At 64.9% G+C, this 115343-nt stretch carries 94 protein-coding genes, 1 pseudogene and 1 riboswitch (1 of these 96 only partly in view); of the genes and pseudogenes, 49 read left to right on the top strand and 46 right to left on the bottom strand.

The annotated features are described in order from the left end of the window. Window positions 1-80: 80 nt before the first annotated feature. The 3 genes from ARTB_RS01500 to ARTB_RS01490 are packed head-to-tail and all read left to right on the top strand — an operon-like array spanning window position 81 to window position 6881. Complete coding sequence (locus ARTB_RS01500; RefSeq protein WP_243177308.1) at window positions 81-3275, top strand: efflux RND transporter permease subunit; 3195 nt, start codon at window positions 81-83, stop codon at window positions 3273-3275. Beyond that, window positions 3272-3739, top strand: coding sequence for a hypothetical protein (locus tag ARTB_RS01495; protein ID WP_028276172.1), 468 nt, complete (start codon window positions 3272-3274; stop codon window positions 3737-3739). Before ARTB_RS01500 ends, ARTB_RS01495 begins: the two co-directional genes overlap by 4 nt. A 1-nt stretch (window position 3740) precedes the next feature. Further along, window positions 3741-6881, top strand: a complete 3141-nt coding sequence (locus ARTB_RS01490) for an efflux RND transporter permease subunit (protein WP_028276171.1) — start codon at window positions 3741-3743, stop codon at window positions 6879-6881. Between the two features lie 27 nt (window positions 6882-6908). Here the strand turns inward: ARTB_RS01490 and ARTB_RS01485 are convergent, their stop codons facing one another. After that, window positions 6909-8015, bottom strand: coding sequence for a serine hydrolase (locus ARTB_RS01485; RefSeq protein WP_243177307.1), 1107 nt, complete (start codon window positions 8013-8015; stop codon window positions 6909-6911). Between the two features lie 150 nt (window positions 8016-8165). Here ARTB_RS01485 and ARTB_RS01480 point away from each other — a divergent pair, with 150 nt between their 5' ends. The 5 genes from ARTB_RS01480 to ARTB_RS01460 all read left to right on the top strand — a co-directional run bounded on the left by ARTB_RS01480 (window position 8166) and on the right by ARTB_RS01460 (window position 12093). Continuing rightward, window positions 8166-8723, top strand: coding sequence for a dihydrofolate reductase family protein (locus ARTB_RS01480; RefSeq protein ID WP_243177306.1), 558 nt, complete (start codon window positions 8166-8168; stop codon window positions 8721-8723). Between the two features lie 131 nt (window positions 8724-8854). Continuing rightward, window positions 8855-9664, top strand: coding sequence for a phosphatase PAP2 family protein (locus ARTB_RS01475; RefSeq protein WP_243177305.1), 810 nt, complete (start codon window positions 8855-8857; stop codon window positions 9662-9664). Window positions 9665-9666: 2 nt separating this feature from the next. After that, complete coding sequence (locus ARTB_RS01470) at window positions 9667-10410, top strand: DedA family protein (RefSeq protein WP_243177976.1); 744 nt, start codon at window positions 9667-9669, stop codon at window positions 10408-10410. 5 nt (window positions 10411-10415) lie between these two features. After that, a complete protein-coding gene (locus tag ARTB_RS01465; protein ID WP_243177304.1) occupies window positions 10416-11093 on the top strand; it encodes a response regulator transcription factor in 678 nt (225 codons plus the stop codon). Continuing rightward, entirely contained in the window at window positions 11086-12093 is a 1008-nt protein-coding gene (locus ARTB_RS01460) for a sensor histidine kinase (RefSeq protein WP_243177303.1), read from the top strand. Before ARTB_RS01465 ends, ARTB_RS01460 begins: the two co-directional genes overlap by 8 nt. 145 nt (window positions 12094-12238) lie before the next feature. Here ARTB_RS01460 and ARTB_RS01455 read toward each other — a convergent pair whose 3' ends face one another. Next, window positions 12239-12925, bottom strand: coding sequence for a hypothetical protein (locus ARTB_RS01455; RefSeq protein WP_243177302.1), 687 nt, complete (start codon window positions 12923-12925; stop codon window positions 12239-12241). A gap of 7 nt (window positions 12926-12932) precedes the next feature. Then, window positions 12933-13135, bottom strand: a riboswitch (cyclic di-AMP (ydaO/yuaA leader). Window positions 13136-13337: 202 nt separating this feature from the next. Between ARTB_RS01455 and ARTB_RS01450 the strand changes: the two genes are divergently transcribed. Continuing rightward, window positions 13338-13586, top strand: a complete 249-nt coding sequence (locus ARTB_RS01450; RefSeq protein WP_223916806.1) for a hypothetical protein — start codon at window positions 13338-13340, stop codon at window positions 13584-13586. Continuing rightward, a complete protein-coding gene (locus tag ARTB_RS01445; protein ID WP_243177301.1) occupies window positions 13583-14788 on the top strand; it encodes a cation:proton antiporter in 1206 nt (401 codons plus the stop codon). The genes ARTB_RS01450 and ARTB_RS01445 overlap by 4 nt, the downstream gene beginning before the upstream one ends. Window positions 14789-14846: 58 nt before the next feature. Here the strand turns inward: ARTB_RS01445 and ARTB_RS01440 are convergent, their stop codons facing one another. After that, a complete protein-coding gene (locus ARTB_RS01440; protein WP_243177300.1) occupies window positions 14847-15551 on the bottom strand; it encodes a DNA alkylation repair protein in 705 nt (234 codons plus the stop codon). A gap of 125 nt (window positions 15552-15676) precedes the next feature. Here ARTB_RS01440 and ARTB_RS01435 point away from each other — a divergent pair, with 125 nt between their 5' ends. The 3 genes from ARTB_RS01435 (at window position 15677) to ARTB_RS01425 (ending at window position 18835) form a co-directional block, all read left to right on the top strand. Next, window positions 15677-16282: a hypothetical protein gene (locus ARTB_RS01435; RefSeq protein ID WP_243177299.1), complete on the top strand. Its 606-nt coding sequence runs from the start codon at window positions 15677-15679 to the stop codon at window positions 16280-16282. 350 nt (window positions 16283-16632) lie between these two features. Beyond that, entirely contained in the window at window positions 16633-17430 is a 798-nt protein-coding gene (locus tag ARTB_RS01430; RefSeq protein WP_243177975.1) for an esterase/lipase family protein, read from the top strand. 268 nt (window positions 17431-17698) lie between these two features. Beyond that, window positions 17699-18835 (top strand): glycoside hydrolase family 16 protein, encoded by a 1137-nt coding sequence (locus ARTB_RS01425; RefSeq protein WP_243177298.1) that lies wholly within the window; start codon window positions 17699-17701, stop codon window positions 18833-18835. A 75-nt stretch (window positions 18836-18910) separates the two neighbouring features. Here the strand turns inward: ARTB_RS01425 and ARTB_RS01420 are convergent, their stop codons facing one another. Beyond that, window positions 18911-19579, bottom strand: coding sequence for an aspartate/glutamate racemase family protein (locus tag ARTB_RS01420; protein WP_243177297.1), 669 nt, complete (start codon window positions 19577-19579; stop codon window positions 18911-18913). Window positions 19580-19884: 305 nt separating this feature from the next. Between ARTB_RS01420 and ARTB_RS01415 the strand changes: the two genes are divergently transcribed. Next, complete coding sequence (locus tag ARTB_RS01415) at window positions 19885-20223, top strand: hypothetical protein (protein WP_243177296.1); 339 nt, start codon at window positions 19885-19887, stop codon at window positions 20221-20223. A 9-nt stretch (window positions 20224-20232) separates the two neighbouring features. On the opposite strand, the gene ARTB_RS01410 is transcribed toward ARTB_RS01415, so the two are convergent. The 4 genes from ARTB_RS01410 to ARTB_RS01395 all read right to left on the bottom strand — a co-directional run bounded on the left by ARTB_RS01410 (window position 20233) and on the right by ARTB_RS01395 (window position 26500). Next, window positions 20233-21030 carry a glycoside hydrolase family 16 protein gene (locus ARTB_RS01410; protein ID WP_243177295.1) on the bottom strand — a complete coding sequence of 266 codons (798 nt, stop codon included), beginning with the start codon at window positions 21028-21030 and terminating at the stop codon, window positions 20233-20235. A gap of 43 nt (window positions 21031-21073) precedes the next feature. Beyond that, window positions 21074-22045 carry a dienelactone hydrolase family protein gene (locus tag ARTB_RS01405; RefSeq protein WP_243177294.1) on the bottom strand — a complete coding sequence of 324 codons (972 nt, stop codon included), beginning with the start codon at window positions 22043-22045 and terminating at the stop codon, window positions 21074-21076. 186 nt (window positions 22046-22231) lie between these two features. Then, on the bottom strand, window positions 22232-22702 hold the full coding sequence (locus ARTB_RS01400) for a nuclear transport factor 2 family protein (protein ID WP_243177293.1): 471 nt from the start codon (window positions 22700-22702) through the stop codon (window positions 22232-22234). 189 nt (window positions 22703-22891) lie between these two features. Continuing rightward, complete coding sequence (locus ARTB_RS01395; RefSeq protein ID WP_243177292.1) at window positions 22892-26500, bottom strand: choice-of-anchor D domain-containing protein; 3609 nt, start codon at window positions 26498-26500, stop codon at window positions 22892-22894. Between the two features lie 300 nt (window positions 26501-26800). On the opposite strand from ARTB_RS01395, the gene ARTB_RS01390 reads away from it, so the two are divergent. Together ARTB_RS01390 and ARTB_RS01385 are read left to right on the top strand one after the other, a co-directional pair. Then, the gene (locus tag ARTB_RS01390; RefSeq protein WP_243177291.1) at window positions 26801-27496 is read left to right on the top strand and encodes a maleylpyruvate isomerase family mycothiol-dependent enzyme; all 696 of its coding nucleotides are present in this window, start codon (window positions 26801-26803) and stop codon (window positions 27494-27496) included. 105 nt (window positions 27497-27601) lie between these two features. Next, window positions 27602-28642, top strand: coding sequence for a Gfo/Idh/MocA family protein (locus ARTB_RS01385; RefSeq protein WP_243177290.1), 1041 nt, complete (start codon window positions 27602-27604; stop codon window positions 28640-28642). Between the two features lie 48 nt (window positions 28643-28690). Here ARTB_RS01385 and ARTB_RS01380 read toward each other — a convergent pair whose 3' ends face one another. Both ARTB_RS01380 and ARTB_RS01375 read right to left on the bottom strand, forming a co-directional pair. After that, a complete protein-coding gene (locus ARTB_RS01380) occupies window positions 28691-29809 on the bottom strand; it encodes an aminotransferase class V-fold PLP-dependent enzyme (protein ID WP_243177289.1) in 1119 nt (372 codons plus the stop codon). Window positions 29810-29821: 12 nt separating this feature from the next. Beyond that, complete coding sequence (locus ARTB_RS01375; protein WP_243177288.1) at window positions 29822-30337, bottom strand: mycothiol transferase; 516 nt, start codon at window positions 30335-30337, stop codon at window positions 29822-29824. 205 nt (window positions 30338-30542) lie between these two features. On the opposite strand from ARTB_RS01375, the gene ARTB_RS01370 reads away from it, so the two are divergent. Continuing rightward, the gene (locus ARTB_RS01370) at window positions 30543-31652 is read left to right on the top strand and encodes a HoxN/HupN/NixA family nickel/cobalt transporter (protein WP_243177287.1); all 1110 of its coding nucleotides are present in this window, start codon (window positions 30543-30545) and stop codon (window positions 31650-31652) included. A gap of 488 nt (window positions 31653-32140) precedes the next feature. Beyond that, window positions 32141-33073, top strand: a complete 933-nt coding sequence (locus ARTB_RS01365; protein WP_243177286.1) for an alpha/beta hydrolase — start codon at window positions 32141-32143, stop codon at window positions 33071-33073. A 2-nt stretch (window positions 33074-33075) separates the two neighbouring features. Here ARTB_RS01365 and ARTB_RS01360 read toward each other — a convergent pair whose 3' ends face one another. Further along, window positions 33076-33576, bottom strand: coding sequence for a TetR/AcrR family transcriptional regulator (locus ARTB_RS01360; protein ID WP_243177285.1), 501 nt, complete (start codon window positions 33574-33576; stop codon window positions 33076-33078). Window positions 33577-33810: 234 nt separating this feature from the next. On the opposite strand from ARTB_RS01360, the gene ARTB_RS01355 reads away from it, so the two are divergent. The 6 genes from ARTB_RS01355 to ARTB_RS01330 all read left to right on the top strand — a co-directional run bounded on the left by ARTB_RS01355 (window position 33811) and on the right by ARTB_RS01330 (window position 40177). Beyond that, the gene (locus ARTB_RS01355; protein ID WP_243177284.1) at window positions 33811-34317 is read left to right on the top strand and encodes an LURP-one-related/scramblase family protein; all 507 of its coding nucleotides are present in this window, start codon (window positions 33811-33813) and stop codon (window positions 34315-34317) included. Window positions 34318-34331: 14 nt separating this feature from the next. Beyond that, window positions 34332-36551, top strand: a complete 2220-nt coding sequence (locus tag ARTB_RS01350; protein WP_243177283.1) for a transglycosylase domain-containing protein — start codon at window positions 34332-34334, stop codon at window positions 36549-36551. Between the two features lie 131 nt (window positions 36552-36682). Further along, on the top strand, window positions 36683-37240 hold the full coding sequence (locus tag ARTB_RS01345; RefSeq protein ID WP_243177282.1) for a hypothetical protein: 558 nt from the start codon (window positions 36683-36685) through the stop codon (window positions 37238-37240). 2 nt (window positions 37241-37242) lie between these two features. Further along, window positions 37243-37791 carry a hypothetical protein gene (locus tag ARTB_RS01340; protein ID WP_243177281.1) on the top strand — a complete coding sequence of 183 codons (549 nt, stop codon included), beginning with the start codon at window positions 37243-37245 and terminating at the stop codon, window positions 37789-37791. 262 nt (window positions 37792-38053) lie between these two features. After that, complete coding sequence (locus ARTB_RS01335) at window positions 38054-39355, top strand: wax ester/triacylglycerol synthase domain-containing protein (RefSeq protein WP_243177280.1); 1302 nt, start codon at window positions 38054-38056, stop codon at window positions 39353-39355. A gap of 135 nt (window positions 39356-39490) precedes the next feature. Continuing rightward, on the top strand, window positions 39491-40177 hold the full coding sequence (locus ARTB_RS01330; protein ID WP_243177279.1) for a TM2 domain-containing protein: 687 nt from the start codon (window positions 39491-39493) through the stop codon (window positions 40175-40177). A gap of 62 nt (window positions 40178-40239) precedes the next feature. Here the strand turns inward: ARTB_RS01330 and cls are convergent, their stop codons facing one another. The 5 genes from cls to ARTB_RS01305 form a co-directional block, all read right to left on the bottom strand. After that, window positions 40240-41706 carry a cardiolipin synthase gene (cls, locus tag ARTB_RS01325; protein WP_308197205.1) on the bottom strand — a complete coding sequence of 489 codons (1467 nt, stop codon included), beginning with the start codon at window positions 41704-41706 and terminating at the stop codon, window positions 40240-40242. A gap of 383 nt (window positions 41707-42089) precedes the next feature. Next, window positions 42090-42494, bottom strand: a complete 405-nt coding sequence (locus ARTB_RS01320; protein WP_243177278.1) for a universal stress protein — start codon at window positions 42492-42494, stop codon at window positions 42090-42092. Continuing rightward, window positions 42491-44023 carry a tripartite tricarboxylate transporter permease gene (locus tag ARTB_RS01315; protein ID WP_243177277.1) on the bottom strand — a complete coding sequence of 511 codons (1533 nt, stop codon included), beginning with the start codon at window positions 44021-44023 and terminating at the stop codon, window positions 42491-42493. The genes ARTB_RS01320 and ARTB_RS01315 overlap by 4 nt, the downstream gene beginning before the upstream one ends. Before the next feature lie 9 nt (window positions 44024-44032). Next, entirely contained in the window at window positions 44033-44602 is a 570-nt protein-coding gene (locus ARTB_RS01310) for a tripartite tricarboxylate transporter TctB family protein (RefSeq protein WP_243177276.1), read from the bottom strand. Between the two features lie 26 nt (window positions 44603-44628). Continuing rightward, entirely contained in the window at window positions 44629-45630 is a 1002-nt protein-coding gene (locus ARTB_RS01305; RefSeq protein WP_243177275.1) for a Bug family tripartite tricarboxylate transporter substrate binding protein, read from the bottom strand. A gap of 142 nt (window positions 45631-45772) precedes the next feature. On the opposite strand from ARTB_RS01305, the gene ARTB_RS01300 reads away from it, so the two are divergent. The 8 genes from ARTB_RS01300 (at window position 45773) to ARTB_RS01265 (ending at window position 55258) form a co-directional block, all read left to right on the top strand. Beyond that, entirely contained in the window at window positions 45773-46657 is an 885-nt protein-coding gene (locus ARTB_RS01300; protein WP_028277910.1) for a LysR family transcriptional regulator, read from the top strand. Between the two features lie 129 nt (window positions 46658-46786). Then, complete coding sequence (kdgD, locus tag ARTB_RS01295) at window positions 46787-47701, top strand: 5-dehydro-4-deoxyglucarate dehydratase (RefSeq protein WP_028277909.1); 915 nt, start codon at window positions 46787-46789, stop codon at window positions 47699-47701. An 11-nt stretch (window positions 47702-47712) separates the two neighbouring features. Next, window positions 47713-49344: an aldehyde dehydrogenase (NADP(+)) gene (locus ARTB_RS01290; protein ID WP_243177274.1), complete on the top strand. Its 1632-nt coding sequence runs from the start codon at window positions 47713-47715 to the stop codon at window positions 49342-49344. Continuing rightward, complete coding sequence (locus tag ARTB_RS01285; protein ID WP_243177273.1) at window positions 49341-50669, top strand: enolase C-terminal domain-like protein; 1329 nt, start codon at window positions 49341-49343, stop codon at window positions 50667-50669. The genes ARTB_RS01290 and ARTB_RS01285 overlap by 4 nt, the downstream gene beginning before the upstream one ends. Window positions 50670-50854: 185 nt before the next feature. Then, window positions 50855-51775, top strand: coding sequence for an AEC family transporter (locus ARTB_RS01280; RefSeq protein WP_243177272.1), 921 nt, complete (start codon window positions 50855-50857; stop codon window positions 51773-51775). Window positions 51776-51875: 100 nt separating this feature from the next. Then, on the top strand, window positions 51876-53003 hold the full coding sequence (locus ARTB_RS01275; protein WP_028277905.1) for an L-talarate/galactarate dehydratase: 1128 nt from the start codon (window positions 51876-51878) through the stop codon (window positions 53001-53003). Between the two features lie 10 nt (window positions 53004-53013). After that, complete coding sequence (locus tag ARTB_RS01270; RefSeq protein WP_243177271.1) at window positions 53014-53718, top strand: FadR/GntR family transcriptional regulator; 705 nt, start codon at window positions 53014-53016, stop codon at window positions 53716-53718. A 175-nt stretch (window positions 53719-53893) separates the two neighbouring features. Further along, entirely contained in the window at window positions 53894-55258 is a 1365-nt protein-coding gene (locus tag ARTB_RS01265) for an MFS transporter (RefSeq protein WP_243177270.1), read from the top strand. A 65-nt stretch (window positions 55259-55323) separates the two neighbouring features. On the opposite strand, the gene ARTB_RS01260 is transcribed toward ARTB_RS01265, so the two are convergent. Continuing rightward, window positions 55324-55512 carry a hypothetical protein gene (locus tag ARTB_RS01260; protein WP_043436522.1) on the bottom strand — a complete coding sequence of 63 codons (189 nt, stop codon included), beginning with the start codon at window positions 55510-55512 and terminating at the stop codon, window positions 55324-55326. 75 nt (window positions 55513-55587) lie between these two features. After that, window positions 55588-56058: a MarR family winged helix-turn-helix transcriptional regulator gene (locus tag ARTB_RS01255; protein WP_223916881.1), complete on the bottom strand. Its 471-nt coding sequence runs from the start codon at window positions 56056-56058 to the stop codon at window positions 55588-55590. Between the two features lie 81 nt (window positions 56059-56139). Between ARTB_RS01255 and ARTB_RS01250 the strand changes: the two genes are divergently transcribed. Then, on the top strand, window positions 56140-56850 hold the full coding sequence (locus ARTB_RS01250) for a hypothetical protein (RefSeq protein WP_028277901.1): 711 nt from the start codon (window positions 56140-56142) through the stop codon (window positions 56848-56850). A 337-nt stretch (window positions 56851-57187) separates the two neighbouring features. On the opposite strand, the gene ARTB_RS01245 is transcribed toward ARTB_RS01250, so the two are convergent. After that, a complete protein-coding gene (locus tag ARTB_RS01245; protein ID WP_243177269.1) occupies window positions 57188-57568 on the bottom strand; it encodes a DUF7793 family protein in 381 nt (126 codons plus the stop codon). Between the two features lie 162 nt (window positions 57569-57730). On the opposite strand from ARTB_RS01245, the gene ARTB_RS01240 reads away from it, so the two are divergent. Continuing rightward, complete coding sequence (locus ARTB_RS01240; protein ID WP_028277900.1) at window positions 57731-58033, top strand: DUF4193 domain-containing protein; 303 nt, start codon at window positions 57731-57733, stop codon at window positions 58031-58033. Window positions 58034-58065: 32 nt separating this feature from the next. Here ARTB_RS01240 and ARTB_RS21710 read toward each other — a convergent pair whose 3' ends face one another. Then, complete coding sequence (locus tag ARTB_RS21710) at window positions 58066-58623, bottom strand: FtsX-like permease family protein (RefSeq protein WP_308197204.1); 558 nt, start codon at window positions 58621-58623, stop codon at window positions 58066-58068. 347 nt (window positions 58624-58970) lie between these two features. On the opposite strand from ARTB_RS21710, the gene ARTB_RS01230 reads away from it, so the two are divergent. Further along, the gene (locus ARTB_RS01230; RefSeq protein ID WP_243177268.1) at window positions 58971-60521 is read left to right on the top strand and encodes a M1 family metallopeptidase; all 1551 of its coding nucleotides are present in this window, start codon (window positions 58971-58973) and stop codon (window positions 60519-60521) included. Between the two features lie 51 nt (window positions 60522-60572). Here ARTB_RS01230 and ggt read toward each other — a convergent pair whose 3' ends face one another. After that, window positions 60573-62402, bottom strand: coding sequence for a gamma-glutamyltransferase (gene ggt / locus ARTB_RS01225; RefSeq protein WP_243177267.1), 1830 nt, complete (start codon window positions 62400-62402; stop codon window positions 60573-60575). Between the two features lie 187 nt (window positions 62403-62589). Between ggt and ARTB_RS01220 the strand changes: the two genes are divergently transcribed. After that, complete coding sequence (locus ARTB_RS01220) at window positions 62590-64251, top strand: HNH endonuclease signature motif containing protein (protein ID WP_243177266.1); 1662 nt, start codon at window positions 62590-62592, stop codon at window positions 64249-64251. A 142-nt stretch (window positions 64252-64393) separates the two neighbouring features. Continuing rightward, window positions 64394-64912 (top strand): DUF2087 domain-containing protein, encoded by a 519-nt coding sequence (locus tag ARTB_RS01215; protein WP_243177265.1) that lies wholly within the window; start codon window positions 64394-64396, stop codon window positions 64910-64912. Window positions 64913-65051: 139 nt separating this feature from the next. Here ARTB_RS01215 and ARTB_RS01210 read toward each other — a convergent pair whose 3' ends face one another. Further along, window positions 65052-65357: a hypothetical protein gene (locus ARTB_RS01210; protein ID WP_028277894.1), complete on the bottom strand. Its 306-nt coding sequence runs from the start codon at window positions 65355-65357 to the stop codon at window positions 65052-65054. A 233-nt stretch (window positions 65358-65590) separates the two neighbouring features. On the opposite strand from ARTB_RS01210, the gene ARTB_RS01205 reads away from it, so the two are divergent. The 3 genes from ARTB_RS01205 (at window position 65591) to ARTB_RS01195 (ending at window position 68827) form a co-directional block, all read left to right on the top strand. Next, a complete protein-coding gene (locus ARTB_RS01205) occupies window positions 65591-67153 on the top strand; it encodes a phospholipase D family protein (protein WP_243177264.1) in 1563 nt (520 codons plus the stop codon). Window positions 67154-67392: 239 nt separating this feature from the next. Then, complete coding sequence (locus tag ARTB_RS01200; RefSeq protein ID WP_243177263.1) at window positions 67393-67773, top strand: nuclear transport factor 2 family protein; 381 nt, start codon at window positions 67393-67395, stop codon at window positions 67771-67773. Between the two features lie 247 nt (window positions 67774-68020). Beyond that, entirely contained in the window at window positions 68021-68827 is an 807-nt protein-coding gene (locus ARTB_RS01195) for an SDR family NAD(P)-dependent oxidoreductase (protein WP_243177262.1), read from the top strand. A gap of 70 nt (window positions 68828-68897) precedes the next feature. Here ARTB_RS01195 and ARTB_RS01190 read toward each other — a convergent pair whose 3' ends face one another. Then, window positions 68898-69758, bottom strand: coding sequence for a 3-hydroxyacyl-CoA dehydrogenase (locus tag ARTB_RS01190; RefSeq protein ID WP_243177261.1), 861 nt, complete (start codon window positions 69756-69758; stop codon window positions 68898-68900). Between the two features lie 25 nt (window positions 69759-69783). Continuing rightward, window positions 69784-70416 carry a TetR/AcrR family transcriptional regulator gene (locus tag ARTB_RS01185; protein ID WP_243177260.1) on the bottom strand — a complete coding sequence of 211 codons (633 nt, stop codon included), beginning with the start codon at window positions 70414-70416 and terminating at the stop codon, window positions 69784-69786. A 69-nt stretch (window positions 70417-70485) separates the two neighbouring features. On the opposite strand from ARTB_RS01185, the gene ARTB_RS01180 reads away from it, so the two are divergent. Further along, window positions 70486-72894 carry an alpha/beta fold hydrolase gene (locus ARTB_RS01180; RefSeq protein WP_243177259.1) on the top strand — a complete coding sequence of 803 codons (2409 nt, stop codon included), beginning with the start codon at window positions 70486-70488 and terminating at the stop codon, window positions 72892-72894. 242 nt (window positions 72895-73136) lie between these two features. Beyond that, on the top strand, window positions 73137-73772 hold the full coding sequence (locus ARTB_RS01175; protein WP_243177258.1) for a hypothetical protein: 636 nt from the start codon (window positions 73137-73139) through the stop codon (window positions 73770-73772). 460 nt (window positions 73773-74232) lie between these two features. Here ARTB_RS01175 and ARTB_RS01170 read toward each other — a convergent pair whose 3' ends face one another. Next, window positions 74233-74424, bottom strand: coding sequence for a hypothetical protein (locus ARTB_RS01170; protein WP_243177257.1), 192 nt, complete (start codon window positions 74422-74424; stop codon window positions 74233-74235). 832 nt (window positions 74425-75256) lie between these two features. On the opposite strand from ARTB_RS01170, the gene ARTB_RS01165 reads away from it, so the two are divergent. The 3 genes from ARTB_RS01165 to ARTB_RS01155 all read left to right on the top strand — a co-directional run bounded on the left by ARTB_RS01165 (window position 75257) and on the right by ARTB_RS01155 (window position 81894). After that, a complete protein-coding gene (locus tag ARTB_RS01165; RefSeq protein ID WP_243177256.1) occupies window positions 75257-79441 on the top strand; it encodes an AAA family ATPase in 4185 nt (1394 codons plus the stop codon). After that, window positions 79438-80259 carry a hypothetical protein gene (locus ARTB_RS01160; RefSeq protein WP_243177255.1) on the top strand — a complete coding sequence of 274 codons (822 nt, stop codon included), beginning with the start codon at window positions 79438-79440 and terminating at the stop codon, window positions 80257-80259. Before ARTB_RS01165 ends, ARTB_RS01160 begins: the two co-directional genes overlap by 4 nt. Window positions 80260-80787: 528 nt before the next feature. Beyond that, a complete protein-coding gene (locus ARTB_RS01155; RefSeq protein ID WP_243177254.1) occupies window positions 80788-81894 on the top strand; it encodes an IS110 family transposase in 1107 nt (368 codons plus the stop codon). A 311-nt stretch (window positions 81895-82205) separates the two neighbouring features. On the opposite strand, the pseudogene ARTB_RS01150 reads toward ARTB_RS01155, so the two are convergent. Next, a pseudogene (locus ARTB_RS01150) lies at window positions 82206-82610 on the bottom strand (integrase core domain-containing protein); the annotation flags it as partial. After that, window positions 82609-82731, bottom strand: a complete 123-nt coding sequence (locus ARTB_RS21540; RefSeq protein ID WP_279293842.1) for a hypothetical protein — start codon at window positions 82729-82731, stop codon at window positions 82609-82611. The pseudogene ARTB_RS01150 and the gene ARTB_RS21540, both read right to left, overlap by 2 nt. 570 nt (window positions 82732-83301) lie before the next feature. On the opposite strand from ARTB_RS21540, the gene ARTB_RS01145 reads away from it, so the two are divergent. Then, entirely contained in the window at window positions 83302-83655 is a 354-nt protein-coding gene (locus ARTB_RS01145) for a hypothetical protein (protein WP_243177253.1), read from the top strand. A 271-nt stretch (window positions 83656-83926) separates the two neighbouring features. Here ARTB_RS01145 and ARTB_RS01140 read toward each other — a convergent pair whose 3' ends face one another. From ARTB_RS01140 to ARTB_RS01080, 13 genes are all read right to left on the bottom strand, one after another. Beyond that, window positions 83927-87379: a DEAD/DEAH box helicase family protein gene (locus ARTB_RS01140; RefSeq protein ID WP_243177252.1), complete on the bottom strand. Its 3453-nt coding sequence runs from the start codon at window positions 87377-87379 to the stop codon at window positions 83927-83929. A 91-nt stretch (window positions 87380-87470) separates the two neighbouring features. Continuing rightward, complete coding sequence (locus tag ARTB_RS01135) at window positions 87471-88406, bottom strand: restriction endonuclease (protein WP_243177251.1); 936 nt, start codon at window positions 88404-88406, stop codon at window positions 87471-87473. After that, the gene (locus ARTB_RS01130; protein ID WP_243177250.1) at window positions 88403-89506 is read right to left on the bottom strand and encodes a restriction endonuclease subunit S; all 1104 of its coding nucleotides are present in this window, start codon (window positions 89504-89506) and stop codon (window positions 88403-88405) included. The genes ARTB_RS01135 and ARTB_RS01130 overlap by 4 nt, the downstream gene beginning before the upstream one ends. Continuing rightward, window positions 89503-90999: a type I restriction-modification system subunit M gene (locus ARTB_RS01125; RefSeq protein ID WP_243177249.1), complete on the bottom strand. Its 1497-nt coding sequence runs from the start codon at window positions 90997-90999 to the stop codon at window positions 89503-89505. The genes ARTB_RS01130 and ARTB_RS01125 overlap by 4 nt, the downstream gene beginning before the upstream one ends. Window positions 91000-92149: 1150 nt before the next feature. Further along, window positions 92150-94891 carry a hypothetical protein gene (locus ARTB_RS01120; protein WP_243177248.1) on the bottom strand — a complete coding sequence of 914 codons (2742 nt, stop codon included), beginning with the start codon at window positions 94889-94891 and terminating at the stop codon, window positions 92150-92152. A gap of 119 nt (window positions 94892-95010) precedes the next feature. Continuing rightward, complete coding sequence (locus tag ARTB_RS01115) at window positions 95011-95508, bottom strand: hypothetical protein (protein WP_243177247.1); 498 nt, start codon at window positions 95506-95508, stop codon at window positions 95011-95013. An 844-nt stretch (window positions 95509-96352) separates the two neighbouring features. Beyond that, on the bottom strand, window positions 96353-97327 hold the full coding sequence (nrdF, locus tag ARTB_RS01110; RefSeq protein ID WP_018773326.1) for a class 1b ribonucleoside-diphosphate reductase subunit beta: 975 nt from the start codon (window positions 97325-97327) through the stop codon (window positions 96353-96355). A gap of 90 nt (window positions 97328-97417) precedes the next feature. Next, the gene (gene nrdE, locus ARTB_RS01105; RefSeq protein WP_026537148.1) at window positions 97418-99538 is read right to left on the bottom strand and encodes a class 1b ribonucleoside-diphosphate reductase subunit alpha; all 2121 of its coding nucleotides are present in this window, start codon (window positions 99536-99538) and stop codon (window positions 97418-97420) included. 59 nt (window positions 99539-99597) lie between these two features. Further along, window positions 99598-100002 carry a class Ib ribonucleoside-diphosphate reductase assembly flavoprotein NrdI gene (nrdI, locus tag ARTB_RS01100; protein ID WP_223916943.1) on the bottom strand — a complete coding sequence of 135 codons (405 nt, stop codon included), beginning with the start codon at window positions 100000-100002 and terminating at the stop codon, window positions 99598-99600. A 167-nt stretch (window positions 100003-100169) separates the two neighbouring features. Then, on the bottom strand, window positions 100170-100415 hold the full coding sequence (nrdH, locus tag ARTB_RS01095) for a glutaredoxin-like protein NrdH (RefSeq protein WP_018773329.1): 246 nt from the start codon (window positions 100413-100415) through the stop codon (window positions 100170-100172). A gap of 408 nt (window positions 100416-100823) precedes the next feature. Then, entirely contained in the window at window positions 100824-102224 is a 1401-nt protein-coding gene (locus ARTB_RS01090) for a class I SAM-dependent methyltransferase (protein ID WP_439954071.1), read from the bottom strand. Next, window positions 102221-102982, bottom strand: a complete 762-nt coding sequence (locus ARTB_RS01085) for a DUF1365 domain-containing protein (RefSeq protein WP_243177246.1) — start codon at window positions 102980-102982, stop codon at window positions 102221-102223. The genes ARTB_RS01090 and ARTB_RS01085 overlap by 4 nt, the downstream gene beginning before the upstream one ends. Next, window positions 102979-104430: an NAD(P)/FAD-dependent oxidoreductase gene (locus ARTB_RS01080; protein WP_243177245.1), complete on the bottom strand. Its 1452-nt coding sequence runs from the start codon at window positions 104428-104430 to the stop codon at window positions 102979-102981. Before ARTB_RS01080 ends, ARTB_RS01085 begins: the two co-directional genes overlap by 4 nt. A gap of 317 nt (window positions 104431-104747) precedes the next feature. On the opposite strand from ARTB_RS01080, the gene ARTB_RS01075 reads away from it, so the two are divergent. After that, window positions 104748-105668, top strand: a complete 921-nt coding sequence (locus ARTB_RS01075; protein WP_028277881.1) for a LysR family transcriptional regulator — start codon at window positions 104748-104750, stop codon at window positions 105666-105668. A gap of 28 nt (window positions 105669-105696) precedes the next feature. Here ARTB_RS01075 and ARTB_RS01070 read toward each other — a convergent pair whose 3' ends face one another. Further along, a complete protein-coding gene (locus ARTB_RS01070) occupies window positions 105697-107094 on the bottom strand; it encodes an aldehyde dehydrogenase family protein (protein WP_243177244.1) in 1398 nt (465 codons plus the stop codon). Between the two features lie 112 nt (window positions 107095-107206). Between ARTB_RS01070 and ARTB_RS01065 the strand changes: the two genes are divergently transcribed. Beyond that, the gene (locus ARTB_RS01065) at window positions 107207-107713 is read left to right on the top strand and encodes a DUF2004 domain-containing protein (protein ID WP_026537142.1); all 507 of its coding nucleotides are present in this window, start codon (window positions 107207-107209) and stop codon (window positions 107711-107713) included. A 194-nt stretch (window positions 107714-107907) separates the two neighbouring features. Here ARTB_RS01065 and metE read toward each other — a convergent pair whose 3' ends face one another. Together metE and ARTB_RS01055 are read right to left on the bottom strand one after the other, a co-directional pair. Continuing rightward, on the bottom strand, window positions 107908-110250 hold the full coding sequence (gene metE, locus ARTB_RS01060; protein ID WP_243177243.1) for a 5-methyltetrahydropteroyltriglutamate--homocysteine S-methyltransferase: 2343 nt from the start codon (window positions 110248-110250) through the stop codon (window positions 107908-107910). A 58-nt stretch (window positions 110251-110308) separates the two neighbouring features. Continuing rightward, the gene (locus tag ARTB_RS01055) at window positions 110309-111283 is read right to left on the bottom strand and encodes a methylenetetrahydrofolate reductase (protein WP_243177242.1); all 975 of its coding nucleotides are present in this window, start codon (window positions 111281-111283) and stop codon (window positions 110309-110311) included. A gap of 429 nt (window positions 111284-111712) precedes the next feature. Between ARTB_RS01055 and ARTB_RS01050 the strand changes: the two genes are divergently transcribed. Beyond that, window positions 111713-111910 carry a hypothetical protein gene (locus tag ARTB_RS01050; protein WP_018773338.1) on the top strand — a complete coding sequence of 66 codons (198 nt, stop codon included), beginning with the start codon at window positions 111713-111715 and terminating at the stop codon, window positions 111908-111910. An 18-nt stretch (window positions 111911-111928) separates the two neighbouring features. On the opposite strand, the gene ARTB_RS01045 is transcribed toward ARTB_RS01050, so the two are convergent. The 3 genes from ARTB_RS01045 to ARTB_RS01035 all read right to left on the bottom strand — a co-directional run. Beyond that, entirely contained in the window at window positions 111929-113131 is a 1203-nt protein-coding gene (locus tag ARTB_RS01045) for an ROK family transcriptional regulator (RefSeq protein WP_043436509.1), read from the bottom strand. A 155-nt stretch (window positions 113132-113286) separates the two neighbouring features. Then, the gene (locus tag ARTB_RS01040; RefSeq protein WP_243177241.1) at window positions 113287-114432 is read right to left on the bottom strand and encodes a class I SAM-dependent methyltransferase; all 1146 of its coding nucleotides are present in this window, start codon (window positions 114430-114432) and stop codon (window positions 113287-113289) included. Between the two features lie 115 nt (window positions 114433-114547). Then, window positions 114548-115343 carry the 3' portion of an NAD(P)-binding domain-containing protein gene (locus tag ARTB_RS01035; protein ID WP_243177240.1) on the bottom strand. Its footprint extends 320 nt past the window's final position, so only the last 796 of its 1116 coding nucleotides appear in the window; its start codon lies beyond the right edge, outside the window; the stop codon is at window positions 114548-114550.

Raw genomic sequence — 115343 nt, 5'->3', positions numbered from 1 at the left:
GACGGCCCGGGCTGCCGACGACGCCGAAGCTTCACCGACCTTGACGTGCACACTCCTGTGGGGCTTGCGGGGTACCGGCCATGATGCGGGCAATCGTGCGCTGGACGCTGCAGTTCAGGCTCCTGGTCCTGGCAGCAGCCGCGGGAATCCTGGCCTTCGGGCTCACCAGCCTGCCGAGCATGTCCGTGGACGCCTTCCCGGAATTTGCCCCGCCGCAGGTGGAGATCCAGACCGAAGCCCTGGGACTGTCGGCCGCCGAGGTTGAGCAGCTCATCACCTCACCCATGGAAGCCGACCTGCTGAACGGCGTCGCCTGGGTGGAGGCCATCAGGTCCAAATCCGTCCCTGGCCTGTCCTCGATCCAGATGGTCTTTAAGCCGGGGACCGACCTCCTCCGCGCACGCCAGCTGGTCTCGGAGCGGCTGACCCAGGCTCGCGCACTGCCCAATGTTTCGGCGGCGCCCGTGCTGATGCAACCGCTGTCCTCGACCAGCCGGGTCATGATGATCCGGCTGACCTCCAAGGACATGTCGGCCATCGACATGTCCGTCCTGGCCCGCTGGACCATGAAACCCGGGCTCCTGGCCGTGCCAGGCGTCGCCAACGTGGCGATCTGGGGCCAGCGCGACCAGCAACTCCAGGTCCTGGTGGACCCGGCGCAGCTCGAAGCCAAGGGCGTCACGCTGGATGAAATCATCAAGACGACCGGCAACTCCGTGTGGGTCTCGCCACTGAGCTACCTGGAGGCGTCCACACCCGGCACCGGCGGCTTCTTCGAGACGGGACACCAGCGGATCGGTGTCCAGCATGTCCTGCCGATCACCACGCCGGAGGACCTGGGCCAGGTCCCCGTCCAGGGTGCGCCAGGCAATCTCCTGCTCAAAGACGTGGCCACGGTGTCAACAGACCACCAGCCGCTGATCGGCGATGCCCTGCTGAGCAAGGAAGCCGAGTTGTTGCTGGTCATCGAGAAGTTCCCGGAGACCAACACGATGGACGTGACCCGGGGCGTTGACGAGGCCCTGCACGCACTCCAGCCCGGCCTGCCCGGGGTCGCGATAGATACAAGCGTCTACCGGCAGGCGTCCTTTATCGACGAAGAAATCGGGACGCTCGGCGCCGCCCTGCTCGTGACACTGCTGCTCATTGTCGCCCTGTTTGGGGCCTTCTTCCGCTCCTGGCGCACCGCCTTGATCAGCCTGATCACGATCCCGGTGTCGCTGACCGCGGCGGCGCTGGTGATCGACTGGCGCGGCACCGGGATGAACACCATGGTCATGGCCGGCCTGGTGCTGGCACTGGCGGTCATCGTCGGAGACGTCGCGGAAGACCTCAGCGGCATCGCCCGGGCACGAAGGGCCGAGGCCAAGTCCCGCCGCGAAACGGCCGACGGCGGGACTGAGTCCACGCCGGCACAGGATGGGCAGCCACGTGATTCAGTGATCCCGGGCGCCCTGCGGGCAGCCCGCACGCCAATGCTCTACTCACTGCTGATCATGGCTTTGGCCCTCGCGCCCGCACTGTTCATCCCGGGTGAGAACGGCGCCCTGTTCGGACCCTTGGTGCAGAGCTACCTGATCGCCCTGGTTGTCTCGATGATCGTCGCCCTCACCGTCACGGCCGCCCTCGCGTTCGTCCTTCCCGCGGGTTCCAAGGCCCCGGAGAGGCGGTCCCTCAGGCGGCTTGAAGGCGCCTACGGCGGCTACGTGAAGCGACTGGCAGGGAAAACCCGGTGGGTGTTCGCCGCCGCCGCCGTTGTGGCGCTGGCCGGACTGGCACTCGCACCACAGCTGGCCGGAACCCATCCCGTGGTGCCCGTCCTGGCGGACAAGACCCTGGTGGTGCACTGGAGCGCGATCGCCGGAACCTCGGACCAGGAAATGAGCCGGATCACCGAGGCGGCGGCCGACGAACTGCGCACGTTGCCGGGCGTGGCCAACGTTGGCGGACACATCGGGCGCGCAATCACCTCCGATCAGGTCGGCGACGTCAGCTCCGGCGAGCTGTGGGTGACCGTGGCCCCCGAGGCGGCCTACGCCGACACGGCCGCCGCCGTCGACCGCGTGATCGCCGGTTATGCGGGCCTGACCAGCAAGGTCTCCACCTACCCGCAGGAACGCATCGACCAGATCCGGGAAGAAGCCGACAGCGGCTTTGCCGTCCGGGTGTTCGGACTCGACCCGGCGATCCTGCGGCAGAAGGCGGCGGAGGTCAAAACAATCCTGGAGCACACGGCCGGGGTGGCTAATCCCCACGTCGACCTGCCCGCCGAACAGCCCATCGCCGAAGTCAAGGTGAACCTCGCCGCGGCCCAAAAGGCCGGCGTCGTCCCCGGCGACGTCCGGCGCGCGGCAGCCGCCCTCCTGCAGGGCATTGAAGTCGGCAACCTGTACGAAGAGCAGAAAGTCTTCTCCGTCATCGTCAAGGGCGCCGCGGCCACCCGCAGCAGCCTGGACAGCGTCCGCAACCTGATCATCGACACCCCCAACGGCGGGCACGCCCGCCTCGGCGACGTCGCGCAGGTGACCATGGTCGGGAATGAATCCGTGATCCTGCACGATGACACCTCGCGCCGCATTGACGTGAAGGCTGACATCCAGGGTCGCCCGCTGGGCGACATCCAGCGTGACATCAACGCGTCCCTGCAGCAGATGCAGTTCCCGATGTCCTACCACGCCGAGATCCTCACCCAGTACGCCCAGCAGCAAAGTAATTACCAGTGGCTCTGGCTGCTCGCTGCGGTCGCCGCAGCCGGCATCCTGGTGCTGCTGCAAACGGCGACGGGGAGTTGGCGGCTCGCCGCCCCGCTCTTCCTGGGCCTGATCCTGGCACTGTCCGGCGGCGTGCTGGCCGCCCAGGCCACCGGGGGCGTCAACGCCCTGGTCGCCCTGGTCGCCTTCGCCGCAGTCCTGGGTATCGCCGTCCGCGGCGCCCTCCTGCTGGCAAGCCACGTACGGGACCTGCGGGCAACCGATGCTGAAGCGCCCTGGCCCGCGCTGGTGGTCCGCGGAAGCAGGGAGAGGCTGGGACCCGTCCTGATGTCCACCGTGATCACGGCCCTGGTGCTGTTGCCCCTGGTCCTGCTGGGCGGCGTCGTCGGAGCGGAAATCATCCTGCCGCTGGCCGTGATCATCTGGGGCGGCCTGCTGACGACTTCCTTCTTCACCCTGTTTGTCGTGCCCGCTGTGCTGCTTCGGTTCGAGCCGCAGCAGGCACCCGGCGCGCCCGCCGGCCAGGGCACCGCTGCACCAACTGAAAGCCGGGGTGCGTCATGAACTCCACACCTTCGCCGCGGGGCAACAAGGTCGCGGTTTTCATCACTGCATTGATCGTGACGGCGTTCACGGCGCTCTCCGCTACAGGTTGCGCCCAGGCACCGGAGGCCGCACCGTCCGAAGGCGAACCGGCGGCGATCGCTGAAGTCCCGGGCACGGACCTTCACCGGCTCACCCTCACCGACCACGCCGTCGAACGGGTTGGGATCGCGACAGCGGTGATTGCAGTGGATCCCAAGACCGGGAAGCTCACTGCCCCCTACGGGGCCATCCTGTACGACAGCTCGGGCAAGGCGTGGGTCTACACCAACCCTGAGCCCCGCGTCTATGTCCGCCAAGCGATCACGGTCCAGCGCATCAACGGCGACGTTGCCGTCCTGACGGACGGGCCGCCGGCAGGGACCGTCGTCGTCACGACAGGTGCCGAGGAACTTCTCGGGACCGAATTCGATACGGCCGAGTGACATGCGCTGGCTCATCGGGATCAGCCTCCGTTTCAAGACGGTTGTTGTCGCCCTCGCGTGCGCCGTGATGCTGCTCGGTTCCCTGCAGTTGGGCGCCGCATCCGTGGATGTCTTCCCGGAATTCGCCCCGCCGCGCGTCGAAATCCAGACCGCATGCCTCGGGTTGACCGCCCAGGAAGTCGAAGAGCTCGTCAGTGTGCCGATCGAGGCCGCCGTGAGCGGCATGCCGGGCCTGGACGAGATACGGTCCAAGTCCGTGCCCCAGCTGTCCTCGATCGTGCTGCTCTTCCATCAAGGCACTGACCTGCTCAACGCCCGTCAGCTCGTCTCGGAACGGATGGCGTCGGTGACCGCGGCGCTGCCGACGTGGGCGGCCCCGCCGGTGATGCTGCAGCCGCTGTCCGCGACCAGCCGCGTGATGAAGATCGGGATGACGTCGTCGGAACATTCGCTCATCGAAATGTCCATGCTGTCTTACTGGACCATCCGGGCCCGTCTGCTGCGGGTCCCCGGGGTGGCCAACGTGGCCATCTGGGGCGAGCGGCTCCAGATGCTGCAGGTCCAGGTGGAGCCTGACAAGCTCAAGGCCCAGAACGTCTCCCTCAACCAGGTCATGGAAGTCACCGCCGGCGCCCTCGACGCCGGGCTGCTGAAGTACTCGCCGGGACGCTTCATCGGCACCGGCGGCTTCATTGACAGTCCGACCCAGAGGATGGGCGTCCGCCACGTCCAGCCGATCCAGACGCCCGCGGATCTGGCCCAGGTGACGATTCGGGAAAAGGACGGCGTGGCGCTGCACCTGGGCGACGTTGCCCAGGTTGTCGAGGACCATCAGCCGCTGATTGGTGACGCCGTGATCAACAACGGTCACGGGCTCATGCTGATCGTCGAGAAGCTGCCTTGGGGCAACACACTGGACGTGACCAAAGGCGTGGAGGAGGCCCTCCACGAGCTGCAGCCGGGCCTGAGCGGTATCAACTTCGACACCACGATCTTCCGGCCCGCCAGCTTCGTCGAGGAGGCGATCTCCAACCTCAGCATCGCGCTGTTGCTGGGCTGCCTGCTGGTGGTCATGATCCTCGTCGCGTTCCTCTTCCAGTGGCGCACGGCCTTGATCAGCATCATCGCCATTCCGTTGTCCCTGCTTACAGCCGCACTGGTGCTTTACTTCACGTCCAGCTCCATCAACACGATGGTCCTTGCGGGGCTGGTCATTGCGGTGGGCGTCGTGGTCGATGACGCGATCATCGACGTCGAGAACATCATGCGCCGCCTGCGGCAGCGACGCGCCCGGGGCAGTGACGAATCTGCGGCATCGGTGGTCTTGAAAGCCTCCCTGGAGATGCGCAGCCCGATCGTTTACGCGACCCTGATCATTGTGGTCGCCGCCGTACCGATCTTCTTCCTGGACGGTCTGACCGGCGTCTTCTTCCGGCCGCTGGCCGTCTCCTACACCCTGGCTGTCCTGGCCTCGATGTTCGTGGCGCTGACAGTGACGCCGGCTCTTGCCCTAATTCTGCTGGGCAACGCCAAACTCGAAGAACGCGATGCGCCGCTGGTCCGGGTGCTCAAACGCGGCTACCACGCCGCCCTGTCCAAGGCCATGAACCGGCCCCGGTTCGGCTACGCGGGCTTTGGCGTGCTGGCGGTGGTGGGTTTGGTCCTCGCTCCCCTGATGGGTTCTTCCCTGTTCCCCACGTTCAAGGAACGGGACTTCCTGATGCACTGGATCTCCGAACCGGGTACGTCTGCCGCCGAAGAATTCAGGATTTCCCAGCGCGGCTGTGAGGAATTCCTCAAGGTCCCCGGCGTCCTGAACTGCGGCACGCACATCGGGCAGGCATTTGCCGCGGACGAGATCGTCGGTGTCAATGCCGGCGAACACTGGATCAGCATCGACCGCCACGCCGACTACGACGCGACAGTGGCCGCCGTGGAGGACGTGGTCAACGGCTACCCGGGGCTGCACCGTGACGTCCAGACTTATCTGAAGGAGCGGATTGAAGAGGTCATCACCGGCGCCAGCGAACCCATCCTGGTCCGGGTCTACGGAGACGACCTCAATGTGCTCCGGGAACAGGCGCAACGGGTCAAGACCATCATGGACTCGATTGAGGGCACCGAGGACCCGCATGTGTCCCTCGAGGTGGAAGTCCCCCAGATTGCCGTGACGGTTAATCTGGCCGCGGCGCAGAAGTACGGCCTCAAACCGGGCGATGTCCGGCGCGCGGCCGCGACACTCGTGGCAGGCGAGGAGGTCGGCGACGTCTTCCGGGACGGCCGGGCCTACGACGTCCAGGTCTGGAGCACCCCGGCCACCCGCTCCTCCGTCACCAGCATCGAGGATCTGCCCATCGATACGCCCAGCGGAGCGCGGGTGCGCCTCGCCGATGTCGCGGACGTGAGCCTGCAGGCGACGCCGAACCAGATCGACCGCACCAACGGATCCCGCCGCGTCGAGGTGGGATCCTTCCTGGCCAACGGAGCGGATATGGGAACAGTGGTCGGTGAGTTGAAATCGCGTCTGGAGAGCCTGGAGCTCCCCACCGGCTACAGCGTGCAGCTGCTCGGCGAATACACCGAACGCGAGGCGGCAACGAACCGCCTGATGATCTACTCCGCGGCGGCACTTGTCCTGATCCTCCTGCTGCTGCAGGCGTCCTTCCGCAGCTGGCGGCTGGCCGTCCTGTCGCTGCTGACGCTGCCGGTAGCCCTGGTGGGCGGGGTCATTGCCGCCTACATGACCGGCGGCGTCCTGTCCCTCGGGTCCCTCGTTGGCTTCCTCACGGTGATGGGGATCGCCGCGCGCAACGGCATCCTGCTGATCAACCACTGCCAGCATCTGGAAACCTTTGAAGGCCAAACTTTCGGCCGCGACCTGGTGATGCGCGGGGCGGCGGAGCGGCTCTCGCCCATCCTCATGACCACCTTGGCCACCGGGCTTGCCCTGGTACCCCTGGTTGTCATGGGCAACATCCCGGGCCATGAAATTGAACACCCCATGGCCGTGGTTATCCTGGGCGGCCTGGTCACCTCCACCTTGCTCAATCTGTTCATCGTGCCCTCGCTCTATCTCCGGTTCGCCAAGTCCAGGAAGACCAGGGAGAAGGAACGCGCTGCCGCCGGGCCGGTGTCCGTCTAACAGCGGCAGGCGTCAGAACCTCAACCATCAGAAAAGGGCGGCGGTCACGGTCCGGGTGAGCTGCTGAATGATCTGGGTGCGGGGGCCCATATCGGAGTAATTCCTGCCGCGGGTGTACACGACGAACACGAAGGCCCGGCCGTCCTTGTCCAGGACGGCCGCGTCATGCAGGTTTCCGAACAGCAGCCCATACTTGTGGTGAACCCCTACTCCGGGCGGAACCGCCGGCGGGATCAGTGTCTCAAAGTTGGTGTTCTGCATATAGGACAGGAGCTGGGCGGTGTTGCGGGCATTGAGCAGCTGTCCCGTGTAGAGCAGCTGGAGGGTCCTGGCCATTTCTGTGGGCGTCAGCAGGTTGACCGTGCGGTCGTAGGTGATCCCGATCGAGGCGGCGTAATCCGTGATGCCCCGCGCGCCGACCGCCCGCAGGATCAGCGCCCACGAGTCGTTGTTGCTCTGCTGGACCATCCGGCGGATCTGGGTGCCGGCCGTCGAGTTGCCCATGGGGGCGGTCAGCGAGGCGCGGCCGGTCTCAACGAGGTGGTAATACGCCGACGCGGCCAGAATCTTTGCCGTGCTGGCGGCCACAAACTTGTCCTGGATCCCATAGCCGTGGACCACGCCGTCGGAGACATCGATCAAGGACACCCCCAGGGCATAGGCACTGTTGGCCGCGATGATCCCGTTGATCTGGCTGTCCAGTTCCGGGTCAATGGCCGGGACCGCGACGGCAGGCACGGCGGGGATCTCAGCGGGCTTCCCGGCGGCCGCCGAGACGGCGCCGGCCGCGGGCGAAGCAGTAGTAGGCGAAGCAGTTGCGGGCAGGTCAGATGCCGGCGGAACGGTCCGGCCGGCATCCGTGACCGGCGCCGTTGGCGTCGCTGCAGCGGCCGGCGGGTCAACGGGTAGCGCCGCCTGGACGCCTGCATAGACGCCGGCAGCCACAAGGGCAAGTGCGACGGCGGCCGCCGTCAGATACTGTCGCCGGGTCCTCCCCGCACGCCGGGCGAGGGACCGCGGACCGGGCCGGGAACCGTCGTTGGCCCGGTGCCCGCCGGAGCGGTAGTGGCGCGGCGCCGGTTCAGGCTTCGGGACCGGCCCCGTGCTGTTGTTCGAATCGTTCGCAGGCATCATGCTTCCCCGAAGGTGACTGACCGCGGTGGGGCCATAGACTTCCAGCATTCTTCCCCCTGGCGGCTTCCCGCGCAAGGGTACGGCTCCGGGAAAAAGTGGGTCTGCCATCCGAAGCAGCGGCGTACGCTGGTGAAAACGTAAGGAGCGGCGATGCGCAAAATCATCCTGGCCATGCAGGTGTCCCTCGACGGATTCTTCGAGGGCCCGGACCGCGACATCAGCTGGCACATGGTCGACGACGAGCTGCACCGCCATTTCAACCAACAGCTCAGCACGATGGGCGCCTTCCTTGACGGCCGCGTCACGTACGAGCTGATGGAAGGGTTCTGGCCCACCGCGGACCAGGACCCGGCCGCCGGCGCAGTGATGGCCGAGTTCGCCCGGATCTGGCGGGACATGCCCAAGATCGTCTACTCCCGGACGCTGACATCTGCCGCCTGGAACACCACCGTGGTCCGGGATGTGGTGCCGGAAGAAGTGCTGGCCCTGAAAGAGCAGTCGGGCGGGGACCTGGCCCTGGGCGGGGCAGAACTGGCCGACACCTTCCGGCGGCTCGGGCTGCTCGACGAATACTGGCTGTATGTCCATCCGGTCCTGATCGGACGGGGCCGGCCCCTGTTCAAGGCTGCGGACAGCATAGCCCAGCTCCGGCTGCTGGAGACGCGTGCCTTCGGCAACGGGGTGGCGCTGTTGCGCTACGCCGCGTAGCCGGCACGGATCATCCAGACGTAGCCCCTCGGCCGGCGCCGCGACACTTTCTTAAGCGTTTCTTAACGGGCTGGCGGAAGAGTGGGAGTCGTCGCCTGTCCGGGCGCCCTTGTCCCGAGCCGGAGGATCCCATGACTGGACCTGCCCCTGTTAAGAGCGATGCGCCGCTGGGCGGTGCTGGAGCACTCAGCCGAAGTGGAGCACCAAACCGTCCCGACGCCGTGCGCCCCGCCGCGGGTCCCCGGCTGTGGGCCCTCCCCCGGGTCCGCCACTGGCTAGTGCTGGGCGTCCTGCTGTCGGCCGCCGTCGTGGCATTGGGCCTGGCGGCGCAGCTGACACCCGGCTTCAGTGCCGCCGAGCTCGGGGTCGATCAGGACCTGAGCCAGCACCACGCCGCCGCCCTGACCGCCGTCGCGATGGCGCTGAATGTCGTGTTTGGCCCGGTGGCGGGCCTCGCGCTGATCGGCGCCGCGGCGCTGTACATCTGGCTGTTCCGCGGCGGCCTGGCCAAGGCGATTGCCTTCGGCCTCGTGGCATCATCCGGCTGGGTGGCAAGTGAATTCTTCAAGCTCCTCGTGGCCCGCCAGCGGCCCAGCCCTGCCCTGCTGTTCGATCCCCTGGCTCCGGAAACGGGTTCCAACAGCTTCCCGAGCGGCCACGTGTCCTTTGCGGTGGCACTGGGATTCGCAGTGTACTTCCTGGCCCGTGGTACCCGCTGGGCCAAGGTCACGGCCGTCGCGGCGGCGGTGATGGCCCTCGTCGTAGCCTGGTCACGGCTGTACATCGGCGTCCACTACCCCACGGATGTCGCGGCGTCGTTCCTGGCCTCGAGCGCAGCCGTGGTCCTGCTCGCGGGACTGTGGAACCTTCTCGCGCCACGGATAGCGGCGCGGATCCGGGCCCGTTCGGGCAGCCGGCCGCTGGGCGCCGAGGAGAAATGAGAATGCCCGTCCTGGACGTTTTTGCCTCCCTTCCGGCCGTCCACGCCGCCGGAACATTGTCCCTGCTGGACCCGGCAAGCCTGCTCGCCGGGTTGGGCCCGGCCGCACTGGGTGTGATCGCCGTGATGGTCTTCATCGAATCGGGCGTGCTCTTTCCCTTCCTGCCCGGCGACTCCCTGTTGTTCACCGCAGGACTTCTGCACCAGCAGCTGCAACTGGCGTTGCCTGTGCTGATCGGCGTCGTCACGGCGGCCGCGGTCGCCGGGGACCAGGTCGGCTACATGCTCGGACGGAAATTTGGCCGGCGATGGTTCAAGGACGACGCCCGGATCCTGAAGACAGCGCACCTGACCACCACGGAGGACTTCTTCCGCCGCCACGGCGGGGCCGCCGTCGTGCTGGCCCGCTTCGTCCCCATGGTCCGGACGTTTGCTCCGCTGACCGCCGGGACCGCGCGTTATGACTACAAATCCTTCACCCTGTGGAATATCACCGGCGCCGTCGCCTGGGCGGCCTCCGTGACGATGCTTGGCACCTGGCTGGGGCATTTTGACATCATCGCCAGGAACATCGACGCCATCGTCGTGGCCATGGTGCTCGTCTCCGTCGTGCCGGGGGTGGTGCAGCTCCTCAAACGCCGCCGGAACTCCCGCGGCGCAGGCGCAGCCGCAGACAAAGTCGCCGGCGACACGGCGGAAGAACCCGGGGCCGGACTGCGGACTGAGGAAATGGCCGCGGAAGAATAGCTGACATGACCTCCGCTGACCTTCCGTCCCTGCTGCTCGTCGAGGACGACGCCGTCCTGGGACCGCTCATCGCCGAGCTCCTGGACCCGGACTACCGGGTCCAGTTGGTCACCAACGGCCGCGACGGCCTCCACCAGGGGCTGACCGGGAGCTGGGACGTCATGGTGGTGGACCGCGGGCTGCCCGCCATGGACGGCATCGCCCTCATCACGGCTTTGCGGTCGAAAGGCATTGCCACGCCCATCCTGATCCTGACCGCGCTGGGCGATGCCGACGAAAAGGTCAGGGGCCTGGACGCCGGCGCCAACGATTACGTGACCAAGCCGTTCGACGCCGGCGAACTGGCAGCACGCCTGCGCGCACTGACGCGGACTTTCACTCCCCCGGCCCCGGCACCGGTGGCGATCGGGGACTGGGAACTGGATCCAACGCAGCGCTCCGTCCGTTCCGTCTACGGGCAAACGGTGTCACTGACCGCAAAGGAAGGCCAGCTGCTGGCAGCCCTTGCCGCGGAACCGGACCGCGTCTTCACCCGGGATGAGCTCCTCGCGGCGTGCTTCCACGCCTCGGAACAGCCCGGCGTGATCGATACCTATGTTCATCACCTGCGCCGGAAGATCTCCAAAGCCGTGATCCGCACGGTGCACGGCCTCGGATACCAGATCGGCGAAGCCCATGAGTGACGGCTGGCGGCCCGGCGGAAATCCGGACCACTCCATCCTGCGCAAGGCTTCCCTCAAGGTCGCGGTGCGGATCAGTGCTGCGTGCGCGGTCATGGTTCTCGGGCTGCTCGCCGCCACGGCGCTGTACCTCACGAACCAACTGGCCCATCCTGAAGTGCCGGGCTCGGCGACGGCCGGGACGGCCTACACCTACCTGGATTCCAAGGATGTCCTCGAAGCCATGATCATCGCCGGGGTAGCGGGGATCCTGCTGGCCGGCATCGTCGGGTGGCTCAGCGCGCGCAGCGCGATTCGTCCCCTCAGTGATGCCCTGGCAAGGGAGCGGCGTTTCGTCCAGGACGCCAGCCACGAATTGCGCACGCCATTGACCATCCTGGACACCAGGATCCAGCTGGCCCAGCGCAACACTGTGCCCGGCTCCAGGCAAAGCCACGACCTGGCCCGGATCCGGGAGGACGCCGCGACGCTGACAGGGATTGTCAACGAACTGCTCCTCGCGGCAACCGCGGGGGCCCCGGACCGCTCCGCGCCCCCTGCCGACCTCGCCGACGCTGCCGCCAGCGTCGCCGGCAGCCTCCAGCAGGTGGCAGAGCAGCGGCAGGTGCGCCTGGAATTCCATGCCGCTGCCCGGCCGCTGGCCCGGATCGAGAAGAATGCGCTGCGGCGTGCCGTGCTGGCCCTGGCGGACAACGCGCTGGCCCACACGCCTCCGGGCGGCCGCGTGTCCATCACGACCTCAATCGAGCAGAAGCGCGCCGTGATCACGGTGGCGGACTCCGGGACCGGAATCACCGGCGTCGATCAGGCCCGGATCTTTGACCGGTTCGTGCGGACGGCCGGCACCGGCACCTCACAGGGACAGCGGAGCTTTGGCATCGGCCTGGCCCTGGTCCGTGAGATTGCCGTCGCGGCCGGGGGCACCGTCGAGGTGGCCGCGACGGGCGGCGAGGGAACCGTCATGAAATTGACGCTTCCGCTCATGGGCAGCGGGAATCCCTGAGGACCCTGCGCCGGGGAAAGCTATGCCATCGGGATCCCGGACCTCCGAATGCGGAGACAGGAAAGACCGGCGGTCGAGTTGCCCCCAAGGGAACTCGACCGCCGGTCTTTCCGGACTGTCTGGCCCCGGGTCGGGGCCGTGCGGCTTAGGCGCGGACGAACGTCACGCCGCCGGTCGCGGTGAGCCAGGACAGCGGGTGGACCATGGTCTGGTTCTTGCCGTTCATGCCGCCACTGACCACCTGGCCGTTGCCGGCGTAAATGCCGACGTGGCCGGACTGGACCACCATGTCACCGGGCTGCGGCGTCGCTACAACGGTTCCAAGGCCAAGGAACGCGCGGGGACCGATGTCGCCAACGGGCTTACCCGCGGCGCCAAGGGCCTTTTCCACCATGGCAGTGCAGTCCTGGGTGATGCCCACCTGGCTGTAGGCGGCCGAGAGCATGATGGCGTTGCGTCCGCCCGCGGGCGCCGCGGCCGGCGCTGCTGCCGGAGCTGCTGCCGGAGCGGCCTGCACCTGGATGACCGGCTTGGCCGGAGCCTTGGCCGCCGCCGCCGGGGCTGCAGTGGGAGCCGGAGCCGGCGCGACGGGCTGTTCGATGACCGGCGCGGCAACAGAATCCACTGCGGGGCGCTCGAAGCTGATCTTGACGTTTGAATCGGCACTGACGGGGGCACTGACCTGTCCGGCGATGTCGACGTTCGACGCCGGAGCAGAGTCACGCTGCACGGGGGCGGTGGCGGCGTTGGCCGCCATTCCGCTGGTCAGGACCAGGCCGGATGCGGCGGCGAGGACGGCGGCATGGCGCGCAAAAGTATTGACTGAAGTCATGAAAAATGTAGCCTCTCCCAATGCCTGCGAGGTGAGCTGTCGGATTCGGATGGGAGGCACCCGGCCGCACTCCCGGGCCCGTCGTTGCGGGCACTGTGCGGCTTCACCCCAAGACCTGCATATCAGCAGGTCGAAAGTGGTTTCCCCGTCTCTGCCGGACGTTGATGCGAGTTACCCCCGGGCCGCGGCAGAGTTAGGCAATCGGCTGGGGAGCGCCCGTATCGGAGACAACAGGCACTCATCAACCGTAGCGCGAACCGCACCCGAAAGTCACATTCAGGTAACGGAGCCATGATGCCGGGCCGCAATTTTGCCCATAGGGCGGCGCCGTTTCCGAACATAGGATGATGCCATCAGCACCACCGGAAGCGGAGGCCCGAAAATGAACAGCCATTGTGTCGCCATCTGCCAGTTGAGCACTCAGCCCCAAGAGGATTTCGACGTCAACACCGAGCTGCTGATCCTCGACGGCGGGGACGTCCACGTGAGCACCTGGGACGCGGAACCGCGTGACGGGGGTTTCGACGAGCACATCCTCAATGACCGGGTGGACGCGCTCGGGTACATGGTTGTCAACGACTGGGCCTTCCTGGACGGCAAGGCCTACGCGGTGGTGGAACGGCGGTCAGGCCCGGCGCCGGCCGGCCGCCGAGAACCGTGACCTTCCTGTCCCTGGCGCTGATCGCCGTCATCGCCCTGGCCGGCCCCCTGCTGGCCCTGCCGGCGCGCTGGCACTTGCCTGTCATGCTGGGTGAGCTGCTGGCCGGCATCGCGATCGGGCGCTCAGGCCTGGCCCTGGTGGACCCCGCGGACCCGACGTTCACCCTGCTGGCCAATATCGGGTTTGCGCTGATGATGTTCGTGGCAGGCACCCACGTTCCCGTGCGGGATCCGCACATCCGTGGCGCCCTCGGCAAAGGCTCCCGCCGGGCGATGGTGGCCGCAGCGGCAGCGGTGGTGGTCGGAACCGGCATCGGTCTGCTGTTCGGGACTGGACATGCTCCCCTCTACGTCGTGCTGCTGGCGTCCTCGTCGGCAGCCCTGGTGCTTCCAATCGTCGATTCCCTGCGCCTCGGCGGGCCAGATGTCGTCGCTATGACAGCGCAGGTGGCAATTGCCGACACAGCCTGCATTGTGGCGTTGCCGCTCCTGGTGGATCCGCCCCACGCAGTCCAGGCGGCGCTGGGTGTCCTCGCGGTGACCGGGTGCGCGGTAGTGCTCTTTGTCGGCTTGCGCTGGCTGGAGCGCCAAGGAATCCGTCGGCGCGTGCACCGGCTCTCGGAAAGCCGCAAGTTTGCCCTGGAGCTACGGATCCAGCTGGCCGTGCTCTTCACCCTGGCCGGTGTCGCGACGTGGAGCAATGTGTCTGTGATGATGGCAGGCTTTTCTTTCGGCCTGGTGATGGCTGCGGTCGGCGAACCGCGGCGGCTGGCCCGGCAACTGTTCGCGCTCAGCGACGGCTTCCTGGGTCCGCTCTTCTTCGTGTGGCTGGGTGCATCGCTGACGCTCAAGGACCTGGCCGGGCACCCGGACATGATGGCCCTCGGCCTGTTGCTGGGGGCCGGGGCCCTGCTGGCGCACGCCGACCTGGCTTTCCTGGGACTCCCGCTGTCGCTGGGGGTGTTGTCAGCGGCGCAGCTTGGCGTACCGGTGGCTGCGGCGAGCATCGGCACGCAGCTTCAGGTCCTGCTCCCAGGCGAGGCCGCGGCCCTGCTGGTGGGAGCGCTTGTCACCATAGCCGCGAGCGCAGTCGCCGGGTCACGGGCGGCGAGGACTTTCGCGGTCCCGGCAAATGCTGGCGGCAAGTCCGGAAATTCCGGCAGCGCCGTCGAGCAGGGCGATCCGGGGGGTCCGACGGCCTGACAGTCCGAATGTCTACATGCCCGGACCAAAGCCGAGCCGGCGGCGAAGGTTCGGATCGTCATTCTCCAACGGATGTGAATTGCAGCTCCGGCCTCCGCTTTGCCATCTCTGCCAGGACCCGGGAGACGGCATCCCGGACAGCCGTGCCGTCGGCGTCGAACATGCCGCCCGGTTCGCCGAGCACCGCGTTGGCGTGCCGGACGAACCTGTCCCAGTCCCCCGCGCCCGCGCGCAGCGCCAGCAACGGCGAGAGAAGCGCGGCCCGGCGCAGCCAGGCATCGGGCTCGCGCACCCACCGGTCCAGCACGCTGTCGGCCCGCACCCTGGCCAGAACATCGAGTCCGTCCACCAGGGGTCCGACGACGTCGACGGCGAGCGGATCCACAAGGTCCCGCACCCGCGCCTGCCGGATGAAGCCCTCCAGCCGGGTGAGGTCGGAGTTGGTCAGCAGCTTCACGTTGGCCTGGAGCAGGACCACGGCGGCCAGCCGGCGCTCGAAAACCGGCGCAGGCCCCCGGCCGGAGCCTCCGGGCCCGGAGCCCCACAGTTCGGAACTCAGCAAAGTGACCTCATCGCGGGACAGCCCGGGATAGCGGCGGCCGGCATCCCGGACCGTGCCGCGCACGGCGCCCACGGACGTGCCGTAGAACCGGAGGCCGCTGCCCGCCGGCTCCGTTTCCAGCCGCGCCTGAAGCTGCTCAGCGCGGCGCCAGGAAGCTTCGCGCTGCAGCGAGAGGTCGATGAATTCGCCGGCATCACTCACCTGCCCATTCTTTCCCCTCGCGGCTCCCGGCGGAAACGCGGTGCCAAGCCGTCCTGGGCGGCGGGCCCGGACCATCTGCCTAGACTGAACTGGCAAGCCTCCGATCGAAAGCGGTTTACGCAACCATGCACACCAAGCTGACACTCGCCATCGCACTTTCCGCCATGACGCTGGGGGTGGCAGGGTGCGCCGCCCCTGCGCCATCTACCGCACCGTCGCCTGAGTCACCTGCGGCATCCGCGGCGCCGGCCCCTGATTTTGCTTTAGACATCACGGGGGCGCCCGGCCGGATCACCCAGGCCGGCCTCACGGTGCTGACGGCGGAGGGCAACGTGGACCACTATCACGCACATCTGGACGTGCTGAAGGAAGGCAAGCCCATCGCGGTGCCGGCAAATATCGGCATCACCGCCGGAGCTGACCACAGGGCCAACGGCATCTCAGCACTGCACACCCACGACACCACGGGCGTGGTCCACATCGAGTCACCCACCGCCGGCCAGGCCTTCACCCTCGGGCAGCTCCTGACGGAGTGGGGCGTCCTCGGTGGCACCGGCGCCCCCGGCACCGGTGGGGGTTCGCTGGAAGGCTGGACCGTTTACGTGAACGGCCGGAAGTTCGACGCCGGGATCCGGGACCTCCCGTTCAAGGCGCACGACGAGATCGTCCTGTCCTACGGCACCGCGCCGGCGACGATCCACGCCTCCTACGATTTCCCGCCCGGAGAGTGAGGTGACCGGAGAGTGAGGTGGCCGGAGGCGACGGCGGGCGGCATGCCCGTACCTGCACAACTGTGCAGCAGTCTCCCCACGCGACCCCAACTGTCACCATTTACCATTGCCGTCGAAAAATGCATGCACAAACGTGCATGTTGGAGCGATCCGCGGAGCACCTTCCCTAGCGTGAATTGAGAGACGTGAGTCGGATCACAACGGGGGCTGATCCCTACCTCACTTCCATTCCCACAGACCGTCACAGATGACGCGTCCAACCGAAGAGGTAATCCGTGCCATGCCCGAAAACGCCCGCAGCATTCGCAACGCTGGCAGCTGCGACCTTGGCGCTGCTTGGCGCATCCCCGATGGGTGTGCCGGCGGCCCAGGCCGACACCATTGACGTTTCGCCGCCCGGCGCGAATGACTGGTCCTGCAAGCCCTCGGCAGCCCACCCCTACCCGGTGGTCCTGGTGCCGGGAACCTTCGAGAACATGGCGAAGAACTGGGCGACGATGTCGCCGGCGCTAAAGAGCCAGGGCTACTGCGTTTTCGCGCTGAACTACGGTGCGACCAACGGCGTCGACGCCACGGGCCCGGTGGCAGACTCAGCCCGTCAGCTCGCCCCGTTTGTCGAGAAGGTACTGGCCTCGACGGGTGCCAGGAAAGTTGATCTCGTGGGCCACAGCCAGGGCGGCATGATGCCGCGCTACTACCTCGGATTCCTTGGAGGCGCGGACAAGGTGAACCACCTTGTGGGCATCGCCCCGTCCAACCACGGAACCCGCGGGCTCATCACGCCGACACCGGACGCCGTTCCGCCGGCCACCTCAGTGGGAGGGTCGAATTGCCAGGCCTGCGCCGACCAGCAGGCTGGTTCTCCGTTCCTCACCGAGCTCAACTCCATTGGCGACACGGTTCCCGGTCCGGCCTACACGGTGATCTCCACAACGCACGACGAGGTGGTGACGCCCTACCCCAGCCAGTTCCTCGCCGGCCCGGCCCAGCAGGTCACCAATATCACCATCCAGGACAAGTGCCCGGCAGACGTGATTGACCATGACCAGGCGCCCAACGACCCCGTCACCCAGCGTCTCGTGTCCGACGCTCTTCGTCAGCCGGCCGGCCGCCCGGGCAACCCGGCATATCAGCCCAGCTGCGTGTAGCGCGGCACCCCGGGCGGAGGCGGCGTGCGGAACGTCATGCATCCGGGAGGTTTGCGGGCCGAGGTAACGGTCCGGTAACGTTGGCCGCTGGCCGCGAGGCCCGGCCCGAATGCAGGGCCCCGGACCGCCCCTTTGCAGGGCCCCGTTGCGCCGTTCGGCGTCTGCTCGCCCCTGCATTGCTGCAGGGGCCGGATGAAACTTCCCGCATTATCCGCCGCCCTGGCAGCGTCGGTTGTGCGTGCCAGCCACGAAAGCCCGGAGGGGTCCGTTGTTCAATAAAACACCGCTGTTCAATAAATCAACGTTCAAAGATGCACGGCCGAAGGCACGCTCCACGGCACCACAGCTAAACAAAGTAGCGATTGCTCTGAGCCTGGGCGCACTGTCCCTGACCGGCTGCAGCGCCGGACCCGCGACGGGCGCCGCAGCAGTTTCACCGGCCACCGGGGCCGCGCATTCCGCTGCGGACTCCACGTCCTCGGCGGCAACCCAGGCCGCGCATCCTGCCGCGAAGGCCACGGCCCCGGTGGCCGCAGCGCCGAAGCCGGCGGTCCCCTCGGCCCCCAAGCCTGCCACTGGTACCGCCGGCCCACCTGCGGCTCCCGGAGCCGATGCGGCTCCCGGAGCCGATGCGGCACCTGCACGGGCCGCCGCGCCTGTTGCTCCGGCAGCTGGCGCCCAAGCGGCAGCCGCTCCGGCGCCGACGGCGGTAACGGCGCCCGTCGCTGCCCAGGCCGCCGTCGCCGCGACCGGCGACGGTTCCCAGGCCGCCACGGCACGGGGCTGGGGTGCGGTTGTCGCGGGTGACGAGTTCTCCAAGGCCGGCGCCCCCGACTCCACCAAGTGGAGCGTCTTCAAGGGATCCGGACATGCCGGCAACGGTGTCAGGAGCCCGCAGGCCTGGTCGGTTGCCAATGGCGTGGCCACGGTCAGCGGCGACTCGGCCGGCACCACGGGCGGCATGTCGGCCAAATTTGCCCAGCAGAAATACGGCAAGTGGGAGACGCGCATGCGGACCAACGCCCGGGACCCGGAGTACCACCCCGTGCTGATCCTGTGGCCCAACAACAACACCTCCCCCAACTGTGCCGAGATCGACTACGCCGAGGGCAGCACCAACACCGCACAGATCAAGTTCTTCCTGCACTATGCCTGCGGCGGCTCGAACTTCCAGACCACGGCGGCCAAGACGATCGACACGACGCAATGGCACAACTATGCAGTCGAGTGGACCCCGGCCGGCATCACCGGTTACATCGACGGCGTGAAGACCTTCTCCGACACGAACCCCGCGCACCTGCCCTCCGTGGGCATGCACCAGACACTGCAGCTGGACTGGTTCCCCGACGGGTCGGCCACCAAGCCTTCACAGATGCAGGTCGACTGGGTCCGCGTCTACAAGTAGGACCGGCAAATCGCCAGGCAGCCCCGCGCCGTATTGCGGCGCGGGGCTGCCTTGGTGTTGGCCGAGGACGCGCCGCTACAGGCGGCAGGACTCAAACCCCTTGAAGTTCCCGGCGGCTACCGCTGAGACCAGCATTGACCCGGCCGCCGTCACGGCGTCGATCACCGGAACCCCGAGCCGGCGGCGGAGCACGTCCGCCATGCCGATGCTGCTCAGGCCCGTGCTGGCCTGGACGATCATGTCGGCGCCGGCGTCAACCAGCATGTGGGCCGCGGCGAGGGCGTCGAAAATCCCGGCAGGCATGAGGAACGCGTCGGGTGTTTCGATCCTTCCCTGCCCGTCAATGAGCAGCATGCGTTCGCCCAGTGCATCCGAGATCGGGCCCGGTACGTGTGCGCCGAGACCCAAAACTCCAATCCGGCCGCCGAAGGTCAGAGCCGCGGCCGCGGCTGCGGAGCCCGCCCCGATGACCGGGATATCCACGGCTGCCCGGGTGGCGGCCAGCCCGGGGTCGGAGGCGCAGCTGATAATCAGGGCGTCAGCATCCCCCGCCATGACCCTCGCCAGCCGGACAACCTTGGGGGCCGCAGATTCGAGCGACGCCTGGTCGTAGACGCCGGACGGCTGGTCCGGAATACAGCGGGATGTGACGGTAAATCCGAATGCTTCCTGGAGGAGTTTCCCGTGGGCGTGGAGCAGGCGTCGGTCCGACGTCGTCATCACCCGGATCAGTCCAACACGCATGGCGTACTACCTTTCGAACGGATTCGTTGGTTCGAGGCTACCCGGCGAGTATTTCCGCGTCTTTTCGGGCAGATGACCAACACAAGCGCTGCAGCGGATACGCCCCGTGGCGCCGGCCGCCGTTAGCATTCCGCGGGCAGCGGCACGGCGCCTTGTGCATGAAACTTGGCGAAAACTTCGCTTCCGTGTGGGGTTGGCGGCCCGGCGTCGTTGTACGTTTGTCACGGTGGCCCGTCTTAGGACCCGGGTACAGTACCCGGGGATTGGGGGAAGGCGGCAGGCCGGTTCCGGACTCAGCCGGAACGATGACCAAAGGAACAGCCATGTCGGTGGAGCCGTCGTCCACTCCAGGACGCCTCGAAGAACAGGATCCCGAGAACCTGGTATCCGGTGCGGAACATGCCGCATCTGCCGCCGGAATCCGACATCAGGCCGCCAGAATCATTGACGCCGTCCTCGACGACAGCGCCCCGGAACAAGCCCGCGCACGGGAACTGCTGCGCCAGCAGCTGGCTGCCCATCCCGGACATCCGGAACGGGCGCTGCTGGAGCACCTTGCGGCGTTGAAGGCATTGGACGGGCACCGCGAAGGGGCGTCGGAGGCTGGCGGCCCGTTCCGGCCGGAATTTGCCTCGGGCGAGTAAGCGCAACGCTTACTTGTAAACGCGGATCCAGTCGACCTGCATCTGGCTGGGTTTGGTGGGCGTCCCGTTGGGAAACCAGTCCAGTTGCACCGTTTGGTGCATGCCTACCGTGGGCTGATGCGTCGGGTTCGTGTCCACAAACCACAAGGACCCATCGAGGTATCCGGTAATTCCGGCGGGGGTCCACTCGACTGCATAGTTGTGCCATTGCGTCGTGTCGATCGTCTTGGCCGCGGTGGTCTGGAAGTTCGGGCCACCGCAGGCGTAGTGCAGGAAGAACTTGATTTGGGCGGTGTTAACGCTCCCCTCTGCGTAGTCAATCTCGGCGCACGTGGACGAGATGTTGTTGTTCGGCCACAGGATCAGGACAGGGTGATATTGCAGATCCCGCTGTCCAATTTTCATCCTGGCCTCCCAGCGGCCGTACCGCTGCTGGGCAAACCTGGCGGACATGCCGCCAGTGGTGCCCGCGGCGTCGCCGCTGACAGTCAAGACCCCGCCGCCTACACCCAGCGCATCCGGACTCCGGATCCCCTTGCCCGCGTGCCCAGGGCCCGCGTAGACAGTCCATTTCGCGGGGTCAGGCGGCCCTGCATAATTAAATTCGTCGCCCGCCACCACCGGTCCCCAGCCGTGGCCGACGGCGGCCTGCGTCCCGTCGGAGACGGCGGCCTGCGTCCCGGGGGTCACGGCGGCCGCACGGTCTATCGCCGGCGCCCGCTCCCTGGACGCTGGTGCGGCACCACACCCGGCAAGGGCCAAGGCGCCTGCAGCGCCCAACGCCGCGGTCCTGCGGTTTGCGAACATCGCGTCTCCATCCGGTCGGGAGGTGTCTCCGGCGGCCCCGCCCTTACACGTAATTGCCAAACCAGGCGAGCGTGTCGTTCCATGCGGCCGTGGCCTGCTCCTGGTTGTAGCGCGGCCCGGTGTCATTGTGGAAGGCGTGGTCCACGCCGGGATAGATCTTGAGCTCGTTCCGGACATCAGTTTTGGCCAAGGCATCCCGGAGCGCCGGCATGGCGCCGGTGATCCGCTGGTCAAGTTCGGCGTAGACGCCGAAGACGGCCGCCTTGATGGCCGGGACCTTGTCCAGGTCAGGCGCGGGTCCGTAGAACGCCGAGGTCGCCAACAGGCCCGGGATCGCCGTCGCCGACTGCCACGTGATGCCGCCACCGAAGCAGAAGCCGTTCATGGCGATCCGCCCGTGATCAACGAAGTCCTGGGCGTTCAGGTAGTCAAAGCCGGCCGTGAAGTCGGAAACGTGACGCTGCGCCCCGGCCTGGGTCAGTGCTCCCGGGACAGCGTCCGGATCCATACCTGCGGTACCGCCTTCCCTGCTCAGCAGGTCCAGGGCCAGTGCGGCGTATCCGGCTTTGGCGAAGCGGCGCGCCACATCCTGGATATGCGGTGTCAGCCCGCGGTTCTCGTGGCAGACCAGCACGGCCGGCCCGGCGGCCCCATGGTCGGGCCGTGCGAGATAGCCGCTGATGTCGGTGCCGCCCGAGGCGAATTGCACGGTCGCCGTCGTGAGTCCGGCCGCGCCCTCCGGGACCGACAACGGGCTCTTGGCCCCCGGCACCGCGCCCGCGGACGCGGTGCCGGACCCCGGCGCGGACGAAGTCGGCGTCGGCATGGGGTCGGTACTGCGGGGAACCTCCTCGGGCGTGCAGCCCACCAGGAGCATCGCTGCCGAGGCCGCCGCCATGCTGCCGGTGATGAACGCCACCCGGCGCGTGAACGTGTGCTGGCTCATGGCGCCGGAGCGGTAGTCGTCGAAGAATTCCTCAATCAGGTACTTCTCAAACTTGCCAAGCTGGGTCATGGCGGGCCTCCTCAGTGTGCCGATCATCCTCCTCCGAAGTCAGATGTCCGGCAAGGGGCCTGCACAGGCCGGCCCGACGGCGCCACTTGCCAACAATGACGACGACGCCTCGACGCAGCCCCGGCACGAGGCCACAACGGTCAAACGCGCGCGCAGCCTTCTCCCAGCCGCCTGAGGCCAGCCATTTCAGTCCTCGGGTTCCGGGGGCCGGGCAGGCCGGCGCCCCGACAGCGTCTGGACTGCCTCTGCGATGCCCTCATCCCCTCGTTCGATCTCTTGCATGTAGAGTCTTCCGCTCGTAATGAGGCCGTCCTCGATCTCGAAGATCGTCACCCCGCGCATGTCGAAGGGCCGCCCATCAGTCCGGGTGCCGGCCCAGGTCCATTCACTCCACGTGGTATTACCGTCGTCCACGGAGCGGAGCACTTCTGCGTGAAAATCGGGAACGCCAGCGAACATCGCTGCCCAGTTCGCGTGCATCTGCGCCCGTCCCACAAATGCCCTGCCCGGGTGGACCGGCTGCACGCTTTGGTACGACTCATGGAACAACGCGGCCGCTGCCTCAAGGTCGTGGACATTGAACGCAGCAAGCAGGCGTTGGATATATTGGCTGACGTGATCACTCCTCGGTGTGGCGGAGCTCGTGCTCTGTTTCATGCACAGCCCCATTAACGGGCCCCCACTAGGGCCGGGATCCGGCCAGCCCGCATCGTCAATCTACGCCTCCGCCGTCGCCCGGTTCCCGACCGACTAGGTCTGGCCGCACAGGTCCGGACCGATCGGGCCCAGACCGGTGAGGTCCAGGCGCCAATCGGTCCGGGAATTCCTGAACTGACGCGGGCACCGCTAGCCAGTAACCTTGTAGGTGCTCGAATTCCATGTCAGGCGGCCGCGTTGAAAGTCCGAGGCCCGGCCGACAGAAACGGCATACTCGTCCCGGGTCGGATAGCCCAGCCGGCTCCTCTCCCAGCCGAGGGAGGCCCACCTCGCCCGGATCGCACCCAGCACATAGTGCGCCCCTGACTTCGGCGACCAGAAAATCGAGTTTCCACCTCCGCCGGAAAAGTGCTGGTACTGCCCCACGCCATCAGCGGCGCCCCTCTCGTCTGTGGTCGGGTAGCCCAGGCCCGTCTCCCAGCCCACGGCCGCCCACTTGGCCCGGATCGCACCGAGCACATAGTGCGCCCCGGTCTTCGGCGACCAGAAAATCGAGTTTCCACCTCCGCCGGAAAAGTGCTGGTACCTCCCCACGCCGTCAGAGGAGCCTCTTTCGTCTGTGGTCGGATAACCCAGGCCCGTCTCCGCGCCCACTGCCGCCCACTTGGCCCGGATCGCACCTACAATTGCGTGTGCCTGGGTCGATTTCGACCAGTAAATCGAGGACCCGCCCGAACCGGAAAAGTCGCTGTACCGCCCCACCCCGTCCGGACTGCGCTTCTCATCCGTGATCGGATAGCCCAGGGCCCCTGTCTCCGCGCCCAGCGCCGTCCATTTGGCCCGGATCGCACCGAGGACAAAGTGGGCCCCGGTCGTCGGGGTCCAGTAAATCGAGGACCCGCCCGCCCCGGAGAAGTGGTTGTACCTTCCCACTCCGTCCGTCGAGCCCTTCTCGTCGGTCGTCGGGAAGCCGAGCACGCCCGCGGCAGCGCCCGCAGCCTTGTAGCGTTTGTAAACCTCTCCACGTACCGAATGTGCCCCGGTCGCCGGGGACCAGCAGATCACACCCTTCACATAGTCCTGGCACTTCCCTCCAGCAACGGGATACTCCAAAGTCAGCGACCGGCCAAGGTTCGACCGCGGGTCGCCCGCACCGATTTTCCACGCGTAGGCGGCGATGGGGTCGTCGGTGCCCTTCCCGGTGAGCATCACCTTCAACGCACCCTGGCCGTCGTCCGCCGTGATCAGGTAGTAGGTTTCCGAAGTTCCCGCCTGCCCAAAGGCCGTCGGCGTGAAAGTTACGCTCTGGAAGGCGGATTCGCCCGCAGGAATCTTCAATCCCTCGGCAATGGGGGTGGTGGTTGAAAAGACCCCCAACGGCGCTTTCGCCTTGGTGATCGTCATGGGTACGTTACCGGTGTTGGTGATCTGGAATGCCCTGGTGGCGGAGGTCCCCACGGGGACGTCACCAAAGTCCAGAGTGCGTGGCATCTGCAGGTGCGCCGCGCCCGAGACGGCGGTCGCGGTCACCTTCACGGTTACCGACCCGCGGTCACTGGTGACGACGAGCGTGTCGGTCACGGGACTCGTTGACGTGGGACTGAACGTCATGGACACTGCCACCGACGCGAGGGGCTGGATGGTCTGCCCCACGCCCGGCACCGTGGCGGGGTCGACGCGGAGCTGTGCGTTGGCCGGCAGCGTGACCCCGGTGATCCTGGCGACGGTTGTGCCGGTGTTGACGATGTTGACGGTCTGCCGGCTGATCGTTTTTGTCGGGACGTCGGTGAACTGCACCGTGGCCGGAGTCGCGCCCAGGCCCTCCTTCGTGCCGACGCCGTGGACGCCGAGGAGGTCGGTTTCGCCGTCGGCCGTTTTGACCGTCAGGGTGCCGTCCGCCTGGCCTGGAACGGTCGGCGAGAAGCTCACGGGTACCGTCATGCTTGCGCCCTTGGCCAGGTTCCGGGGCAGCGTGAGCGTGGTTCCGATCTTGAACGGGGCGCTTGTTGTGATGGAGCTCACCGTTACCGCCCGTGACGCGGTGATCGTCACGTTCCCGGTCACGGTCTTCCCCACCGCGACGTTGCCGAGGTCGGTGTTCTTTGCCCCTACCGCTGATGTTGTCGGGGCGCCGAAACCCAAGACCTGCCCGTCCCGGGTGCCCACGTAGACGCGGCCCTTATCAGTGGCCACCGCGGAGAACTTGGCCCCTATGCCCAGGGGGGCGCTGAACACTTCCTTGAGGTTCCCGGTGTTGTCCGGTATCGCGCGGTAGGCGCGCAGTTCGGCGCCGGCTCCGGTGCCTCCGCTGACATAAACCACCCAGACCAGGGCGGAGGACCCGTCCTTGCCGGAGGACGTCACCACCGGCGAACCGGAGCTGAACCCGAACGTGCCGGCGGAGGTCCCGACGGCGGCGAGGCTGACCCCGCCCGAAGCGCCTGGGACGATCTTGAAGGCGCGAAGGTACCCGTTGTTTTCGACGACATAGAGGTAGCCACCGTTGCTTGTCCCGAGAAACGCGGGCTTTCCCCACACTCCGCTGTACGGACCGGCCTTGTCCAGGACGGCGTCGGTTCCGCCAGGCCCCTGCGCCATGCCGCCCAGGTTGTCCCGGTCCAGAAGGTACATGTGGCCGTCTTTGCCGATTTGGGCCATCAGGTGCGGGTGCGCTGCGGTGCCATAGCCGTCCGGGATCCCGACGGGAGCGCCGGACCCCAGATCGGCGTCGTTGCGGTTCAGTTTCGCGTTGTCGGCCGGGCTGAAGAAGTCGGTGGCTTTCAGGTTGCCGTCACTGCCGACCCGGAGCCGGACCACCGCCTCCGCCAAGGTGGTGGGCGGCTTCGATCCCGGGCCAGGATTGGGTGAAATTCCGTTTCCCGTGGTGAACAGGATTTGACCGGGACCGTCGGACACGAGTCCTCCGCCGGATTGCCAGATCCCACCCTCCGCATTGGCGTTGCCGGATTCGGTCGCCCACATTGTGGTCTGCCGGCCCGCGGTAGATACGCCGACGACGTAGCCGACGAAGGGCGTGTAGTCGCAATGGCTGGCAAATCCCGCATACACGACCCCGTTCATGAGCAGCAGCCCGGGGCGCTGCATCGCGGTCATGGCATTGAACGGGCGGCTGGGGTCGTTCGTCGGCGCGCCATCGATGACGACGGGGAAGCCGGGCTTCTCCACCCCGGTGGCCACATCGAGGGAATGCATGTACCAGTGCGGGAGCTGGGCCGTCGCCCCGTCGTTGGCCTTCGACAGCAGGAAGACACTCTTCGTAGCCGGGTCGTAAACGGGGGTGGACGTGATTCCGATGTTGGGCGTGAGGTCACTGCAGCGCACCGTCGACGCCGGCCACGACGGTCCGAGTTTGCGCGACCACTTGGCCGCACCCGTCGCGCTGTCCAGACCGTAGACGGCATTGTTTTCCGTCGCGGCAATCACGGTCGTGCCAACCACGAGAGGCTGGGCGTAGACCTGCCCGTCCACTTTTGCGGAGAACAGTTTGCCGAAATTTGAGGATGCGACAGCCGACGGCGAGAGTCCGGCCTCGTCCTGGTCCCATCCGGTCCTCAACGAATCGTGGGCGATGGTCCCCACGTCCGCGACGGCGGTCCCACCGACGGACAGCCCGGCGAGGGCGAGCGTCGCCGTCAGCAGGGACGCCCACGCGCCGCGGGACCACCCGCGTCGTCGGGGCTCAGTGGCGTGGATCCCGGCCGCCTGCTGCCGCCGGAGATGCGGTGCCCCACCCGTATGTCCACCGCGCAGTCGGCCCTGGAATTGGCCGGACGACACCCAAGATTCTGTTTGATCATGCATGGCTGAGACCCGTTTCTGACCACTACATTGACTTTATTAACCCAGTACTTTGGAGCCTAGAAGCGGGGTGTGATGAGCGCGCGAGTGGAGGCTACTCGACTTTTCGACGGCGATTCCCGTTTTCTTCCGAGTGCTACTTGCACCGTCGGCGGGCGCGCCCGAGTGACTACTTGCCGGGCCGCGGAATCGCCCCAGCATTCCGGCCCGGGCCGCGGAATCGCCCCAGCATTCCGGCCCGGGCCGCGGACTGCCCCGGCGTCGCGTTAGGCTCCCCCCATGTCGCCCGATCGATTCCTTGCCGAACTGGCCCACTCCCTGGACCACCTCGGCACGCTCGCCCGGCAGCCGCGGGGCACGCTTGCCGGCGCCGTTCCGGCGTGCCCCGCCTGGACGCTCGAGCAGCTCTTCGGGCATCTCGGCTCAATCGAGAGGTGGGCAGCCGGGGTGGTCCGGACGGGCAGCTTTGTCCAGGAACCTGCACCGCCGGCCGAGGGCGCCGCGGCCTGGTTTCTGGCGGGCACCGCACCCTTCCTCGAGACAATGACGGGCCTTGATCCCGAGAGCGAATGCTGGACCTTTGGCCCGCCGCCGCGCACCGCCCGGTTCTGGCTTCGGCGACAGGCCCACGAACATGCCATCCACCTGGTCGACGCCTGCCAGGCGCTTGGCCTGGAGATCCCCGCGCTGGCCGACAACTTCATGCTCGACGGTGTCGACGAGGTCCTGGCGATGTTCGCGCCGCGGCAGCTGCGGCTGGACCGGATGGCGCCCCCGGACAAAGCTGTGACCTTCCAGGTGCCAGGGGCCGCCAGCTGGACACTGGGACCTGGTGCCGCCGTGGCCTTGATTTCCGCCCCAGTGCCGGTCATGTATCTGGGTCTTTGGGGTCGATCCAACCTGGCAGAGAACGCCGTCATTGAAGGTGACGCCGCCGCGGCCCTGCGTGTGCTTCGGGGTCCGCTCACACCGTGAGTTCCGGCATCGGGATTAGGATACGAACACGTCCCGCGAAGCCGTGGACGCTCCACGAGCCGCACGATGCTTTCGTGAGCGCATGGTCGAAGGGAACCCAAACGCATGTCAGAGCAGGCCACACCCGGCACCGCAGGTCTCTCCACGCCCCGGGCCAGATGGGGAATTCTCGGCACCGGGTTCATCGCCGGGCTGCAAACGCCGGACCTGATCGACAACGGCTCGGTGGTCCAGGCCGTCGGCTCCAGGACCATGGCATCCGCGACCGAGTTCGCGGCCCGGTTTCAGATCCCCACGTCCCATGGAAGCTACGCGGACCTCGTGGCCGACCCGGACGTCGACGTTGTCTACGTTTCGACGCCGCACCCGTTCCACCACGAGAATGCGCTGTTGGCCCTTGACGCCGGTAAACACGTGCTGATCGAAAAGCCCTTCGCCATGAACGCCTGGCAGGCCCGTGAGATCGTGGAGCTCGCCGAGACGAAAGGGCTGATCGCCCTTGAGGCCATGTGGACCCGCTACCTTCCGCACATGGTCCGCATCCGTGAGCTGATTCGGTCCGGCGCCCTGGGCGAGGTCCGCACAGTGATCGCTGACCACAACCAGAATCTGCCCAAGGATCCGACGCACCGCCTCAACGACCCGGCGCTGGGCGGCGGAGCGCTCCTGGACCTGGGCATCTACCCCGTCTCCTTCGCCTTCGACGTCTTCGGGGCGCCGACCGGGATTCGGGCAGCGGCCAGCATGACTGAAACCGGAGTTGACCGGCAGACCGCGATGATCTTCGAATACGGTGGCGGGCAGCAGGCCGTGCTGCACTGCGCGCTGGACACGGCAGGACCAAACCAGGCCTCGATCATCGGAACCGAAGGCCGGATCGAGATCCCGTCAGTCTGGTACACGCCGTCGGCCTTCACCAGATACGACGCCGACGGAAACGTCGTCGAGCGATTCGATGAACCCGTCACCGGCCGCGGCATGCAATACCAGGCGCAGGAAATGGAGCGGCTCATTGCGGCCGGCTCCATGGCCACCGACATCCTGCCGCCCCGGCAGAGCGTTCAGGTCATGGAGGCCATGGACGAAGTTCGGCGCCAGATCGGCCTCGCGTACGCCAGCGACGACAAGGACCACGGGCGCGCCTAGTACCGGTGCTGGGGCGGCCCCAGTTTCCATGAGAGGCACCGCCGCCGCTCACCCTCTCCCGATCAGCCCGGCCACGCGATCGAGTTCTTCATCCAGATTGTAGAAATGTACCGCCAGCCGGATTCTGCCCTCCCGGACCGATGCCACCACGTTGGCCTGGCGGAACCGCGCCAGGACCGCCTCGGTGTCTGTCACCGGCACGGAGAAGATCGTGGAGCGGTGCTGCTCGGCGAACGGCCTGAACGCGGAACCCTGCGCCGCCAGGGCATCCTGAAGACGCAGGGTGAGCCGGACGTTGCGATCGAGCAGGGCCCCGATGCCGAACCTGCGGAAGATGCCGAGCGCCGCCTGCTCGGCCAGGGCTGGAAACCAGGCCAAGGAGGCGTCGAGCTTCGAGGCCGTGGGTGAGAGGTCCATGGCCGGTCCGTAGAAGCTCTCGGCCGGGTTGCGCGCGGCCTTCCAGCCGGGACCGACGGGCTGGATCCGGTCAAGCAGCCCGCTGCGGACATAGAGGTAGCCCATGCCCCTGGAGCCGAGCAGGAACTTGTGGCTCGCGGCGGCCAGGAAATCCACGCCGTCGCGCACGACATCCAGGGGCACCGCGCCCGCGGCCTGGCAGGCGTCGACGAAGAACCAGGCGCCGGAGCGGGCCGCAACCTGGCTGAGTGCGGCCAGGTCCGCCCGGTAGCCGTTGGCCGAATGGACGGCACTCACTGCGATGAGACGGGTGCCGCCGTCGGCCGCCTGGCCAAATTCCTTGGCCGTCATGCCGTCACCGCCCGGTGCCACGGCCCGGACCTCGTAGCCGCGGTTGCGGAGCAGGAGCCAGGGGTAATAGTTCGAGGCGAATTCGTTCCCGGCAACCACGACGTTCTCGCCGCGCTTCGCCGGCGGCAGGTTGGCGGCTACTATCCCGGCGGCTGTGCTCACGGCCGGGACGATCGCGATCTCCCCCGCCGTTGCCCCGACGATCTCCGCGAATATGGTGCGTGCCTCCTCCCCTGCCCGCTCGGCATCCATCCAGTCGAACCTGCCGGCGGACCAGCGCGCGACGGCCAGTTCGTAGGCCTCGCGGGCGGGTGCACAGCCGACGTTCATCGAGGCGGTGTTGAGATAGATGGTCTCCTGCAGGCCCGGGAAGAGTCCGCGAATATCGGCCGCCTGCATGGCAGGGACCTCCTAGCCGTGCCCGCGCGCGGAGTCCAGGCCCTTTGCGTAGGCCGCCTGCCCCACGTGCTGGAGGCAGTCGGCAACCGTGCTGACCAGCCGCACCCCGAGGGTGACGGGCGGGTCCCAGCGGGTATCGACGATCCGGTCGAGGTCGTCGTCGCCGAGGTTCTCCAGGAAGTTCACGGTCTGCCGGTGGACGGCTTCGTAGTATTCGAGCAACAGTTCCGGCGGTGCCTGCACCGCGTCTACTTGGCCGCTCGTATGGCCGTAGCCGGTGTCCCGTTTGGAGAGCGGCAGGCCGAAGCGGGCGGCAAACCCCTCGGAGGTCCACACCTGGTCCAGGCCCGCGGCGGAGGCGACTTGCGCGTCCTCGACCCTGCTGAGGTGCCAGATGAGCCAGGCCATTGAATTCCCGTTGCCTCCGGGCCGTCGGAGCAGGGTGGCATCATCCACCCCGGCCAGGGCCGCGTCCACCGTCTCACGGATCCGGCCGAAGGCATCCAGCAGCAGTTCATTGGATTTCATCGCGTCCCCTCCCTGTGCATGATCGGAGTGCTGTGCATGATCGGTGATCCCCATGCTTGCATGGAGGCCGCACCGGCGGATAGGGCCGGGCATCGCCGTGCCAACCGCGCAAGCCGAGACGGTGCCGGGGGCAACACGGCCACGCGCAGTTCCGCAGTCCGCCAGGTCTTGGCAGCGGCGACCCCCGCGCCTACCCTTACGGATTATGAGCAACTTGTTGCCTGTAGCGCAGCCGGTTCGGGCGACGTCCAGTCGCTGGGAACGCCGGGACAAGTTCCATCTCGCCGGCATCACCGGCTTCGTCTTCCTGCTCAATGTGGTCGGCTGGAGTGTGCTGACCCTGGCCGTGGCTCCGCAGAACTTCGCGCTGGGCCGCTCCGGCGTGTACGGGGTGGGGCTGGGCGTTACCGCCTTTCTGCTGGGGGTGCGGCACGCGTTCGACGCCGACCACATCGCCGTCATCGACAACACCACCCGCAAGCTGGTCGGCGAGGGAAAGGCCGCGCTGGGGGTGGGCTTCTGGTTCTCGCTGGGCCACTCCACCGTGGTGTTCGGCGCGGCGCTGCTCCTGGCCCTCGGCGCGAGGGCCATGGCCGGCACCGTGCAGGACGGGGACTCGGCGCTGATGCAGACGCTTGGACTGGTGGGAAGCGTCGTGGCTGGAACGTTCCTGATCCTGATCGGCCTGATGAACCTCGTCTCGGTGGTCGGCATCGCCCGGGTGTTCCGCGGAATGCGGACCGGGGAACTGGACGAGGCTGAGCTTGAGCACCAGCTCAACAACCGGGGCTTCCTGGCAAGGCTCCTCGGCGGAACCATCCGGCGGATCACCAAGCCATGGCACATCTATCCCGTCGGTCTGCTGATGGGCCTGGGATTCGACACTGCCTCCCAGGTAGCCCTGCTCGTGCTCGCCGCCGGTTCCGCGGCCTTCTCCCTGCCCTGGTACGCCATCCTGGTCCTGCCGGTGCTGTTCGCCTCCGGAATGAGCATTTTCGACACCGCCGACGGCGTGTTCATGTCGAGGGCTTATGGGTGGGCGTTCCTGAAGCCGGTCCGCAAGGTCTTCTACAACCTCACAGTCACGGTGCTCTCGGTGATTGTGGCCCTGGTGGTCGGTGTCACCGTGCTGCTTGGGCTCGTGGCGGACAAGTTGGGACTCGAATCGGGGCCGGCGGCCGCCATCGGTTCGCTGGACCTCGAAAACGTCGGGTACATCATCGTCGGCCTCTTCGTCATCATCTGGCTGATCGCGCTCGCCGTCTGGAAATTTGGCCGGATCGAGCAGCGCTGGAGCCACGCCGGCACCAGCTGAGCCGATGCTGGCACAACGTAGGTCAGCAGCTGGGCGAGTCGAACTCGTAGGCCCCCGAATCGGCAGCGGCCGTCCCGTTGCAGTCCCCGTCCTGGGGCACGGGACTTCCGGCGAGGTCGACGGCGGACAGGCTCGTTCCGGCGCGGTCGATGGCCGGGCTGGTGCCGGGAGGCCCACCGCCAACCAGCCGGCCGTGAGGATCAGGGGCTTACGGCTGCGCGGGCAGAATTGATTCTCATGGCGTGTGGGCGGGGGTTGTAAAAAGCTTGGGCATGATCAACCAGAGCTTTATCTCAAACAGCGCTGTATAATTTATTTTGGTCAACAAAAGTGCCTGACCGGACCGGTCCCAGCGCGGAGACGTCGCACCGCCTACCTCAGTTCCTTCGTTCTGGAGTCTTGCCATGATGCCGCGCCCTACCCGCCCAGCCCTGGACAATCCGCCCCGCAGGCGTCGGTGGAGGCGGGGCCTGCGCATGGCGGGGGTGGTGGCGCTGAGCGTTGCCGGCTTGCTCGCCGCCTCGACGTCGGCCAATATCATCCTGGAACAGATCGAAAAGTCCCACACGGTCGCATACGGCGAAAAGGTTCACCTCATTGAGGGAACCATCAATGTCATCCGCACCGGCGAGACCGGGCCGACGGTCGTGCTGCTCAGTGGACTCGGGACCCCTGCCCCGGGGCTCGATTTTGCCCCCTTGGTCCGGGAAATGCGCGGCTTCCGAACAGTGATTGTTGAGGGATTCGGCTACGGCTTAAGCGACATGACTGCCCGGCCAAGGACCGTAGAAAACATCGCCGAAGAACTTCATGAAGTGCTGTCAAAGCTCGGCATCAGGGCGCCCTACACTCTCATGGGCCACTCGATCGCCGGCTTTTCCACGCTGTACTACGCGAACAAGTATCCAGCGGAGGTGTCCGCCGTTATCGGCATCGACCCCACCGTCCCGGCCAGCAGGATGTCTACGGGCGGAACCACCGACCACGCCGAGGTGCCTGCAGCGGACTACTGGTGGGCGCATGCACCCTCGACCACAGGCCTGGTCCGCTGGGCCACGGCGCTGGGTTTTGGAGAACCCGGCGGCGGCAGCTTCACGGCAGCTGAACGCCAACAAATGCGTCAGATAGCGAGCTGGAACTTCGGCAACCCGGCAGTCACTGATGAAACTCTCCGGATGGGCGAGAATGCCGCCAAGCTCCAGGATCTCCGCTACCCCGACGCCCTTCCGGTGCTCTACTTCCTGTCACAGGACACGATGAACCAGCAGCCGGACTGGTACGGCGCGCACGAACGGCAGCTGGCCAACGTACGGCGCCACGAGCTGGTGGTCCTTGGGGGCGAGCACTACCTGCACTGGACGCAGTCCAAGGCCATGGCAAAGAAGATCACCGAGTTCCTGCGCCACGGCGGCACCCAGTAGATCTAGTGGAGAGATTTATCGGTCGGCAGGTCCGGCGGGACCAGGAGGGCCCGGATCGTTGACGGAAGGATCTTTGCCGCCGCCACCTCATCCAGTCGTTCCGCCCGGATTTCGGCCGCCGCGCTGTGGAGGATGGCGTAGAAGCAGGCGGCCTGCCACGTGAGGGAATGATCGGTACGGAAGATCCCCTCACTCCTGCCCTTTTCCAGTACCGACACCACCCGGGCCAGCGGCTTGTCGTGGTGAGCCCTGATTTGGTCGGCTGAGAGGTATGGTTCGGCCGCCGCCAAAAGCGCGTTGAATTGATGGAGGACCCGCCAGGATGACTGGACGATCTCCTGCAGGGAGTTCCAGGTGTCTTGCTCGATGTCTACAGCGGCGAGTTCGGCCTCGGCGCGGTCCATGGCCCTCTCGAACACGGCGCCAACCAGGTCCTTCCGGTCTGCGAAGTGCCCGTAGAGGGTCACCCTGCCCACCCCCGCAACCCGAGCAATTTCAGCCATGCTTGCCCCGGGATTGTCACTGAGGCGTGTCAACGCGGCGTCAATGATGGCATCTTTGTTCCGGACGGCGTCCGCCCGCTTGGTGCGTTCTTTCTGCACTTCCGGCACCGGCCCTCCCAGCCCCTTCGACTACTCAAACAATGATGTTCAGGTTACCAGCGAGAACACTTCAGCGGCCCGGACCATCCGGTTCGGGTGAGGTGCCGGCCGGCGGAGCGGTCCTATGGTCAGGGCATGGGACTATTGCGGCACCGGCATGACGAACCCATGGGCGAGCGGTTTCAGATGCGCGAGAAACTGCTGTCGATCGGGGACGACTTCTGGATCGAAGACAGCCACGGCCAACGCGCCTACAAGGTCAACGGCAAGGCGGTCCGAATCCGGGACACGTTCGTTTTGGAGGACGCCTCGGGAAACGAGGTGGCGCGCATCCAGGAGCGCAAGCTCTCGGTCCGGGACAAGGTGGCCATCGAACGCGGCGGCGACACCGCCGCGACGGTGCACAAGGCCCTGGTAGGGTTCCGGGACCGCTTCTCGATCGACGTTCAAGGCGGCCCCGACATGAAGGCACACGGCAACATCGTCGACCACGAGTACGAGATCGAGCGCGACGGCCATACGGTCGCCACGATCTCCAAGAAGTGGTTCCGCGTGCGCGAGTCCTACGGCGTCGAAATCGCGGGCGGCGAGGACGTCCCGCTCCTCCTGGCGATCACCGTCGCCATCGACTCCTTGACCTAGCCTGTCCAGGCACCATGTCGCCCAGGAAAAGCACCGGATCCCTAGTAGCCGCGACCCTGTGGAGGCTGTTCGGCTTCCTGACGGCGAGCGCGGTTTGCGGCGTCCTGGCCGCCAGCCTTCTGGTCCCCACGGTGGCCGCGACCGGCGTCGCCGTCAGCGACTCGATCAAATTGTTCAACAGCCTCCCCTCGGAACTGACAGTTGATCCGCCGTCGGAATCGACCAGGGTGCTCACCGCCGACGGGAAACCGATCGCCACCTTCTATGCTGAAAACCGCGTGAAGGTCCGGCTCGACCAGATGTCCCCGTACATCAAGGACGCGATCGTCGCGATCGAGGACCGCCGCTTCTACGAACATGCCGGCATTGACCCCCAGGGGATTCTCCGGGCGCTGGTGTCCAACCTGACCGACGGCGGCAGGCAGGGTGCCTCCACCCTGACCCAGCAGTACGTCACCAACGTGCTCAACGAATCCCTCGTGTCGGCGGACAAGGGCGACCAGATTGTCCTCAACGGGCAAAAGAGCATGGCCGACAAGATCCGCGAGATGAAGCTCGCCGTCGAACTGGAAAAGAAATACACCAAGGATCAGATCCTGGAGGGGTACCTGAACATCGTGTTTTTCGCCCGTGACGCCTACGGCATCGAAGCCGCGTCCCGCTACTTCTTCAACACCACTGCCAAGGATCTCACCCTGCCGCAGGCTGCCCTGCTGGCAGGCCTCGTGAACAGCCCCAGTTTCTACAATCCTGACGTCCATCCGGAAAGCGCCGTCCAGCGGCGCAACCAGGTTCTCGCCAAGATGCTCAGCTATGGCGCCATCACCCAAGCGCAGCACGATGCGGCCGTGGCCGCCCCGGTGGATCTCAAGATCACCCCCGGGAGGCAGGGGTGCGCCGGCGCGGAAATGGCACCGTACTTCTGCGACTACGTTTCCCACCTCATTCTCAACAACCCGGCCTACGGCGCGGATATTGGCGAACGCGAGCGGAAGCTGTTCCGCGGCGGCCTGACCATCACCACCACCCTGGACAGCCGGCTCCAATTGGCCGCGCAGGCGCAGGTCGATGCCACGGCCGGGGCGAACCCGGACAAATGGGGCGCCGCGATGGTCTCCATCGCACCCGGCACCGGCAAGATCCTGGCGATGGCGCAAAACACCGTGTTTCTCCCGGCACCTGGCAAATTCGACACGCAACTGAACTTCAACGTCGATTCCAAGGACGCCAACGGCAACGATCTCAACGGCGCCGGCGGATTCCAGCCCGGTTCCACCATGAAACCGTTCACGTTTGCCGAATGGCTCAACGAGGGCAAATCCCTGACCGCCATGGTGGACGCCTCCAGGCGGTCCTATCCCCTCGGGTTTCCATGGAGGTCCAGCTGCGGCAGGGTGCTCGGCGCCTACAGCACCAGCCAAAAACAGCTCGGCGCCGCGGATGACCTGCAGAACAACGACCCCGGGTACTACCGCAGGATGCCCGTCAACTACGGTCTCTACAACTCCATCAACACCGCCACCTTCGCCGAGGCCACTCAGCTAGATTTCTGCGGCATCCAGAAGATGGTGGACGCCGCAGGGATCCACAGCGGCGTGGACAACGCCCGGGTGAACATGCACCAGCTGGGCAACCTGCTGGGCGCCATCGGCGTGGCGCCGCTCCATCTGGCCAACGCGTTTGCCACCTTCGCCAACGACGGAAACTACTGCGCACCGATTGCCATTTCGGCAGTGAACGACGCGGCGGGACAGAAACTGCCGGCCGAGACCAGCGCCTGTCACAGGGCGATCAAGCCCGAGGTCGCCCGCGGCGTGAACGCCGTGCTGCAGGACGTGCTGAAACGCGGGTCCGGCGTTTACATCAAGCCCAAGGTCCAGGAGCGGTTCCCGGTCGCGGCCAAGACGGGCACGTCCAATACCAATGGCGCCACCTGGGTGGTGGGCTACACAAGCGGCCTCGCGACGGCTTCCTTCTTCGGCGACGCCTTGGAGGGCCAGAAGCGGCCCGGGCAGAACATCACCGTCAACGGCAAGTTCTACAAGGCCATTGACGGGTACATGCTCGCCGGCCCGCAGTGGGCGAACTACATGCTGCAGGTCGCCGGGTACTACCCCACCGCCCCCTTCCCGGCGCCGCCGGAGTCCATGACCCGGACGCCCTCCGCGAGCCGCACGCCCCCTACGACCCGCACGCCGTGCTTCCCCGGTTTTAATAGTGCGTTGTGTCGCTGACACTGGCCCGAAATGCTCTGGATCCAATGCCGCGCTCTATGCCAACGGGGCCCGGAGCCTCTATCCTCTTGCCATGGGAGACGGGGCCAATTTCCGGCGAGGGGAATCGCGCCACCGCGCGCGGGTGGCTCATGAATCCCGATAGCGCCCAGCCTCACGACAACTACGACGCGTTCCTGTCGAGGCTGGACGCCGCCACCAGCAGCCTGAGCACCCGGGCCGCGTCGCTGGACAAAGCACTGGCAGCCGTTTCCCTCCTCTTGGGACCATCTGAGTCCGCCGTTCGGAAATGGGAACGACGGCGCCATTACGTCGGTGAGCAGCTCGCCGTTCACTCGGGGTCCCCGCAGTCCTACACCGCGCTGTGCGAGCTCCACGTCGTGGCAGGAAAGATGGAAGCAATGCTCCGGGGCCGTGTCCAGCGTGTCACCGAGAAGCTGGCGGTCATGCAAGGGCGTCGTGAGGCCATCGACAAGTCATTGCTGGAGCTTGAGCTGAGCAGAATTAAGCTGACGTCGTCCCGGATGCTGTCACAGGACCGCGAAAAGTTGAGCAGCATCTTTTCCGAAATCGCCGGCTCCACCGCGGCCAAAGGAGCCATTCCCGATATGGGGTTGCTGGGCGATCTCAAGGAAGCACGCGAGGCAATCATCCTGGCCGAAGCGCTCATGGAAGTGAAGGGGTACTAATCATGGAAATTTCACGGCGCGATCAGCCCCGGAAGGACATCGTCGCCCTCGTTCGCTGGTCAAAGAAACCGGGCGAAAACCCCGTCTTCAAGTTCGTCATGTCGAGTATTTTGGGGCTGATCGTGTGCCTGTTCCTGATGATCTTTCTGCCCTTCCTCAGAAGTTTCGGTGCCCTGGTTTTGTTCACCCTCTTCTTCGCCGCGCTTCTGACGGTGCGCACGGTCATGGCCCAGCAGCGCTTCATGCGGGGGCTGACCAAGAGGATCAATGACACCCTCGCAGAGGTCACGAGCAGCCCGGGTGACCAATTGTCGGTCAGGCAATTCCGGCACATGACCAAGACCGGCGAGCAGCTTCCGCTCCTTGTCAGCGGCGTACCCGGGCTGAACCTGCATGTGGCCCGGGCGTCAACTCTGGAGAAACATGCCCCCGAGAAATGGGTTGCGGTGTTCACGGTTGTGCCTCCGGACAACGGAACCGCCAGCTTCGACCGCCTGGTGGCGGCAGCAGTCAACGCCGGCCCCGGTACCACCAGCGCGAAAGCGTCCTAGCGGCGGGAGCTTGCCCCCGTCGTTGTTCCAAATCATTCAGCGCCGCTGGTGGCTCTTCGGCTATGGCGGGCAAGCGGGACGTTCTGCCCTAGCCTCTGGGCCCCGTACGCCCAACAGTGAGGACATGACGACCACGTCGGGTCGCCGGCTGTCTCTGCTCAAGAACTTGTGGGTTGCTGTCTTCTTCCCTCCCAGGAGTGCAGAGAATTCAGAGATCTGGTTCCGGGGACCGAAAATGACGCCAAGACAACATGTTGACAGGGTGAGCGCCGAGGACATGATGTCCTTGGACGCGGACATCGGCTCAGCGCCAATGCAAGTCGGGGCCATCCTCATGCTCAGCACGGAAGGCAGCGAAGATTCGGCACCCCTCCTGGAAGCACTGGCGCGTCGGCTCGGCACTGTCCCCCGGCTGCGCCAGCGGCTGGTCTCTGTCCCCTTCGGCTGCGGGCGGCCCATTTGGGCGGATGATTCCGGCTTTGATCCGGCACACCATCTGGGCGTGATCGCCTGTCCGGCGCCCGGCGGTGAGGAAGCGGTGCTGAACATTGCGGCCGAAATGCTCGCTGCGCCGCTGTCCCGCGACCGTCCTCTCTGGTCAGCCAAGCTCATCACCGGCGTAAGCCCGGACCTGTCAGCGCTTGTTTTCGTCTTTCATCATGTCCTCACAGATGGAATTGGAGGTCTCGCCGTCCTGGATGCCCTGGCAGCCGCGGAAGCCGGGTGGGACGGTCGCCGGGAGCCAGAGATTCCATACTCGGCGCTGCATCTGGCCATTGATGCTGCAAGGAGCCGAGTCAACGCACTGGCCGGGCTCCCGGCCGCACTGCGGACCGCAGCCGCCGGAGCCTCCGAACTGCGGCAGACGGGCAAACCCCGGGCTGCCCGCACCTCACTCAACCGCCCGACAGGTCCGCAACGGACGCTTGCCGTCCTCCGCTGCGACATGGAGGCAGTCAGAACCGCCGCGCACATGCAGGGAGCGACGGTCAACGATCTCATCCTCACCGCCGTCGCGACAGCCCTGCACCGCCTGCTCCTGGCACGGGGCGAATATGTTGAAGAGTTTGTCATCTCCGTGCTGTTTTCTGCACGCCGCCACACGACAATCACCTATCTGGGGAACCGGAGCGGCATCATCCCGGTGACCGTTCCCGCGGTCGGTCCGGCCAAGGGAAGGGTGGCAGCCGTTGCCGCAACGATGAGGAGTGTCAAGCAGCGGCCTCCCGGGGCCTCCACTGCAATCATCGGCCCCATATCCCGGGTCGCAGCGCACCTTGGCGCCTACCGCTTCGTCATAGACCACCAACACCTTGTCCATACATTTGTCACGAACCTGCGGGGACCCGAACGCACCTTGGTGGTCGCGGGCAGGCCGGTAACCGGGATCATTCCACTCGGAGCGATCAGCGGCAACGTAACGGTTGCCTTTGCAGTCCTCTCCTACGCCGGCACGCTGACCATCACCACTATCGCCGATCCCGGGGCGTGCCCGGACCTGACAGGACTGCGTGACGAACTTTCCAGCGCCCTTGAAGCTCTGATGGTGACTGGGCCTTCATAAGCTTCGACCCGAGGACATCCGTTCATGAAGAGCCGTCGGCTCGGCGCATTCTCCGCGTGTGGATCCTAAGGGACTGACCGAGCGCACACCGGATGCCTGTGGACATCCGGACGTGGCTGTTCCAGAATCGGGAATGTGCCCAGGACCGAGCAGTACGGGCTTGTCTTCGACGGTGACCTGCCGCCGATGCGTTCCCTGCGCACGGCGTGGCTGCTGGCATTGTTTCTGGGCTTCAGCGGAGCGGACAGGTTCTACCTCCACAAGCCGGTTACCGGCACCTTGAAGCTGTTGACGCTGGGCGGCGCCGGCATCTGGTGGCTCATTGACCTGTTCCGGATCACCAATGAGTACGCCGCCGACGGGGCATCCATGCCGTTGGCCGGGACCAACTCCCTGCGACGGGGCCTGCGTCTGGCCTCGACTGTCCTGGTCGTCACCCTCGCCGGTGCGTTGGTCTGCGTCAGCGCCGCCCCCGTCACCGGGACTGTGACCGCCACAGTTGCCGCGATGAACGCAGTGCTGCATCCGGCCCCGCCGCCCCCGGTGAAAGAATGGGTCACCGTCGCGGAGGCCTCCGGCACGAAACCCCCGGCCCCACTCGTAACCCTCACCGGCAGGCTTCACATTGAGTACACCTTCACCGGGGCCGCCATTGCCTATCTCCAACCCGTGAATGGACCTGCCCTCACCGTGCTGTCCCTGGCCATGGCCGGCGCCGGGGCGATCGGCATCAGCCTGGCTCCGGGGACATACGCGCTGATAGTCAGCACTAATGGAGCCGTCTGGCACCTTACGGCCCAGGAATACCGGCCCTCCGGGTAGCGTCACGGTGCGCCGTCACATACCGGGCCGACGACAGGGAAGGACTGGGACCTGACCGTTCCCTATTGAAGAGACGCGGTCAGGCGCGCCAGATTGTCGAATACTTTTTGGGCTACGGGCCGCCGGATCCAGTCTTCGAGCTGCAGCTCGCGGCTTTCCACGCGGTACCCGTCTTCGATCCCGCGAATGGCGTCCACAAAATCGCGCCCGTGCACAAGTACGGATACCTCCATGTTGAGGCTGAAGGAACGCACATCCATGTTACTGGACCCAATCACCGCAACTTCCTCGTCAATAGTGAAGTGCTTGGAGTGCAGCACCTTCGGTGCCCGGTAAAGGTAAATCCTGACGCCCGCGCGGAGCAGTGCTTCGTAGTACGAACGCTGCGCGTGATAGACCATGCTCTGGTCACCGACTTCGGAAACAAAGAGCTCGACGCTTAGCCCCCGCGCAGCTGCCGTGACAATAGCCATCAGGATGGATTCGTCCGGGACAAAGTATGGACTGGTGATGCTGACGCGTCGCTCAGCTTTGTGGATAAGCGTCGCGTAGAGCTTCAAATTGTTGTCGTTGTCGAAGCTGGGGCCACTGGGCAGGACTTGCGCGTCGACGAGCGCAGAATGATGGCTGACGCCGATGGCGCTGGAATCCAGTGGCAGTATCACACCCGCTTCGCTGTACCAGTCCGTCGCGAAGACCGCATCCAGCTCCCGGACCACTGGTCCCTCAACGCGCATCATCAGTTCGTGCCACTGAAGCCCGCGCTTCAGGTTGCCCTTCGTGTCGTAGCTCGCGTCGATGAGGTTCTGGGACCCCGTGAATCCCACGCGGCCATCGACGACGCAGATCTTCCGGTGATTGCGCAGGTCCGGCCTCTGCCATTCGCCACGCCAAGGCCGCACCGGCAGCATGGGGCGATATTCCGCCCCTATCTCCTGGAGGAACTCCAAGGTTTCTTTCCGGCCGGGGAACTTCAGGCCAGCCAGGTGATCGGACAGAACCCGCACGTCAACGCCGCGCCGTCGTGCCCGGGCCAGCGACTGAAAATACGGCTCTGTCGTTGCGTCCAGCACGAGGATGTAAAACTCCACGTGCACATAACTTGTGGCCGAATCAATATCAGCGATCATGGCATCGAAAGCTCCGTTGTAGTCGCCCAACAGGGTCGCACTGTTGCCCGCGACCATTGGGAGCGCCCCAAGGTTGCTGTTCAACACCACCGCCGAATGCAGCCATTCCGGCCAATCAAGGCCGCGGCTTATGAACGGACTGCCTTCAGTCCGGGCCAGGACCAGAGCGTTGACTTCGCGCTGCTTGTCCCTGCGCGCCTTGGGCAGTTTCGAGTAACCAACAAAGAAATATGCGACGGCACCAAGGATCGGTATGAAAATTATGGCGAGCACCCAGGCAATAGCAGAGGATGGACGGCGATTCATCGACACCAGGACAGCTGCGACGGTCACGAGTAGTATGTGGGCCGCCAGCAGGAGCAAGGCAAAAGTTTCAGCGTCCTGGAAGGATCCGCGCACGGCTGCCTAAACGTACTTCAAGGCACGAACGCCGTCAGACCAGCACCCGGCTCTTGGTTCCGTCAAAATATCCCAATAGTCTTCCCGGAAACTCATTTGCTTTTCCTGCTCTCAAAGATGCGTTCTCGTTTCCGGGACGGCATGTCCCTCAGCCCTACCTTTGGAGGGTATGACCATTGTTTGCATTAGGTCCGGCATGGGCCTCACCCGCTGCGGGTGAAATTCCGGAAATGCATGGCGCGAGCTCCGAGACGTGTCCGACCAGCTGGGCCGGCAGGCGACTGCCATGGCCCGTGGTGGCTGCGCGCCCGCGCTCAAGCAAACGGGCCGGACCCCACCTAGGGGGGCCGGCCCGTCCACCCTTTGAGAGCCGCGAGAGCTTTCTAGGAGAGGGCCCCGTCCGCCTTCACGGCAAGGACGGGCCGGTCGGCCTGCATGAGGATGCGCTGGGCGTGGCTGCCCAGGATGAATTTGCCGACCTGTGAGCGGTGCCGCAGGCCAATGACAATCAGGGATGCGTTGACCTCGCGGGCGACGTCCAGGAATTCATCGGCGAGGTCGTCACGGTACGGCGGCTGGATCACCGTTGCCCTGATTCCGGCCTCCGTGGCCCGGCGGCCGGCCTCCTCCAGGATGTCGGAGCCGGCAACGGCTTTGTCCACCAGGGCGCCTTCGCGGGCGGAGTTGACGATCACCAGGTCTTCGTTCCTGAGCATGGCTTCGGCAATGCCGGCGGTCAGCGCGGCCTCCCCTGCCGGTGTGGGGACGAATCCGACGATGATGCTCATACCTTCTCCTTGATTTTCGTGGTGATGGGCTGTTCGCTTGGCGCCGTCGTCCACTTCGCCAGGAGAGTCCGGATGCCCGGGAGCACGGCTACCAGGACGAACACGATGAGCAGCGTCGCGGAGATGGGGCGGGTGAAGAAGCCCGTGGGATCGCCGCCGAACACGAGAAGTGAACGGCGCAGTGAGCTCTCCAGCAGGGACCCGAGGACGAACGCCAGGACCAGCGGACCGGGTTCAAAGCCGAACTTCTTCATCAGGTATCCCACGATCCCAAACACCACGACAAGCGTCACATCGAACATGCTGTTGTTGATGGTGTAGGCACCAAGCAGCGTGATGAGGGCGGTGACCGGGGCCAGGATCGCGGCGCGGACGCGGAGGATTTTCACGAAGATTCCGACGAGGGGCAGGCTCATGATCAGCAGCAGGATGTTGCCGATGTACATGGAGTTGACCACGCCCCAGAACAGCCCGGGGTCCTGCTCCACCAACTGCGGGCCCGGCGTCACACCCTGGATCAGCAGGGCACCGAACATCAGGGCCATGGTGGCGTTAGCCGGGATTCCGAGGGTCAGCAGCGGGATGAACGACGACGTTGCTGCGGCGTTGTTGGCGGTTTCCGGTCCAGCGACGCCCTCCGGGGCCCCTTTACCGAACCGTTCCGGCTGCTTGGCGCGCTTCTTCTCCATCGCATAGGAGGCCATCGATGCGATGGTGGCACCGCCACCGGGCAAAATGCCGAGGAAGAACCCGAGGACAGAACCGCGGGCGATCGCGCCGGAGGCCTGCGCGAGATCCGTCCGTGATGGCCAGACGTTCGTGACCTTGGACGGCGCCTTGGCGGCGCGGTGCCGCTCTTCGAGGTTGTAGAGGATTTCGCCCAGGCCGAAGATGCCCATGGCGATCGGCACGAAATCAATTCCGTCGGCCAGTTCCAGGTTGCCGAAGGTGAAGCGGCTTTCGCCGGTGAAGATGTCCCGGCCGACCGTTGCCAGCAGCAAGCCGACGGCGGCGGCGATGAGTGCCTTGGTCTTGGCACCGTTGCTGATGGTGGCGACCAACAGGATGCCGAGCAGTGCGAGCGCCGAGTATTCGGCCGGGCCGAAGTCGAGGGCAAAGCTCGCCACGACGGGCGCCAAGAAGGTCAAGCCAACGATTGAGGCGGTTCCGCCGATGAACGAGCCGATGGACGCCAGGCCAAGTGCGGTACCGGCCTTCCCCTGTTTGGACATCTGGTAGCCGTCGAAGACGGTCACCACGGACGAGGCTTCGCCGGGAAGCCGCAGGAGCACGGAGGTGATGGTGCCGCCGTACTGTGCGCCGTAAAAGATGCCCGCGAGCATGATGATGGCGGTGACGGGTTCGACGTTGTAGGTCAGCGGCAGCAGGATGGCGATGGTTGCCGCGGGCCCCAGACCGGGCAGGACACCGATCAACATGCCGATGACGACGCCGATCAGGCAGTAGAGGAGGTTGCTCGGCTCCAGGACAACGGCGAATCCGTTGATCACGGGATTTAGAAAATCCACGGGGTTCTCCTAGAAGAGGTGGGGAATGGAGGTGTTGAGCGCAAGGACGAAGATTCCGTAGAACGCCGCCACGACGATCGCGCTTACCAGCAGGGTGGAGCGCCACGTTTCGCCGCCGAGGAAGCGCATCCAGATGATGCACAGGACGAGGGCGGGCAATTCAAAACCGATGGCCGGCATCAGCGCGACCATGGCGGCGAGGGTGACGAGCCCTGTCAGGGGTGCGGAGGACATGCGGGTGAACTTCTCCGCGTCCCGGTTGTGCCGCCCGACGGTCAACTGGAAGAGGCCCAGGACCACCATGACGCAGCTGATCATGAACGGCCACAGCCCGGGCTCCGGCGCTGCCGGAGTGCCGAGGCCCATGGCAACGGACAGGACCAGGGCGCCGGTGCCGACGCCGAGAACCACTAAGGAGGATGCCGCATTTGCCAGCGCTCCGGCGGCGGGCGGCTTCTCTTCCTCCCACTGCGCGGCGAGTTGCTCCGGCGTGAGGTCCTCCAGAACGTCGTCCCCGGGAGCTTCGGGGGCGTTCCCGCCGGAGGGGGCCGCGGGGCGGCTTCCCCCTCCGGCGGGCACTGAAGAAGGTGAAGACGACACTTGGATCACTTCGTTCCGCTGAGGCTGATGTCGTACTTCTCCACCAGCGACTTGTACTTGGCGGCGTAGTCCTTCCACTGGGTGACAACTTCCTCGCCGGAGATTTCCTTCGGGGTCAGCATGTTCTTCTTGTTGAATTCCTTGTAGGAATCGGACTTGAAGGTCTCCTTGATGGCAGCGAGCAGCTTGTCCTTCACGTCCTTGGGCGTTCCTTTGGGAGCGGCGACGGCGCGATACTGCGCCACGGGAACGTCGTAACCGGATTCCTTGGCCGTAGGCACATCCGGGAGGAAGGAGTTCCGCTCCTCCGAAAAGACGAGCAGCGGTGTGACCTTTCCGGCCTTGATCTGCGGCATGGCTTCGCCGAGCTGGATGGTGGACACTTCTACCTGGTTGCCGAGGACCGCGGTGAGGGCTGGCTTGCCGCTGTCGAACGGTACATCGGTGCCCTTGATGCCGGCCTGCTTGAACAGGACGGTCTGTGCCAGCTGGCTGCCGGTGCCCACGCCGGTGGTGCCGAACGTGATATTGCGCCCTGCTCCGGTCAGGTCCTTGATGCTGTTGAAGCCGGAGGCCTTGCTGGCGACCAGCACGTAGTCGTCCTGCGACAGGCCGGCAATGATGTCCAGGTCGTCGATGCTGACGGCCTCATCCGCGGTGACCGCAAGCGGGGTGATCGTGATCAGGGACGCGGTGACCAGAAGGAGGTTCTGGCCGTCGGCGGGCTTGCCGGCAACTTCCTTTGTGGCCAAGGCGCCGTTGGCCCCTGGCTTGTTCACCACAGGCATCGGGGCGCCGAGGGTTTTGGAAGCGCCCTCGGAGATGGCGCGGGCAATCAAGTCGGTGCTGCCGCCGGCGGCCTGGCCCACGGTGAGGCTTACGGGCCCGTTCGGATATTTTGAAGAATCGGTACTGCCGCCGGCAACATTGCCGCAGGCCGTCAGCGCCAAGAGCGTGACGGCGGATGCCGCTCCAAGTACGGTGCGGCGCGAAGGGAAGTGCATCATTGAAACTCCTCATTGATGATCAGGGCCAGCGCCCCGGAAGCATGTGAACCGCGTCACTGCCGGTTCGCTGTGTCGAGTGTAGGGAGCGGCTATGATGCATGTCTAAGCCCAAATATGCATCGAGTGATACCGGGAAGGCATCATGTTTACCTTTGACCAGCTGGCCGGATTCATCGCGGTGGCAGAAGAGCTTCACTTCGGCCGCGCGGCGGAACGCCTGAACATGACCCAGCCTCCGCTGAGCCGGCAGATCCAAAAGCTGGAGAAGGCCGTCGGCGCCGAGCTGCTGGAACGGGACAACCGGAAGGTCCAGCTGACCCCGGCGGGAACCGCCTTCCTGGAGGAAGCCAGGCGGTTGCTGGCCCTCGCCGAACGCGCCCCTGTCACCGCCCGCCGGATCGCATCGGGCCGCTCCGGCCTTCTGCGAATCGGTTTCACCGCGGCCAGCGGGTTCAGTATCTTGGGGCCCCTGCTGGAGGAGATTTCGGCGATCCTTCCCGACGTCGACGTCGACCTGCAGGAAATGGTGACCGGTGAACAGATCCAGGCCCTGGAAACGGGAGAACTGGACCTGGGGCTGGCACGTCCGCCCTTCGACAAAGACGTTTTTGATTCGCGGCTTCTTTACCGCGAATCCATGATGGTGGCCGTTCCGGCCGGCCATCCCCTGGCCCGCCGCGGCGGCATTGTCGGGAACGAGGACCTCAAGGACGAGGCCCTCATCATGCATTCGCCACTGCAGGCCCGGTACTTCTACGACCTCGTGATCCGCATGCTGCCGGTGCAGCACGGCAACGTGGTCCACACGGTCAGCCAGATCCTCACCATGGTCTCGCTGGTGGCGGCCAAACGCGGAGTCGCCTTTGTGCCCCGGTCCGCCACAGCGCTGGGCATCCAGGGGGTCGAATTCCTCCCGCTGGCCAGCAGCCACGGCGAACCCGTGGAGCTCCATGCCATCTGGAGCCGTAAAGTGAGCAATCCCGCCCTGTCGCGGCTGCTCGGCGCCCTGGACTTCCAGCTGGACTAAGGTCGCCACAATGCACTGAAGGTATCAATGCATTCAATAATGCACTTGGACAGGCATGAGGCGGCAAACCTAGTCTGAAGGGGAACCGCACTTCCCCGCCGACTCGGCGCATACCCGGAGGACCCCACCGTGGCAAAATACGCACCCCAGGAACTGGCCAACGTCCTCAAGGACGGCCTGCTCTCCTTCCCCGTCACCTCGTTCGACGAACAGCTCCAGTTCGACGAAGAGAACTACCGCAAACACCTCGCCTGGCAGGCCAGCTTCCCGGTCGCCGGACTCTTCGCGGCCGGCGGAACCGGGGAGGGCTTCTCACTGACCCCGGCCGAGTCCGAGCGCGTCGTCCGCGCCGCCGTCGGGGAAGTCGGCAGCATCGTCCCGGTCCTGGCCTCCGCCGGCGGCTCCACCGCCCAGGCCATCGAAAACGCCCGCGCCGCCGAGGCCGCCGGCGCCGACGGCATCCTGCTGCTCCCGCCCTACCTCACCGAGGCGGACCAGGGCGGCCTGATCGACCACGTCAGCGCCATCTGCCGGTCCACCTCCCTCGGTGTCATCATCTACAACCGTGCGAACGCGATCTACAAGGACACCACCGTCGCCACCCTGGCCGACCGCCACCAGAACCTGATCGGCTTCAAGGATGGAGTCGGAGACCTCGAACACGACGCCCGGGTCTACGCCAAGCTCGGCGACCGCCTGTTCTACCTCGGCGGCCTCCCCACGGCCGAGACGTTCGCCCTCCCGCTGCTGCAGCTGGGCATGAGCACCTATTCCAGCGCCATGTACAACTTCGTGCCGCAGTTTGCGCTGGACTTCTACCAGGATGTCCGCAACCACGACCGGGTGGCCGTGAACAAGAAGCTGAACGAGTTCGTGATCCCCTACCTGGACATCCGCGACCGGGTGAAGGGCTACTCCGTCTCGATCGTCAAGGGCGGATTGGCCGCGATTGGCCGCTCCGCCGGCGGGGTCCGCCCGCCGCTGCAGAACCTGGCGCCCCAGGACCTCGCAGACCTCAAGTCCCTTATCGCCACCGTTTCCTAGGAGGATGCACCGTGACACTCACCGGACGCTCACTCATTGCCGGCCAGGCCGTCGCCGGGGACGGCGCGACGGCGTACGCCTTCAATCCCGCCACGAACGAACGGCTCGAACCCGGCTACACGCTGCTCACCGGGGAACAGCTGAAGGACGCCACCGCAGCGGCCGCCGCGGCCTACCCCTCCTTCAGCACGCTCGACCCGGAAACCCACGCCCGGTTCCTTGAGGCCATTGCCGGGAACATCGAGGCGATTGGCGAGGAACTCATCACCCGAGCGGGCCTCGAGACCGGACTACCGGCCGCCAGGCTCCAGGGCGAGCGGGCGCGCACCACCGGCCAGCTCCGGCTCTTCGCCGGCGTCGTACGCCAAGGGGATTACCGCGGGGTCCGGATCGACCCGGCGCTGCCTGACCGCGCTCCGCTGCCGCGGGCGGACATCCGGCAGCGGCAGATCCCGCTTGGTCCCGTCGCCGTTTTTGGTGCGAGCAACTTCCCGCTGGCCTTCTCGACGGCGGGCGGCGACACCGCCTCCGCCCTCGCCGCCGGCTGCCCCGTGGTCTTCAAGGCCCACAATGCGCATCCGGGCACCGGCGAACTCGTCGGCCAGGCCATCGCCAAGGCCGTCCGCGACACCGGGCTGCACCCGGGCGTGTTCTCGCTGATCTACGGTCCGGGCACCAGCATCGGCCAGGCGCTCGTCGCCGATCCAGCCATCAAGGCCGTCGGCTTCACCGGATCGCAGTCCGCCGGCATCGCCCTGATGCGCACCGCCGCCGCCCGGCCCGAACCCATTCCCGTCTATGCGGAAATGTCCTCGCTCAACCCGGTGTTCGTCTTCCCCGGCGCCCTCGACGGCAACGCCGAAGAAATCAGCGTTCTCGCGCGGCAGTACGTTGCCGCCGTCACCGGCAGCTCCGGGCAGCTGTGCACCTCCCCCGGCCTCCTGTTCGCCCCCGCCGGCGCGGCCGGCGACGCCTTTGGCGCCGCCGTCGGCCGGGCCGTGTCCTCATGCGCCGGGCAGACCATGCTGACCGAAGGCATCGCCGGGTCCTGGCACGCCGGAGCCGATGCACTGGGTTCCGCCGGGAACGTCAGCGTCGTCGGCCAGGGCGCCGACGGGGCGACGAAGAACGCCCCAGCTCCGGCCATCTTCGGCACGTCTGTCGCCGAGTTCGTGGCCAACCCCGTCCTGCACCAGGAAATCTTCGGCGCCGCCAGCCTGATGATCCGCTACTCCACCACCGAGGAGCTCGTTGACGCCGCCCAGCGGCTCGAAGGCCAGCTCACGGCCTCCCTGCAACTGACCGAGTCGGACTACCGCGCCGCTGCCCCCCTCATCCCGGTGTTGGAGCAAAAGGTCGGCCGGATCATCGTCAACGGCTGGCCGACCGGCGTCGAAGTTGGCCACGCCATGGTGCACGGCGGCCCGTTCCCCGCCACATCCGACACCCGGACCACGTCCGTGGGTACATTGGCAATCAGCCGGTTCCTGCGCCCCGTCGCCTACCAGAACCTGCCACAGGAACTGCTCCCGGCGCCGCTGCAGGACCCCAACCCGTGGCGGCTGAACCGCCGGATCGACGGCGTCGTTCAAGCCTCCGCAGCAGAAGAGGCAGCAACAGAGAAAGCAGAGGTCAACGCGTGAGCACGCGGCCCACCATTGCCCACGTTGAAGTGGTCCCCGTTGCCGGGCACGACAGCATGCTGATGAACCTCAGCGGCGCGCACGGCCCGTTCTTCACCCGCAACATCGTTCTTATCACCGATTCGAATGGCCGCACCGGACTCGGCGAAGTGCCGGGCGGGGAAAAGATCCGCGCCACCATCGAGGAAGCCGGCATCTTCCTGGCCGGCCAGCCGGTGGCCCGCTACCGCTCCCTGCTCCGGGACGTCGCGGCGAAGTTCGCCGACCGCGACGCCGGCGGCCGCGGCCTGCAGACCTTTGACCTGCGCACCACCGTCCATGCCGTCACCGCGATCGAATCCGCCCTCCTTGACCTGCACGGTCAGTTCCTCGGCGTCCCCGTCGCGGAACTGCTCGGCGACGGCCAGCAGCGCAGCTCGGTGCCCATGCTCGGTTATCTGTTCTTCATCGGCGACCCCGGCCGAACGGATTTGCCGTACCTGGTGGAGGACGCGCCGGCGGACCGGTGGGAAAAGCTCCGCCGGCAGGAGGCCATGACACCGGAGGCCGTGGTGGCCCTGGCCGAAGCCGCCCAGGAACGCTACGGATTCAGCGACTTCAAGCTCAAGGGCGGCGTGCTCTCCGGCGACGCCGAGGTGGATGTGGTGACGGCCTTGGCCAGGCGTTTCCCGGAGGCCAGGATCACCCTTGATCCCAACGGCGCCTGGCTCCTGGAGGAGGCCGTCCGGCTGGGCCAACGCATGCAGGGCATTGTGGCCTACGCCGAGGACCCCTGCGGCGCGGAAGGCCGCTTCTCCGGACGCGAGGTCATGGCCGAATTCCGCCGCGCCACCGGGCTGAAGACCGCGACGAACATGATCGCGACGGACTGGCGCGAAATGTCCCATGCCATCCGCAGCAACGCCGTGGACATCCCCCTCGCGGACCCGCATTTCTGGACCATGCACGGTTCCGTCCGGGTGGCCCAGATGTGCGCCGAATTCGGCCTGACCTGGGGATCGCACTCGAACAACCACTTCGACATCTCGCTCGCCATGTTCACCCACACCGGGGCGGCCGCCCCGGGAGAAATCACGGCGCTGGACACGCATTGGATCTGGCAGGACGGCCAGGGGCTCACCAAGGAACCACTGCAGATCAAGGAAGGTGCGATCAGGGTTCCGGACGCTCCGGGCCTCGGAATCGAGCTGGACCGCGCCGCTCTGGACAAGGCACACCAGCTGTACCTGGAACACGGCCTCGACGCCCGCGACGACAGCATCGGCATGCAGTACTACATTGACGGCTGGTCCTTCGACCCCAAACGGCCCTGCCTGATTCGATAGAGACTGCTCGATAGGGACTGCTCACTAGGGTCTGTTCGCTAGGGACTGTCCGCCGGGCAGCATCCCTGAGGCGGATCCCCACCGCTGCCGCACGGCCGGCTCTCCTTGCGCAGGAGAGGGTTCGGCCGTGCGGCATCCCGCTTCCGGCTCCCCTGGTCGCAGGCACCCGACACGAAGGACCAATCTTGGGCGGCGTTCTCACCGGCATACTGATCGTCGCCTCCGTCATCGCCGTCGGATATCTCTCGGCCCGGCTGCGGATCCTCGGACCGGAAGTCCAGGGCGCCCTGACCCGCACGGCGTATTACATCACCAACCCGGCACTGCTGTTCACGGTGGTGGCCGGCAGCGATATCCGGGCCGCGCTCGGAACTGATGCCCCGCTGGCGCTGCTTTCCGCGGCGGCCGTGGGGCTGCTCTATTCCCTGCTGAGTGTCCTGTTCTTCCGCCGGCCGGTGGCAGAGACAGCCGTCGGCGCGATGGCCAGCAGCTACGCGAACGCCAACAACATCGGGATCCCCGTCTCCCTCTACGCCGTGGGAACGGCCCAGCACGTGGCTCCCGTCCTGTTGGCACAGATACTCGTCCTGGCGCCGGTCTATTTGACCCTGCTGGGTGTCGCATCGGGGTCCAGGATCTCTTGGCGGAAAATGCTGCTGCAGCCCTTAGCCAACCCCACGATCATCGCCTCCGGCCTGGGCGCGGCGGTCGCACTGACCGGCTGGAGAGTTCCGGAACTGCTGCTGAAACCCGTCGACATGCTCGCCGGCGGCGCCGTCCCCATGGTGCTGCTGGCCTTCGGACTGTCCCTGGCCGGCAAGGCCCCGCTGCAAAAGGGCGACGGGCGCACTGAATCGCTCGTCGCCACCTTCCTGAAGATCGCAGGCATGCCCGTGATCGTCTGGGCGCTGGGCCGCTTCGTCTTCGGCCTCGAGGGGCAGCACCTGCTGGCCATCGTGATCATGGGCGCGCTGCCCACGGCCCAGAATGTCTTCCTCTTCGCCTCCCCGTACCAGCGCGGCGTGATCGTTGCCCGGGACGTCATCCTGTGCACCACCCTGCTCTGCGCCGGCTCTTTGCTGGTCATCGCCTGGCTGCTTGGCTGACTGAGGCGAAACACTCTCCCAGCACTTGTTATACAAGTAAGTAACTTGTAGCCTAAGTTGAGCGAGGCGGAGTTGCCTCGCAGGAACTTCAGGGAGAACCATGACCAGCGTTGATCTCATCCGCCATGTAAAGCTGTCCACGGCCAGGCTTCCACTCGCCGTTCCGATCAGTGACGCGAAAGTGTTCACCGGACGCCAGAAGCCGATGACCGAGGTCGTGTTCCTTTTCGCCGAAATCACCACCGAACAGGGCCACAGCGGAATCGGGTTCAGCTACTCCAAGCGCGCCGGCGGGCCGGCTCAGTACGCCCACGCCAAGGAAGTCGCCGAAGGCATCATCGGCGAGGACCCGAACGACATCGGCCGGCTCTACACCAAACTTCTCTGGGCCGGTGCGTCCGTGGGCCGCTCCGGAGTGGCCACCCAGGCGCTGGCCGCAATCGACATCGCGCTCTACGACCTCAAGGCCAAGCGCGCCGGCCTGCCGCTGGCCAAGTTCCTGGGCGCCTACCGTGACTCCGTGCAGACCTACAACACGTCAGGCGGCTTCCTCAACGCCTCCCTGGCCGAGGTCAAGGCCCGCGCCACCGTCCTGCTGGACGAAGGCATCGGCGGCATCAAGATCAAGGTCGGCCTTCCAGACACCGCCGAGGACCTGCGCCGCGTCGCCGGCATCCGCGAGCACATTGGCTGGGACGTCCCACTCATGGTGGACGCCAACCAGCAGTGGGACCGCGCCACCGCACTGCGGATGGGCCGCCGGCTGGAAGAATTCAACCTCGTCTGGATCGAGGAACCGCTTGACGCGTACGACTTCGAAGGCCACGCGGACCTCGCCCGCGCCCTGGACACCCCCATCGCCACGGGCGAGATGCTGGCCTCGGTCGCGGAGCACAAGGGCCTGATCAGCGCCAACGGCTGTGACATCATCCAGCCTGATGCCCCGCGCGTCGGCGGTATCACCCAATTCCTGCGCCTGGCCGCCCTGGCCGACGAGCGCGGACTCGGCCTCGCCCCGCACTTCGCCATGGAAATCCACCTCCACCTCGCCGCCGCCTACCCGCGCGAGCCCTGGGTGGAACACTTCGACTGGCTCGATCCGCTGTTCAACGAGCGCCTCGAAACCAAGAACGGCCGCATGCTGGTCCCGGACCGCCCCGGGCTGGGCATCTCCCTCAGCGAGCAGGCGCGCGCCTGGACCACAGAATCTGTGGAATTCGGCAAGTAACCTTGAAGCCATGAGCCGGAACCTGACCGCGGACCTCGCGAGCGATCTTCGACGCCGCATCGTCGACGGCGTCATTGCGCCGGGCGCGAAGCTGCCCAGCGAAAACACCTTGATCAGCGAATTCGGCGTCAGCCGGACCGTGGTCCGTTCGGCACTGACCCGGCTGCAGGCTGAGGGGCTCGTGGAAACCGAACGCGGGCGGGGCAGCTTCGCGCTGACCCCGCCGCCGGACGGCCCGCAGCAGGCGGCCGGCAGCCGCCCCGTGGCCAGCCTGGAAGACCGCCTGTGGCAGCTGGAGTTCCGCATCGCGGTGGAGTCCGAGGCTGCGGCCCTCGCCGCCCGGAACCACACAGACCGGCAGCTGAACGCTGTCCGGAAGGCTTTTGAAGACTTCGTGGACAGCGCGGCCCACCCGGGACACGCCATGAAGGCTGACTACGAGTTCCACCGGGCCATTGCCGCAGCCTCCGGAAACCCCTTTTACTCCGACTGCCTCGCATCCCTGGGGCCGACCATGATCGCGATGCCCCGCGGCCGGCTCGTGGGCAGCGGCGAGCCTGATGCGCGCGGGCATTTCGACCAAGTGGTGCAGGAACACGAATCAATCGTCGCCGCCATCGCGGAGGGCGACGGACCGTCGTCGTCAGCGGCGATGCGGAGCCATCTGGCAAATTCCCGACGGCGGCTGCGCGCCGCCGCTCCCGGCCACGGCTGACCCCAGGGCCCGGACATCGGGCGGGGACTTCCAGTCCCTCAAGGTATCCATCGATGCAATTAATGTGTTGGACGGGCATTACCGCCGCCGAATAAAGTGAAGAATCGCTGTGGCAAGGGCCACAATAAACTGCCCGCCCCGGCCGACCAGCTTCGCCAATTCAAAGGAAATCTCCATGCAGTCTGTCGACAACGCTGTCACGGACGTGGCCTTGGCCACGAAAAAGTTCTTCAAGCGGGTGCTGCCCATCATGCTCGTCATGTTGGTCTGCAACCAGCTCAACCGGTCCAACATCGGCTATGCCCAGGAGCATCTGCACGCGGATGTCGGCATCGGCGCCGCCGCCTACGGGTTCGGGGCCGGGCTGTTCTTCATCGCATACGCAATCTTCGAACTGCCCAGCAACGTGATGATGGAGAGGTACGGCGCCAAGGTCTGGCTGGCCAGGATCATGATCAGCTGGGGCATCGTCTCTTTTCTGATGGTGTTCGTGCAGAACGAGACCATGTTCTATGCCCTGCGGTTCCTCCTCGGCGCCGCAGAAGCCGGCTTCTTCCCCGCCGTCATCTTCTACTTCGCCCGCTGGGTGCCGGCCGGGCAACGGGGCAAAGCAACAGCGATCTTCATCGCCGGTTCCTCGGTCGCCGCGGCGCTCTCCGGCCCGATCGCCGGAATGCTGCTCAGCCTCAACGACGTCCTGGGATACCGCGGCTGGCAGTGGCTGTTCGGCTTCGAGGGGTTGCTTTCCGTGGTTGTCGGCATTGCGGTGTTCTTTGTCCTTGACGCCAAGATAGCGGACGCAACATGGCTGACAGCGGGCGAGAAGTTTGCCCTCACCGGGGCGATTGCGGACGAGGACGCCCAGCACGCCCCCGCCTCAGGCGGGAATCCCAGCGGGAAGATCAACCGCTGGAAGATGCTCCTGAACCCCCAGATCCTCCTCCTTTGCGGCATCTATTTCTCCGTGCAGCTCTCCATCTACGCCAACACGTTCTGGCTGCCCAGCATCGTCAAGCAGATCCCGGGGACCACGGACCTGAGCGTCGGATTCCTCTCCGCCATCCCCTGGGTCTGCGCCGTGATTGCCATGTACTTCGCCGCCAAGTGGCAGGACAAGGCCAAGTCCAAGCGGCCCCTCCTCGTCGCTGCGCTCCTGGTCGCCGCCGTCGGCACGCTCGCAGCCGCCGTCGCCTCCCCGGTCCTGGCCCTCGTGTTCCTGGCCATCGCCGCCATGGGATTCAAGAGCGCGTCACCGTTGTTCTGGACCATCCCCCAGTCAGGCCTGCACCCCCTCATCCTCGCGCCGGCCATTGCCATCATCAACTCCCTGGGCAACCTCGGTGGCTTCGTGGCGCCGTTTGGTTTCGGCATCATCAAGGAGCAGACCGGCAGCGTCATCCCGGGGCTCTTCGCCCTCGCAGCGGCATCGACAATCGCCGCCGGCCTTGTCTACTTCCTCAAGGAGCGCAAGTCCGAGGCCGCGGCAGGGCACGTGGCTGCACCCGAGGAGGCGCCGGCGTTCGCCGTGGCCGCCAAGTAGACGGGCACGGAAAGGACAGGCAGGCGCCCGACGGGCGCCTGCCTTTTCCATCGCCCATGCCGCGCTCAGTGGCTCTTGCGTGCGTCCTGCAGGTGCCGGTCGAGCTTTTCTTCGGCTTCGCGGCGCCGCTGACCGATGATGCGCAGCTGCTGCGTGATCGGATTTCCGTAGCCATCAACGTCGCGGTGATGCGTGCCCTTCAGGCGCTCGGGGCCGGAGGGCAAGCTCACCCGCGGTTCAGTATTTTCGCCCATACCGGGATGATCCCACACTGCCCGCCGGCTGAAAAGGACGGCTATTGCGCCGAAGAACCGGCCGGCACGCCGGGTTCATTCCGGCCTCGTGTCCCGATGCAGGTCCGTGTCGAGGGCATGGGCGCTGGCCAACCTGGCCAGCAGGATACCCAGCTGCGCAGACTGTTCGCTGGTGAGCGGGGCCAGGAGTTCGGCCTCGTGCCGTTCGGCGATTCCGCGCAGTGCCCCGAGAACCTTCGTGCCCTCGGCCGTCAGCCGGAGCTCGTAGTTCCGCCGGTCGGCGCTGCTGCGCACGCGGGCCACCAGCCCTCGCGTTTCCAGCGAGTCGATGAGGGGAACCACGCGGCTCGGCACCGCCCCCAGGCGGTCGGCCAGGGACCGCTGGCTCAGTCCGGGGCTGCGGCCGAGCAGGCGGAGGACACCCGCGTCGCTTGGGGTCAGGCCGAGTTCGCGCGTGCGCTCGGCGAAGCGTGCCGATGCCAGCGCCCCGAGCTGGGACAGCAGGAAAGCGGTTCGTTTCGGCCGCGGCGGATCCGGTGAGTCCATGCCCCAATATTACGCCATTGACAGAATCATTCAACAGGTGAATCATTTTAGTTGTGACGTAATTATCGGAAAGAAGCCATCATGACTGACCTGTCCTCCCACCACACTGCTCCCTCGACCCGATCCGGCGGCCCCAACCCGGGCATCCTGGCGGCCGTGAGTCTGGGACTCACGATCGCGGCCCTGCTCAGCAGCGCGATCCTCACCAACGGGCAGGCCTACGTCTCGCCCTTCTCCCCCGCCGGCCAGGTCGCGGCATATTTTCACGGGAACACCGACGCCGTGCGGCTCGCCAGCCTGTTCCAATTCGGCTCAGCGGTCCCGCTCGGCATCTTTGCGGCCACCGTTTACGCCCGGCAGCTCCGGCTTGGCGTGCGCGTCCCCGGGCCCGCAATCGGCTTCTTTGGCGGCATTGCCGCCTCGGTGTTCCTCATGCTCTCGGCCGCCGTGGGGTGGGTCCTGAGCCGCCCGGAAATCACCACCGATGTGCCATTGACCCATGCATTGTCGTTTCTCGCATTCATCACGGGCGGCGTCGCCTATGTGGTCGGCTTGGGACTCCTCATCGCCGGAATCGCCGTCCCCGCCCTCATCCTGCGCTTCGTGCCGCGCTGGCTGGCCTGGGCCGGCCTGGTCATCGCCGCCCTGTCCGAACTGAGTTTCCTCTCCATGGTGATCGAGCCGCTCCAGTTCCTGCTGCCCGTCGGGCGGTTCGGCGGCCTGCTCTGGCTTGTTGCCGTCGGATTCCTGTTGCCGCGGAGCCGGGCTGCCGCGAATCGACGCGAACCCTGAGCCTGTCGAGCTGGCCGCCCGGTCTAGGCTCCCTCCCCGGAAAGGCCTCCGAGCACGCCCGCGTCCGCGCGGCCATAGCGCACGCGCTCGATGGGACGATGATGCAGCAGGGGTTGACGGGCGGCTGAACGGCGCCCGGGCGACCGTCCGGCGCCTGATGTCGAGGGCTGTGCGGGCGTTTCCGCCGCCCCTTCAACCGGCCACGATCCCGAGAGCCCTGCATACCTTCCTGGAGCCAGCGGGGCGGAAAACCGTGAAGACACTTTACAACGGGAAAGACCGGTCTGTCTCGGATCGGGGACAGATTTGAATGCGGCGCCAGGCCCTGTGGCAATTCCTAATCGCGGCTCTGGATGACTTCCTTCAGCCATGCGATTGCGTCGGTCCTGGATGTAAAGAACTCGTGCGGGTACTTGGTCTCCCGGCTCGTGGCGGAAGCGATCACCCTGTCGACTGTGCTGGATCCGAGGACCGCGATGGCCACCACGCCCCTGCTCTGTGCGAATTGGTATCTGGCCGCCGCGCTGAACACCATGTCGGTCATCTCGGAGAGCATTGGCATCGGCGTCCCGCCACTGATCCGGTCCACGGCAAGCATGGCGTCCCTGGCATCTTCGGCGTCCACAAAGGAACCCGGGCGCCAGACGCTCTCGAGTATCCCAGCATCGACGCTGAGCGAGTTCTTCCCGTCGGCGGCGTCGATTGGTCCCTGCATCATGCCGTTGATCCTAGGCCCGAACTGCGGCGGCGCCCGGCACCGCGCCCATGGTGTGGCCGGCAATGCCGCACGGCGTGGATTCTGGCCCCGCCTGCGGAACAACCGCGGGGTGCCGTACGTTGCACTTAGCCTAGTAAAGACTCGAGAAAGAGAACAAGCCACGTGGCAACCGATTACGACGAAGTCCGCTCGGACGTTAAGGAAACCCAGGAAAACTCCCTGGAAGCACTCCAGTCCGCCAACGCACCGGACGCCCGCAGCGTCGTCCAGGAACTGGACGAGGCCGACGGGCTGGACGGGGCCGGAGTCCCCGGCGGCGAGTTCATCGCCGAAGAGCTGATTGTCCAGGTCATCCCGCAGGCCGACGACGAGTTCACCTGCAGTTCCTGTTTCCTGGTCCGGCACCGTTCCCAGATCGCCCGGCAGTCCGGCACCGATATCTACTGCACGGACTGCGAGGGCTAAAAGCGGGAAGGCCCAAAGCCAGGTCTATGGTCCTACTCGAATCGGGTGGCCGGGATAGCGGTGCTGGAACGGACCAGTCCGAAGGCAGCTGTCACTGCGGCCAGTGCGAGCAGGATGCTGAAGGACAGGGCGGCGTAGTATACGGGGCCGGGCCAGGTGATGGTCCGGCCCCCGCCAAATGAGATAACCATCAGCCAGGCCACGACGAATCCGAGCCCGGCTGACAGCAGAAGCACTGCCACAAGGGGAACCGCGGCCTCTCTTGCGATGACCCCGCGAACAACTTCAACGGGCATGCCCATCAGCCGCATCAGGCCCAGCACGCGTTTTCGGTCCAGCATCGCGGCAGCCGTGGACACGGCCAGCGAAATGCCGGCGATGACGACGGCGACGAAGGTGCCGTCCAGGGCAAGGATGCCGGCCAGGCAGTGCAGCAGGGTGGACTTACCCGACCCCGACGGGCCCATGACCGCGAGTACCTCACCGGCGTGAACGTCGACGTCGATACCGCGCAGCGCCTCGGTCTGTCCGAACGCGTGGCGGACACCGCGGGCGCTGAGGATGGGTGCAGTGGTGTCGATCGTGCCCATGCGCTCTGGAGCTCCTTTTTGAGTTGGGTCAGCCGGGCACTGGTCAGCTCGATCCAGCGCAGGTCAGCCTCGATGTGGAAGAGGCCGTAGTCGCACATCAGCACCTGCAGCACACTCAGTGCATAGTCCGAGTCCAGCGCATCGGCAGGCTTCCGTGGGCCTGACGGCCTCAACTTGGACAGGTATAAAGGTTTTCCCAAGTTGCGGTGGGGATCATGGGCGACATTCCACAACTGCATTGGGGGCGCGGTCATGACTTCTCAGACCGAGGCGGTTTCCGTTCGGGACGACGGTTCTGCTGTTTCACCCAAATGGACATCCCGAGACCTGGATGGAGGAAATGGGTGATGAGGCAGCACTTCAGAGGGCTCCTGCGATGGACAGCGGTCATCCTCGTCCTGGCGGTGGCCGGCGTCGGCGCAATCAGCGGGGCCGCGCAGGCCGCGCCCAGCCACGACAACCCCCATTACACGGCGGGCGCTCCCGGCAGCGGGGACGCGTATTTCCCGTTCGCCGGCAACGGCGGCTATGACGTCCTGCACTACGACCTCGCCCTCCGCTATACGCCACCGACCAATCCCGCGGTGCTCGCAGGCCGCCTCAGCGGGGTCGCGACTGTCACCGTCCGTGCGAAGCAGAACCTGGAGTCGCTCAACTTCGACCTGCGCGGCCTCGGCGTCACGTCGGTCCAGGTCGACGGCAAGGCAGCCAAGTGGTCCCAGGTGCAGAACGACGCGGACCGGATCTGGGAACTCACGGTCGGGCTGCGGCCGAAGCTGAAGGCCGGACAGACGACGTCGATCGTGATCGAGTACGGCGGAACCACCGGCCGGCCGCTCGACACCACCGGAGCGCTCTACGGTTGGGTCACCACCGCTGACGGCGCGATGGTCGTCAACGAGCCCGAGGGCGCGGCGACCTGGTATCCCGTGAATGACGACCCTGAAGACAAGGCGACCTATACGTTCCGCATTACGGTGCCGGCGGGGAAGACGGCCGTGGCGAACGGCCTGCCCGTCGGCCGGCCGGCGACGAAGACGGGATGGACCACATGGACGTGGAAGGCCTCGGACCCGATGGCCAGCTATCTGTCGACGGCGAACGTCGGCGACTTTGCCCTGTCGTACGACGTCGGTCCGCACGGGCTGCCCATCATCAATGCGATCGACGCGGACGTGACGGGAGCGGCACTGGCCGAGACGAAGGCGTCGCTTGCGTTGCAGCCGCAGATGATCGCATTCCTTGACGGCCAGTTCGGGCGGTACCCATTCGAGGCCTTCGGCGCAATTGTCGACGACGACACGGTCGACTATGCGCTGGAGACGCAGACGCGGCCGGTCTACTCGGAGGTTGCGGACGAATACACGGTGGTGCACGAACTCGGGCACCAGTGGTTCGGCGACGCGGTGAGCCCGTCCGACTGGCAGGACATCTGGCTGAACGAGGGCTGGGCGACGTACATCGAGTGGCTGTGGGCCGAGCACCAAGGCGCGGCCACGATGCCGGAACAGTTCGGAGACGCGGTGGCATACCTCGACGCGAACAACCGCTGGGCGCTCAACATCGCAGACCCGGGCCGTGACAACTTGTTCGCGGGCCAGGTCTACCTCCGCGGGGCGGCTGCCCTCTACGCGCTGCGCGCGAAGATCGGCGACGCGGCATTCCTCAGCGGCACCCGGACGTGGTTGAGCCGCTACAACGACTCGACGGCGACGACGGAAGACTTCGAAGCCGTGATGGAAAACGCGTCCGGCCAGCAGCTCGGCGCGTTCTTTGACGACTGGCTGCGCAAAGGCGACCGCCCGGGGATGCCACAGCCAGCAGCAGCGAAAACTCAAGTGATCCCAGGACCGGCCCCCACGCATTCCCACCTCGCGCCGAGGAGCACCCTCCGGTAGTGGTGAGGAACTTCCGGCTTGGCGCGACACCCGCGCCAGGCGGCATCCGCCCTACCTCCGCGACGCCCTAACGGCCATCGCCGATCCCCCGCCGCGCCTCACGGGCTCGGCGGCTGCGACCATGCCGCCGTCAGGCAGGAACTCGATGGCGGTCGCGGCGCCGATCTCCGCTGCCGAGGTGAACGCATCCCCAGACGGGGTGAACTGATGGCCAAACGGTGCCAGCTGGCTGCCGTACTTGGCGATGAACTCCGGTTCGGCCGTGACCTTGGCCGTATTCCGTTGCGAGGCACGCGGTGCAGCGATCGCCCCGGAGATGGTCATGCCAAGGTCCACCCGGTTCAGGATGGTCTGCAGGACGGTTGTGATGATGGTCGATCCGCCGGGCGAGCCGAGGGCGAGGAACGGCTTGCCCTCCTTGAGGATGATGGTCGGCGACATGGACGAGCGCGGGCGCTTCCCCGGCTCGATCCGGTTCGGGTCGGCCGGGTCGTAGACGGTCGAGAAGTCGGTCAGCTCGTTGTTGAGCAGGAAGCCGCGGCCGGGGACCACCATGCCGGACCCTCCGGTCTGCTCGATCGTGAGCGTGTAGTCGACCACGTTCCCCCACTTGTCCGCGACGGTCAGGTTGGTCGTCGAGATGTTTTCGGTGTCCTTCTCGTCGGCGGGCGCGACGGCCGCGGCCGGGCACGCGCCGTCGTATGCGGACACGTTCCCCGGCGCAACCGGCTTCGCTGCCGCGTGCAGCGGATCAATCTGGCAGGCGCGCTCCTTGCCGAACACCGGGTCCGTGAGCGCGGCGGTGGGAACGCTCACGAACGCGGGGTCCCCCACGTACTTGCCACGGTCCGCGAAGGCAAGCGCGCTGGCCTCGAGGTAGTGGTGCAGGGCGCCCGGCGTGGACATCCCGGACAGGTTGGACGGCTCCAGGATGTTCAGCGCCTCGCCCACCGTGGTGCCGCCGCTGCTGGAGGGCGCCATGCCGTAGACGTCCAGGTCGCGGTAGTCCACGTGCGTGGGCGCCTGATCCAGGGCGCGGTATGCGGCGAGATCCGCCGTCGTCAGGTGGCCTGCCGGAACGGGCAGCTTTGTGTTGGAAGTCTTGGGCGGAGCCTGCACCGTGGCCGCGATCTCGGCCGCAAGCGGCCCGCCGTAGAAGCCGTCCGTGCCCTTTTTCGCGAGGAGCCGGTATGTCTCGGCGAGGTCGTGGTTCTGGAAGACACTGCCGACGGCGGGGGCGTCACCGCCCGGGAGGTAGAGGCTGCTGGTCGAGGGAAACGCCTCGAACCGGGCTTTGTTGTCGAGGGTCTGCTGGCGGAACGTCTTATCGACCACGAATCCACGGGTGGCCACCTTGATGGCAGGCTTGAGGGCATCGCCGAGGCTCAACGTGCCCCACCGGTCCAGGGCACGCGCCCAGGTAGCCGGGGTGCCGGGGACGCCAACGGAGACGCCGCTTGTGACGAGCTCGGGCGTGAAATTGAAGGGCTTGCCGGTCGCTGGGTCGATGAACGCGTCGTGCGGCATTCTGGCCGGTGCGGTCTCGCGGCCGTCGATCGTGCCCACCTTGCCGGTCTTCGCGTCGTAGAACACGAAGTAGCCTCCGCCGCCAATCCCGGCACTGTACGGCTCAGTCACGCCAAGGGTCGCGGCTGCGGCGACGGCGGCATCCGCTGCGTTGCCGCCCTTGCGGAGGACCTCGATCGCCGCTGCGGATGCCTCCGGATCCACGGTGCTCACCGCTCCGCCGTAGCCGGTGGCGGTTGACGTCTTTGCGGTCTCCCGCGGATCGGCGTGCGCAGGGGCGGCGACGGCGCCACCCGTCACGCTCAATGCCAGGGCCGCCGTGACAGCCACCAGCCCCCGTGTCATATATGCCATGATCGCTCCCGAGTCCGTGTTACGCGTATTGACGGTTCTTGTCACGCTACTACGCAGACGTGCGACACTCAACACTCGCGCCGATGGCATTGGATGCTCTTCCGGCAGCTGTCAGAAGTGGACTGTCGGGTGCTCGGTCACTTCAGTTTCATCAAAAATTGTCGGTGGCTCCTGAGATGATCTGAGTGTGGAGAGCAGGACAGTGTTGAGTGCGGAGAGCGGGGCGACCGTGGAAGCCGTCGCGGCGTCGGTTGCCGCTCTTGCCGCCTTGGCCGGATCGGCCGCTAGCGACGCCAATCCTGCGGTCGTCGATTCTTCGCCGGACGCGGATCCGCTGCGGCGGCTGGCGGACGGTTGCCTGGACGGGCTCGCCGAGGTCGCCCGGCTGGAGGCCCGGACCGCGGCGCTGAGGGTGCGGCTGACCGCCGACTACGCGCAGGCAACCAGGTTCCTGGCGCCGCCGGCGCCGTCCCCGCGGGACCGCGCCGCCCAAGCGATGGCACTGGTGGCCGAGGTCGCCTGTGTCCTGACCGTCAGCGAACGCGCCGCCGGGGCGCTGCTGTCCGAATCCCGGGCCCTGACGACGGCGCTGCCGCTGACCCTGGCCGCCCTGCAGGCCGGCACGATCTCCTGGCAGCACGCCCGGACCATCGTGGACGAAACCAGCAGCCTGGATGCGGCCGGTACGGCCGGGCTCGAGGCGCACTTCCTGGACCCCGAAGCGCCCAACCCTGCCCGCGGCTGCCTCGCGGGGGACCTCGTTCCGTCCCGGTTCCGGGCCAAGGCCCGCGCCTGGCGCGAACGCCACCACCCCGCCAGCATCGAGGAACGCCACACCAGGAGCGTCGCGGACCGGCGGATCGAGTACACCCCGGACCGGGACGGCATGGCCTGGCTCTCCGCCCACCTCCCGGCCGACACCGCCGCCGGGATCTGGGACCGGACCACCGCCGCCGCCCGCGCCCTCCAGGGCCCGCACGAGGCCCGGACCCTCGCCCAGCTCCGCGCCGACATCACCGCCACCTGGCTCCTCAGCAACGGCACGCCCGGCGGCGGAACAAACGGCGGAACGGCCGACCGCGGCACCACCGGCGGACAGTCAGACGGCGGCACGGGGGCGGGTGCAGGTGGGCTTGTTCCGGTCCCGCGTGCGCAGGTCCTGGTCACCGTCCCGGTCCTGTCCCTGCTCGGCGCCACCGACGAACCGGCCGTCCTGGACGGGTACGGTCCGATCCCACCGTCGATGGCCCGCCGCCTGATCGCCGACGGCGCCGGTTCCTTCTCCCGGGTCCTGACCGACCCGCGGGACGGTGCCCCGCTGGAAATCGGCCGGACCAACTACCGGCTGACGACGGCCCAGCGCCACTGGCTCCGGCTCCGCGACGGCCGGTGCCCGTTCCCCGGCTGCGGCAACCACTCCCTGGACAACGAGGCAGACCACCTCCTGGCCTGGGCCGACGGCGGCACCACCGGCATCTCGAACCTCGGCCAGCCCTGCCCGAAACACCACCGGCTTAAACACGCCTCCGCCTGGACACCGGACCGGGCCAGCAGGGACCACCCGCCGGGCTGGACCTCCCCGTCCGGACGCTACTATCCCAGCGAACACCAGGACTGGGAACCACCCCACTGGCCCGAGGACTGGCTGCCCCACATCCAGGCCACGGACACACGCCCGGAACCCGACCCCGACACAGGCCCCGATCAAGGCCAGCCCGCGGATCCGGACGCAGGCCTGCCCCCGGACCCGTTCCCGGACTGGCACCAATTCACCGCCGGGCACCCATTCACGGCCGGACACCAATTTCCCGACGCAGTGCCGGAATACCGCCTGCTTCAACCCACATGAAAAGCCAACCGTCAATGTCCGGGCCATCAGCCTGCCGTCTGTAGGCCCTGTCCGCCACACCCGCGCAGGACTACGATTTTGCCTGTTGACCAATTGCCGTGACCAGCACAGGCGGGGGCAAATGCAGAGTGAGGAAAACGCTGTGACGGTAACGACGATGGTGAGTGGACCGCACTGGCGGCGTGTAGTGGCAGCCCTCGCTAACACGGACGCTCGGACCGCCTACGCGCAAATAGTGCTCGGCGCCGAGCTCCCCGACGTGCTTGCTGACCTGAATGACCACCGGCGAAACCGGGCTATCGCTGCCCTCCTTGAGTCAGGACTCGTGGAACGCAATGCCGCCAGTGACCTTGAGGCACCCGAGGCGATCTTCCGCGACCTCCTCAGGCAGCAACCCCGGCGGCAGCCGCAGACCGGATTGGCCCGCTTCATGCGCTTGGGGAGGATCGAGAGGTATCCAGCCAACATGACGGAACGGCGGGAGCTCCTGGCGTGGATCGTCAGCGAAACTATAGAGCCGGGCGAACACCTAACGGAAAAGCAGGTTAATGAACGACTGCTCAGTTATAGCGATGACGTCGTAATGCTGCGCCGCTACATGATCGACTTCGGACTCTTGGAACGGACGGCCTCGGGTTCCTCATACTCCCGGCAGGCATAACGCGGGCTCCAGGCCGGCATTAGGTGGGCTTTGAACTCGACGCTCTTTTAGCGCCCAAACCTGCCCGAGAGCCAACATTGGCACCCACGGGATGCAGCGGTTTCTTGTTCCACCGCGAGGCGAGCAGGATTCTCAGCGGTCAGCCCGCGCCCTGCCCCTCGCGGGCCACTTCTTCCAGAATCCTGGCTGTCGGCGCTGCCGTCATTAGCTGCCCGATCACCTCAGGTTTGTCCCACACCTGGCTGCGCAACTTTTCCAGAAAGCCGGTCGCGGCGTCCCTGGTGTCGAAATCAAGGAGCACGGCCACACTGTTCTGGTCCTCTGTGTCCCGGAACAAGCGGACTGCCCGGGCGCCGGAGGCGGCTCGGCCTGCGGGATCGGTGTCGAAGACCTTCTTAAAGGCCTCGTAGTCCCGGACCGGATAGCTAATCTGCAGGGTGAACATCGTCGTTCCTTTCCCTCGGGCTATGTCAGGACCACGATAGGCCGTCCAGCGTCATCCCGGTAGGGCCGGAGAGCGGGTTTGATCCGGTGCTTACGACCCGGTCGGTGACATTAGGCATCACAGTCGCTACGTTGAAGACCGGACACTAGTGCCCTGGGTTCGGGCGCCGAAAGAAGGACTGAGTGGACAGTGATGCTGGTACGTGGTTTCTGAGCCGCGCTGAGCGGGGAAATTTGGCCACAGACGTACACGCGGGCGGTGCCGGATCGCCGCCGTGGTCGGAGGGCAATCTCGTGCGGCCCCTGGTTCATGGTGCGACCTACTTCGCCCGGCTGCATGAGGAGTTGACGGCGCTCCAGGCGGGAGACCGCGTGTGGTTCACCGACTGGCGTGGCGACGCCGACGAGCGGCTGCTGGCGGACGGACCGTCGATCGGCGAGGTGCTCGCGGGCTTGGCCGGTGAGGGAGTGGAAGTGCGGGGGCTTGTCTGGAGATCCCATGGAGAGCGCGTATCGGCCCCGATCAGCGGCCGTTCCAATGAGCTCCTAAGCCGTCAGGTCAACGACGCCGGCGGAGAGGTGCTGCTGGATCAGCGTGTACGCGTGTTCGGCTCCCATCATCAGAAGCTCTTCGTCATTCGCCGTCGTCACAATCCGTCGCTGGATGTCGCGTTCGTTGGCGGGATCGACCTTTCCCACAGCCGTCGGGACGACGCCGACCACGCGGGAGACCCGCAAGCGGTGAGCATGGATTCCCGGTACGGTAAACGACCGCCATGGCACGATGCCGCCCTCGAACTGCGCGGCCCCGTGGTGGCAGATGTGCTGGCAGTGTTCGCTGAACGGTGGAATGACCCCCATCCCTTGGACCGTCACACCCCCTACCGGATGCTGCTGCAACGACTGGCCCGTATGCCCAGGCACCCCGAACCGCTCCCGGCCACTGCTCCGCCGCCACCACCGGCGGGTCCTCATTCCGTGCAGCTGCTGCGCACTTACGGCGTTAGGCGTCCCCCGTTTCCGTTCGCGCCTGTTGGGGAGCGCAGCATTGCCCGCGCCTACACGAAAGCTTTCGCCCACGCCCGCTCGCTGATCTACGTCGAGGACCAGTACCTGTGGTCGAAAGAGGTCGCAGCCGGAATCGCGGAGGCCCTCGACCGGAATCCCGACCTGAAGGTGATCGCCGTCGTACCCCGTTACCCCGACGCTGACGGGCCTCTCGCAGGGCCGGCGGCCCGGATCGGGCAACTGCATGCCATCAGCATGCTGCGTAGGGTTGCGCCCAACAGGGTCGGCGTGTTCGACCTGGAGAACCGCGCGGGAACTCCGATCTATGTCCACGCCAAGATCTGCATCATCGACGACACCTGGTTCACCTGCGGCTCAGACAACTTCAACCGCCGGTCCTGGACCAACGACAGCGAGCTCACCTGCGCCGTACTCGACACGACTGTCGACAACCGGGAGGCGTCCGGCACAGACAACAGCCGCGACACTTTCCGGCCTTTGGCCCACGAGCTCCGGCTCCAACTCTGGGCCGAACACCTGGGCCTGGAGCAGAACGATCCCCAGCTCGTCGACCCGGCGGCCGGGCTCAAACTTTGGAACACCACCGCGGACGCTCTCGACCGCTGGCATGAAGCCGGCCGCCGTTCCACCCGCCCCGCCGGACACGCGCGCCACCACACTCCAGAGCCGGTGTCGGCCCGCCAACGCCTCTGGGCAGATCCGATGAGCCGTCTTCTCATGGACCCAGACGGCCGCCCGCGCCGACTGCGCGGCACTACCCAGTTCTAGGCAAGACGCTGACGGCCGCGAACCAGCAGAACGCCTGAACGGCTCCGGGGACTGTAGCCCCGCCACGCCGCTGAAACGACGGCGAGTACCACGCCCCGGCGAAAGCCTTCCTCGACGTCGTGACTTCTGTACTCAACGGATATAACCTGACCGGCGACGATCCGGTCCAAATTGAACCGCGTTCACCGCCTCATCGATGTGCAGAGCTTGAAGTTTTCAATCTTAAGGAGGAGCTGCCGATGTCCCCGCTGAGCAAGGCTGCGCCAGACGTACTCCAACGCTACTACCGGATCCTGGCCGCCGGCATAGAAGCGTTCGACCCCGACGGCGAGCTGCGCACTTTGCTCGTCGACGACCTCGAATTTGAAGGTCCGATCGCAGGGAAGCGCACAGGGGCCGCCGGATTCTGCCAAGGCGTAAAAGGCTTCATCGCCACAGTGTCGGACCTCGAGATCATCCAAGAGGTCCACGGCGCAGATGGCTCCGCGATACTCTACGACGCCCGCATGCCGGCCGGGCTTGTCCGACTCGCAGAGTTCTTCCGCTTCGACAACGGCAAGATCTCGACACTCCGGATCCACTACGATCCCGCCGACTACGTGCGACAAGGCGGCCGCTGATCTTCCTCCCCGCCCGAGGCAGACGCCGCCGGCGTCGCGGAATGATTCAGTCTAAATCCGTCCGCGACGTCCCGACAGACCCTCGATAATTGCCCCGATGCGATGGAACAGCGCCGCCGGGGAACCACCCGGCGGACAACCACCTCGGAACTGTCACCATGCCTGCCCTCTTGCTCTCCCCGGCCGCTGCGCGTATGAGAGAAGCATGGGTTCGCGACGAGATGTGCTCCGCGGTCGCGTGGCAGTCGTGACTGGCTCGACGCGCGGCCTGGGGTTGGCCATGGCCCGGTTGCTGGGGCATCACGGTGCGACGGTGGTGCTGGCGTCCAGGTCGGACGCCGACGTCGAGGCCGCCGTCGAGCGGCTGCACGCGGAAGGGATCGCGGCATCCGGGCGTCAGTGCGACACCGGTGAACTGGCCGACGTCGAGGCCCTGCGCGACGAGGCCCTTAGCCGCGGGACGCTCGGCATCTGGGTCAACAACGCCGGAGCTTCCGGTGTCTTCGGGCCGACGGCGTCCACGCCGGTCGACGACTTCACCCGGGTGGTGCGCACGAACATCCTCGGCACGTTCCACGGGTCGAGGGTGGCGTTGCCCGTGTTCCTCGACCAGGGCCGCGGCGATCTCGTAAACGTCTACGGCCGAGGCGACCAGGGGCCGGTGGCGCTGCAGAACGCGTATGCGTCGAGCAAGCGCTGGGTCCGCCAGTTCACCGAGTCGTTGCGGCTGGAGACCAAGGGCACCGGCGTCCGGGTGCATGGCATGAACCCTGGCCTGGTGATGACGGACATGCTGGGGCACGTCACGTCCCAGCCCGGGTACGAGCATCGGCTGGGCGGCTTGCAGGTCGTCGTCGGACTGTGGGGGCAGACCCCTGACGACGCCGCTCGCCCTCTCCTGGACCTCGTAACGTCGGACGCCGCCGAGTTCCGGTATCTGACCAAGACGACCATGGTGACCCGCGGGGTGCGCAACGCCCTGGCCGGACGCCTCCGTCGAGCCAAGCGCATGCCCCTGAACGTCACCGTCCTGGACGCGAACCATAAGGGCTGACGGGTCCGCGTAAAAAGCGGTTGCGCAGCCCTTCCCCTTCGCTAGACTGTCCGTCCGCCTATGGGAAGACTCAGTAGGTGTAAAAACCCTCGCCCGTCTCGACGCCGAGTTTGCCCTGGTCGATGTAGTTGTCCTTGAGGTACCGAGCGAAGACCTGGGATCCGGGCTCTGGCGATGAGGCGGCAATGTTGTAGGCGGTTCCCAGCCCGACGACGTCGTAGATCTGGAACGGACCGCTCGGCGCTCCGGTGGCAATGCGCCACGTCTTGTCGATCGTTTCCGGGCTGGCGACGCCTTGCAGCAGCAGGCCGGCGGCCGCGTTCAGGAGCGGGACCAGCAGGGAGTTCAGCACGTAGCCGGCCTTCTCCTTCCTGATCTCGATCGGCTCCAGCCCGCTGTTTCGCGCGAAGTCGACGACGGCGTCGAAGACTGCGGGATCGGTTTCGGCGGTGCCCATCACCTCGGCGATGTTCTGCGCCCAGATGTTGTTGGCGTAATGGATGGCGAGGAAGCGGTCGGGGCGGCCGGTGGAATCTTTAAGATCACTGGGCAGCAAAGTTGATGAGTTCGTGGCGAAGATGGTCTTGGCGGGGGCCAGATCTGCGAGCGTGCGGTAGACGTCCCGCTTCACCTCGAGCAGCTCAGGAACGGCCTCGATCACGAGGTCTGCATCGGCGACGGCGTCCCCGAGGTTGGCGGTGAGGCGGAGGTTTTCAAGAGCTGCCTCGGCTTTGCTCTCTCCGGCACCGCCGACGTTGGCCGCCCGGTAGATGCCGACAAGCCGGGCGAAGCGCGCCCGGGCCTTCTCCAGGGCGTCGCCGTCGACGTCGTAGGCGGTGACAGCGAATCCGTGGAAGGCGGCCTGATAGGCGATCTGGGAACCGAGCACTCCGGTGCCGAGCACGGTCAGGGTCTTGATCTGGCGGGGCATGCGGGTTCTTCCTTTCCACCCGGCGCTAGGAACGGCCGGGGTTGACGGACCCGTAGATACTGCGGATCCAGATGGTGGATAACACGTCCAGGGCATGGGACTCCGCGATCGCGGGAATCTCCCGGTTGAGGACGGCGGTGATCACCCGCTCGTTCATGAGATTGAGGCTCACGGCCAGGTCATGGGCGTCGATGCCGTCCGGCGCAGCCCCTCGGGCTTGCTCGGACGCGATGACATCGCTCGAGAAATCGACCCAGGACTGCATCGATTTGGACCAGAGGGCGCGCACCTCGTCGTTGCGGGCCCGCGCTGCAATCGCCGCGGTGGCGACGCCGCGATGGGCCACGAACACCTCAACGAACATGCCAATGGAGCGCGTCCAGGCTCCCGCGGGGTCACTTTCGAAATTTCGCGGCAACTCGCTGACCCGGTGTTCCACCTCGGAGATCACCCGGTCCAGAAGGGCCAGCAGCATCTCATCCTTGGACGAGAAGTAGAAGTAGAAGGTGGGGCGCGAGATGCCGGCGCCGCGGGCCAGCTCCTCGATCGAAACGTCGTCGAAGGACCGCTCGCCAAGGAGCGCCTCGGCGGTGGTGAGGATCGCGTCCTGGCGTTCATCCCCCGAGACCCGTGCTGTACGTCTTCCACGTGGAGCCATGCGCCCATCCTAACGCGAGGTATCAACACGGTGTTGACTCTCTCGACTTTAAGTCGATAGCGTGGCGTGATGAGCGCGCACGTGGATGTGTTGATTGTCGGAGCCGGGCTGAGCGGCATAGGTTTCGCGAGCCGGCTGAAACGCGAAACACCAGGGAAGACGTTCGCGATCCTGGAGTCCCGGGGCACGGTGGGCGGCACCTGGGATCTCTTCCGATACCCGGGCGTCCGCTCCGACAGCGACATGTACACCCTCGGCTATTCCTTCCGGCCCTGGGCCGGTGCCAAGGCGATTGCCGACGGCGATGCGATCCGCGACTACATCGAGGCGACCATTGCGGACGAGGGCCTGTCCCCGCAGATCCGGCTGAACACCCGGGTGGTCTCTGCCGACTGGTCCAGCGACACCGCGCTGTGGACGGTGACGGCCGTCCGCACATCCGAGGGCGAATACCGGCACGGCGACCCGGGACCCGGCACCGCCGAGGCGGTCACGTACACATGCTCTTTCCTGTCTGTGTGCTCGGGCTATTACCGCTATGACGAGGGGTTTACCCCTGCCATTGACGGCGCCGACACCTTCACCGGATCGATCGTCCACCCGCAGCACTGGCCGGCCGACCTCGATTACGAGGGCAAGCAGGTGGTGATCATCGGCAGCGGGGCCACCGCGGTGACACTTGTGCCGTCCATGGCAAAGGCGGCCGCGAAGGTGACGATGCTGCAGCGCTCCCCCACGTACATCGCCCCCGTGCCGTCCCGCGACCACCTGGCCGACCGCCTCCGGGGCAAGCTGCCCGCGCAACTGGCGTACGACGTCGTCCGGGTCAAGAACATTCTCTTTTCGATGTTCACGTACCAGCTCAGCCGACGGCGGCCGGAGACCATGAAAGCGATCCTGCGCAAATCTGCGGTCGCCAAGCTGCCGCAGGGCTTTGCGGTTGACACGCACCTGGCGCCGTCGTATCAGCCGTGGGACCAGCGGGTCTGCGCGATCCCCAACGGGGACCTCTACCGCGCGATCAGCGCAGGCACTGCCGACATCGTCACCGACAGGATCTCCCGGATCACGCCGGACGGGATTGACCTGGTCTCGGGCGGGTCGATCCCGGCCGACGTCATCGTCACGGCGACGGGATTGAATCTGCTGGTGATTGGCGGGATGGCGCTCACCGTCGACGGCGATCCCGTGGACGTGGGCAAGACCCTGACCTACAAGGGCATGATGCTCGACGGCGTGCCCAACTTTGCGCTCACCATCGGGTACACCAACGCATCGTGGACCCTGAAGGCGGATCTGGTCGCAGGCTACGTCTGCCGGCTGCTGAAGCACCTTGACCGGCGGGGACTGCATTGGGTGGTGCCCGCGGCGCCTGCCGATGTCGCCAACGGTGAGCTGTCCACCCTGATTGACCTGAAGGCCGGCTACATTTTCCGCGGGGCCGATCAGCTGCCCCGGCAGGGTGCCGGTTCACCGTGGCGGCTGCACCAGAACTACTTCCGAGACTTCGCCCTCCTGAGGGCCGGCAGGTTGACCGACCGGGTCCGTTTCGGTCGGCGCGGACAACGGGTGCGGGTGTCCGGCGGGGCGCCATCTGTGCTCCGGGATCCCCTGGCGCTCCCGGGAACGGGATACGTCGACGTCGCAGGCACGCGGTTGCGCTACCGGAAGACCGGCAGCGGCGACCCCGTGCTGGTCCTGCACGGGATCGGCCAGAGCCTGGAGGACTGGAACGGGCAGCACGAGCGGCTCTCGGCACGACACGCCGTTTACAGCGTGGACCTGCCCGGATTTGCATACTCGGAACGGCCTTCCGGGCCGGCGACTTTGGCGAAGCTGGCCGACGTCTTGCCGGCTTTCCTCGACGCCGTCGGGGTGCACGAGCCGCTCCCCGTGATGGGAAACTCGCTGGGCGGGGCCGTCGCCATGAAACTGGCTGCCGAACACCCGGACCGTGTCTCGGCGCTGGTTCTTGCGAACAGTGCCGGGTTCGGCAAGGAGGTTGCACTGGTATTGCGCCTGCTCGCGGTCGGGCCGCTCGCGGCGTTGCTGCTGCGTCCGGATCCAGTGGCTTCGCGCCGCACCGTCCAGTCGATCTTCTACGACAAAGCACTGGTGACCGAAGCCCGCGTTGACCACGCATTCGCTTTGTCGCAGCGGGCGTCCCACCGCCAAACCCTCCTCGACATCGCTCGCGACCTCGGAACCATCTTTGGCGTCAGGGCAGGGTGGCGGAGAGCCCTCCTCTGGGCGTTGGCGCAGTCGGAGACTCCCACGCTCGTGGTCTGGGGCGACCACGACCACATCCTCCCGTTCAGCCACCTCGAGGCGGCAGTGGCAGCGCTGCCACACGCCGAGTCGCACACATTCTCGAAGACGGGGCACATGCCGCAGATCGAACGGCCCGACGAGTTCGCCGCGGTGGTGGAGGACTTCCTGTCACGGGTGCCGACAGGGAGACAGGCGGCGGCCATCTGAGGCGTGTGGGCGATCGGAAGGCATAAATAACTTGCCCTGGCTGTAATTACTGGCCGCGCCCCGGAAACTTTGCTTTCAAGCGGGACATTCGGCCCGCCGTTATAAGAATTGGGGGCTACACAATGCATTCACATCGCGCCAGACTCTTCACTGCCGTCACCATCGCAGGTTCTTCCATCGGCCTCGCCCTTGCCGGCTGTGGGCCACAGCCAGGGGCTCCCGCCGCCACTTCGAGCCTTGTCGTGAGTACCATGGCAGACCGCACGGCGACGTTAACTTTCCCACCTGCTTCCACTGCAGGACCGGCGGCACCTGCCGCCAAGGCGGTACCGGCGTCGGAGGTTCCCGCCTCAGCGGCTAAGCACGGGTCTCCCGCGCTGAAGACCTTCACGTTCCCGGACGGACACATCTCGTTCGCCTATCCGGAGACGTGGACCGTGCGAACCGTGCTCCCGCCCGCCGGCCTTCCCGGCGTTGAGGTCACCGTTGCTGACGGTGCGGGAAACGATCTGCTCTTCCTGGCCAACGGCGTCACTGCAGGGTGTGCTGGCGGTCCCGTGACGCGTCACGTGTTCGATCACAAGGCAGTTTCCGGAATGACGGCGCCGGACGGCAAGAAGCCCGTCTTCGGATTCGCTGTGGAATCCTCTGGTGATGGCGATGCCTACTTCATGGGGCTCACTGATCCCCGGTCTCTGAAGGAGGGCGAGGGCGTCGCATCATGGTGCAATCTCGTCTCCACCGCCAACGGCGGACTGTTCACCCGGGTCCTTTTCGGCGACCCGGGGTTCCCGAAGAGGGAGGCCGCGAAAGCCTGGATGGCGACAAACCAATACACCCAACTCAAAGCACTGCTGGTCAGCCTGAGCTACACCTGACGGTCGGACCGAGGATCGCGGTCGCTCGTACCCACGCAGGTGCGAGCGGCCCGATCACGGTCACTTCCAGGTGAGGCCGACATGCAGGCCGGTGGCGAGGTGGTAAGACCAAGCGGCGCCCGAGAGGAACTACGCGGCAGATCCGCCTCATGAGCACACAATAAATGACCTTTGAATAAAACGACCCCGCACGCGTCTGCGTGCGGGGCCGTTTCGGGTTACTGTGAGATTCCGTTCAATCTGGACCATTCTGCATAGTTGACCCCAGTGTTTCTGCACGTTTTCGGTCTCTCGAAGAAGTCGCTGCTCCAAGCTAGTTGACCTTTTTTCTTCGAAGTCGACCGGCCAGCACCTTGGGCCGCACTCACGGGGCGACGGATTGGGTTGCGTAACTGACGGGCCAGATCGAACTGGACGTCGATGCGTCGCGGATGCCACGTGCAGCGCGGCGGGCTGTCGCTCAGCTTTCTTCGGTCGCTTCCTCCTCCTGAAACACTTTGCTGGCAAAGCCGATCAAACCCGCCCCTCCTAGTCCTGCTGCAACTATGGGCGCTGCGTCCTTTGACTTCTGAATGCCTTGGTACGGCGGCGCGGCGGGCGGCTCGAAGCCTTCCGGCGGAACAGCGTTCTGGTCGGGGTGGGGCTGTGGCATGGTGGTGCCTAGCTTGAGATCCAAAGTCCCTGGCAATTCCCTGCTGCCTTGCCTCCCACGCCCGGGGATCGGATTCGATCGTGAGGAGCCCTTGAAAGTCCTGGATCCCAGTCCCGAGATGGTTGGTTGACTCGATTACCTCCAAGGACATGTTTAGGATCCACACCACCTTCGCGTTCTCCCGGCCTTTTCGCCCTAATGTGAATGCTCCCTAGCAAAGCCAGAGACCGAGTCCTTCCAGCGGACGGCGTAAATCGAGGGCGAGTCGGACAGGAGACGGATGAGATTCAGGCGGGCGGGCTCTGCTTCGTCGAGGCTGGCAAGCCCCGAACAGACAAAGTACGCGTTTGCCGACGAGCCCTCGTTCCCTTCAGCCCCGACAGCCTCAACGCTGACTTTCCAGCCCGACCTGTCACCGTCGATGCTGACCGACAAGATCCTGGAGGCGGGAATCCATCAGGACTTAGCAAGAGCTTCTAAGGGGCGACCGCAGCACCACGTCCGCTCACGAGGGGTCATGGAGCGGGAACATCGTTCTTGTCGACTGGGCAGAAGACGGAAGGCCACAGGCCATGCCGCTGAGAATCCGATCTTGAAGCGCGTGCACAAGCTGTTCCGTGACTGCCGCCGGCACGACCGGCAAGGGACTCCTTGCTCGAATTCTGGCCACCTTTGAAGGTGCCCCCAGTGCTTCGAGTAGTTGTGCTCGCTCCGCACCCGAACTCAAAGTTTCCTGACAGCGGTGCGGCCATGGGGTCTGCAATGTAGTGTCTGCTGGTATGGAAAGCAGGAACCTCCTCGGCGTGCGGAAAGCGTCTTCGTGGGACGTTCTATGACGAGCAAGAACAAGGCGGTACTGGCCCTCGCTATTCAAAAGGTGGCCCATAAAAACGCTGAGGAACCAGAGCGGTTCGGACCGCTTCCCTTCGTAACCAGTTTATCGGACGCTCTCACGGGGATGCTCGCGCGGGCACCGTTTGGTTACCAGGTGAATTTGTCTGCTAACCCCTCGGCAGCCACGATAAATGCCACCATACGTGAAGCATTGGAGGATGAGTCTACAGCCCGCGTCCTCTATATCATCGGGCACGGGCTCGACGACAAAAATGATCTGCTGATTGTGGGAAGTGATGGTTCCTTCAGCGAACCTGTAAACCAGTGGACGCGGGAGCCATCCAGTCTATTGCAGCAGCAAGAGGCGCACTTACGCACACCCACCCTGTTCATATTGGACTGCTGTTCTGCCGGCACTACGATCATGCAACAATTACTCCATGGTGCTCAGGGTGAACCCAATTCACGTTGGGTCATCGCAGCAGCCACAAGTGGTCAGGCTGCTTTCAACGGTCGTCTGAGTGAGGCCTTTGTCAGGGTCCTTGCCCGCATCGCCAAGGGAGAGCTGGATATTGAGTCCAGCTGGCCGCACATTCCCTACATGCAGTTAGCTCGAGAGCTGCGCCATGAAATCAAGCACCTTACCGGATATTCAGCTAAGCAAATTCTCCGGGTAACCCCCGTGGAAATGGATGATCCAGGGTCATTTCCATTTTTTGATAATCCTGCCTACATACCCCTGTCTCCAGGTATCCAGGAACCGCCAAGGGAGCTTGTAGCCTTTCTCGATTCAACAGCCTTCGATCAGAAACACTGGCGCCTTAGAGCCTCAGGGGTAGAGGAAGCCAGTCGTTCTGGTGATTTGGTGGCGGCCTTCACAGGCCGGAGCCCTGAACTGCGGCAAATCGCCGACTTCTGCCAGCGGACTGGACCCGGCCTCCTCCTTCTTACCGGCTCACCCGGATCCGGTAAGTCAGCAATTCTGGGCCAGCTCGTTTGCAACGCCCACGCTGATCTTCATCTGTCAACTAGCCATCTCTGGGAGGACCAAAGAGAGTACCTCCCGGGCGTAGTTACATCGTTTGCCGCTGTTCACGCGCGGCAACAATCTATCCAAGACATTCTTCAGTCCCTATCGGATCAATTACAGCTAAAGCCACAGATCAGTGGGCCAGGCGAGCTCATCCAAGAACTTGCGCAGCTCGTCGTCCCACCGCTGCTAATCATCGATGCGTTAGATGAGGCGAGAATTGGTGGATTGTCCGCGAACGGCCGGCCCAGCCACAGCGACATCGTGGACTCCCTCTTGGTGCCGTTGACTACTTCAGTGCGCAGCGACGGGAAACCAGTTGCATTTGTCATTGTTGGAGCTCGACGATGGGTAGGAGGCGTTCGTCTCGCCCAGCGACTGACAATGCCACATACGGTCATTGATCTCGACAGGGTGCCCGATGACAGGCTACGCGCCGAGCTGCAGGGATTTGCCGAGAGGCGTTTGTGGGCCGGCGGGGTGCAGTGGAGCGCTTCCCAAATCGCGACGTTTTCTACAGCCTTAGCTGCCCGCCTTGCTCCTTCACGTGGAGCCTCAGAGGCGCCCAAGCTAGGCTCATTTCTGGCTGTGTCTCTTTTCATCGCATCAGTTATGTCGAGCTTCCGTCATCCCCAAATCTCGCAGGCGCTTCTTGATCTGGCGGCTACGGCGCCCCAAGACATCACCGAGTTGCTGCAATTTGATATAGAACGCCGGCCGGCCAGTGAGGAACTCCAGGCAGTGCTTTCAGCCGTTGCCGTAGCTAAAGGTAGTGGGGCTCCGTTGGAGATCATTCGCAGACTTGCCTCTGCTCAGGGCCAAGTCGACCTTTCCATCGCTAGATGCAAAGACATCCTGAGTGACGAGCTTTCGTTTTATCTCAGGACGAGCGCGGATGCAGACGGAAGTGTTCTTTACCGCCTGTTTCATCAAGAAGTCACGGATGCACTCAAGAGTAGCGGAGCTCACCGCGAGGTCTCCTTGAGCGTCCTGCTTCAAGCAGAGCCGCATTCCTACGACTGGAGCGGCGCGGAGCCGTACCTACGCCGTCACGCAGTGGAGCATGCGGCTGATGTGGATGCCCTTGCCGACACGCGAATTGGAAATCAGAGTCGGGCCCTCGCGGACATCTGGTCGAGCGCCGAATTCATGATGTGGGCGACCCCCTCCGTTGCCAGACGCTATCCACCGCCGAGACACAGTAGTCAGTACGGAAGCTGGGAGCTCTACCGGAGGGCTCCATTATCAGATGAGATGACGCCTTCCGAAGTGGCCCTGCTGGTTGCGATACAGAATGCCAAGGCCTCGGATGAGGCCGCAGATAAACTGAACGACGACCTGTTTTTGGCTCAGGATGAGCTAGCTTACTGGCCTGCCTGGGGTATGGAACCGCTTGCGATACGACCTGCAACGACAGAAAAGTTTCCAGTGACCGTGCTTTCTACCAATGCCAGCGTGACGGCATTCAACAGCGACCGCACGCTGAAATTCACAGGAGACATACGCGGCCAACTCGTCGTCGAAACCGAGGATAAGAGCGTGGAGGGTCGGCCTCCGGTACTCCCCAGTAGCATCATGAGTTTGGGCGTACTCGAGTCAATAGGTTCCGTCGCTATCGGTGGATACGATGGGCGGCTCGCGATTTGGGATTGGGTCCACAATGTAGTGCAGGATTTCCCCCATCTGCATCGAAAGAGAATCACCGGCATTGTTCCCCTGGACCAAGAACACTTGATTGTCACCACCGACATCGAGGGTTGGATGAGGCTTTGGAGGGTTGATACCCGTGAGCTCGTCCATGAACAGCTGCTCCTTAACGATGTGGGACTAACTGCGCTTACGGCATCTAAAATAAATCGGAACGTCTTCGTTGCGGCAACAGACCGATCCATCCAACGCTGGGATTTGCGTTCCGACTGGAAACGAAAGGGAGTGCTGAACGGCAGCGTCAGCACGGTGACGACCCTCGCGCTGACGCCCGACGAACGAATGCTAGTTTCGGGATCGGCAGATGGTTCAATACGCCGCTGGGACCTCAATAACTTGGTTATGGTGGGAGACCCTATCATGGACCTAGTAAGCTCCGTACGCTATTTAGAAGTTCAGAGCAACGGGATAACCATAGAGGCCCATGATGAAGATAAGAACCGTTTGTTTCTTGATCTTTATCCTGGCGAATCATCAGAGACGCTGATCGCCGCTATGGGTGAACCTGGATTATCGGTGGTGTTGAACGACAGAACGCGAAGAGTCCTCGTAGTGGGCGGGTCTCGCGGCGGAAGCTGTTACAAGCTTGGGACCGGCCAGCAAATATCCACATATTGGTTCAATTCTTGTGCTGTCCCGTCCAAAACTGTGGCTCATCGTTCCGACACGAAAGTGCCACCCACTGATTTTTGGAGCAGACAACGGTATGGGGGGAAGTTTACAGCGGCCTCTCCTAAAGGTAACCACTGGGTAACTGGCGACCACGACGGAAGGTTAATTTGGTGGTCCAGAGTTGAGGGAACCATATCGAGATTTTCGGGTGACGCGTGGGAGCCTTCAGCTGATCTCAACGTAAGGGATGCCATCACGGGCATCGCTGGAAGTGGGGATCTGCTTGTCGTGGGTAGTCGGACCAAGGTGGGCGTTTGGGAAACCGACGGGAGCTTTTCCTGGGTGGCCGAACAAGCTGCTGATGCGACAAATCGTCCACTGGCGTGGATGGGTGAAGACAGGTGTCTCTACACATCTGACGGCGGTGAACTTTGGGCCTGGTTCCGAGAAACGAAGGAGAACCGCCTGCTATGGCGGACCGAGTCCGGCAACGAGATCACCAGTATCTACGTTGACCAATCCAAGCCGCGCATTTGGTTAGGGGATGACGGGGGTTTCATACACAGGATCGGCGCTTCTGATTTAGAAGCTGAGAGCCTGAGCGCACGCTTTTCCGAGCATCGAGTTGTGTCGATAGGAATGCTTGGTGGTACATCCGTTGTGTGCGTCTTCGCCGACGGGGTAATCGCCCTGCTGGACGAATATCTTCGCACGATCCTCGATAAGACTGCGACGTTCGTACCGTGCGCGGCAGCGGATATAAGCATGGATGCTAATACCGTTGTACTTCTCGACGGCAACGGGCCGCTCACGATGGAATTGAGAGTTAGTTGACGCCCCAAAAAAGCCCGGTCCTCGGTATACACGGAATCAATCAGCAGTCCTCAACCCCCAATGCGCTAGGACAGGAGTGGTCGAAAGCCATTGGGACGGGCTTAGAAGCGCATGGACTCGAGCACGGTGAGTTGAGTGTTCCAGTCGTCTATTACGCCCATCTCTTTTCCGAGCGGTTAGCAGCCCAGGGACTTAACGCCCCACTCTCTGAAGATGAAAGTGAACTGCTCGCAAGCTGGCTTCGCAGCTCGCCTCTTGATGCAACTCCTCAAGGCCGAGTCGAGGCGTGGATTGGACAGGCGGCGGATGCAATAGCTTCCCGTTTGCACAGAGTTCCTCCGTGGGTTATTGAAGGCATGATGCGATCGGCAGCGTCGCAAGTGAGCCAATATTTGCGGGCGGCCAGCCTTCGACAAAAGATTCAGGCCGTGCTCATAAACGAAATTTCGCAGCTTAGGCCGCGCGTTTTGATAGCACATTCCCTTGGCTCAGTTGTAGCGTACGAAGCGCTGCACGCCAGCCCGAAGTCCGAGATAGAGCTGCTTCTTACCATTGGTTCGCCCCTAGGCATCCCGGGTCTTTTCATCCCTCGATTGACTCCGGGTCCGGCATCCGATCTGACCAAACCAGCCGGGGTCAAGAGATGGTTAAACGTCTATCACCCTGGTGATGTCGTCGCAGCCGTTGGGAAGCTTATGTCTGTTTACTCAGGTGTTGAAAGGGACGTATCGATAGATATAGAGATGCGCTACTGTCATCAGGCATCCGCCTACCTGAAGGCGCCCGAGGTGGGTTGTGTTCTCGCGGACTACGTCTAAGTACGCTTATAAGGAAAGCTACACCGAGTTCCGGGTCATTGCCGCCGGTTATCTATCTTTTCGCTAAGGATGGAGATTGGAATTCGGGACTGCCCCCGGTTTTGAGGACGAAGATACAATCGTTTCCAGAAATTCCCGATATGAGTCCAAAAGACGGTGTGGGGTTTCCAAACAAGTGGACTCAACAAGTATTGTGGGGCGGGGGCTACAGCCAACAGTAGGAGGGTGCGTCCTCCCGCCCGGTGCAGCGGACAACAGCCGACTGCGTGGCGCGCATCCGACCTGGCAGGCATGCTAGAAATTTCAGTTTATTTTTCCGGTAGACAGCCTGTCCGGCTCCTGGAGTAAGCACAGTGAAGCTACGGAATGCCCGATGTCTAGACGATATGAACTGTGGTGCTCGCCTGACGTAGGACTGGAACCCCGGGTTCAAAGAGATTCGTGGATTGCCCGTCCACGGCCTGTTCCGCAATCTGGTGCGGGGTGTGGACTGGTAGAGCCACATTTGAACGTCTGGAGGTTCCAGTCATGAATAAGCGTACTTACATCGGTTTGGATGTGCATGCGCGCCGCGTGAAGGGCTGCGCGATTGACCACGAAACCGGCGAGATCCTGCGCCAGAGCCTCGCCGCCAACGATGCCGGGATCACCGAATGGGGCGCCGCGCTGCCGGGTCCGGCCCTGGTTGTGTATGAGGCAGGTCCGACAGGATTCGGTCTGGCCCGGTGCCTGGCCGCTTCGGGGATTGAGTGCGTGGTCGCGGCGCCGTCGAAGCTTCAACGGCCGTCCGGAGACCGGGTCAAGACCGATGCCCGGGATGCCGAGCATCTGGCCCGGTTGGCCCTGCTGGGGCAGATAGCCCCGGTTCGGGTCCCAAGCCTGGCGGATGAGGCTGCCCGGGATCTGGTGCGTGCCCGCGAGGACGTCCGCGCGGATCTGATGCGGGCCAGGCATCGGATCTCGAAGCTCCTGCTGCGCCACGGCCTGGTCTACTCGGGCGGACAGGCCTGGACCAATGCCCACCACACTTGGCTGCACCGGCAAGGGTTCGATGATCCTGCCCTGCAGGCCGCCTACGAATCCAGCCTTGAAGCGGCCGAACTGACGCTGGAGCGCAGAAACCGTTTGGACGCGAAGATCACGGCCCTCGCCGCAACCGACCGCTATGCGCCGGTGGTCCATGCGCTGATGTGTTTGCGCGGAATCTCAGTGCTCACCGCGTTTGGCCTGGCAGTGGAGATCGGTGATTGGACCCGCTTCACCGGCTCCACTATCGGCGCCTATCTGGGGCTGGTTCCCTCCGAACATTTTTCCGGTACTTCCCGGTCCCAGGGTGCGATCACCAAGACCGGGAACACTCACGCCCGCCGCCTGCTGGTCGAGGCCGCATGGCACCACCGCCGGCCCTACACCCACGTCAGCCAGGAGATGCGCTCCCGCTGGGACGCAGCCGATGAGGCCTCCCGGGTCCGCGGCCACCAGGGCAACCACCGTCTGCACCGGAAATGGGAACAGTTCGAAGTCAGGCACAAACGCCGGGTTATCGCGAACGTCGCCGTCGCCCGGGAATTGGCCGGCTGGTGCTGGTCCCTCGCAGCCCCCATCCAACAGGAGCACCCATGGACCGATGAATAGACGTGGCCGTTCCTACCGATCCCGGCGGCTTGGCAGCGTGGAGGAGACCCGCGAAACACCTATGGGCAACCGGCGAAACACCGGTGACGCCCGACATCGCTAGACCAGCGGCACCCCTCCAGCCGAACACCTCGTCCTGCGGTACCCAACCCGCGCATATCAGTCTGACAGCGCCGTCGATCATGCCGCGCCAGTCACCGCGACCAGACAGCGAACGGACACAAGAAGAGCGGTCCAAGACAACCCAGCCTTGGACCGCTCACCCTTGACCTCTTGACAAAGAACCCTTACATATCAGGTGTACTGGGCCATTAGGTTGGTGACACTCGGTTGACGGCTGTGGTTCCGATGCCGGAGTGGATTCGTTCGGTGTTGTAGTGCTGGAGCCAAAGCGCAAGGGCGGCTTGACGGTGGTTGCTGCTGGTGCAGACCTGCCGGTAGGCCCATTCGGTTTGCAGGGTGCGGTTGAAGCGTTCTGCTTTGCCGTTGGTCCAAGGGCAGTGTGGCTTGATGAAGCGCTGGACTGCGCCGAGGTCGGCCACGGCCTGGCCGAACGTGGCGGACCTACGGTAGGCGAGGACGTTGTCGGTGATGACGGGTTCGATCCGGCCGATGCCGGGGTCGGCGAAGTAGGCTTCGGCGCGGGTGAGGAACCCTGCGGCTGTGGCGCCCTTCTCGTCGGGGAGGACTTCGGCGTAGCCGATGTGGGTGTGGTCAACCAAGATCAAACACTGCTTCACCTTCCGCGGACGCGCCCGTCAAGACCAAAAAGGCCGCAGTAAGCACGACCACCGTCTGGCCCGGCTTGCGGCAGTTCAGCACGATCTCGACAAGCATCACGATCTCTGGGAATAGCTTGCAGCTATAGCTCCGGGACCAGCGATCACTCCGCTGCGAGCTGTAGACATCATTGGATGGGAACTCGGCAAGCGACGCTCCAGGCGGACTAATCCCAACGGCCGGTGACGTTCCACTCCCGGATAGGCTGGACCGTTTGACAAGGAATGATTTTGCCGCCCCTCCATCACCGTGTTGATCGCTACTTTTCCGCATAGTGCTCGAACCGCAGTGGGCCCGTCGTAATTCCTGTCCATGACCAAGCGGGCTCTTTAGGGGCTTGGTCATTCTCGCCGGAAACAAGCAGATGTCCGGTGTCGACGGGGCGGCTGAGCCTATTTCCTCGTGACAGCAGGGCCGCCGGTGTTGTCAGGAAGGAGCCGGACACCGCCGGCGGGTGAGGATCAACCCCCAGTGCGAATACAACTTTCGGTCCGCGCCGTCGAGCAGAACCCGTCGCTGCGACCCGCTCACCTGTCAGGCAGGAGCCGTCTATCAGCGCGAGCGGCCCTCACGGAACCAAGCGCCATTGCTCCCCTCCTCCTTGACGTTGACGGTGTCGTGGTGCCCATGAAGCACCGCAAAGTCACCCCCGCCTGCGACGAAGTCAGCCACCGGATTGCCATTCCACCACGTGCCTCGGGCAACGTGACTATCCGACCAGCCATCATCGAGGCGGTCAACCGATGGGTCTCGTCCGGGGCAGACGTCCGCTGGCTCTCGTCATGGGGTTGGCGGACAAAATGGCTCGATCAAGTCGGTCTGCCGCTGCTGCCAATCTTCTACGACCCGAACCCGGGCGAAGTCTTCGACTGGGGCCGGAGCCAGCGCCCGTGGAAAAAACCCGCTGTTGAGCGCTTCCTTGCGACTCAGACCGAAGCCATTCGGCTGGCCTGGGTCGACGATGATGCCTTCTTCTTCTAGGCCAACGAAGTCCATAAGGAAATGCGAGCCAGCCAGCCAAAGATCTCCGATCTCCAACTTGTGGAGCCCGACTGTTTCGTTGGGCTCTCGGACGGAGAGATCGACCTAATTGACTCCGTCTTGACTGGTTAGCCGCATAGGCAGTCCGACGGCTATTCCTCAGGTCTTCTGAGGTCCTTGGGACCAGTGGAGATCCGACGAGCTGGCCAACAACCGGATCGTCGTATGTAGCGTGTCAACGTGCACAGCTCAGGCTAACCACCGACCGCATTTACCCCACCATCGCCGAAACCCGTACCCGGTTCAGCGCCTCGGCCAACAGATCCACGTCCGCTTCCGGGAACAAGCTCTCCGGCCCGGCAGGGGCAGCGTCGCTGTAGGGCGATTCGTACAGCGCGCCCACGTCCACGACGCCGTTCTCGGTGAGTTGCTGGACGATCATGTCGACGAAGTGCAGCTGGTTGGCATTGAGGGTCTTGTCCCCCACGAACTCGGACAAGGAATCCAATGCCGCCTGGCGGTCCATGCCCACCAGGGACCTGACAAACAGGCCTAGACCCTCGGCTTGTACAGTGGCCGCTTCAAGTTCCTCGGGTGAACCGGCGCCGCTCTCGATCAACATTCGCTCAAGTTCACCGAGATCCGTCTCGGTCAGTGGCAGCCCGCGGCGGAGGCGGTGGATGGCCATGTGGTCCAGGAAGCCCTGGAGGTACATCCGGGCCTTCTCGCGGTACCGGGACAGATCTATCGACCCGGTCACGGTCCCCTTCAGCTCACCTTCCACGATCTCGCCGAGGGTGTCTTCGAAGTTCGTGTAGACCACCTTGCGGCGCTTCTTCTCGATCAGGTGGACCAAGACCCGGAGCCGAACGCGGATCAGCTCAAGCCACTGCGGCGAGACCTGGCCCCATACCTCACCCTCCAGAATCGACAGGATTAGGCCCATCTGGGCTGCGATGGCGGGGATGTTCGGCTGGTCCTGCAGGGCGGACGCAATCTCGACAATCTTCTTGCGGTACGGCTCGACGGCGGCCGCAGAGGTCAGCGAAGCCAGCTGCGCCTGGTACATCAGCAGGTCGAAGCGCTTGGCTTCCTCCGTGTCAGCGGCGGAAGCCAGCGTTGCCAAGGGGGCCAGCTTGGTCTGCAGGTCAGTTAGATCCTGCGTTCCAAGGCTGCCCCACGAAGCGGGCTTCGAGAACTTCTCCACCCACTCCAACTGCGGACGCACCAGGAAGTTCTCCCGGGGCAGCCCCGCCACTTGTCCCACCAGGCCGGTTTGAAGTGCCGGCACGTAGTCGCCGTCGAGGCCGGCGGTGCGGGCTTCGGCAAGCAACTGTGTCCGGACGGCGAAGCTGCGGTGCGCCAAAGACTGGCCAAGGGACCCCTCAGACCCCGGCAGTTCGGCGTTGAAGTATTCAACGTTCTGGCAGACGTCGAAGATGAAGAAGTCCTGCTTGTCTGCACCCGGTCCGTACAGTTCCGGCCTGAGCCGGGTGCCGCGGCCCACCATCTGCCAGAACTTAGTCTTGGAACGCACCACCTTGAAAAAGAGCAGGTTGACCACCTCGGGCACGTCGATTCCGGTGTCCAGCATGTCCACGGATACGGCGATGTGCGGGCTGTCCTCCGCGCGGGCGAAGGCGTCGATGAGGGTGGAGGCGTAGTTGACGCTGTGCGTGATGATCTTCGCGAAAGTGCCCCCGTACTGGGGGTAGTTGATGTTGAACCGCTCGGCGATGAATTCGGCATGCTTCTGGTTCTTGGCGAAAACGATCGTCTTCCCGAGCCGGTCTCCGCCGGCGACCTTGTGGCCGCGTGTCATCAGCACCTCGAGTGCCTTGTCCACGGTGTTGGAGTTGAACAGCCACGTGTTCAGGATGGCCGGATCCACGGCGTCGGGGATCTCCCCGTCCTCATCCCATTCAGCGGAGTCCCACTCCTCCTTTTCCTCGTCCGAGAGTTCCTCGTAGCGGATTCCTTCGACGGGGAACTTCAGCGGAATTGATACGGTCCGGGGCGGTACGAGGTAACCGTCGGAGATGGCCTGCGTCAGCTCGTAAGCGAACGTGGGGACGTGGTCCTCGATGTCGAACAAGGAGTAAGTGTTGCGGTCCACTTCGGACTGTGGGGTGGCGGTCAGACCCAACAGATACGCATCAAAGTAGTCAAAGATGGCCCGGTACTTCTGATACACGGAACGGTGGGCCTCATCGATGATGATCAAGTCGTAGTGGCCAATCCCGAACCGCTGCTTCAGGACCGTGCCGTCGTCGGTCCGTTCGTTGATCAGGTTCATCATCGTCGGATAGGTGGCGACGTGGATGCGGCTGTCCGCCTCCACATCGCGGCCCAGCAACACTGGGGATGATCCAGGGAGATTGGTTTTGAAGGCGCGGGCGGCCTGGTCTACCAAAGCGACGCGGTCGGCCAGGAACAGTACGCGTTTGGCCCAGTTCGCCTGCATCAGCAGACTGGAGAGGGCGACGACGGTGCGCGTCTTGCCGGAGCCGGTCGCCATGACGAGCAGAGCCTTGCGTTCCTTGTCCGTTTCTAGGGCATCTGTGACGGCCCTGATGGCGGCCTGTTGATAGCTGCGGCCGGCGATCTCAGTATCGATGGGCGCCGTCGCCAGGGGTTTCCGGGTGGTGCGGCGGTCCACCATGAGCTGGAGCTGGTCCCGGGTGTGGAAGCCCTGGACCGGCCTCGGCGGATAGCCAGAGGCGTCGTCCCAGATCCAGTGCTCGTAGCCGTTGCTGTAGTAGATGACGGGGCGTTGACCCTTCTCCGCCTCCAGGGCGTCGGCGTAGAGTTTGGCCTGCTGCTGGCCCTCGTAGGGTGACTTGGCTGACCGTTTGGCTTCGACGACGGCGAGTGGCCTGCCGTCGGATCCCCAAAGGACGTAATCCACGAACCCGGTTCCGGTGGTGGGGCCGGCGTGGGTGGGCATGTGGTGGACTTCGAATTCCCGGTACTCCGGCTTGTCGAGCGCCCAACCGGCCTCGCCCAGGTACAGGTCGATGTAGACGCGGGTTTCGGCTTCGGAGTAGTCGTGGCTGTCCGGAAGCTTCTTGTTTTCTTCCTTCGCCCGGGCGATCTCCGCTCGCAGCGCCGCAAGCTGGGCGTGCAGCTGCTCGTTGTCTTGCTTCTGCGCGGCCAGCGCTGCATCCTTGGTGGCCAGTTCTTCGGCGAGTTTCGCCGTTTGATCCGCGGTGCGGGGCTTCTCCGCAGGCGCCGGAACGCCCGGCTTCGGTGGCGGGCTAAGGAACTCGCCATTGAACGCCAGTGTGGAGTCGGGGCGGTTGACGGGATCCCGGGAATAGCGAAGCGCAAGCCAGATGCAGACGTGGAAGAGTTCCCGAATGGTTTGCTCAGAGTGCTGGACGTTGATGACAGCATTGGTGTGGATGGCGCTGTTCGCCACTCTGCGGATGAGATGGAACTTACTGACGATCGTCTCGCCCGCGAGCCGCTTGAACGTCGGCTCCGACATCAGCGCGTTGAGATCGCCCCTGTAAGGCAACGCAAGCGAATCGTCAGCGTCGTAAAGCCAGGCCAGCAGCGCTTCGATGGACCGCCGGGCATAAAGCAAGGAGGAGCGCGGGTCACGCCGGGCATACAGCTCGGCCAGCCGCGCTTCCTTCGCAATTTCTGGCCACTCCGCCTGCAGTACGGCGAAGTTGCTGTTCACATCCCCCAAGGCCACTCCTCTGTTGATCTTCTCCATGGAGCCTAGATGATGTTGACCTGCTCGAGGCAGGGCAACACTGGTTTCAGCTCAAACCTCCGGCGATGCGGATTGGTTCTATCGGCTGCGGCTACTCAAAGAAGTCCTCGTCGAGTTCGACAATGTCGTAGCTCTGCTTCACCTGGACTCCCACGCGGTACTTGATCATCAGCCCCACGAGCCGAGCACCATCGATCAGGATGACCCGCGACGGGACCGCCTTCACGTAATCCCGTGCCCCAGAGGTAAAAGCGCTCGTCGTGATGAAAACGCCGCGCGAGGCACCGACACCGTGCAGCACACCGACGAAGGCCTGAATAGCTTCCCGGCCCACAGTATTCGCATCGGCGTACCGCTTGGCCTGCACATAGATCCGGTCCAGGCCCAGCGCGTCCTGATCAATCACCCCGTCGACGCCGCCGTCGTTGCTGCCGCCGATACGCTTCCCCCGCTGCTCGGCCCCGCCATAGCCCATCCTGAGAAGCAAATCGACGACCGCCTGCTCGAAGAAATCGGGGTGACTCTCCCGGAGACGCGTGAGGAGTGCGACAGCCACGTCGGAGTGGATGCGGTTGATCCCGGATTCGATCTGCTCAATCGGATCAATATCCTCCACGAGGGTTTCGTCGACGACGGACAGCATGGGTTTCGGGGCGTCCGACTTCGGCCAGAAGGGTGCAAACAGCAAGCGTGCCGTGGAAAAGTCGCTGATCCCTTCCGGGTGGCCGGAGTACCACTCCCGCCCTGCCCCGGTGATTCGGTAGTTGGCCCGCACCGGCCTTTCAATCCAGCCGGCTTTCAGAAGGTTGCTGATTGCCCAACCGAGCCGCTGTTCGCATCGAAGGCCGCCCGTATTCAGGGTCTCCGCACGTGCGGCGTCGGACAGCCGAGCAGAGTCAATGGCGCGGCTGACGATGTCCCGGCGATGCAACGTTTCGCCTGCGGACAGGACCCGGAGCACATGGGCCACAAAGAGGGGCCAAATCGGCACTTCCGAGTGGACGGTGGAAGAAGCCATCTCGCTCATGAGAGCTCTCCGCGGAAGGCTCGGTGTTGGAGTGAGGCGAACAGTGCGTCCAGTTCGCCAAGCTGCGCGCGATGCCGATCCTTCAACTGACTGATAACCATTAGACGGGCCTCGAAGTCGTTCTGCTTTTCCACAGGCGGCAATGGCATTTTGATCGTTTGAACCTCCTTTGCGTTGATATTTGCCATGCCGACTATGCTTTTACACATATTTCGCAGAGTTTTCTTCGTTGAAGGCAGGTTCATGAACGTCCCAAGGAAATGGGGGCGACATGATGCACTGGTCCTCAAGCGCACGAGATAACCGGCATAGGCCATGGGTTCTGGACCCATAAAGACCGCAGTTTTGCCAACAAGTTCTGCACTGTTCGTCCGGTTAAACAAGACATCACCTGGCTTGACCAGAAATCTCTCATCGACATCACCGGGCAGATACTTCATCTGACTAAGATCAATCTGGCCACCGTATGTGAGATTGTTCATTCGCAACACAGGTGTGGTCCCGACGAGGGCCGCTTTTTCGCTCGATCCATACTTTGCTGATTCCAAAGCATCGCCCACCCTTACTATCGGCCACCCCATGGGATTGCTGATGGGATCGCCGAACATGCTATGGAAGATGGAGTGGGCAAGGACGTCGAGGTGGGCCAGGGCGTGGCGGCGTTTGGTGCGGACCTCGTCCGCCTTATCCAGGATGGCCGCAATCCTCCGCTGCTCATTAAGGAGGGGGACTGGAATTGAGACCTCCTTTAAGAATTTGTAGTGCCTGCTGTAACCTGCACTCGGGATCTCCAGCGAACGCAGATAGTGGAAAAGGTATCGGGGATCTGAACCGTTTATGGGCCGCAATACCTTCGTACCATCGGCTCCTAAGATGAACGGATGGTCGACATATTTGATGACGCGAGTATGGTCGCCAAAAATTATGACAGGAGGTTCAACTCTTGCGAGTAATGATGCGTCATCAGAATAGCCAGCGATCTCGGCCTTTCCTTGGTCAATTACTGGGAATGCACCCTGCGGCAAATAACCAGACGTCTGGAGTTTTGGGTTCCCACCCGTGGCATCGGTGAAGACCTCGAGAAACGCAGATCGACTCAACTCAGGAGTCCCTTCAAATCAGCCAAGCTGGCGGTGATTTCAGCTTCCAACTTTTCCAACTCGGCGACGATCTCGGCTGGTTCCTTGTGATCAACCTCGTCGTGTTCCACTTTCTTGTACTTACTGAGCGAGAGATTGTAGCCGTTGTCGACGATCTCGGCTTTGGGGACGAGGAAGGACCGGTCGGTGCGCGCCCGGCCTACTTCCGTCGTCGTCCGCTGCTGCCAGCGGCCCAGGACGTCATCAAGATCGGAGGTTTCCAGCCGGGTGCGTTTGTCGTCGAGGCTGAAGCCGTCCGATGTCACGTCGTAGAACCAGACGTTGTCGGTGCCGCCGGAGTTTGTCTTGGTGAAGAACAGGATCGCGGTGGAGACTCCCGCGTACGGTTTGAAAACCCCGGAGGGGAGTTTGACGACGCCGTCGAGTTTGTGGTCTTCGACGAGCATCTTTCGCAGCGCCTTGTGCGCCGCGGACGAGCCGAACATCACGCCGTCGGGCACGATCACTGCTGCCCGGCCGCCGGGCTTAAGCAGTCGGAGGAACAGGGCCAGGAAGAGCAGTTCGGTCTTTTTCGTCTTGACCAGGGAGAGCAGGTCCTTGGCGACGTTCTCGTAGTCGAGGCTGCCCGCGAAGGGCGGGTTGGCGAGGATGACGTCGTATTTTTCCTCCTCGGTCCCGTGGAGGTCAGCCAGAGAGTCCCGGTACGTGATGTCGGGGTTTTCCACGCCGTGCAGGAGCATGTTCATGGAACCGATGCGAAGCATGGTGTTGTCGAAGTCGTACCCGTGGAACTGGCTGTTGTGGAAAAATCGGCTCTGCTCGGGGGTGGTCAGCAGGCTGGGATTGTGCTGCCGAAGGTATTCGCCAGCCTGAACGAGGAAACCTGCGGTGCCGGCGGCCGGGTCGCAGATGGCCTCGAGCGGCTGGGGTGCTGTCATCTTTACCATGAGGTCGATGATGTGGCGGGGCGTGCGGAACTGGCCGTTGGTGCCGGCGGAGGCGATCTTGCCGAGCATGTATTCGTAGAGGTCACCCTTGGTGTCGCGCTCGTCCATCGGGATTTCGTCGATGATGTCGACGACTTTTTCCAGCAGCCCAGCGTTAGGGATGGTGAAGCGGGCGTCCTTCATGTGCTGGGCGTAGGAAGACTCCTCTCCGTTGGCCAGCTGGACCAGCCCGGTGCGCAGAAACGGGAAGATGTGCTCTGCGAAAACCGTGTACATCTCGTCGCGGGAGAAGTTCTTGAACTTGCTCCAGCGGAAGTCCTGGTAGGAGCGGCCCTTCTCATCCAGACCGCTGGGGAAGACAGGGCTCTCGACCGGTTTGCCGGTGCGGCTGGCCTTGTTCTCCGCGCGCGTCTGGTTCTCGTCCAGGCGCTTCAGGAAGAGTAGATAAGTAATCTGTTCGATTACTTCCAGAGGATTGGAGATGCCGCCGGTCCAGAACGCGTTCCAGACCTTGTCTACCTGAGATTTAACTTCGCCTGTTATCACCGTTCGAGTTTAGTGGGTATTCCACGGGCGCTTCGGCTGCCCCGCAGGCTTGCGCCAGACGTCAAGGGGCCGAGTCACCGCCCTTCCAGAGCGCAACGTCGATCCAATCGATGCGTGCCCGCTGGACCGCGACCCACTTTCAACGGATAGCCTGATCCGAGATCAGCTTCAACAAGTCCAATGTCTCCGAAGATCAGCCCCTCCTCGACCGCGCGATCCCCTCGGTGAAGCCTGTTGACCGGGTGCCAATTGGCGGGTGCTCCTCCTCACTCTTCAAAGACACGGTGATAGTTTGGCGGGAGACTAATCAAGCGGGCGGTCAGGGGACAGAGTGGAGTACGGATTTGGACGTGACGAGGACCTCTTTGAGCTCGACTTCGATGACCTGAACGTCACTGTCACTATGATCCCGGTGGCGAAACGAGCCGAGAGGGTTTTTCGTGCTGGCAAAGACGAATGGCCGGCCGTGGAAAGGATGTATCGGCAGTTCGCGGCCGAGATGGGATTTGACCTCGGGACCCCTTCGTTTGGAGACAGCGGAGACGTCTGGCTGGTGACAGCTTCCAAGATCCTGCGAAATTATTCGTTGGTTTGTGGCGCAGTGGAGGTCACCACAACAGCAGCGGGGACTGCGGTGGAGTGGATGTGGGTGCATCCCGTGCAAAGGGGCGGTGGTCGAAGGGGCCCGGCTTGGCTGCTATGGAGGAAGGTAGCAGAGGAGTACGGGACAGTGGGGCTCAATCCGCCTGTAAGTCGAGCTATGCGACGATTTGTGGAGAATTTTGAGCAGAGCACGCATACGTCATAGCCGGAGATGCTTCGCCTCTAGTGCTCATTCTGACTTCTTCGTTAGTTTCACCCGCCCCATGGGCGACGGGAATAAGCCTCTGCCCGCGCACCATGCCATGTGGGCCAGGATGCAGGACCACGGCCGCCGTGGAGCACAAGAAGGGTTGACCATTCCGACATCGCCAGGCGGGTCGGAGGCAGCTACGACACCGCCAGCTATTCCTCCTGACAAGTGATTCAGGCTAGACCTTGAACTTGACGTCCTTCGTTTGGTCTTCGCGCGCCACCAAAGAACACAGCCTTCCGCAGTCCGTTCAGATCAGGCGTCGGCCGGACGGATGTGTTGAAGGATGAAGTGCGCCTAGTCGCTCACGTCCTCCTGGGTGATTTTGCCGTCCAGCACTTCTTGGACTTCCTTCTCGAGACCTGAGTTGCCATTCTCCCCCAGCTTGTTCATGAACAGCACAGCATCCTGCTTGAGCTGTTCATCGCCAGAGCCGATTGCTCTAGCGATGACCAACGGCACTGCATTCTGGCTGAGATCCCAGAGTGACATGCCCTCTTGCGCGCGATTCGTGAGGAGCGCTCGGGCCACCTCAAACGCACCGCGTGGGTCAGCATCTGCGCAGCTTGCGATTTGCTTAGTGATCATAGAGCGCTGGCTTGCGAGTTCCGGATCAAGCTCAACCGCTTCTTTCAATCGAGGAAGCCACCACGAGGCATCGAACTTGCCACTCCGGACAAACCAGTAGAACTCGTTCAGCTCTAGTTTGTCCTCAGGACGTGAGCGCACGTGCTTCACTCGCGCATCCCAGAGATCTGCAAACCGATCACGAATCGCCTCTTCAACGGATTCGGCATGTATGAATGACCAGGCGATGCGACCGATAGCTGCTCCACGAACTTTAGGTTCTGCCGTGGCAAAGAATGCTTCAGCGACGGGATCTTCAAACGTCTTGTGGCCGCGGATGATTGCATTGACGACCCACTCCCCAATGCGCTGTAGCGGATCAGACTGGCCCTGCCAGCCTGCAACGAGAGGCTCGCCTGACCGGATGGCTGCGATCATGGATGGGGTTAGAAGGTCGTAGATTGCCACGTGATAACGATGAACTGCCATGGCGGTCGTCAATGCGATTTGCTGGGAGCGTGACAACCCGTCGGCTGACCCAAATAGTTCCTCCATCCTCGGCGTGAGCCAGTCGGGGTCGACGGTCACCAATCGGCCGAGCGCCTGACCTATAACCGCTCGCGAGGCACCACGCCTATCGAGTCGCTCGATGTCACGCTCTAGAGCTGAGCACGCCGCCTCATACCAGGGGGTGGTTTTGCCGTGCGAAATTAGATTGAGCAGACCGCGTACCCGAGTCGGCCATTGCCAGTTGAGCGAGAGAGTAAGGGGGTCCAAACCACTCTCGGACTCGTCCGAGTCATAAGCCTTCCAGGCGGATTCGCTGTCGGCCTCCCCGATCAATAGGTCAGCAAAGACTTTCTCCGACTCAGCCGGGATTGCTGGAGTCTCTCGCTGTTGGGCGAGTTCCTCGAGCAGGTTCACGGCAGCTTTCTTTGTCCCGCGGAAGTCAGCGTCGTCATCGAAGTCGCGGCCTTCTTGAGGGAAGAGGGATGTGTCACCGTGGGCGAGTATTTTCTGAGTCATGTCCGCTACATAACGCCACTCGAGTTCAATGCCCGCCTTTACGGCCGCTTCCCATCCCTGCAGAACCGCGCGCAGGTAAGTAGGTCGTAACCTATCGGCTAGGCCTTCAATGCCATCGAGTGCCCTCGGGTTCGTGGTGATGAGCGACGAGAGCTCCCGTCCTTGGCCTTCGTGCGATAGCCCGGGCCCCCAGCCATTGCCGGTGTCGTGCCAACTTTCAAGATGTGCCACGAGCTCCGTAGGACTCATGACGGACATCTCATCATGGGAGATTGGGCTATTTGGCCCGCTCCAGCTTGTCACTTTGTTGAGAGCTGCAAGCGGTGATTCGATTACACCCCGCCCTGCGTCGAGTTCCTCAAGTACTCTCTTGAGAGCGGACGGTAACGCCTCACTGCCAACAGCGGAAAGCCACCTATGCCTCCAAGTATCAACTACCGCCTGGACTCGTTCATCGAGATTTTCAGGAGTGTCATCCTCATCCGTGCGTAGACGGTCCCTCAACTGCTCTCTGTCTAGTTGAGGTCCCGCGGTGATGAAATCAGTAAGCGGTTCTAGTGCGGACGGGGAGTGCCTCGCCACTTCACGGGCAAGCTCGCCAAACTCGATCCGACAGGAGTCATCGTAAAACTCCTCGCCCGCCACAAGCCGCGCCGTGACAGCCAGCAGATGCTCGGCCTCTGCGGGCGGCCGAGCACTGCTGCTACGGAGCGCCTCTGTGACCGCATATAGCGTAATTTTTCGCGCCAGATTCATAGGACTCTTAGCCATAACTGCGGCTGCGGCTTTAGGATCACGTGCCATCGCATTGGAGGCCAGGTCCCGGACTGTGTCGATGAGCGAGTGTTCAATAGATGGGTGGTAGTCAGCTTTGTCGCGGATCGATTCGCGCGACATGTCTGTCATATCGAACGTATCCGTAAAGCGCTTCGATTGACGCTCATATTCTTCCAACCAAGGCAGGACGGTCTTGAGGCCATCTTCACTGAGTGCCTCAACTACGCGTGGCAGGCCATCGTGGTACCAGTATTCGTCAAGGGCTAGGTTCGGCTTGTGCGGGTTCTCGGATGCGCTGGGTCGAAACAGGAGATTAGCCATCCACTTGCCAGCTTTGGACTGCCCGCCTTGGAGTAGGTTGACGGCGAAGCCAACCATGTCACGAGGGTCGCTCCGCAAACCAAAGCCAGTTTCGACCCACGATTTGATCATCGGCTTTAGCCTTGCCGCTTCGTCCGCTGGGATCGAGGCACCGATTGTAAAAACCGCTCTCCGGACCCAAGCGTTGTTGCTGTCGGAGAGTTTTAGCAGAACATCAACGACTGCTTTCGGTGCCGCCGGCGCGACCCGGATCAGATAGGCAATCTCGGGCCAGTAATGGTCTCGAACGAGACCCTCGCTGGTTCTCTCGGGCTCCGGTGGGTCACCAAAGATTCCGGCCTTTGCCAACGGTTCTACCCATAGGGGATGCTTCAGCCCCTCAAAGAATGCGCGACGCAGTGGCGGCGTAGGGATCCGGCGCAAGGCCTCGTTTACCTGCTCAGGGGTGGGTCGTTTAGCGCCTGCCATCACGCACTCTCCTCGTCGAAATCGTTGATCTCAGCCAGTAGGTCCTCGATCGCACGCAGGTTCTCGAAGAAGAGGGCACTCCGAACTTCGATGACATCCTCCACAACACGAATCTTCGCTTGAAGGGCTTCATTATTGGGGAGGGGTCTCTGCTGTTCGTGATTACGGTCTAAGTGTGTCCAACTCAGAAAAAACTGGTACGCGTCCAACCATTGGGCGATTGCCGGGTGGTCGGCATCTGACTCTCCCGTCACAAGTGCTGCAGTATTGGCACGGTTACGTCCTTCTTCCTGGGTAACTGCGCTGACTAGAGACGCAAGCACCCGGGCAACCGCACGCGGGACGGGCACAAGGTCTTGATCGAGTCCCAAATCGGCATCGGGGTGCGCTGTCAGTAGCCCGGGAAGTTGCTTCATCAAGGATGCTGACGACGGGTTGGGCCGGGGAATAGCAAAGTCAGACATCACGGCTGGGAGTCCGCTCATCAACTCGCGCATGCAGTGACAGATGGTCGAGATTCGCGCACTCTCGCAGCCAGGACTGGCCGTGGTGACTAGTATCTCTTGTGCCGTTCTATACATGCCCGCGAGTTTTGGACTTCGGGGCTCCAGCGCCTCGATCACGCGTGTTTGGCGCTCACCCGGCCCTAATCCATCTCTCACTACTGCCGTTCTCCTCCGCATAGCCCGTAAAATCGCTCAAAGAGGGCCCCAAAGTAGCGAGCACGCACTGCTCGTTCCAGCCATGACCACCCTTGGTGGAGAATCGGGCCCCGGAGACAGTACCCTCGTGATGCTGTGCCTTGCGTCCGAAGGCTGCCGTCCGGGATAGCGGTACCGAGACATGTGCTGGTCTCGTCCGCGCGCAGGCCCTCGGACTCGATGACCGCATCGAGCTCGGTCCCTCGGCTCCAAGCGGCCCACCATCACCACGCAATGCCGTTGAAGGGCCTATACAGGGGTCGCGATAGCTCACGGACTGCGCTGCCAAAATCCCATAAAGATATTCAGATGTCGGTAACCAGCGTCAGGGCCAGTTTTCACCGAAGCTCCAATTCCATTTCGTTAGCTATTGGTCGACCGCCAACTGGCCCCGAGCCTCACAGATCCCGCTGACGGTCTGTGTCAGCCCCACAATCTTGGGGACTCTCGGGGCACCCCAAAGAAACGCATTTGTTATGAGTCAAATTGGCCGGTCAGCGATGGTCGGCCAAGATAGTTGGCACCGCGCCATACTGTCTGTCACAGTGCCAACTAACTTGTCCGTTGTGCCAACTATGTCGTCAACTCACAGGAAAATGGCCAAGTACTGTGGGACCTCACAAGGACGACAGGAAGAGAACTAGAAGTCCCAGTCATCATCCTCAGTGTTGACAGCCTTGCCAATCACATAAGACGAACCCGAGCCCGAGAAGAAGTCGTGGTTCTCGTCCGCGTTGGGCGACAGGGCCGAAAGGATGGCCGGGTTCACGTCGGTGACGGAAGCCGGGAACATGGCTTCGTAGCCCAGGTTCATGAGCGCCTTGTTGGCGTTGTAGTGCAGGAACTTCTTGACGTCCTCGGCCAGGCCGACGGAGTCGTACAGATCGTGCGTGTACTGGACCTCGTTCTCGTACAGCTCGAAGAGCAGCTCGAAGGTGTAGTCCTTGATCTCCTGCTTGCGCTCCTCGGACAGGCCTTCCAGGCCCTTCTGGAACTTGTAGCCGATGTAGTAGCCGTGGACGGCTTCATCGCGGATGATGAGGCGGATCAGGTCGGCCGTGTTCGTCAGCTTGGCCCGGGAGGACCAGTACATCGGCAGGTAGAAGCCGGAGTAGAACAGGAAGCTCTCCAGCAGCGTGGAGGCCACCTTGCGCTTCAGGGGGTCATCGCCCTGGTAGTAGTCCATGACGATCTGGGCCTTCTTCTGAAGGTTCTCGTTCTCGGTGGACCAGCGGAACGCCTCGTCGATCTCCTTGGTGGAGGCCAGCGTGGAGAAGATGGAGGAGTAGCTCTTGGCGTGCACGGACTCCATGAACGCGATGTTCGTGTAGACGGCCTCTTCGTGCGGGGTGAGGGCGTCCGGAATCAGGGAGACGGCGCCGACGGTGCCCTGGATGGTGTCCAGCAGGGTCAGGCCCGTGAACACGCGCATGGTGAGCTGCTGCTCGTCCGGGGTCAGCGTCGCCCACGACTGCACGTCGTTGGACAGCGGCACCTTCTCCGGCAGCCAGAAGTTGTTGACCAGACGGTTCCAGACATCCACGTCCTTGTCGTCCTGGATGCGGTTCCAGTTGATCGCCTCGACGTGGCTAAGCAGCTTGACCTTCTCGGTCATGTCATCCCCTAAATGTTGGGTTTAGTTCTTAGTAAAAGCGTACGACGGCGGGCGGGCGCCCGCCGTCGTACTGTCACGATTTAGTTGAAGCTACAGCATGCAGCTGACGCAGCCCTCTACCTCGGTCCCTTCCAGCGCGAGCTGGCGGAGACGGATGTAGTAGATGGTCTTGATGCCCTTCTTCCAGGCATAGATCTGGGCCTTGTTGATATCGCGCGTGGTGGCGGTGTCCTTGAAGAACAGCGTCAGGGACAAGCCCTGGTCCACGTGCTGCGTGGCGGCGGCGTAGGTGTCAATGACCTTCTCGTAGCCGATCTCGTACGCGTCCTGGTAGTACTCCAGGTTGTCGTTCGTCAGGTACGGCGCCGGGTAGTACACACGGCCCAGCTTGCCTTCCTTGCGGATCTCGATCTTGGACGCCACCGGGTGGATCGAGGAGGTGGAGTTGTTGATGTAGGAGATCGAGCCGGTGGGCGGCACAGCCTGCAGGTTCTGGTTGTAGATGCCGTGCTCCATGACGGAGGCCTTCAGCTCGCGCCAGTCATCCTGGGTGGGGATGTGGATGTTCTTGAACAGCTCGGCGACCTTCTCGGTCTGCGGGACCCATTCCTGCTCGGTGTATTTGTCGAAGAACTCGCCGGAGGCGTACTTGGACTTCTCGAAGCCGCCGAAGGTCTGGCCGGTCTGGATGGCCAGCAGGTTGGAGGCGCGGACCGCGTGGAACACCACCGAGTAGAAGTAGATGTTGGTGAAGTCCAGGCCCTCTTCGGAACCGTAGTGGACCCGCTCGCGGGCCAGGTAGCCGTGCAGGTTCATCTGGCCGAGACCGATCGCGTGGCTCTGGTCGTTGCCGCGGGCAATCGAGGGCACCGAGGTGATGTTGGACATGTCCGAGACTGCCGAGAGGGACCGGATGGCCGTCTCGATGGTCAGGCCGAAGTCCGGCGAGTCCATGGTCTTGGCGATGTTCAGCGAACCCAGGTTGCAGGAGATGTCCTTGCCGGTCTGGTCGTAGGACAGGTCATCGTGGTACGTGGTGGGCTGCGAGACCTGGAGGATCTCGGAGCACAGGTTGGACATGATGATCTTGCCGTCGATCGGGTTTTCCCGGTTCACGGTGTCCTCGAACATGATGTACGGGTAGCCGGATTCGAACTGGATCTCGGCGAGGGTCTGGAAGAACTCGCGCGCCTTGATCTTGGTCTTCTTGATCCGGGAATCGTCCACCATCTCGTAGTACTTCTCGGTGACCGAGACGTCGGAGAACGGCATGCCGTAGACCTTTTCGACGTCGTACGGGGAGAACAGGTACATGTCCTCGTCACGCTTGGCGAGCTCGAAGGTGATGTCCGGGATGACGACGCCGAGCGAGAGGGTCTTGATGCGGATCTTCTCGTCCGCGTTCTCGCGCTTGGTGTCCAGGAAGCGGTAGATGTCCGGGTGGTGCGCGTGCAGGTACACCGCACCGGCACCCTGGCGGGCACCGAGCTGGTTGGCGTAGGAGAAGCTGTCCTCGAGGAGCTTCATCACGGGGATGACACCGGAGGACTGGTTCTCGATCTGCTTGATCGGCGCGCCGACCTCGCGGATGTTGGTCAGCGCGAAGGCGACGCCGCCGCCGCGCTTGGAGAGCTGCAGGGCGGAGTTGATGGACCGGCCGATCGATTCCATGTTGTCTTCGATGCGGAGCAGGAAGCAGGAGACCAGCTCGCCGCGCTGGCGCTTGCCGGCGTTCAGGAACGTCGGGGTGGCCGGCTGGAAGCGGCCTTCGATGATCTCGTCCACCATCTGGGTGGCGAGCTTCTCGTCGCCGCGGGCCAGGTGCAGGGCCACCATGCAGACGCGGTCCTCGTAGCGCTCCAGGAAGCGCTTTCCGTCGAACGTCTTCAGCGTGTAGGAGGTGTAGAACTTGAACGCGCCGAGGAAGGTCTCGAAGCGGAACTTCTTCTTGTATGCGCGGTTGTAGAGCTCGCGGATGAAGTTCATCGTGTACTGGTCGAGGGTTTCGCGCTCGTAGTACTCGTTCTTGACGAGGTAGTCGAGCTTTTCCTCGAGGTCGTGGAAGAACACGGTGTTGTTGTTCACGTGCTGCAGGAAGTACTGGTGCGCGGCCTCGCGGTCGGCCTCGAACTGGATTTCTCCGTTGGGGCCGTAGAGGTTCAGCATGGCGTTCAGCTCGTGGTAGCCCAGGCCCTTGTAGGCGGCCGGCATCTCGTGCTTCTTCTCAACAGCGGCGGCGGCGGTGCCCGTGTGCAGGCCTGCGCCTTCAGTTACTGCTTTGTCTGCGACAGTCGTGTCCAAAACTCTTCCAATCCTTGTTGTACGCGGTTGACGTCTTCCGGCGTCCCCATGAGTTCGAAGCGATATAGGTGCGGGACCTTGCACTTGGCGGCGATGATGTCGCCTGCCATGCAGTAGTTGTCCCCGAAATTGGTGTTTCCTGCGCCGATCACTCCGCGGATCAGCTTCCGGTTGCCCGGATCGTTCAAAAACCTGATGACCTGCTTTGGAACAGATCCCTCTCCCCCGGTGCCGCCATAGGTCGGGAGCAACAAAACGTAGGGCTCCCGGGCCACCAGCGGAGCGTCCCTCGGGTAAAGGGGGATCCTGGCGGCGTCGACGCCCAGCTTCGCAACGAAGCGTGCCGTGTTTTCGGAGGTGGAGGAAAAGTAGATGAGCCGGCAATGTGTGGTGGTGGCCGGTGCTGCCGTGCTGACCGCTTCCCCGCCGTCAGCCGTGGCAGCCACCCGATCTTCAGTTGTTACAACCACGGTGGTCACCTCATCTACCGTGAATTCTTGCCTGGTGGCGGCGTCCTGGGCCTTTCAGGCGACAGGGCGTTTCAGGCTACAGCGACGGCGGCAGCCTGCGCCAGTTCTTCGATCTTGTCCGGGCGGAAACCTGACCAGTGGTCCTGGTCGGTGACGACAACGGGGGCCTGCATGTAGCCCAGGGACTTCAGGCGCTCAAGGGCTTCCGCGTCCTGGGAAATGTCGACGCTCTGGTAGGCGATGCCCTTCTTGTCCAGCGCGCGGTAGGTCGCGTTGCACTGAACGCAGGCCGGCTTCGTGTAAACCGTAACGGTCATGGTCCTGTCCCCTTTGTTGAAGTCTTCTGTGGAGCGCAATCCCGGCTCCGGATGTCCCGCGCTGATGCTCTGCTGGAACTGTATGTCGATACTACATGTAGTGCAAGAGCCTCATGTGGACCCCAAGATGATGTATTACAAGTATGTCATTTAACCCACCTTTAATCCACAGGAGGGGGGCCTCCAAATGTCCGGATTTCCGCCATTTTGGCGGACGAAATCCACACCCTGTGGAGTAGTTAGCCACATTAATCACGCCCGCGTGTCGCACCCCAGACGGCGTGTCGCGCGCCGCCGCGGGGACCCGGAGTGGTGGCGCCGGCCACTACATCTGGTGTCCGGGCACACGAAAGAGGCGGGCACCGTGGTGCCCGCCTCAAGCGATTCGTGATTGTTCTAACACCGGCGCTAGGAGGCGGAGTCGAGCACGATCTGCTGCACGTCGAGGTAGCCCGTTTCAAACCCGGCCCGGGAGTAGCAGAGGTAGAACAGCCACATCCGCTGGAAGACCGCATCGAAGCCCATGGCCCCCACCTCGTCCTCGCAGGCCATGAACCGCTCTTCCCAGAGCCGCAGCGTCTGGGCGTAATGCTCACCCATGGCGAGGCGTTCGCGGACGCGCAGTCCGGTCTGCTTCGCCGTGATGTCCTCGATGGCGCGGACGGACGGAATGACCCCGCCCGGGAAGATGTACTTGTGCACCCAGGTGTAGCTGGTGCGGGTGGCCATGAGCCGGTCGTGGGCGATCGTGATGGCCTGGATGGCCACCTTGCCGCCCGGGGCCAGGACCCGCTCGATGGTCTGGAAGTAGGTGGCCCAGTATTCGAAGCCGACGGCCTCGATCATTTCGACCGAGACGACGGCGTCGTACTCGCCCTCCACGGCGCGATAGTCCTTGAGCTCGATCGTGACGGCGTCGGCGTAGCCGGCCTCGGCCACGCGCTGGCGGGCCAGTTCCTGCTGCTCGCTGGAGAGCGTCACGGAGTAGACGGTGGCGCCGCGGGCGGCGGCGCGCAGGGCAAGCTCTCCCCAGCCGGTGCCGATTTCCAGGACCCGGGTGCCTTCCTTCACGCCGGCCTTGTCCAGCAGCCGGTCAATCTTGGCCTGCTGCGCGGTGGCCAGCCCGTCCCAGGCCACGTTCCGCAGGGCGTCGCCGCTTTCCGGGAAGAGGGCGCTGGAGTACGTCATGGTGCTGTCCAGGAACGAGGCGAAGAGCTCGTTGGAGAGGTCGTAGTGCCGGGAGATGTTGGAGCGGGTGTTCTTCTCCGTGTTCCGTTCCCTGCGCGGCTGGCGCGGCAGGTACAGGCCGCGCAGCTTCTGCAGCGGCTCGGGAACGAGCGTGCCGACGCGGGAGGCAAACACCTCCATGACGGCGGTGAGGTCATCGGCGTCCCAGTCGCCGGCCATGAAGGACTCGCCCAGGCCGATCAGGCCGCCGTCGCCGAGGCGGGTGGCGAAGGCAACGGGTCGGTTGATGGTCATGACGGGATAGCCGGCGGCAGCCTCGCCAGAGGGACCTTTGCCCAATACTGTGCCGTCCGGGTACCGGACTTCCAGCGGCAGCCTGCGCACGGCCGCCTTGAAGATGGCGTCCGCAGCGCGTCCGGCCACACGGGCCTTGAGGCTCGAGGGCACCGTGGCGATGCTGGGCCAGATGGCGGCGTCGATGGTGGCGGGAGGCTGGGGAACGGTGTACGGCACCCTGCCGGTGACGAGCCCGCTGTTGACGGCGCTGCCGTTTACTGCGCTGCTGTGCGTGGTGCCCTGTGCCCGTCCCGTACCGGATCCGGTCGCTTCGGTCATTGTCACTGAACTGCCTCCTGTGAGGGGTGGTGTGGTTTTTTGATGATGGGCAGGCGGCGCGCCCACAGTTTGATGCCCTGCCAGCGGATCTGTGCCGCGACACGCAGCGGGGCCGCGGGTACGGCGAGCGCCGCGGACACGATGTTCCGCACGCTTGCTTCGTGCCGGACGCCGTCCATGGTGGCGATGAAGGGCTGCTGTCCCTCCCGTTCCAGGACGATCGATACGGCGAGCCGTTCGCCGGGTTCGGGGAGCTTCATGCGGTACTCGCCGTCGACGTCGTTGAACGGCGAGACGTAGAACGCCTTCGGGACGCTCGCCCTGCCCGTGGCGTCGGTTTCGAGGAGGTAGCAGTGCCGCTCCCCGTACGTGTTGTGGACCTCGGCGACGACGCCGCGCAACTCACCGGAGGCGCTATGGCACCAGAACACGCTCAACGGGTTGAACACGTGCCCGAACACCCGGGCGCTGGCAAGCATGGTGATGCGTCCGCCGTCGAGCTTTATCCCCTGGGTGGCAAGGTAGCTTTCCACGTTGCCGCGCAGGGTGCCGTCCGGATCGCCGAGGTGGTCCTCCACCCGGAATCCCGCCAGCGGCCGCAGCAGGCGCGGCAGCTGCGGGAGATGGTCGACGTCGACATACCAGCTGTAGCTGCGGTAGGTGAACGCGTTGCGCAGCGGCGTCCGCCGCACATGGGCGATGGCGGTGCGGTAGATGGCCGCGCCGTGGAGGGCGGCCGGATGGATGGTGGCCGGCGCGCTCATGGCACCTCCACCGTGGCTGGCTGAGCTGTGGCCGGCTGGACTGCGGCCGGTTCGAGGTCCGGGTCCGCGGCCCCTGCGCCGATGTTGACCGTGCCGATGTTAACAGCGTCGCTGTTGACCGGGTCCCAGTCGCGGCCGAGCCGGGCGGCGGCCTTGAGGCCGGACAGGGCGCCGTCCTCGTGGAATCCCCAGCCGTGGTACGCGCCGGCGAAGGCCAGCCGCCCGTCGCCGAGTCCGAGGATCCGCTGCTGCGCCGCCAGCGACTCCGGAGTGTACTGCGGGTGCTCGTAGACCATCCGGTCCAGGACCGTGGCGTCGTCGATCAGCTCGGATTCGCCGAGGCTGACGATGTACCGGCCGCCGTCGACGGGTTCCAGCCGTTGCAGCCGGGTCATGTCGTAGCTGACCAGGACCTTGTCCGGCCGGGCGTCGCAGGACGGCAGCCGGTAGTTCCAGGAGGCCTGGGCGTTGGGGCTGGCCGGCAGCACGGCCTCGTCACGGTGGAAGAGCGTCTGGTTCACCGAATACGGCATGCCGCCAAGGGCGGCCCTCTCGGCAGCCGAGGCGTCGGTGAGCATGCGCAGGGCCTGCGCCGGGTGGGTGGCGATGACGACGGCGTCAAAGGTCTCGCGCACGGTCCCGGCACCGAGCGCGGACGTGACGTCGACGCCGTCGGCGTGCCGGTGCACCGTGGTGACCGGGCTGGCGAGCCGGATGTCCGGCAGGGTCGCGGCGACCTTGTCGACGTAGCTGCGCGAGCCGCCGGTGACGGTCCGCCATTGAGGGGAGCCCTTGACGCCGAGCAGGCCGTGGTGGCCCAGGAAGGTGAACAGGTAGCGCGCCGGGTAGGCCAGCGCGGTGGTGGGGTCGCAGGACCAAACGGCGCTGACCACGGGGGTCATGAAGTGCGAGATGAAATAGCTGCTGAACTTCTCCTGGGCCAGGAACTCACCCAGGGTGAGCTCGTGTCCGGCGACTGCCGTGCCTGTGCCTGCGGCGGATTCGGCCAGCAGGGCGCGGGCACGGCGGTGGAACCGGGTGACTTCCAGCAGCATCCGCAGGTAGCGGCCACGCAGCAGGGTGGATGGCCGGGGAATGATTCCGCGCCCCTTGGCCCGTGCACCGGCGTATTCCAGCCCGCAGCCGTCGCAGCGGACGGACATGCTCATTTCGGAGTCCTGGGTTTCGACGCCGAGCTCGGCGAACAGGCGCAGGAGCGTGGGATACGTCCGTTCGTTGTGGACGATGAAGCCGGTGTCCACGCCCAGCGTGGGTCCGTTCTGCTGCGGCACATCGTGGGTGTGGGCGTGGCCGCCGAGCCGGGAGTCGGCCTCGAAGAGCGTTACCCGGTCCTGCCCGTTCAGCACGTACGCGGCGGTCAGCCCCGCCACTCCGCTGCCGATGACGGCGACGCGCCGGCCTGCCGGAATCCCTGCTGCTTGCGACACTGATCTGCTCCTGTTGTCTGGCCCGAAGTCTCTTATGGGCAATTCGAGGCTGTCGGGCGGCCGGATGAGTATGAATGTGGAATTTTTCAGTTCTGCTGTCAGACCGTCGCCAGTGACGCCGTCATCTGCCACGTGAGCTGGGTTCCTCGGATTCTCCTGCATGGGCCCGGCCGCGCAGCGCAGACTTTCCGTGCGGACATTCCGGCAGACACATCAGCACGCAGACCGGCACGGCCGCCGGAGGTCCGGATATGCCACAATGAAGCGGGAATTCCGGTCCCGTCTCCGTGGACCCGCAACCAGGCGAAGGGCAGCCCTTGATCAACCCCGTCCATCTCCGGACCCTTGTGGAAGTGATCCGGCTTGGCTCGTTTGCGGCCGCCGCCACCCGGTTGGGCTACACGGCTTCGGCCGTCTCCCAGCAAATGTCGGCACTGGAACGCGACACCGGCGTCACCTTGTTCCAGCGCGCGGCCCGCAGCATCCAGCCGACCGAAGCCGCCGTCGTCATGACCCGGCACGCCGCCAAGGTCCTGACGGACATCGAGACGCTGATGGCCGCCGCCTCCCGGGCGCAGGAGAGTCCCAGCCAGGAGCTGCGGCTGGGCATCTTCCCGAGCCTCGCCACCTATGTGCTGCCGCCGATCCTGCGGAACCCGGCCTGGAAGAAGCTCGGCATCGACCTGCGGGTCTCGGTCGCGGAACCGGCCCAGACCATCCAGGGGCTGCGGACCGGCGGCGAACTCGACGTCGCCCTGGTGTACCAGGTGGGACAGTCCGGCCTCGCCTGGCCGCACACCGTGGACCGGCAGTGGATCGGCGACGACGACTTCCGCGTGGTGCTGCCGGCGGCCTGGGGCATCGGCACGGATTCCAAGGTGGCCGCGCCGCACCTATCGGACATGCCGTGGATCATGCACCACCCCGGCACGTCCGACGCCACGGTGATTGAACGGCTCTTCGCGAGCTGCAACCTGCACCCCCGCGTGGTGGCCTACAGCGATGACTTCCACGCGAGCCTGGAGATGGCCGCCGCCGGGCTCGGCGCCGCCTTGGTCCCCGACCTGGCCTTGCGGCACCGGCCTGCCGGGGTGGTGGTCCTCGATGTGCCGGAGATCCGGCTGGCACGGAATGTTTTCGCCCTGCTGATCAACGAGAAACGGACGGCCCAGGTCCAGCTCTTCGTGGAGCTGCTGGCCGAGACGATGCACCGGTCCGGGACCGCGCGAAAGGACTGAGCTGAAGCCCCGTTAGCCCGGCGGGCGTTCAGCGCTTCCTGGCCCGCTTCCCGACCGGCGCCACCAGCGCGCCGATGATCCGGTGCTTGGTCCGGGTGTACGGCGGATAGATCAGTTCCAGCGTGTCCGGCCACAGCGGCTTGTCCAGGGTGGGGCGCTCATGCGAGAACGTCCGCACCGAATGTTCCCCGTGATAGGCCCCCATGCCGCTGCCGCCGACCCCGCCGAACGGCAGCCCGGGGACGGACAGGTGGGCCGCCGGAACGTCGAAGCACAGGGCCCCCGACGAGGTCCGCCCGGCGAAGGCGCGGCGCGTCTGCGGATCGTTGCTGAAGACGTAGAGTGCCAGCGGCTTGGCGCGCCCGTTGACCTCCTCGATGGCCTCGTCGAGCCCGTCCACGGGCACCAGTGGCAGCAGCGGTCCGAAGATTTCTTCCGCCATGACGGCGTCGCCGGGCGCCGGGCGCAGCAGGGTCGGCGCAAAGTAGCGGCTGGCGGCGTCGCGCTGTCCGCCGTGCACCACCGTGCTGGCGTCGGCGAGGGCCGCGAGCCGTGCGAAGTGGCGGTCATCGACTATCCGGCCGTACGACGGGCTCGCCGCCGGGTCCGGTCCGAAGAGCGCCGTAACGGCCTTGATCAGCTCGGCCTGCAGCGGCTCCAGGATCTCCTCCCGGGCCAGGACGTAGTCGGGTGCGACGCACGTCTGCCCGGCGTTCATGAACCGGCCCCAGGCGATGCGTTTGGCCGCCGTGGCCAGGTCCGTGGATGCATCGACGTAGGCCGGGGACTTGCCGCCGAGCTCCAGCGTCACCGGGGTCAGGTGCTCGGCCGCCGCGCGCATGACCACCTTGGCCGCGGCTTCTCCCCCGGTGAAGAAGATGTGGTCGAAGCGTTCGGCCAGGAGGGCGGTGGTCTCCGGGATGCCGCCCTCAACCACTTCGGCGGCGCCGGCCAGGTATTCGGGAATCCAGCGGGCCAGTACGGCCGACGTGGCCGGGGCATGTTCGCTCGGCTTGAGGACCACGGTGTTTCCCGCGGCCAGGGCGCCGGCGAGCGGGGCGAGCAGCAGTTGCAGCGGGTAGTTCCACGGCCCGATCACCAGCACCACGCCCAGCGGGGTGAGTTCGGTCCAGGCGCGGGCCGGCCGCACTGCCAGCGGCACCGGCACGCGGCGGGGCCGCAGCCAGCCTTCGAGGTGCCGCTCCAGGTGCGCCGCCTCGGCGTCCACGAACCCGATCTCCGCGAGCTGCGCCTCGGTGTGGTGCTTGCCCAGGTCGCGGGCGAGGGCTTCGGCGAAGTCCGCGTGCCGCTCCGCGAGCATGCGCCGAAGCCGGCGCAGCTGATCCAACCGCCAGGCGAGCGGGCGGGTGGTCCCGGCCTCGAACGCGGCCCGGGCACGGCCGACGGGTGAGATTACATGCTGCATCCGATCAATGTACAGTCATGCGGCCGTCCGCCGGTCCGGTACCGGATATTGCTCCGGTAGGGAAAACTCTTCAACGCTGGAATGGTCCGGTTTTCAGGACTATGTTGAAGATATGAACAAGGTAGCGAGCAAGCACTTCGGAGAGGTCGAGCTCAACCACGGACGGGAGCATAATCTCACCGCCACGCATGAGCTGGCGGGCCAGACCGTGGAGCTTGACCTGAACGTCAACGCGCATGACCATTTCGATGAAGCGGCCATGCATAAAGTTGACTACCGCTTGCGCTTCCTGCCCGAACTCGTGGACCAGGTCCGCGAAATGATCGCCGAGGAACTGGACCAGGAAGGCACCAGTCCGCAGGAGTACCGCCACTTCCATTGCAACGCGATCAAGGACGAGCACCTCAAGAAGGTCTTCGGCGTCGAGGACAAGAGCCAGCTGACCGACGAGGTCTTCCTCAAGGCGCTCAAGCTCGGCCACGTGGGCATCTACCCCGGCCAGCCGGAACGCTACTTCGTCCTCGATTTCACGCTGGGCCAGCACTTCACCGACGAGGTCCTCGTCGCGTCCGCGGATGAGGACGGCGTCGTCGACGACGAAATCCTCTGGGAGTCCTGACCCGGGCATCCTGAGTCGCCGGTAGTCCTGCATCGACTGCTCCGTAGATGCCCTTCCGGGCGCTCAAAACGGCGGCTGCTCAGCAATCGATGATCAAGAAACGTACGACGCCGGCCGGTCACCTTGGAGGGTGACCGGCCGGCGTCGTTTGTGTGTGGAGCGGGCTCCTTGTCGGCTGCTTGCCTGGTGGCCTGTTACTTGGCGGCTGAGAGCAGTTCGGCTCGGACCGTCCTGGTGGCCGTGACGAGGTTGCGCAGGGACTCTTCAGTCTCGGCGTAGCCGCGGGTCTTCAGGCCGCAGTCCGGGTTGACCCAGAGCTGGCGGGACGGGACGTGCTTGACGGCGGTGCTGAGCAGTTCGGTGACTTCCTGTTCGCCCGGGACGCGGGGCGAGTGGATGTCGTAGACGCCCGGGCCAACGCCGCGGCCGAAGCCGTGGGACTCGAGGTCGTGGACGACCTCCATGCGGGAGCGGGCGGCCTCGATCGAGGTGACGTCGGCGTCGAGGCCGTCGATCGCGTCGATGATGGCGCCGAACTCCGAGTAGCACAGGTGCGTGTGGACCTGGGTGGCGTCCGCGGCACCTGCGGTGGAGAGCCGGAAGGACTTCACGGACCAGTCCAGGTACGCGGCCTGGTCGGCCTTGCGCAGCGGCAGGAGCTCGCGCAGCGCCGGCTCGTCCACCTGGATGACCTTGATACCGGCCGCCTCGAGGTCGGCGATCTCGTCGCGGAGGGCCAGTGCCACCTGGTTGGCGGTCTCGCCAAGCGGCTGGTCATCGCGGACGAAGGACCAGGCCAGGATGGTGACCGGGCCGGTGAGCATGCCCTTCATCGGCTTGCTGGTCAGGGACTGCGCGTACTCGGCCCACTTCACCGTGATCGGGGCGCTGCGGGTGACATCGCCCCACAGGATGGACGGTCGGGTGCAGCGCGAGCCGTAGGACTGGACCCAGCCGTGGACGGTGACGTCAAAGCCTTCGAGGTTCTCGGCGAAGTACTGGACCATGTCGTTGCGTTCGGGCTCGCCGTGGACCAGGACGTCGAAGCCGAGCTCTTCCTGCAGCTCCACGACGCGCTTGATCTCGTCCTTCATGAGCTGCTCGTACTGCTCCGTGGTGAGGTCGCCGCGGTTGGCGCGGGCCCGGGCGGTGCGGATTTCGCCGGTCTGCGGGAAGGATCCGATCGTCGTGGTGGGCAGCGGCGGCAGGTGCAGCGCCTTGTCCTGGGCTGCCTCGCGGACGGCGTAGGCGGAGCGGTTGAAGTCGGCGCCGGTCAGGGCGGCGGTGCGGGCCCGGACGTCGCCGCGGCGGACGCCTTCGGCCTCGGCGCGGGAGGCGATGACGCGGGTGGCCTCGTCGATAGCGGGCTGGACGGCTGCCTCGTCGGTCAGCAGACCGGCGAGGGTGACGACTTCAACGGCCTTCTGGTCGGCGAAGGCCAGCCAGCTGCGAAGCTGCTCGGAGAGCTGGACTTCCTCGTCGACGTCGTGCGGGACGTGCTGGGTGGAGGTGGAGGTGCTGATGGCCAGCTTGGCCACCGACTTCTTCAGTTCGGCGATCTTCTTCGCGGAAGCGGCGAGGTCGTTGCGCCAGATGTTGTGGCCGTCCACGACGCCGGCGACGAGAGTCTTGTTTCCCAGCGCCGCCAGGGCAGCGGCGGACGGGACCTCGCCCTTGAAGACGTCCAGGTGCAGGGCGTCGATGCCGGTGGCGGCGAGGGTGCCGAGCTGGCCGTTGAGCGCGCCGTACGGGGTGGAGACGAAAAGCTGCGGGCGCTGGGCCGCGGCGGCCAGGGCCTCGTAGGAACGGGCGACGGCGGCCTGGATTTCCACGGCCGGGGTGTCCTGGTCCACCACGAGGGCGGGCTCGTCGAGCTGGACCCAGCTGGCGCCGGCGGCGGCGAGCTTCTGAAGCAGCGCGGTGTAGACGGGGAGGATGTCCTCCAGGCGGGACAGCGGGCTGAAGCCGGCCGGGGCGTCGTCGGATGCCTTGCTCAGCAGCAGGAACGTGACCGGGCCGACGATGTACGGGCGGGTCTCGACGCCGTTGGCGAGGGCGTACTCGAATTCCTCGACGATCCGGTTCGAGGTCAGCGCAAAGTTGGTTTCCGGCCCGATTTCCGGCACGAGGTAGTGGTAGTTGGTGTCGAACCACTTGGTCATTTCCAGCGGCTGCTGGTCCTTGTTGCCGCGGGCCAGGGTGAAGTAGCCGTCGATGTCGAGCTGGCCCTGCGCGTTGAGGAGGTTCCCGAAGCGGGCCGGCACGGCGCCGAGGTGGGCGGCGGCGTCGAGCACCTGGTCGTAGTAGGAGAAGGTGCCGGGCACCGCGGCGGCTTCGGTCAGGCCCAGGCCCTGAAGCCGCTTGGCGGTGCCGAGCTGGATTTCCTTGGCGGCCGCGTCCAGGGCTGCGGCGTCGATCTTGCCGGCCCAGTAGGCCTCGACGGCCTTCTTGAGTTCGCGGCGGCGGCCGATGCGCGGGTAGCCCAGGATCGAGGCAGCCGGGAACGGAGTGGGGTTGGGGGTGTTCAGTGCAGTCATGGGAAGTCCTAAGTGTTGGTGGTGTGGTGCGGAGGGAAGTTGTGTTGTCTTGGCGCGGTCAGCTGGCGAGCTGGCGGCGGCTGGCCGTGTGCCGGTTGCCGCTGTTCCGGTTGCCGCGGTGCGGGCGGGGCAGCGCGAGTTTGTCCAGCACATCCAGGGCCGCGGCGTGCTCATTGAACGTGTAGAGGTGGATGCCGGGGGCTCCGGCGTCCAGGGCTGCGTTGGCGAGATCAACGGTGGCGCTGACCCCGATCCGGGTCCGGTCGGCGTCGGTATCGGCAGCCGCGAGGCGTTCGATCAGTTCCGGGGCCGGTTCCACGCCGGTCAGTTCGCCGAGCCGGGCGAGCCGCCGGAGGCTGGTGAGCGGCATGACCCCGGGAATGATCGGGATGGTCACCCCGGCCCGGCGGGCCCGGGCGAGGAGGTCGGCGTACTGCTCGGTGTGGAAGAAGACCTGGGTGATGGCGAAGTCGGCGCCGGAGCGCTGCTTGGCCAGCAGGACCTCGACGTCGTGTGCCTCGCTCGGGGATTCCGGGTGCCGCGTCGGGTAGGCGGCGACGCCGACCGCGACCCTGCCGGCGCACAGCAGCGCCGAGCGGCGTTGCTCCACGCGGCGGATGAGTTCGATCAGGTCCTGGGCGTACCGGAGTGATCCCGGCGGCGGGGTTTCTCCATCCTTGGGCCGGTCGCCGCGGAGGGCGAGGATGCCGCGGACGCCCACGTCGAGCAGTTCGCCGATGATCTCCGCCAGTTCCTGCGGGGAATTCCCCACGCAGGTCAGGTGGGCCAGGGGCCGGAGCGTCGTTTCCTGCACGAGCCGGTTGACGAGATCGACGGCGGTGCTGCGGTTCGAGCCGTTGGAGCCGTAGGTCACGGACACGTAGTCCGGGTCCGTGGCTTCCAGTTCGCCGATGGTGGTCCAAAGGGATTCCGCGGCTGCGGGAGACCTCGGCGGGAACAGCTCGTAGGACAGCGCAACAGGGGCCGCGCCGGCAAGATTGGGATGGGTATCGATAAGGCTTGGTGGTGACATTTGCGTCCTTGGCTTTGAACACTGCCGCCGGGAGATCCGGAATCCCGGAGGACCGGAACCAGAAACGGAAACTCCGTCGTCAGTGAATTGAGTTTGGGGAACACGGAGGGAACTTCAGCAGGGCGCAGCCGCGACTGTTACGCCTGATACGAAGTTGTCCGTGAGCAAATGTCAGGCCCACATGGGGGCACCCACACCCTCCTGGGCCGCCCGGGGGCAGCTTTCAGCGGAGGATCGCTGACACGTTACTGAGGTAACTTGTATAGAACTCTAAGGCCGGGCCGTGGGGCCCTTCAAGTCGGTCCCCGAATTAAGACGCACCTTTACGGCCGTTTGCGGCGCCGGGCAGAACAATGTTCGCCCAAGACGGCATTTTCGCCCCGCGCGGCTGCTCTCCCCAACGCACCCCGGCAGGACTATCCTGTTGCCATGATCCAGCTTCCAGCCAGCTACCAGCAGTACCTCGCCGGCAAGAGCGAGAGCTTCATCAACACCGTCCGGCCCGTGCTCATGCAGTCGGCCGCAGAGAGGTTGCACGGGGTCCGGATTCTCGTGCTTCCGCATGGCCACCAGGCGCATCTGGATGACACCATCCCGTATGGGACGGTGGTTGAGGACATCGACTGAGGCCCGGTTAGCCCCTGTCTAGTCGCCCAGGAGCAGCCGCTGGGAACGCGGGGCCAGCGTGTGTTCGAGCACCAGGCAGGCCGCACCGACGGCGCCGACGTCCTCGCCTACCCCCGTGCCCACGACTTCGATCCCGTGAATCCTCCGGGTGGCACTGTTCGCCTCAACCAGTCCGGGGACCAGCTCGAGGTAAGCCGCTGAGAGGCAGGTCCAGAACGGGCCGCCGAACACTACCCGGTCCACGTCCAGGGCGTTGGTGACGACCGACACCGCACGGGCCACGAGCACTGCGGACCCACGAATGATTTCCTTGGCTGCGTCGTTGCCGGCTTCGGCGATCGCGCACAACTCGGCGAAACGTTCCTGAACTGCCGGCGCGCTCCTGTCCTGGAGTGAACCATTCAATATCCCGGCTGCCTCAGCCTGCGCCACGAGGACCTGCGGAATGGCGGAGGACTTCACGCAGCCGTGTTGCCCGCAGTCGCAGAGGGCACCGCCCGGGTCGACGATGATGTGCCCGATTTCTCCGGCGTTGCCCGAGGTCCCGCGGACGACTTCGTCGTTGAGCACGATCCCGCAGCCGATCCCGGTCCCCATGTACATGAAGACGAAGCTGCCCTCGCCGCTGGGGCCCCCGGCCCAGGTTTCGGCCACGGCTGCGCTGGTGACGTCCTTGTCCATGAGTGTCGACAGGCCCGTGGCCTCCGCGAGGCCATCCCGCAGCCCCACGTGGTCCCAGCCCGGCAGCAGCGGCGGGTCCACGACGGCGCCCTCGTTGAGGTCGATGGGCCCCGGCGACGCAACCCCGAGCCCGGCGATCCGGTCCGGGTCCACCCCGGAGTCCAGGATGATTCTCTTGATTTCGCCCGCGATGGTGTCAATCACAGCCCTGGGGTCGGTGCCGGGCGGGGTGGTGATCCGTGAGTGCCGGACGACGGCGCCGAGCAGGTCCAGCACGACGAACGTGAGGACGGCCGGGTCCAGGTGGACGCCCACGGCATACATCCCCGAGGGATTTAGCCGGAGCATGGTCCTGGGCTTGCCCGGCCCGGTGCCTTCCTTGCCTGCCTCGACGATCAGGTGCTGGTCCAGCAGGCGGCGCGAAATGTTGGAGATGGTCTGCGGCGAGAGTCCGACAATCTGGGCGAGTTCCACCCGGCTCAGCCCGCCCGGCGTGCGGCGGATGGCGTCGAGGATGACTGTGAGGTTGAAGTCGCCCATCTTCGGTAGGTTGGTCCCTCGCCTCGGCGAGGGTTGCCGGAACTCGGTCACTGATACCTCTAAACGTTTTGGCCACGCACAGCAGTTGTCAGAATCGTACGTTACGTGCAGGCGTGCGCCCACACTTGCGCTTTACCGACACAAAGTTTCTTGCGTCAAGGCCGCCGGGTGCTGGCCGTGACGGTGAATTTTGGATTCCTGCCGGCCTCGCGGGTGGGACCGATCAGCCGTTCCAGAGCCGGCCGGTAGTGCAGGTGGCTGTTGAACACGGTCCAGAGCTCCCCGCCCGGGGCAAGCACCCTGCCGGCCGCTTCGATCAGCTTGATCCCCGCGCCGGAGTGGACCGCCGCTTCCAGGTGGAAGGGCGGGTTCAGCAGCACCAGGTCCGCGCTGGCGTCCGGGAGGGAGCTCATGGCGTCGTCCTGAAGCACGTCGATCCGACCGTCCAGGCCGTTGGCCCGGGAGGTGGCCAGGGCTGAGTCGACGGCTGCGGCGGACCGGTCGGTCGCGGTGACGCGGGCGCCGGGGTTGGCGCGGGCGTACATCGCGGCGAGGATTCCGGTGCCGCAGCCAAGGTCGACGGCATGGGTGGCGTGCGGCATCCGGGGCAGGAAGTCCAGCAGGAACCTGGTCCCGATATCCAGCCCTGTGCCGGCAAAGACGGCCCCCCGGGCGCAGACCGTGAGCCCCAGTTCGTCGTTGACCTCAGTGACCGGGAAGGGCAGCGCGGCCGGGACCGGCCTGGGGTTCCGGGCCAGCAGGAGCCGTGATTTCTGCCGCGCCAGCTGGGGCTGGACATCCTCGAAGCAGCGCGCCAGGACGGCGTTCATGCCCAGGCTCATGTGTTTGACGCGTCCGCCCGCGACCAGCACCACCTCGGGCGCCGCGTAGCGGGCCACGGCGTCGGCGATTTCCTCAAGTTCCGCCAGGGACCGCGGCAACTGCAGCAAAACCAGGGAGGCTCCCTCCAGCAGTTCGGCACCCAACGGGAGCTGCTCGAAGCCGCCGTCGATGCCCAGGGCCTCGGCGTTCGCCCGCAGTGCCCGTTCACCGGTGATGAGGTCCTGCTGGACGCGCACGCCTTCCGCCCCGAGGGTCAGGGCGCCGAGGGTGAGGGCACCGTACCGGTCCCCCACCACCGCGAGCCTGCCCCCGGGCTGCAGCAGGCCGGCCGCGGGCATCTCCAGGGCAGAGTCGAGCAGGAGCCTGTCCGTGGCGTCCCAGGCCTGCAGGTTGTCGGCCTCGACGTCCGGGAATCTTCTCAGCCGGGCAAAGAGGGATTCGAAGCTGTTGTCCGCCACGCGCGTTGTGCCGCCGTTTCTTCTCGGGCTTGGGTATGGGTGCTGGCAGTGGGAGCCGGGTGTGAGGCCTCCCCCGGTGCTGCTCTGACCTGATTTACCTTTTAGGTCTTACGTTTTACGTTATACCGGACCGGGCCAGCAGGGTGCCGATTCCGGCGACGGCGGCCCGGCCGGCCCGGTTGGCGCCGATGGTGGACGAGGAAGGCCCGTAGCCGACGAGGTGCACCCGCGGCTCGCCCGCGACCTGGGTGCCGTTCATCGCGATGCCGCCGCCGGGTCCGCGCAGGTGCAGCGGGGCGAGGTGTTCGAGTTCGGCCCGGAATCCCGTGGCCCACAGGATGACCCCGGCGGCCAGGAAGCTGCCGTCAGCCATCCGGACCCCGTCGGGTTCGATCGCGGTGAACATGGGGTGCCGGTCCAGGGCGCCGCGCGCGGCGGCGGCGCGCAGGGCCGGGGTCCAGATCAGGCCCGTCACGGAGACGACGCTCTGCGGCGGCAGGCCCTGGCGCACCCGCTCCTCGACCAGGGCGACGGCGTCGTGGCCGGCCTGCCGGTCGAACGCGGCCTCGCGCCAGACCGGCACCCGGCGCGTGAACCATGTGGTGGTGGTGACCTTGGAGATCTCATCGAGCAGCCCGACGGCCGAGATCCCGCCGCCGACCACGATGACGTGCTGCCCGCGGAATTCGTCGGCGGAAACGTAGTCGGCGACGTGCAGCTGCCGGCCGCGGAAGCTGGCCTTGCCCGGATAGATGGGCCAGAACGGCCTGGTCCAGGTGCCGGTTGCGTTGATGAGGGCGCGGGCAGAGAAGCGGCCGCGGGAGGTTGCGATGCTCAGTCGCCCGGCGGGGTCATCGTCCTCGCGGCTCACCGACTGCACTTTGACCGGCCGCTCAATCGCGAGGCCGAGG

Source organism: Arthrobacter humicola (assembly GCF_022803015.1).
GTDB lineage: Bacteria > Actinomycetota > Actinomycetes > Actinomycetales > Micrococcaceae > Arthrobacter > Arthrobacter humicola_A.
Note: the sequence above shows the minus strand (reverse complement) of the source record. Positions and strands in the feature narration are given on the sequence as shown.

Coding starts and splice junctions, on each gene's coding strand:
- ARTB_RS01500 (WP_243177308.1), top strand. CDS start 81: ATGATGCGGGCAATCGTGCGCTGGACGCTGCAGTTCAGGCTCCTGGTC.
- ARTB_RS01495 (WP_028276172.1), top strand. CDS start 3,272: ATGAACTCCACACCTTCGCCGCGGGGCAACAAGGTCGCGGTTTTCATC.
- ARTB_RS01490 (WP_028276171.1), top strand. CDS start 3,741: ATGCGCTGGCTCATCGGGATCAGCCTCCGTTTCAAGACGGTTGTTGTC.
- ARTB_RS01485 (WP_243177307.1), bottom strand. CDS start 8,015: ATGATGCCTGCGAACGATTCGAACAACAGCACGGGGCCGGTCCCGAAG.
- ARTB_RS01480 (WP_243177306.1), top strand. CDS start 8,166: ATGCGCAAAATCATCCTGGCCATGCAGGTGTCCCTCGACGGATTCTTC.
- ARTB_RS01475 (WP_243177305.1), top strand. CDS start 8,855: ATGACTGGACCTGCCCCTGTTAAGAGCGATGCGCCGCTGGGCGGTGCT.
- ARTB_RS01470 (WP_243177976.1), top strand. CDS start 9,667: ATGCCCGTCCTGGACGTTTTTGCCTCCCTTCCGGCCGTCCACGCCGCC.
- ARTB_RS01465 (WP_243177304.1), top strand. CDS start 10,416: ATGACCTCCGCTGACCTTCCGTCCCTGCTGCTCGTCGAGGACGACGCC.
- ARTB_RS01460 (WP_243177303.1), top strand. CDS start 11,086: ATGAGTGACGGCTGGCGGCCCGGCGGAAATCCGGACCACTCCATCCTG.
- ARTB_RS01455 (WP_243177302.1), bottom strand. CDS start 12,925: ATGACTTCAGTCAATACTTTTGCGCGCCATGCCGCCGTCCTCGCCGCC.
- ARTB_RS01435 (WP_243177299.1), top strand. CDS start 15,677: ATGCACACCAAGCTGACACTCGCCATCGCACTTTCCGCCATGACGCTG.
- ARTB_RS01430 (WP_243177975.1), top strand. CDS start 16,633: ATGGGTGTGCCGGCGGCCCAGGCCGACACCATTGACGTTTCGCCGCCC.
- ARTB_RS01420 (WP_243177297.1), bottom strand. CDS start 19,579: ATGCGTGTTGGACTGATCCGGGTGATGACGACGTCGGACCGACGCCTG.
- ARTB_RS01415 (WP_243177296.1), top strand. CDS start 19,885: ATGACCAAAGGAACAGCCATGTCGGTGGAGCCGTCGTCCACTCCAGGA.
- ARTB_RS01410 (WP_243177295.1), bottom strand. CDS start 21,030: ATGTTCGCAAACCGCAGGACCGCGGCGTTGGGCGCTGCAGGCGCCTTG.
- ARTB_RS01405 (WP_243177294.1), bottom strand. CDS start 22,045: ATGACCCAGCTTGGCAAGTTTGAGAAGTACCTGATTGAGGAATTCTTC.
- ARTB_RS01400 (WP_243177293.1), bottom strand. CDS start 22,702: ATGAAACAGAGCACGAGCTCCGCCACACCGAGGAGTGATCACGTCAGC.
- ARTB_RS01390 (WP_243177291.1), top strand. CDS start 26,801: ATGTCGCCCGATCGATTCCTTGCCGAACTGGCCCACTCCCTGGACCAC.
- ARTB_RS01385 (WP_243177290.1), top strand. CDS start 27,602: ATGTCAGAGCAGGCCACACCCGGCACCGCAGGTCTCTCCACGCCCCGG.
- ARTB_RS01380 (WP_243177289.1), bottom strand. CDS start 29,809: ATGCAGGCGGCCGATATTCGCGGACTCTTCCCGGGCCTGCAGGAGACC.
- ARTB_RS01375 (WP_243177288.1), bottom strand. CDS start 30,337: ATGAAATCCAATGAACTGCTGCTGGATGCCTTCGGCCGGATCCGTGAG.
- ARTB_RS01370 (WP_243177287.1), top strand. CDS start 30,543: ATGAGCAACTTGTTGCCTGTAGCGCAGCCGGTTCGGGCGACGTCCAGT.
- ARTB_RS01360 (WP_243177285.1), bottom strand. CDS start 33,576: ATGGCTGAAATTGCTCGGGTTGCGGGGGTGGGCAGGGTGACCCTCTAC.
- ARTB_RS01355 (WP_243177284.1), top strand. CDS start 33,811: ATGGGACTATTGCGGCACCGGCATGACGAACCCATGGGCGAGCGGTTT.
- ARTB_RS01350 (WP_243177283.1), top strand. CDS start 34,332: ATGTCGCCCAGGAAAAGCACCGGATCCCTAGTAGCCGCGACCCTGTGG.
- ARTB_RS01345 (WP_243177282.1), top strand. CDS start 36,683: ATGAATCCCGATAGCGCCCAGCCTCACGACAACTACGACGCGTTCCTG.
- ARTB_RS01340 (WP_243177281.1), top strand. CDS start 37,243: ATGGAAATTTCACGGCGCGATCAGCCCCGGAAGGACATCGTCGCCCTC.
- ARTB_RS01320 (WP_243177278.1), bottom strand. CDS start 42,494: ATGAGCATCATCGTCGGATTCGTCCCCACACCGGCAGGGGAGGCCGCG.
- ARTB_RS01305 (WP_243177275.1), bottom strand. CDS start 45,630: ATGATGCACTTCCCTTCGCGCCGCACCGTACTTGGAGCGGCATCCGCC.
- ARTB_RS01300 (WP_028277910.1), top strand. CDS start 45,773: ATGTTTACCTTTGACCAGCTGGCCGGATTCATCGCGGTGGCAGAAGAG.
- ARTB_RS01275 (WP_028277905.1), top strand. CDS start 51,876: ATGACCAGCGTTGATCTCATCCGCCATGTAAAGCTGTCCACGGCCAGG.
- ARTB_RS01270 (WP_243177271.1), top strand. CDS start 53,014: ATGAGCCGGAACCTGACCGCGGACCTCGCGAGCGATCTTCGACGCCGC.
- ARTB_RS01265 (WP_243177270.1), top strand. CDS start 53,894: ATGCAGTCTGTCGACAACGCTGTCACGGACGTGGCCTTGGCCACGAAA.
- ARTB_RS01260 (WP_043436522.1), bottom strand. CDS start 55,512: ATGGGCGAAAATACTGAACCGCGGGTGAGCTTGCCCTCCGGCCCCGAG.
- ARTB_RS01255 (WP_223916881.1), bottom strand. CDS start 56,058: ATGGACTCACCGGATCCGCCGCGGCCGAAACGAACCGCTTTCCTGCTG.
- ARTB_RS01250 (WP_028277901.1), top strand. CDS start 56,140: ATGACTGACCTGTCCTCCCACCACACTGCTCCCTCGACCCGATCCGGC.
- ARTB_RS01245 (WP_243177269.1), bottom strand. CDS start 57,568: ATGATGCAGGGACCAATCGACGCCGCCGACGGGAAGAACTCGCTCAGC.
- ARTB_RS21710 (WP_308197204.1), bottom strand. CDS start 58,623: ATGGGCACGATCGACACCACTGCACCCATCCTCAGCGCCCGCGGTGTC.
- ARTB_RS01230 (WP_243177268.1), top strand. CDS start 58,971: ATGAGGCAGCACTTCAGAGGGCTCCTGCGATGGACAGCGGTCATCCTC.
- ggt (WP_243177267.1), bottom strand. CDS start 62,402: ATGGCATATATGACACGGGGGCTGGTGGCTGTCACGGCGGCCCTGGCA.
- ARTB_RS01210 (WP_028277894.1), bottom strand. CDS start 65,357: ATGTTCACCCTGCAGATTAGCTATCCGGTCCGGGACTACGAGGCCTTT.
- ARTB_RS01200 (WP_243177263.1), top strand. CDS start 67,393: ATGTCCCCGCTGAGCAAGGCTGCGCCAGACGTACTCCAACGCTACTAC.
- ARTB_RS01190 (WP_243177261.1), bottom strand. CDS start 69,758: ATGCCCCGCCAGATCAAGACCCTGACCGTGCTCGGCACCGGAGTGCTC.
- ARTB_RS01185 (WP_243177260.1), bottom strand. CDS start 70,416: ATGGCTCCACGTGGAAGACGTACAGCACGGGTCTCGGGGGATGAACGC.
- ARTB_RS01180 (WP_243177259.1), top strand. CDS start 70,486: ATGAGCGCGCACGTGGATGTGTTGATTGTCGGAGCCGGGCTGAGCGGC.
- ARTB_RS01170 (WP_243177257.1), bottom strand. CDS start 74,424: ATGCCACAGCCCCACCCCGACCAGAACGCTGTTCCGCCGGAAGGCTTC.
- ARTB_RS01165 (WP_243177256.1), top strand. CDS start 75,257: ATGACGAGCAAGAACAAGGCGGTACTGGCCCTCGCTATTCAAAAGGTG.
- ARTB_RS01155 (WP_243177254.1), top strand. CDS start 80,788: ATGAATAAGCGTACTTACATCGGTTTGGATGTGCATGCGCGCCGCGTG.
- ARTB_RS21540 (WP_279293842.1), bottom strand. CDS start 82,731: ATGCTTGTCGAGATCGTGCTGAACTGCCGCAAGCCGGGCCAGACGGTG.
- ARTB_RS01145 (WP_243177253.1), top strand. CDS start 83,302: ATGAAGCACCGCAAAGTCACCCCCGCCTGCGACGAAGTCAGCCACCGG.
- ARTB_RS01140 (WP_243177252.1), bottom strand. CDS start 87,379: ATGGAGAAGATCAACAGAGGAGTGGCCTTGGGGGATGTGAACAGCAAC.
- ARTB_RS01135 (WP_243177251.1), bottom strand. CDS start 88,406: ATGAGCGAGATGGCTTCTTCCACCGTCCACTCGGAAGTGCCGATTTGG.
- ARTB_RS01115 (WP_243177247.1), bottom strand. CDS start 95,508: ATGCGCGAGTTGATGAGCGGACTCCCAGCCGTGATGTCTGACTTTGCT.
- nrdF (WP_018773326.1), bottom strand. CDS start 97,327: ATGACCGAGAAGGTCAAGCTGCTTAGCCACGTCGAGGCGATCAACTGG.
- nrdE (WP_026537148.1), bottom strand. CDS start 99,538: ATGCCGGCCGCCTACAAGGGCCTGGGCTACCACGAGCTGAACGCCATG.
- nrdH (WP_018773329.1), bottom strand. CDS start 100,415: ATGACCGTTACGGTTTACACGAAGCCGGCCTGCGTTCAGTGCAACGCG.
- ARTB_RS01085 (WP_243177246.1), bottom strand. CDS start 102,982: ATGAGCGCGCCGGCCACCATCCATCCGGCCGCCCTCCACGGCGCGGCC.
- ARTB_RS01070 (WP_243177244.1), bottom strand. CDS start 107,094: ATGCAGCATGTAATCTCACCCGTCGGCCGTGCCCGGGCCGCGTTCGAG.
- ARTB_RS01065 (WP_026537142.1), top strand. CDS start 107,207: ATGAACAAGGTAGCGAGCAAGCACTTCGGAGAGGTCGAGCTCAACCAC.
- metE (WP_243177243.1), bottom strand. CDS start 110,250: ATGACTGCACTGAACACCCCCAACCCCACTCCGTTCCCGGCTGCCTCG.
- ARTB_RS01055 (WP_243177242.1), bottom strand. CDS start 111,283: ATGTCACCACCAAGCCTTATCGATACCCATCCCAATCTTGCCGGCGCG.
- ARTB_RS01050 (WP_018773338.1), top strand. CDS start 111,713: ATGATCCAGCTTCCAGCCAGCTACCAGCAGTACCTCGCCGGCAAGAGC.
- ARTB_RS01045 (WP_043436509.1), bottom strand. CDS start 113,131: ATGGGCGACTTCAACCTCACAGTCATCCTCGACGCCATCCGCCGCACG.